Here is a 113,458-nt window from a genome sequence, read left to right as displayed (position 1 = left end):
CGATCAGCTGATCGAGAAATACGCGCAGGATCTCAGGACAAGATACGGGATGGAGCCCGACATGGATCTGCTGACCAAGGTCACCATCGGCTGCGGCCCGGCGATCTACGATGCCGATGCCGAGGTCGTGGCGGCCACCCAGCCGGGCGAGATCGAGACCGTGCGCCGCAATTTCCTGATCCGCAAGCTGGGCCTGCCCGACGGCCCCGATCTGGACGAGGCGATCCAGGCCGCGATCGAGACCTATGGCGTCTCGAACCCGCACAAGTACCGTGCCGTGCTGTACTACATGCTGGTCCTGCAATTCGGGAAGGAACACATTTACGGCTAGTTCCCGCCGGACGAACCGCAACAGAGTCCGCCCTGTCCCGGAACTGTTTCCAGCAAGTCGTATAAAATGCCAGGGACATTGGGTTTGTGCAAAGGACGTGGTCGGCGTATGGTCAATTCATGCCCGCCAGGATGGCAGGGCCCTCATAGAATTCACGTGTGGTGCGCTAGGGTGCACGTGGGGTGATGGAGGGTTCTGCACTTGCGGAACCCTCCATTCATAACCTCCCGCTCCGGCTCTGCCGCATCGCCTCTGGCGGAACTGTCCGCCATGCCGGTTGTTCTCGTCTTGGGGGATATCGATCCCCCGGACGCTTAAACGACCGGAGAATTTCCCATGAAAGCTTCGCCCGTAGTGACATCGTTCCACGATGAGGCCACAGGCAGCCTGCAATACGTGGTCCACGACCCCGCCACCCGCGAGGGCGTCGTGATCGACCCGGTTCTCGATTTCGATCCGGCCGAGGCTCGCGTCACGACCGCCAATGCCGACAGGATTCTCGACCATGTCCGGTCCGAGGGGCTGAGGATCGGCTGGGTGCTCGATACCCATCCCCATGCCGACCATTTCTCGGCGGCGCATTACCTCGGCTACGCGCTGGGCGCGCGGCGGGGCATCGGCGCGCGGGTGACCGAGGTGCAGGCGCTCTGGCGCGATCTTTACAACCTGCCCGAGGCTTTCCCCGCCGATGGCCGCGACTGGGACCGGCTGTTTCGCGAGGGCGACGAGATCGCGCTTGGGCAGATGACGCTGCGGGTGCTGACGACGCCGGGCCATACGCTGGCCTCGGTCAGCTATCTCGTGGGCGATGCTGCCTTCGTGGCCGATACCTTCCTGCGGCCGGGTGCCGGGACCGCGCGGGCGGATTTTCCGGGCGGCAGCGCCTCGGTCCTCTACGACTCGCTCGGGCGGCTCTTGTCGCTTCCGGACGAGACGCGGCTGTTCATCGGCCATGATTATCCCGACGAGGGCGCGGCGGTTCAGCCGATGGCGACGGTGGCCGAGCAGCGCCGGAACGTGCATCTCGACGGCGCGACGCGCGAGGACTTTCTGAAGACCCGGCAGGCGCGCGATGCGACCCTTTCCTTGCCAGACCGGATGCTGGCCGCGTTGCAGGTCAACCTGCGCGGCGGCCGCCTGCCCGAGCCCGAGGATGACGGGCGGTCCTATCTCAAGATCCCGCTGAACCGGTTCTGAGCAGCGGGCGGGCGGTCAAAGCCCGCCCATCTCGCAGACGATCCGCCATTCCTCGTCGGTCACCGGCTGCACCGAAAGGCGCGAATTGTTGACCAGGACCATGTCGGCCAGCCGCGGCTCGGCCTTGCACATGTCCAGCGTGACGGGCCGGGGCAAGGGCGCGACCGCCTTGATGTCGACGCAGTCCCAGCGCGGATCGTCGGCCTTGCTGTCGGGATGGGCCTCGGCGATCACCTCGACGATGCCGACCACGGCCTTTTCGCTGAGCGAATGGTAGAAGAAGCCCCGATCGCCGATCTTCATGGCCCGCATGGTGTTGCGGGCCTGATAGTTGCGCACGCCGTCCCATTCCTCGCCGGTCGCGCCTTTCGCGACCTGATCGTCCCAACTCCAGGTGTTGGGCTCGGATTTGAACAGCCAGAAGGCCATCAGCCGACGACCTTCTTCCAGGCCTGCACAGAGACGCTTTCGAACAGGCCCGCCCCGGCATAGGGATCGTTCGTGGCCCAGGCCTCGGCCGCCGCCTTGTCCGCGACATCGAGGATCACCAGCGACCCGCACATGTCGCCCGCGTCGTCGAGGAAGGGCCCGGCCTGCGCCACGACGCCGGTCTCGGCGACATAGGCCAGATGCGCCTCGCGATTGGCCTTGCGGATCTCCAGATGGCCGGGCTTGTCCCGGCAGATCAGCGCGAAATACATGGTCATTCCTCCTTCAGGGGGCGGCTCAGCAGGATCTTGACCGCCTCTTCGATGCTGCGGCGGCCGTCGATGACCTGGGCGACGCTTTGGGTCACCGGCATGTCGATGCCGCGCGCCTTGGCGATGGCGGCGACGGCGCGGGCGGTGGCCGCGCCCTCGACGGTCACATCGGGGTCGAACCAGGCGTTCTGCCCCAGCGCCACGCCATAGCCGAAATTGCGCGACTGCTGCGAGGTGCAGGTCAGCACCAGATCGCCGAAGCCCGACAGCCCGGCCAGCGTCTCGGGCTCGGCGCCATAGCTTTGGGCAAAGCGCTGCATTTCGGCGAAGCCCCGGGTGATCAGCGCGGCCCGCGCGCTTTCGCCAAGCCCGGTGCCGATGACGATGCCCGCGGCGATGGCCATCACGTTCTTCAGCGCGCCGCCCAGCTCGGCGCCCACGGTATCGGTGCTGCGGTACAGCCTGAGCGTCGGCGTCGACAGCCGTTCCTGCAACGCGAGGCCCGCCTCGGGATCGGCGCAGGCCAGCGTCAGCGCGGTCGGCAGCCCGCGGGCGATGTCGGCGGCAAAGCTGGGGCCCGTCAGCACGGCCGGGACCACCTCGGGGCAGGTTTCGGCGATGATCGCGCTCGGTCCCCGCCCGGTGGCCAGATCGACGCCCTTGCAGCAGGCGACCATGTGCCGGGCCTTCAGCACCGGCCCGTAAGTGTCGAGAACGCTTGACAGCACCTGCATCGGCGTCGTCAGCAGGATCAGGTCGCACTCGGCGATATCCGCGATCCGGGCCGAGACAGAAACGTTTTCAGGCAGCTGAACCCCCGGCAGGCGCGGGTTTTCGTTGCGGCTGCGGATCTCTTCGGCAAAGGCGGCCTCATGCGCCCAGATGGTCGCCTTGCGCCCGGATTGCGCCAGCACGACGCCCAGCGCCGTGCCGAAGGCCCCTGCCCCCGCGATTCCGATCCTTGTCATGCCTTGGCTCCTTTCTTGCCGGCCCCGATCAGCGCGGGGCTTCTTTTGTCAAGCGGCCAGCGCGGCCGGGCGGCCAGCGCCATGTCGTCGCGGGCACCGAGGCGAAAGCGTTCAAGCCCGGCCCAGGCGATCATCGCGGCATTGTCGGTGCAAAGCGACAGCGGCGGCGCCACGAAGGGCAGCCCGGCCCTGTCGGCCAGATCCTCCAGCGCGGCCCGGATCGCGCGGTTCGCCGCGACCCCGCCCGCGACGGCCAGCGCGGTCGCCTCGGGACAGGCGGCCAGTGCCCGGGCGGCCTTGCCGGCCAGCACGTCGCGCACCGCGGCCTGAAACCCGGCGCAGAGATCGGCGCGGTCCTGCACCGTGATCCCGCCCTTTTCGGCGACGATCCGGTCCCGGGCGCGCAGCAGCGCGGTCTTCAGCCCTGAAAACGACATGTCGCAGCCTGGCCGGTCCATCAGAGGCCGCGGAAAGGCAAAGCGCGCCGGATCGCCGGTTTCGGCGGTGCGCTCGACTGCAGGGCCGCCGGGCTGGGGCAGCGCCAGCAGCTTGGCGGTCTTGTCGAAGGCCTCGCCCGGCGCGTCGTCGATGGTGCCGCCGATCCGGGCAAACTCCTCGGGACCCGACACCGCCAGGAACTGGCAATGCCCGCCCGAAGCCAGCAGCATCAGATAGGGAAAGTCCAGCCCGTCGGTCAGCCTGGGCGTCAGCGCGTGCCCGGCCAGATGGTTGACGCCGACCAGCGGCAGCCCGGTCGCGGCGGCGATCCCCTTGGCGACCATCACCCCCGAGAGGACCCCGCCGATCAGCCCCGGCCCCGCGGTGACCGCCACCGCGTCGAGATCGCCGAACCCCAGACCGGCCTCGGCCATTGCGCGTTCGACGCAAAGATCCAGCCGTTCGGCATGGGCGCGGGCGGCAATCTCGGGCACCACGCCGCCATAGGCCGCGTGCAGCGCGGTCTGGCCCTCGACCACCGAGGCCAGAATTTCCGGCCTTTCGCCCGCGCGCAGGCGCACCAGGGCGGCGGCCGTATCGTCGCAGCTGCTCTCCAGCCCCAGGATCGTCAGTGTGTCGGCCATGGCTCTGCCGTTGCGTACCCGTCGGTCGGCAGGTAACACCACGGGGACCACAGGCACAATCCCGCGAGGAGGTACGCCTTGCCCCAGCATCCGCCGCTGCTTCTCATGACCCGGCCCCGGGCCCAGTCGGACCGCTTTGCCGACGCGTTCGTTCAGAGGTTCGGCACAGGCATCGCGATCCGCACGGCGCCGGTGCTTGACATCGTGCCGCGCACCGATCCGGTCTTGCTCGACGGTTTCGCGGGGGTGCTGTTCACGTCCGAGAACGGGGTCGCCGCGCTTGCGGCCGTCAATGGCGACCGGAGCCTGCCCGCCTATTGCGTGGGCGAGCGCACCGCCGATGCCGCCCGCGCCGCCGGGTTCCGCGCCACCGCGGCCGAGGGCACCGCGGCCTCGATGATCGCGCATTTCACCGCGCGGCCGCCGAAGGGGCGGCTTTTGCACCTGCGCGGCGAACATGCCCGGGTCGAGCTGGCCGAGGCGCTCAGTGCCATCGGCATCCCCACCGAGGAACGCATCGTCTACGCGCAGGAGGCCCTGCCCTTCCCGCCCGGGATCCTGGCCGAGATCGAGGCCGCGCCGCTGGTCCTGCTGCCGCTTTTCTCGCCCCGCTCGGCCCGGTTGGTGGCCGAGCGGCTGCGCGGATCGGGGGGGCGTCTGGCTCTGGTGAGCATGAGTGCCGCGGTCACGGCCTCCTGGGACGGGCCGGACCCGGTGGCCCTGATCGAGGCCGACCGGCCCGACGGCCCGGCGATGATGGACGGTCTGGCTGCGGTAATGGGCGCCGTGGGGGTGCCTTGAGGCCGTAACGGCGAGTCTTTAATGTGTGAGGCGGTGCGCGACGCGCGGTCTGAGACGAAGCGAATCGAAAGGCGGGTTCCCGTGGCTAAAACCGAAGACGAAACCGATTCCCTGGATACCAAGCCGTCGCATCCCGAAGGCGGACAGGAGCCCGGCGAAGGCCGGCTGGAAGCGGCCATCCGCACGGCGCGCGACCGCGATGAGGCGGACGAGCCGGTCGCCGACAGCCCCGAGCGCGCCGACGCGCCCTCCGAGGCCGCGCCCGTTCAGGACGAGGCGCCGGAAGAAAAGCCAATCGAAACGACACCGGAACCCGAGGCCCCGGCCGCTGGACCGGCCCCTGCTCCGTCCAAGCCGGGCCTGATCGGAGCGGTTTCCCCGGTTCTGGGCGGCATTCTGGCCGCGGGCATCGGCTTCGTCACCGCGCAATATATCCAGCCCGAGGGCTGGTCCTTCCCGGGCACCAGCGCCGGGCTGGGCGAGACGGGCATGGCGGCCCTGACCGCCAATGGCGACCGGCTCGACCGGATCGAGACCGCGCTGAACGGCCTGTCTGCGGGCGGCGGCAGCGAGGCGCTGGCCGGGCAGATCGACGCGCTTCAGACCGAGATCGGCAAGATCGCCGAGCAGGTCGCCGGGATCGACGCGCGCGTGACCGAGCTTGCCAATTCTCCGGCCGCAGCGGCCAGCGGCGAGGCGGCGGCCGCGCTCAAGGCCTATGAGGATCAGATTGCGCAGATGCGCGAGCAGAATGCCGAGCTCAGCGCCTCTGTGCAGCAGGTGGCCGAGAAGGCCGAGGCCGATATCGGCGCGGCGATGGACCGGGCCGCCCAGGTCGAGGCGCGCGGTGCCCTGATGCGGATCGACGCGGCGCTGGCCGACGGCTCGCCCTTTGCGCCCGCGCTGGGCCAGTTCGGGTCGATCGAGGTGCCCGAGGCACTGACGGCGGTGGCCGACAGCGGCGTCGCCACCCTGCCCGAGCTGCAATCAGAATTTCCGGCGGCGGCCCGGGCCGCGCTTGAAACCTCGCTCAAGGAGCAGGCCGCGGGCGGTGTCGGGGACAGGTTCAAGGCCTTCGTGCGCAGCCAGCTGGGCGTGCGCTCGCTGACGCCCAAGGAGGGCGACGATGCCGACGCGATCCTGTCGCGGGCCGAGGCGGCGCTGCGCAAGGACGATCTGGGAACGGCGCTGTCCGAACTCGACGGGCTTGATGCCGAGGCCAAGGCCGAGATGTCGGACTGGATCGGTGCCGCCCGTGCCCGCGCCAATGCCGTGGAGGCCGCGCAGAGCCTCGAGCAAACGCTGAACAGCAACTGAGGACGCGCGAAACATGCTCTGGTCCCTTCTCAAGATCCTCTTCTTCGTGATCCTCGTCGCCGCGCTTGCCTATGGGGCCGGCATCCTGATGGAGACGGGACCGGGCCTCAGGGTCGCGGTCGCGGACATGGAATTCGTGCTGGGCCCGCTGCAGGCGGTGATCCTGGCGCTGCTGACCGTGGTCGGCGTCTGGCTGCTGCTGCGCGTCGCCGGGTTCCTGGTGGCGCTGGTGCGCTTCCTGAACGGCGACGAAACCGCGATCAGCCGCTATTTCAGCCGCTCGCGCGAGCGTCGCGGGTTTCAGGCGCTGGCCGACGGCATGCTGGCACTCGCTTCGGGCGAGGCGCGGCTGGCGATGTCGAACGCCGCCAAGGCCGAACGCTTTCTGCGCCGGCCGGACCTGACCAACCTGCTGTCGGCCCAGGCGGCCGAGATGCTGGGCGACAAGGGCCGGGCCCGCGACATCTACAAGAAGCTTCTGGGCGACGACCGCACCCGTTTCGTGGGCGTGCGCGGGCTGATGAAACAGAAGCTTGCCGAGGGCGACACGGAAACCGCGATCAAGCTGGCGGAAAAGGCCTTCGTGCTGAAGCCGCGCCATGCCGAGACCCAGACCACGCTGTTGCAATTGCAGGCCAATGCCGAAGACTGGAAGGGCGCGCGCAAGACGCTGAACGCGAAACTCCGGCACGGCAATATCCCGCGCGACCTGCACCGGCGCCGCGATGCGGTGCTGGCGGTTTGCGAGGCGCGCGATCTGATGGTCGATGGCGACGAGCCGCGCGCCCGCGACCTGTCGATCGAGGCCAACAAGCTGTCGCCCGACCTGGTGCCCGCCGCGGTGATGGCGGCCCGGGCCTATCACGCGCAGGGCCGCGAAAAGCAGGCGGTGCGGGTGCTGCGCCGCGCCTGGGAGGCTCAGCCCCATCCCGACATCGCCGCGGCCTTCGCCGAACTGGTGCCCGACGAGACCCCGCAGGACCGGATTTTGCGTTTCGGCCAGCTGACCGATGTTCGGCCCGACGATCCCGAAACCCGGATGCTGACGGCCGAACTGGCCATCGCCGCCGAGGATTTCCCGGCCGCCCGCAAGGCGCTGGGCGATCTGGCCGACACCGCGCCGACGGTGCGCGCGCTGACCCTGATGGCGGCGATCGAGCGCGGTCTGGGCTCTGACGACGAGGTCGTGCGCGGCTTCCTGGCCAAGGCGCTGGGCGCTCCGCGCGGCCCGCAATGGGTTTGCGACAGCTGCGCCACGGTCCAGCCGGCCTGGGCGCCGGTCTGCGGCCATTGCGGCGGGTTCGACACGCTGGCCTGGAAGCCCGCGCCCGCGAACCAGGCGGCGCTGGCCGGGGCGTCGGACATGCTGCCGCTGCTGGTCGGCGGCGGTCTGGAAAAGTCGGTGGAGTAGGACAAAAAGGGTCTACACACCCTCCCGCGAGGGTGCTAAAGACCCCGCCACAGTGCCGGTGTAGCTCAGCTGGTAGAGCACGTCATTCGTAATGATGGGGTCGGGGGTTCGAGTCCCTTCACCGGCACCACTGATCGCAAAGAGGGTCGGCAGGTTTGGTCCCGCCGACCCTCTTTTCGTTTTCGCGCTCGCGCCGTGAATTGCCCCGTCCAGGGGAACCGCTCGGCCTTGCTGCTTCGAGGTTCCCGAGGCAGAGGATGCAGAGGCCGCCGGGCATTGTGCCGCGCGGCCAAGCGGAACGGAGGCGCGGCCATGAGCGACAGGGCAGGAATGCAGGAGGCTGCGCCGGAGCAGGCGGCCGAAAGGCTTCCCGCGCTGGTGGTGGGCGCGGGTCCGGCGGGCCTGATGGCGGCCGAGGCGCTGGGCGCGGCGGGCGTGCCGGTCGTCATCGCCGAGGCACTGGCCGCGCCCGCCCGCAAGTTCCTGATGGCGGGAAAATCGGGATTGAACCTGACCAGGGCTGAACCGTTCGAGCCCTTTCTGGCGGCCTATGCCGAGGCCGCGCCGCGGCTTCGGCCTATGCTTGAGGCGTTCGGCCCGGGCGAGGTCTGTCGCTGGGCCGAGGGGCTGGGCCAGCCGGTCTTTGCGGGCAGCACCGGCCGGGTCTTTCCGACCGCGATGAAGGCCTCCCCGCTCCTGCGGGCCTGGCTCGGGCGGCTCGCGGGACAGGGGGCGCAGCTCCGGCGGCGCTGGCACTGGGGCGGCTGGGACGGCGACGCCTCGGTCTTCGAGACGCCCGAGGGGCCGCGTCGGATGGCGGCCGGGGTCACGATCCTGGCCTTCGGCGGGGCGAGTTGGGCCAGGTTGGGGTCGACCGGGGCCTGGGCCGGGCCGCTTGCACAGGCAGGGTTGCCGCTGGCGCCCTTCGCGCCCGCCAATGTCGAGCTCAAGGTCGACTGGTCGGGGCCGATGGCCCGCCATTTCGGGCTGCCGGTCAAGGGCGTGGCGCTGCGGGCCGGCGCCGGGCCCTGGCACCGGGGCGAGTTCGTGATCTCGGCGCGCGGGCTCGAGGGCGGGGGCATCTATGCGCTGTCCCGGCCGCTGCGCGACGGGGCGCCGCTGGTCGCCGACCTGCTGCCTGACCGGACGCCCGACTGGGTGGCGGACCGGCTGTCGCGGCCACGCGGCAAGGCGAGCCTTTCGAACCATCTGCGCAAGGCGCTGGGGCTCGACCCGGCGCGGCTGGCGCTGCTGATGGAATTCGGCCGCCCGCTGCCCGAAGGGCCCGCACTGGCGGCGCGGATCAAGGCGCTGCCCATCGCCCATGCCGGGCCGCGCCCGATCGACGAGGCGATCTCGACCGCGGGCGGGCTGATGTGGGAGGCGCTCGATCCCGACCTGATGCTGACCGCGCGGCCTGGGACCTTCGCGGCCGGAGAGATGCTGGACTGGGAGGCGCCGACCGGCGGCTATCTGCTGACCGCTTGCCTGGCGACCGGCCGCTGGGCCGGGCAGGCGGCCGCGCGGCGGCTGGCGCGCTGAGCCCTCAGGCGGCCTGGGCGCGCCGGTAGGCGGGGCGGGTGCGCATCCGGGCCAGATACTCGGCCAGCCGGGGCTGGGTGATCGGGAAATGCGCGGCCTCGGCCCAGTCGCCGCAATGGGTCAGGATGATGTCCGGCACGGTCATCTCGGGACCCAGCAGGAACGGCCCGGGGCCCATGCGCCCGACCAGCACTTCCTGGCTGCGGGTGAATTCCCATTTCAGGCTGTCCTTGATCGCCGATTGCCGCAGCTCTTCGGGCAGCACGAAACTGTGCCGCGCCGCCATCCACAGCGCCGAGTCGAATTCGTCCAGCAGGAACTGAGTCATGCTGTCCTGAATGGCGCGCTCGATGGTGCCCGCCTGCTGCGTCATCTGCCCGTGCCGGTCGGCCAGAAAGGTCAAAATCGCGGTCGAATCGAGGATCGGCACCCCGTCGGCGATCAGCACCGGCACCTTGCCCGCGGGATTGAGCGCCACCACATCCTCGGACCGGGGCAGCGCGGGCACATGCTCGTAGTCGAGCCCCAGTTCCTCCATCAGCCACAGCACCCGCCGTGCGCGACTGTTGCCGCTGCCAATGACCCGATACATCGCCACATCCCCCTTGGCACGTTCCTCAGGGGTTCCAGCAAATCGCGGCGCGGTCAAGCGCGCCGCGACGCCAGAACCGCCAGCTTGACGAGGCTGCGTTCGATCAGGGCCATCTGCGGGGCGCGCTGGGACGAACGGAGCTGCAGGTCGGTGTCAAGCAGCAGCCCCAGCGCCTGTTCCAGCCGGTGCATGCCCCAGCCCTGCGCCTGCCGCACCATCCGGTCGCGCGCCTTGAAATGGACCGGCGGGCGCAGCCGGTTGATGCCCGAGGCTGCGCCGTCGGGATCGGCGGCGGCGGCGTGCAACTGGCGGAAATGCCGGGTCGCGGCGATGCAAAGCGTGACCGGCGCCATCCCCTGCGCCTGCAACCGGCGCAGCAGCGGGCCGATCTCGGCGGTCTTCGCCTCGGCCACCGCATGGATCAGAGCATCGGCCTCGGCCTCGGTCGAACGCGGCGCACAGGCGGCCACGTCCTCGGGCGTCAGCGGCGCGGGATCGTTCAGCTTGTAAAGCGCGACCTTCTCGACGGTCTGGCGGAAATCGCCGGGATCGAGCGCGGTGGCCAGATCGAGAAGCGTCCCCATCGCCGCGCGGTCGACCGTCCCCAGCCCGGCTTCGGCCAGCATCGCCTCGATCTCGGGGCGGCCGGGCGGGTCGTCGTAGATGCCGATGGCATAGGCCTCGGGATGGGCTTCGAACGCTTTCCGAAGCGCCGATTTCGGTGGCAGTTGGCGCGCGGTCAGCACGATCTGCGCGTCGCCCTTCTGCCAGTCGGCCAGCGCCCCGAGGATCCGGTCGGCCAGCGCATCGGTCGCCTCGTCCAGGAAGACCACGCGAGGCCCGGGAAAGAAGCCGCGCGCCTTGACCGCATCGGTCAGCGCCGCCGGGTCGGCGCGCAGGTCGGCGGCGGACAGCCGGGTGAGCCGCATCTCTTCCTCGGCATTCGGGCCCAGAAGGGCGGCGATCACCTGCTGGCGCTTCAGCGCCACGCGCATCGCGTCATTGCCATAGATCAGAAGCCCCGCGCGATCCGGCTCGGGCCGGGCGAAATACCCCGTGGCCTCCCGTGGGGAAAGCTTCATTGCGCCCAGGTGCCGGAGGTAGCGAGAAGCCGCGTCACCACTTCATCGGCGAGAATGACCATCAGCCGCCGGTAGGCGTCCCGCTCGGCGGCGCGGGTCGCGACCGTGCTGCCGGTCGCCGAATAGGCGGTGAAGGACGCGACCTCGCCCGATTGCACCACCTGCCCGCTGTCGAGATCGCGCAGCTGGAAGCCGACCCGCCCGGTGATGTTGTAGCGGGTGGTGTCCTGCTCGGCGGTGACGCCGAGGCCTTCGCTTTCGGTGTCGATGCTGTAGGCCAGCCGCCAGCGGGGCGCCTCGGCCCGGCCAAGCCGGGTCTCGAGCTCTTCGACCAGCAGGAAGCCCACCACCGAGTCGGGCGCATCGACCGCGATCCTGCCGCGCAGCCCGTCGGCCGGGCCGCCGGGCCCGTAGACCGGACGAAAGCCGCAGCCCGCCAGGGCGAGCCCCGCGGCGGTCAGCCCGGATACGAGAAAGGCGCGGCGGTCAGACGACGACATTGACGATGCGGCCCGGGACGACGATCAGCTTCTTCGGGGCGCCGCCATTCAGCGCCTTGATCACAGCATCGTCGGCGAGCACCAGCTTTTCAACCTCTTCCTTGGGCATGTCCCTGGCCACCTGGATCTCGGACCGGCGCTTGCCGTTGATCTGGATCGGCAGCGTCACCGTATCCTCGACCAGCATCGCCGGATCGGCCTTGGGCCAGGGCGCCTCGGCCGCCAGCCCGGGATTGCCCAGCGCCTCCCAGACCTCTTCGGCCAGGTGCGGGGTCATCGGCGCCATCAGCTGCGCCATGACCGTCGCGGCCTCTCGTCGCGCGGCAAGGGAGGCCGTGGATTTGGCCAGGGTATTGGTAAAGGCGTAAAGTTTTGCCACCGAGGTATTGAAGCCGAAACTTTCGATACCCATTGTCACATCGTGGATGGTTTTGTGCAGGGCGCGGCGGAGGGCCAGGTCGTCTCCCCCCCTTTCGGCCGCGCCCGGGCCGTTCGCATCGGCTGACGCGGCTGCCGGCGCCTCTTCCTCATAGGCCGCGATGCCGCCGCCGTTCATCTCTTCGACAAGGCCTTCGGCAATGCGCCAGACCCGGCCCAGATGCCGGAACGCCGCCTCGGCGCCCGCCGCCGTCCATTCGACGTCGCGTTCGGGCGGGCTGTCGGACAGCACGAACCAGCGCGCGGTATCCGCCCCGAAGGCCTGGATGATGTTGACCGGGTCGACGACGTTCTTCTTCGATTTCGACATCTTGGCCGAGGGGACCGCCCTAATACGCAGGCGAGGGTCTAGTTCCCGAAAGAACTCTTCGAGATCTTCTTGGGACGTCGAATTAGGGTAGCGCTCTTCAAAGAGTTGCCGTGGAACGGCTACGCGACCTAGAGGAAAGGAGCCTCGAAACTCTTCGAGAACATCACCCTTTAGGTCAAAAGCAATCACCTCTTCAGGAAGAAAATAGCGAGAGCGGAAGGTGTGAACGGGATGATCAGCTGGCTGGGGCTGTGTCATGCCAATATATTCTTGCCCCTGAAAAGCTTCTCTGACCTCATAGATCTCGTGCGTCACCATGCCCTGGGTGAACAGCGCATCGAAGGGCTCGATTGCCTTTTTCGGCAGATGGCCGGTGATCTGCATCGCCCGGGCGAAGAAGCGCGAATAAAGCAGGTGCAGGATCGCATGTTCGATCCCGCCGATATACTGGTCGACATTCATCCAGTAGTCGGCCTCGGCCATCTTGGTCGGGGTGGCCGCGTGGGGTGCCGTGAAGCGCGCGAAATACCAGGACGAATCGACGAAAGTATCCATCGTGTCGGTTTCGCGCTTCGCGGGCTTGCCGCAGCTCGGGCAGGCACAGTCCCGCCAGGTCGGGTGCCGGTCCAGCGGGTTGCCGGGCTGGTCGAAGGTCACGTCGTCGGGCAGGCGGACCGGCAGGTTTTCCTTCTTCTCGGGCACCACGCCGCACTCGGGGCAATGCACCACCGGAATCGGGCAGCCCCAGTAGCGTTGCCGCGACAGGCCCCAGTCGCGCAGGCGGAACTTGGTCACGCCCTGGCCGATGCCTTTCCCTTCGCAATGGCGAATCGCGGCCTCGATGGCCTCTTCGCCGCTGGCGATCTCGTCCCAGGCAAAGGCTTTCAGCCAGCGGACCCTTTCGGGCTTCGCCGGTACGAAAGCCTCGGTGCCGACCGGCGTGCCGCCGTCCAGCGCCACGAAGGTGTCGATCACCGGAAGACCGTATTTCCGCGCGAAATCGAGGTCGCGCTGGTCATGCGCCGGGCAGCCGAAGATGGCGCCGGTGCCGTAATCCATCAGGATGAAGTTGGCGATGTAGACCGGCAGTTCCCACGTCTCGTCAAAGGGATGGCGCACGGTCAGCCCGGTGTCGAAGCCCTTCTTCTCGGCCTTTTCCAGCTCTTCTTCCGAGGTGCCCATGCGGCGGCACTCGGCGCAGAAGGAAGCGACCTCGGGGTTCTCGGCCTCCAGCGCCTTGGCCAGCGGGTGATCGGGCGAGATGCCCAGAAAGCTTGCCCCCATCAGCGTGTCGGGCCGGGTGGTATAGACCTCGACCCGGTCGAAGCCCGAAGGCGCGTCGACCAGATCGAAGCCCATCTGCAACCCGCGGCTGCGGCCGATCCAGTTGCGCTGCATCAGCTTGACCTTCTCGGGCCAGTTGTCGAGCCCGTCCAGCGCCTCCAGCAGCTCCTCGGCGAAATCCGAGATCTTGAAGAACCATTGCGTCAGCTCGCGCCGTTCCACCGGCGCGCCCGACCGCCAGCCCTTGCCCTCGATCACCTGCTCGTTGGCCAGAACGGTCATGTCGACCGGGTCCCAGTTCACGGTCGCGTTCTTGCGATAGACCAGCCCCGCGCCCAGCATGTCGATGAACATCGCCTGCTGCTGGCCGTAATATTCGGGATCGCAGGTGGCGAATTCGCGCGACCAGTCGATGCTGAGGCCCAGCGGCTTCATCTGCGCGCGCATGTCGGCGATGTTGCCATAGGTCCAGTCCTTGGGATGGCCGCCCCGCTCCATCGCGGCGTTCTCGGCGGGCATCCCGAAGGCGTCCCAGCCCATCGGGTGCAACACGCTGAACCCGCAGGACATCTTGTAGCGCGCGACCACGTCGCCCATCGTGTAGTTGCGCACATGGCCCATGTGGATGCGCCCCGAGGGGTAGGGGAACATCTCGAGCACGTAGTATTTCGGCCGGGCTTCGTCGCGGGTGGCGGCGAAGGTGCCGCCCGCCTCCCATGCGGATTGCCATTTCGGCTCGATCTCGGCTGGGGTGTAGCGCGCCATGTCTTGCGGTCCTCGGTGCTTCGTTTGCGGGCGGTCGGTGCGGGGTACGGCGATGTCAATAGTCGCGCAGGCGCAAGGCGTCCAGAGCCGCCTGCGCCACGTGGCCGTATCAAGCCCGCATGTCCGGGCGGGCTTCGGAAGAAGGCTAGAGCCGGCTGTCGCGGACGCGAAGCTGGCGGGCGCGGGTCAGGATCGCGTCCTCGACGGCGCGCACGGTTTCCTGGCTGACGGCGCCGCCCTTCGATTGCAGCGACACCTTCAGCGACCGCGCATCGAGCGCGGGGTCCTGCACATAGACGGTGGCACGATAGGCCCGACCGCCGCCGGGCGGGGTGCCGTAATCGGTCGCGATCACGCCGGTAAAGGGATCGACCGACCGAATCGGCAGGAAGTTCAACACTTCCAGCGAGGCCTGCCAGAGGTACTTGTTGACCTCGACGGTCACATTGGGGTCGTCACTGTTGAACAGATCCCAGACCGACGACGACGTCTTGCGCTCGCGTTCGACTTCGGCCATCGGCGTGTTCTCGTACTGAGCATCCAGATTGGCCTGCCGCGCCTCGGGGCTGGAACTGCCGCCGAACCATCCGCCGCCGCAGCCCGAAAGACCGGCCGTTGCCACGGCGATCAGCGCCACGCGCGAGAAGCTGGAAACGGTCATTCTCACTATCCCCTTCGATCCTTTTCGGGTCTTTACCGGAGGCATGGAAAGCCGACAAGGTTTTTCCCTTTTCAAAGGCTCGTTTGCGCGCGCGTCCCGCGGCAAGGCCGACAGCGGGTGCGGCAGGCTGTTCCGAGGCCCGCCGGGGCAGGACCCGCTGTGTGGCATCGCTGCATCAATCGGGCGGAGCGTTCGCGGTCCCGGACCGTGTTCCTTGCAATTCAGGGGGGGAGGAGCGACACCACCAACATACTCAGTTCGGGGCTCCGGCCTGAGGTGCATCTAGAAACGAATGAGGGAAAACCATGAAAAAGGTTCTCTTCGCGACCACCGCGCTGGTTGCCTCGGCCGGCTTCGCTGCGGCTGACATCACCTTCTCGGGCTCGGCGGAAATGGGTATCGTCGGCGGCGGCAAAGACGCCCCGGGCGTCAGCACTTTTGTCGGTAACGGCGACGACTCCACCACCGAATTCAACAACGACTTCACCCTGACGGTCGTCGGCTCGGGCCAGACCGACAGCGGCCTGTCCTTCGGGATCTCGGTCGACTTCTCGACCGAAGCCGAGCCGAACGCAAACGGCAACGTCACGCTCGACAACGAAGCCGTGTTCATCTCGGGCGACTTCGGCACCCTGACCCTGGGTGAAATCGACGGCGCCGTCGACAAGCGCCTGACCGAAGCCCACAACGCTGTCGGCCAGTACAGCATCGGCGACGACGAAACCGTTCACGCCGGCTACCAGGGCTCGTATGGCGACGCCGCCTACGACAACCAGATCCTGCGCTACGACTACGCCTTCGGCGACTTCGGCTTCTCGGCGTCGATGGAACTGAACGACGACGACAGCGGCACCGACGACGCCGACAACGGCTACGCCCTGGCGATCAGCTACAACACCGACATGGGCGGCGTTGGCCTCGGCTTCGGCCTCGGCTACCAATACCTGGAAGCTGGCCTCGGCGGCTGGGCTCCGGGCAACCTGGAAGACTACACCACTCTGACTTGGGCCGCTGGCACCGAAGTCGACATCATTGCCGCGACCGTGTCGGCCGACTTCAACAACGGCTTCAAAGCCGGGTTCGAATACTCGAACTACGATCCGAGCGGCGCTGGCAACTCGGATATCGACCACTATGCGGTCGGCCTGGGCTACACCATGGACGCGCTGTCGGTGGGCGTGAGCTACGGCAAGTTTGAAGCCGACATCGGCGATGCCGATGGCTGGGCTCTGACTGCGGCCTACGATCTGGGCGGCGGCGCCGCGATCGTCGCTGGCTACAGCGACTCGGACGTGGACAATGTGGACGGCGACTTCGAGACCTACTCGCTCGGCGTTGCGATGTCCTTCTAAGTCCAACCGGACTTCGAATTGGGAAGAGCGGGCCTTCGGGTCCGCTCTTTTCATTTGCGGGGCGGCGTTCGGCGCCCGGCGCGAAATCGACAAGGCGGCGGCGGCGTGCTACCCCGGCCCCGACACCGCCCCGGAAGGAGTTCGACCATGCTGCCGCTGAGCCAGACCGAGACGAAGCGCCGCTTCGACGAGGCGCAGCGGCTGCAGCGCGCGGGCCGGATCGAGGCGGCCGAAGCGGCCTATCGCGCGCTTCTCGACGGTCAGCCCGGACTGGCCGAGGCCGCGGTCCAGCTTGGCAGGATCGCTTTGGCACGCGGTGCCGCGGACGAGGCCGCCGCCCGGTTCGAAACGGCGCGCAAGGCCCGGCCCGCCGAGGCTGCGATCTGGCAGATGGAGGCCGGGGCGCTGGCCCGGCTTGGCGATCCCGCCCGGACCACGCGCTTTCTGAAGGCCGCGCGCAAGGCAGGGCTGCCCGCGGCGCTGCTTTCGACGCTCGAGGCCCGGCTTGCCCCCGCGAAAGGCGGCGCCCCGCTTGGGTCGGCGCCGCCGCAGGCAGCCGAGGCGGTGCTGGCCGCGTTGCGCGCGGGCCGCCCCGGCGAAGCCGAACGGCGCGCCGAGGCCCTGACCCGGGCGCATCCCGATTCGGCGGTGGCCTTTGCCCTGCTGGCCGCTGCCCGGGTCGATCAGGGCAAGACCGCCGCGGCCCGCGCGAGCTTTGAGGCGGGGCTGGCGCTGGCGCCCGACTACCCCGAATTGCGCAGTGGGCTCGGTCGGCTTCTGGTCCGGACCGGCGACGTGGCGGCGGGCGTCCGGCACCTGGAGGCCGCACTGGCGCGCGCGCCGAAGAACCCGCTGACGCTGGTCGCGCTGGGCGAGGGGCTCGCCCGGCTCGGGCGGAAGGCCGAGGCCGAGGCGGCGCTTCGCCGGGCGGTGGCGGCCGAGCCCCGTTATCTCGACGGGCATCTGGCACTGGCGCATCTGCTGATGGAGACCGGAGACCCGGCGGCGGCCGAGAAAGTCCTGGAGGCCGCGATGGCGGCCGGGCATGACCGCGCCATCGTCCGTGTCCGCCTGGCCGAGGCGCAGGCCAAGCAAGGCCGCACCGAGACCGCGCGGGGCAGTTTCGACGCCGCGATTGCGGCCGAGCCGGGTCTGGCGCTGGGCTACAGTCTGCGCGGCATGCTGCTGCAATCGCTGGGTGAGTTTGCCGCCGCCGAGGCGGATTTCCGGCAGGCCATCGCGCTGGAGCCCCGCAACGGCGAGCATTACCGGACCATGCTGGCCACCTACAAGGTGACGCCCGAAGATCCTCTGCTGGCCCGGATGGAGGCGCTTTTCGCCGATCCGGCGCTGGGTGACGAAAGCCGGATGCATCTGGGATTCGCGCTGTCGCGCGCGATGGAGCAGATCAAGGCGCATGACCGGGTCTTCACCTATCTTCGGCCCGCCAATGACCTGATGCGGGCGCGGCATCCCTATGACATCGCCGAACGCCGGGCCGAGATCGACGCGGTGATGGCCGCCTTCGAGGGCACCGATTTTTCTGAGCGAAAAATCGAGGGCGTCGCGGAGTACGCGCCGATTTTCGTCACCGGCATGCCCCGCTCGGGCACCACTCTGGTCGAGCAGATCGTGGCCAGTCATTCGCGGGTCACGGGCGGCGGCGAAATCGTCTATGTGGCGGCCGAGGCGATGAAGCTGCTGCAGGGGACGGACGGATTGCGGCCGCTCGACCGGATCGGCGATGCCGAGATCGCGGCGCTGGGCCATCGCATCGAGACAGAGTTCCGGAGCCGGTTTCCGGGGTCGGATCTGGTGAGCGACAAGTCGATCCAGACCTATATGGTGGCCGGGCTGGTCCGGCTGGCGCTGCCCCGCGCCCGGATCGTGGTCGTGCATCGCGATCCGCGCGACATCTGCCTGTCGATCTACAAGAACATGTTTGCCGAGGGCACGCACCGCTACGCGACCAACCTGCGCGATCTGGGGCTGTACTACCGGATGTTCCTCGAGATGATCGCTTTCTGGCGCAGGAAGCTGCCCGGCGATCTTTACGAGATCCGCTATGAGGACCTGATCGCCGATCCCGAGACCCAGGCCCGGGCGCTGGTCGCGGCCTGCGGTCTGGACTGGCAGGACAATTGCCTGAATTTCCACAAGACCGAGCGCCGGGTGGCGACGCTGAGCCTCGCCCAGGTGCGGCAGCCGATCTATGCCACCTCGATGAAGGCCTGGCAGCGGCATGCCGACGAGCTGGCCGAGCTGACCGAGGCGCTGGGCGATGCAATCGGAGACGACAATGGGGCTTGAGGATATTCGCGCGCGGCTGGCAAAAGCGGAACGGGCGGCCGGGCGCGCGCCCGGGTCGGTGACGTTGATCGCCGTCTCGAAGGTGCAGCCGCTGGAGCGGGTCGAGGCGGTGCTGGAGGAGGGCCAGCGCATCTTCGGCGAGAACAAGGTGCAGGAGGCCGCGGGCAAGTGGCCGACCTTTCGCGAGCGGTTCGCAGGGGTCGAATTGCACCTGATCGGCCCGCTGCAAAGCAACAAGTCGCGGCAGGCGGTTGAGCTTTTCGATGCGATCCACTCGCTCGACCGGCTCAGGCTGGCCCGGCGGCTGGCCGATCACGCGCAGGAGCGGGGCGGCTGCCCGGATCTCTTCGTCCAGGTGAATACCGGGGAGGAGGCGCAGAAGGCTGGGGTGCTGCCCACCGAGGCGGATGCCTTTGTCGCCGAATGCCGGGGGATGGATCTGCCGGTGCGGGGGCTGATGTGCATTCCGCCGGTCGAGGAGACGCCATCCCTGCATTTCGCGCTTCTGGCGAAGATCGCGGCGCGGAACGGGCTTTCGGGCCTTTCCATGGGCATGAGCGACGATTTCGAACAGGCTGTCGCGCTGGGGGCGACGCATGTGCGCGTGGGCAGCGCGATCTTCGGCGCCCGCAGCTACAGCTGAACGGGCGGCCGATTTTTCTGCGAAAAATCGCGTCCGGCGCGGATCCGAGCCGCTGCCGACCATATCCCGACTTCGGCGCTGGCGATGGAACGGTCACTTGCCCCACCATGTATGTTATACTATATCGTATAATATAGTGTATCATCCGAGTGCCAAATGGCCGACCGCCTTCCCGTAACCGTCCTTTCCGGTTTTCTCGGGGCCGGAAAGACCACGCTCCTCAACCATGTGCTGAAAACCCGTGAGGGCCGCCGGATGGCGGTGAACCGCGCCCGGATCAGGGCCCTGCTCGACCGGTGGATGGTGCCCGAGACGCGGTTCTACCCGGAAGCCGGGGCGCGGCCACCCGACCCGTTCTCGCACTGGGGCCGTCGGGCGTGACCGGCAACGCGAGCAGTCCGTTGCGGCGAAGGCGGCGGCATTGCCCGATGGCGGCGCATGATCGCCTGCCTGCCCCGGCCCGGGCCTGGGTGGCCCGGGCGGTTTTGCCTTGGAGCGCCGCCTCGGTCGCGCGGATCTGGGCACGCGCCCTGGCCGAGACCGGGTCGGAAGCCGAAGCGCTGGCCCGCCTCGACGCGGCCGAGCGGGCGACGCTCGACCGCGAGGCGGGCGCCCTGAGGCGCTGACCTTTCCCGCTCTGTCGAGACGTCGTGAACCGTACCTGCTTGCCTCTGCCGGGCGAAACCTTATCTTCCTAATCATTAGCAGGGTAATTAAAGGCGATCCGGCGATGCAGGCCGTTCAGAAGACGTTTCTGCCCGAGGTGTTCCGGCTGGTGCGGGGGATCCGCAAGCGGTTCAATGCGCGCGCCACCGCGCTTGACATGACCTATGCGCGGGCACAGGCGCTGGTCACCATCGCCGGTTGCGAGGGGCTGACCCAGGTCGAACTGGCCGAGCGGCTGGATATCCGGACGCCCTCGATGAACCGCACCCTCGATGCGCTCGAGGCGGCGGGTCTGGTCGAACGTCGCTTCTCGGCCGAGGACAAGCGGGTGCGCTGCCTCTATCTGACGGCGGACGCCCGTCGGCAGGCGCGAGATGTCACGGAGTTCACCGACGATCTGCGGCGAGAGGTCTATCGCGGCATCGATCCCGACGAGCTTGACCGGGCGCTGGCGACGATCCGCAAGATCCAGCGGAACCTCGATGCGATGGGCGCCCGTTGAGCGAGACGCCGCCATCCGCCCCTCCCGTGCCAGAACCTCCGCCTTTCGTGCCGAAACCGCTGCCGCTGGCCCTGGCCTATATCGGCGCCTCGCTTTTCATCGGCGTCTCGCAGTCGCTGGGGCAGGGCTTTCTGGCGGCCAATATCCCGACGTTGGCCGGCGAGCTTGGCGCCACCCAAAGCCAGACTTCCTGGCTGATCGTGGCCTTCATGGCCCCGCGCGCTTCGTTGCCGCTGATGCTGATCAAGATCCGGGCGCAATACGGGCTGCGCCGCTTTGCCGAAGTGTCCATCGCGCTTTATGCGGCGGTGGCGCTTCTGAGCCTGCTGACCGTCGATCTGCGCTCGGCGCTGGCGGTCGAGCTGCTGTCGGGGATCTCGGCGGCGCCCTTGTCGACGCTGGCCATCCTCTATGCGCTGGAACCGCTGCCGCAGCGGCTGAAGATGAGGCTGGGCCTGCCATGCGCGCTGACCTTCATGTCGCTCGGCATGCCGCTGGCGCGGGCGCTGAGCCCCGGGATCCTCACCGATGGCAGCTGGACCAGCATCCTGCTGCTCAAGCTCGGCATGTCGATGGTCTGCCTGTGTCTGGTGTTCCGCCTGCCGCTGCCGCATGGCGACCGGGTCCGGGTGATCCGGGGGCTCGACCTGATCTCCTTCGGACTGATCGCCGTCGCGTTCGGCGGGCTCGTCTCCTGCTTTACCACCGGATACATCTACTGGTGGACCGCTGCGCCCTGGATCGGACCGGTGCTGGCGCTGTCGATCGCCGGAGTGGTGGCGGCGCTGGTGATCGAGCTGCATCGCAAGGCGCCGCTTCTGGACGTGCGCTGGCTGACGACGCCCGAGATCCTGCATCTCAGCGCGGCGCTGCTGGTCTTCCGGATCATCCTGTCCGAACAGACCGCCGGGGCGCCCGGCCTGTTTCAGGCGCTGGGCTACGCGCCCGAACAGATCGCGCCGCTGTTCTGGGTGATCTCGCTGGCCACCGTGGCGGGCGGCGCCGCCTGCGCGCTGGTGATGAAGATCGAGCGCGTGCCCGCGATTCATGTCGTGGCGCTTCTGCTGATCGCGGTCGGCTCGGCGCTGGAGGCCCATGCCAATTCCGATGTCAGCCCGGCCCAGCGGATGCTGAGCCAGGGCATGGTCGGCTTCGCCGCCGCGCTGTTCCTGCCGTCGGCGATGGCGGCCGGGCTGGTCAAGGCGCTCGGCAAGGGCCCGCAATATCTGCTGAGCTTTGTCATCGTGTTCCTGTCGAGCCAGATCCTTGGCGGGACCATCGGCTCGGGGCTTTACCGGACCTTCGTGGCTGCCCGGACCACGGCCCATGCGCAGTGGATCGACGCCCAGCTGCAGGTCGGCGACCCGCTTGTGGCCGGGCGGCTGGCCGAGATCCGGGCGCAGCTTTCCTCCAGCGTCAGCGACCCGGGCCAGTTGCAGATCCAGGCGGTCGCCCGGCTGGCATCCGACGTCACCCGCGAGGCCACGGTTTCCGCCTATAACGATGTGTCTGCCCTGGTCTCGACGCTGGCTTTCTGCGCGCTTGCCGCACTTCTGGGCCATGTCGCCCGCGACTGGTTGCGGGCGCGGATGGCCGGCCCCGGCGCCGCCCCCGAATGAGGTTTCTTCCGTGCAAATCCTGAAACACCATATTCCGACCGTTCTGATCGTGCTCATCGGTGTGCTGGGCATCGGCATCGTGCTTTTCGCCTGGCATCTGCCGCCCTTCGCCGGGGACGAGATCCGCACCGAGAACGCCTATGTGCGGGGCAATGTGGCGACACTGTCGCCCCAGATCGCGGGCTATGTGACCGAGGTGCCTGTGTCGGACTTTCAGACGGTGGCGACCGGCGACGTGCTGGTGCGGCTCGACGACCGGACCGCCCGGCAGACCCTGGCGCGGGCCGAGGCCGAACTGGCCAGCGCCCGCGCCGCGCTGAAGGCCAACGACCAGGACATCAACTCTGCCCGCGCCACGCTCGACTCGCGCAAGGCCGCGGCCGAGGCCGCCCGCGCCGCGGTCGATACCGCCCGGGCCGAATGGAACCGGCAGGACCGGCTGCGCGCAAAGGGCGTGATCTCGGCCGCCGATGCGGAAGACAGCGACCTGAGGTTGCGCCAGGCCGAGGCCGCCCTGACCGAGGCGCTGAGCGACGTGGATGTTGCCCGCGAGGATGTCGGCACCGCCAAGGTCCGCACCGATACCCTCAGCGCCCGCGTGACCGCCGAACTGGCGGCGGTCGAGTTGGCCAAGATCGACATCGAGCATACTGTGATCCGCGCGCCCGAAAACGGCCGGCTTGGCCAGATCAACGTGCGGGTCGGGCAATACGTGACCGCGGGCAGCGCGATGATGTCGCTGGTTCCCGCCCGGATCTGGGTGATCGCCAACGTCAAGGAAACCGACCTGTCGGGCCTGCATCCGGGGCAGCCGGTGCGCTTCGAGGTCGACGCGCTGGGCCACAGGCGCTTCACGGGCACCGTGTCACTGCTGTCGCCCGCCACCGCCTCGGAATTCAGCGTGCTCGGCAATTCGACGGCGACCGGCAATTTCACCAAGATCGCCCAGCGGCTTCCGGTCCGGATCGAGATCGACCCCGGCCAGACCGGCGAGGACCGTCTGGCGCCGGGCATGTCGGTCGTCGTTCACGCCCGGCGGGACGGCACCTGAACCCGGCCGGGGCGGGCGCCGGGCGCATCAGTCGCGCGCGAACCGGCTGGCTGTCGTGATCGCGTCGCGTTCGGCCGCCCGGGCCTCGGCACCCTCGCAGATCGGGCCGTAATCGCCGGGCTCGCGGTGCAGCGCGAAGTTGAAGATGTTCTTGCGCAGCTCGCTGCAGCGGTCGAGGTCGATTTCGGCGGTCACCACCTCGTCGCCACGGGTCTGCGCCATTGCCACGATCTCGCCGGTGGGGGCGACGATGCAGCTGCCGCCGATCAGCTCGCAGCCCTCCTCGAGCCCGGCCTTGGCGGTGCCGATCACCCAGCAGCCATTGGCATAGGCGCCCGCCTGCAGGCTGAGATGGTTGTGGAAATCCTGCAGATGGTCGTGTTCGGGCGCCTGCGGATAGTGTTGCGGGGTGTTGTAGCCCAGCATGACCAGTTCGGCGCCCCGCAGCGCCAGCACCCGGAAGGTCTCGGGCCAGCGGCGGTCGTTGCACAGGCACATGCCGGCCTTGCCGCCCATGAAGTCGTAGACCGGAAAGCCCAGATCGCCATGTTCGAAATAGCGCTTTTCCAGATGCTGGAAGCGGCGCCAGTCCTCGGGATGGTAATGCCCCGGCAGGTGAACCTTGCGGTAGCGGCCCGCGATCCGGCCCTCGGGATCGACGAGGATCGAGGCATTGAAGCGCCGCTTGAGACCGCCCTCGGTCAGCAGTTCGGCGAAGCCCAGATAAAAGCCCATGCCCAGCCGCGCCGCCGCGTCGAACAGCGGCTGGGTGTCGGCGTTCGGCATCTCGGTTTCGTAAAAGGCATCGAGCGCGGCCTCGTCCTCGATCAGCCAGCGCGGAAAGAAGCTGGTCAGCGCCAGTTCGGGAAAGACGACAAGGCGGGCGCCGCGCCGGTGGGCCTCTTCCATCAGCGCCAGCATGCGCGCGACGGCCGAGCTGCGCGGCTCGGTCCGGGCGATGGGGCCCAGCTGGGCGGCGGCGGCGACGATCTTGCGGCTCATTCGGTCTGTCCTTTCTGGTCGATCCGGCCCGCGCGGGCCAGCGCCACCTGCGCCAGCAGGCGCACGCCCGGCGCGATCTGTCCGGGCGCGGTGAATTCGCGGATGTTGTGGCTGATGCCGTCCTGCGAGGGCACGAAGATCATCGCCGAGGGGCAGCGCGGCGCGAACATCTGCGCGTCATGGCCCGCCCCCGAGGGCATGCGCCGGTGCGTCAGCCCCAGCGCCTGGGCCTCCGCCTCGACCGCGTCGACCAGCGTTGCGTCGAAGGCCACCGGTTCGAACCGGGCCAGCGTCCGGCGCGATAGCCGGCAGCCCCCGGCGGCGGCGAAGGCCTCGGCGCGCTCGAAAAGCCGGGCCTCGGCCGCCTGCAGCCGGGCCTCGTCGGTGTTGCGCAGATCGACGGTCAGCACGGCGCGTTCGGGGATGACGTTGACCAGATCGGGCGTCAGCGCGATCCGGCCCACGGTCGCGACCTGCGGCGGGCCGAACGCGTCGGCGATGGCGCGGGCCTCGGTCGCGATCCGCGCCGCCACAAGCCCCGCGTCGTGGCGCAGCGCCATGGGCGTCGTGCCCGCATGGGCGGCCTGCCCCTCGATCGTGATCTCGGTCCAGGAAATCCCCTGCACCCCGGTCACGACGCCGATGTCGAGCCCTTCGGCCTCCAGCACCGGGCCCTGCTCGATATGCAGCTCCAGATAGGTATCGGGTGCCAGCGCGCCCACCGGGTCGGGCCCGGCCGCGCCGATGGCGGCCAGCGCCTCGGCCACGCTCACCCCGTCGATACCGACCTTGGCCAGCATCTCGTCCAGGTCGAGCCCGCCCTGCGCCACGCCTGATCCCATCATGTCGGGGGCGAAGCGGGCGCCTTCCTCATTGGTGAAGAAGGCCACGGCAAGGGGCTTTTCAGTCTCTGTTCCGGCCTCGATCGCGCTTTCGATGACCTCGAGCCCGCCCAGCACGCCCAGCACCCCGTCATAGAGCCCGCCGGTCGCGACCGTGTCGATATGCGAGCCCATCACCACCGGCGCGCCGCCCGACCGCCCCGGCCGGATCGCCCAGCAATTGCCGATCACGTCGGTACGGACCTCTAGCCCCGCCGCGCGGAACCAGCCGGTGACCAGCGCGCGGCCCTCGGCATCCTCGGCGCTCAGCGCCAGCCGCTTGCAGCCGCCGCCGGGCAGGGCGCCGATCCGGCCCAGCTCGGCGATCCGGCTCATCAGCCGGTCGAGATTTATCGTCAGGTCCGCTGTCATGCCTCGGCCCTCACCTCGGCGGCCGGGCGACCGGCCAGTTTCTCGTAAAGCGCGGGGTCGGTGTCGCCCTCGGTCCCGAAGACCAGAACCCGCGAGTCCGGCCCCAGACCCAGCGCCGCCGCGGCCTCGGGGGGCGCCGCGGCCGCCATCAGCGCGACCAGCCCCGCAACGGCGGATTCGCCCGCGACAATGGCCGGATCGCCCGGCAACGGATGCGCGAGCCGCCGCATCATCGCCACCGCATCCGCGTCCGCGACCGAGACCGCGGCGAAAGCCAGCGGTTTCAGCACGTCCCAAGCCAGAAGCGAGACCTCGCCGCAGGCAAGCCCGGCCATCAGCGTGTTGAGATCGCCGGTGACGGCGGTGGGCGTTCCTGCGCGGATCGTCTCGATCCAGCAGGCGGAGGCCTCGGGATCGGCCAGGATCACCTTCGGCGCGGCCGCGCCATGGCGGCGGCGGAAATGGGCCGCTGCTGCCGCCGCGACGCCGCCGACGCCCGTTTGCACAAAGATATGGGTGGGGGGCGCGTCAAGCTGGTCGGCGGCCTCGGCCGCCATCAGTTCATAGCCCTGCATCACGTCCTTCGGAACCTCGGTATAGCCCGGATAGGAGGTGTCGGAGACCACGAACCAGCCCTCGCGGGTGGCGGTCTCCTGCGCCTCGCGGACGCTGTCGTCGTAATTTCCGGCACAGCGGCGGACCTCGGCGCCATAAGCCTCGATGGCGGCCTTGCGGCCCTCGGACACGGTCGCGTGGATGAAGATCGCGCAGCGGCAGCCGAAGGTGCGCGCGCCCCAGGCGACCGACCGGCCGTGATTGCCGTCGGTCGCGCAGCAGACGGTGATGGCGGCGACGGTTGCGGCATGATCGCCCGCCAGGATTGCCTTGGCCGTGGGCTCGGCGATGCCCTCGCGGGCCGCGATCTCGCGCGACAGAAGCCGCAGCACCGCATAGGCCCCGCCCAGCGCCTTGAAGCTGCCCAGCCCGAAGCGCCCGGCCTCGTCCTTGTAGTAAAGTCCTGCGATCCCGGCCTCGGCCGCAAGCCCGGGCAGGCTCAGCAGCGGGGTCGGCGCATAGCCGGGCCAGGCGGCGATGGTGGCGCGGGCGCGGGCGAAGGCGGTGTCGTTCAGCACGACCTCCTGCGCGGGACCGTAGCCGGGCGCGCAATGCGGGTTCGAAACGATTTCGGTCCGGGCGCCCTGGCCCAGGGTGTTGGTGAAGGAAAGCGTCTGGGTCATGGTCCCCTGCATGGTCAGTTGAGCCGCCCCGAGCGGTGGCGGATCGCCTCGGCGATCACCACGAGGGCGATGTTGCCCAGCACGATCAGCACGGCGAGCGCGTTGAGGCTGGGGGAAAGGTCGAAGCGGAAATCCGACGCGACCAGCACCGACAGGGCTTGCTGGCGGCCCGAAAGGAAGGCGGTCAGGACGTATTCCGACGAGGACAGCACGAAGGCGATCACCCAGGCGGCCATCAGCCCGTTGCCCATCAGCGGCAGCACCACGCGGCGAAAGCTGGACCAGCCCGAGGCGCCCAGATCGGCGGCGGCCTCGATCAGTCGGCGGTCGATGCGGATCAGGACCGAGGCGACGATGACCGTGGTGAAGGGCAGGATGATGACCGACTGCCCCGCGATCACCGTCAGCAGCGACCGCGACACGCCCAGTTCCTTGAAAAGGATCAGTTGCGCCACGGCAAGGATCAGCCGCGGCACCAGGAAGGGCAGCAGCAGAAGCGCCGCGAACAGCACCCGGAAGCGGGTGGCGTAGAAGCTCAGCGCCAGCGCCGCGGCGGCCCCAAGGAGCGTGGTCAGAAGCGCCACCGGAAAGGCCACCGCCAGCGTGGTCAGAAACCCGCCGCCAAGCCGGCCGTCGCCGAGGATCTCGGCGAACCATTGGCCGGTGACGCCGGTCAGCGGAAAGGCCATGACGTCCGAGGTATTGACCGAGAACAGCGCGATCATGGCGATCGGCAGATACATGAAGCCGAAGACGAGGCAGACCCAGAGCGTACCGAGACGGGACATTCAGGCGCCCTCCGCAACGAGGCTCGACCGCCGGATCAGGACCGCGCCCGCGCCGAAGCACAGCATCAGGATCGCCAGCATCGTCCAGGCGATGGCCGAGCCCAGCGGCCAGTCGAAGGCGGTGCCGAACAGGTCGTTGATGGCCGAGATGACGGTCACGCCCGAGGCCCCGCCCAGAAGCTGCGGCGTCAGATAGTCGCCCACCACCATCACGAAGACCATCAGCCCGCCCGCGATCAGCCCGGGCGCGGTCAGGGGCAGCGTCACCCGGCGGAACCGGTCCCGTCCGGGGGCGCCCAGATCGGCCGCGGCCTCCAGCCAGGCGTCGTCGAGGCTTTCGAAGGCCAGCCACAGTCCGATCACCATGAAGGGCAGGTAATTGTAGGTCAGCGCGATATGGGTGGCGAGCGGGCTGAACAGCAGCCCCTGCAACGGCGCGTCGATGGCGCCAAGCCAGATCAGGCTGCGGTTGATCGCGCCCTCGGCCCCCAGCAGCACCCGCCAGGCGAAGATGCGCAGAAGGTCTCCGGAATAAAGCGGCACCAGCAGCAGCGTCAGCAGCATGGTCTTGGCCGCGCCCGCCCGCTTGGCCAGGAACCAGGCGACGGGATAGCCGATCACGGCGGTGATCGCGGCGACCAGCAGCCCCGATCCGAAGGCCCGGGCGATCAGCCCGCGATAGGTCTCGGACTGAAGGATGCGGGCGTAGTTCTTCAGGCTCGGGTCATGCGAGATGGTGACGAAATCGACCGAGAAGAAGGAATAGGCAAAGAGGATCGCAAGCGGCGCGAGGCAAAGCGCGCCCAGCGCCGCGACCACGGGCAGGGCCAGCCAGGTTCCGGCGGATTGCGGGCGCATCAGGCGGCCTCCCGCGCGATCCAGACCCGGTCGGGGTCGAAGGACAGCCGCACCGTCTCGCCCGGGGCGGGGGGCGGCCCGACATGGGTAACCTGAAAGATCTGCCCGCCCGCCACGCATTCGAGAAGCCAGTCGGCGCCGCGATAGACCGCGTGTGTCACATGGGCAGGCGTGCCGGTTTCCCCCAGCGCCACCTTCTCGGATCGAAGACACAGCACCGCGCGCGCCCCCACGCTCAGCCCGCTCACCCCGGGCACGACATGGCGGCCCAGTGCGGTCTCGATGGCATAGCTCTTGCCGACCTGACCGAGGATGCGCCCCGGCAGGCACGAGGCGCCACCGATGAAATCGGCCACATAGGCGGTGGCGGGGCGGGCATAGATGTCGCCCGGCGCGCCCTGCTGTTCGATCCGGCCATCGCGCATCACGACGATCCGGTCCGACAGCGCAAAGGCCTCTTCCTGGTCGTGGGTCACATGCAGGAAGGTCATGCCCAGCCGCCGTTGCAGGTCCTTCAGCTCGATCTGCATGTCCTTGCGCATCCGGCGGTCGAGCGCGGACAGCGGCTCGTCCAGCAACAGAAGGCGCGGTTCGTTGGCGATGGCGCGGGCCAGCGCCACGCGCTGTTGCTGGCCGCCTGACAGCTGGCGCGGTCGGCGGTCGGCCATGGCCTCCATCCGGACGGTCGCCAGCGCCTCGCGGGCGCGGGCCTTGATCCGGTCTTTCGGCAGGGACCGGTAGCTGAGCCCGAAGGCCACGTTTTCCAGCACCGTCAGATGCGGGAACAGCGCGTAGCTTTGAAAGACGGTGTTGATCGGCCGCAAGTTCGCGGGCAGGTCGTCAAGCCGCGCTCCGTCCAGCATCAGGGTGCCCGAACCGATGGCTTCGAAGCCGCCGACCATGCGCAGGAGAGTGGTCTTGCCGCAGCCCGAGGGGCCCAGCAGGGTCACATAGCTTTCATGCGCCAGCGCAAGGTCGATCCCCCGCACCGCCTGAACGGACCCGTAGGACTTGTAAAGCGCGATGGCCTCCAGCAGCGGGCGCGTCCGGCGCCCGGCTGCGGTGTTTTCGGCGACAGCCATTCTCAGCTGGCCTTCACTTCGTTCCAGAGCGCGACCCAGTCGCCATAGCGGGGCGGGTTCTGCTTCCAGACGAAGCTGTCCATCACCGAGAGGTCCTTGATGAAGATCTTGTCCTGCTGCTCCTCGGTCAGATGATCCCGCGCGGCCGAGGTCGATTGCGCATAGGGCCCGCCCACCGCCAGCATCTTGCCGTAATCGGGGCCCAGCAGGTAGTCGACCAGCGCGAAGGCCGCGTCGAGCCGGGCGCCCTCGACGCCCTTCGGCACCGCGATGGTATCGCACCAGCCGATGACGCCCTGTTTGGGCTTGGCCATGCCCATGTCGATGCCCTTGGCGCGAAGCTCGTAATAGGGCGGCACCCAGGAGAAGGCGCAGACCACCTCGCCGGTGGCAAAGAGGTTGGTCAGGTCGCCGATCGAGTTCCAGTAGGTGCGCAGCTTCGATTTCTGGATCTTCAGAACCTTCTTCACCTCGGCCAGCTGGCGGTCGTCCATGGTGAACATCTCGGATTCGGGGATGCCCAGATACATCGCGGCGATCATGATGCCTTCCAGCGCATAGTCGCGCATGGCCAGCTTGCCGTTATACGCGTCGCCCTCGAAGAAGACCGACCAGTCTGGTTCGGCTTCCATCAGGTCGGCGCGGTAGACGATGGGGTTGATGCCCCAGTAGAACGGGATGCCGTAGGTCTGCCCGTCGACCTTGCCCAGCGGGGTCTGCTTGAAGGTGTCGTACAGCTTGGCGGCGTTCGGCACCCTGGCAAAGTCGATGGGCTGCAGCAGGTCCGAGGCGGTGTAGTATTCCACCTTGTCGAGCCCGGGCGTGATCAGGTCGACGGAATCGGCGCCGCCGGCGCGCAGCTTGGCGAATTGTTCGTCATCGGTGCCGATGAAGGTCTTGGTCAGGGCGATGTCGTTGGCGGCGAGGAACGGGGCAAGGTAGTCGTCCTTGGCCAGGTTCTCCCAGGTCATCCACAGGATGCCGGTGGCGGCATCGGCCCGGAAAGCGGGTCCGAAGGCGCCGAGCGCCGTCCCGGCCAGGGCAGTCTTCAGAAGGTCTCTGCGGTTCATGCGGTGTCCTTTCGTAGCGGAACGGGAAGGGGCAGGCCGTCCTGGCGCCAGACTGGATGGGAAAATAAATTTTCGTAAAAGCAAAAATGAAGAAAGAATATTTTCATATCGGATTTGCTGCACGGGTGGGCGCATCGCGCCCGGATATGCCTTGAAATCAGGCACAGTATGTCCCTCGGACCGTCCGAACAGGACCAGCGCGCGGGACATGAAAACCGATTTGCGCCAGAGTCGGATCTGTGAAAACGATAGGCCATGACCAAGCCGGGCGCACAGACCGAGGACGGGGCCGAGCTGGCCGGATCGCTGCTCAAGCGGATCCACCGCGCCTATGACGGCCTGCCGGGCGGCGAGCGCAAGGTGGCCGATGCGATCCTGTCGGCGCCCCATGAAATGGCGGTCTGGAGCGCCTCGGAACTGGCGGCGCAGGCGGGCGTCTCGAACGCCACGGTCAGCCGGATCGTGCAGCGGCTGGGCTATCGCAATTTCGAAAGCGCCCGGCTCGATGCCCGCAAGCTGCGCGAGACCGGCTCGCCGCTGTTCATGACCGAAGAGGCCGAGCCGGGGCAGGAGGGGCGGCCCTTCGCCCGGCTGATCCGGGCCGAGGCCGACCTGATCGAGGCGACGCTGGCGCGGGTCGATCCGGGCGTGCTGCGCGATGCGGCGGGGGCTCTGGGGCGGGCGCGGCGGGTGCGGGTCATGGGATTTCGCAACAGCCGGTTTCTGGCCGACTACCTGACCGCCCAGCTGGCCCAGATCCGGCCCGATGTCGCGCCGCTTCTGCTGGATGGACAGACCGCGGCCGAGGGCGTCGCCGGGCTCGGCCCCGAGGATGTGGCGGTGATCGTCGGGCTCAGGCGGCGCCCGGCGCGGTTCTCGCGGCTGGTGCAGGCGGTGGCCGCGCGCGGCGCGCGGGTGCTGCTGGTCTGCGATGCCAGCCTGCGCGGCGCCCCGGCCCATGCCGCCTGGACCTTCACCTGCGCGGTGGAAACCCGCACGCCGCGCGATTCCTATGCCGGGGCTCTGGCGCTGATGCGGCTTCTGGCGACGGAGTGCGCCGCCGCGCTGGGCGAGGCGGGCCTTCTGCACCTGAACGCGGTCGAGACCCTGCGCGAGGATCTCGACGAACTGGAGCTGTCCGACCCTGCCTCCTGAACCGCCTCAGATGTCGAAGACGACGCCTTGGGCCAGCGGCAGATCGCGCGAATAGTTGATGGTGTTGGTGGCGCGGCGCATGTAGCCTTTCCAGGCATCCGAGCCGCTTTCGCGCCCGCCGCCGGTTTCCTTCTCGCCACCGAAGGCCCCGCCGATCTCGGCGCCCGAGGTGCCGATATTCACGTTGGCGATGCCGCAATCGGACCCGCGGGCCGACAGGAACAGCTCCATCTCGCGCAGGTCGGTGGTGAAGACCGAAGACGACAGCCCCGCGCCGACCGCGTTATGCGCCTCGATCGCCGCGTCGAAGTCGCTGTATTTCATCACGTAGAGGATGGGCGCGAAGGTTTCCTCCAGAACCGGGCCGGTCTGCTCGGGCATCTCGACCAGCGCGGGGCGGGCGTAGAAGGCGGTGTCGGGGCCGATGGCCACGCGCTCGCCGCCATGAACGGTTCCGCCCGCCGCGCGGGCCGCGGCCAGCGCGGCCTGCATCGCCCGATAGGCGGCGCCGTCGATCAGCGGCCCGACCAGGGCCGAGCTTTCCAGCGGGTTGCCGACGGTGACCGAGTCATAGGCCCGGATCAGCCCGGGTACGAGCGTGTCATAAACATCCTCATGCACGAAAAGCCGGCGCAGGGTGGTGCAGCGTTGCCCGGCCGTGCCCATAGCCCCGAAGGCCACGGCCCGCAGCGCCATGTCGAGATCGGCCGAAGGGCAGACGATGCCCGCGTTGTTGCCGCCAAGCTCCAGGATCGCACGGCCGAAGCGCGCCGCCACCTTCGGCCCGACGATCCGCCCCATCCGGGTCGAGCCGGTGGCCGAGACCAGCGCCACATCGGGGCTGTCGACCAGCGCCGCGCCGACCTCGGCGCCACCGATCAGCACCTGCACCAGCCCCTCGGGCGCCTCGCCGAACCGCTTGAGCGCGCGGGCCAGCACTGCCATCGAGGCCAATGCCGTCAGCGGGGTCTTTTCCGAGGGTTTCCAGATCACCGGATCGCCGCAGACCAGCGCCAGCGCCGTGTTCCAGGACCAGACCGCGACGGGAAAATTGAAGGCCGAGATCACGCCGACGACCCCCAGAGGGTGCCAGGTTTCCATCATCCGGTGGCCGGGACGCTCGGTCGCGATGGTCAGCCCGTAAAGCTGGCGCGACAGACCCACCGCGAAGTCGCAGATGTCGATCATCTCCTGCACCTCGCCCGCGCCTTCCGAGGGGCTCTTGCCGGCCTCGATCGACACCAGCCGACCAAGTTCGGCCTTGGCCGCGCGCAGCTCTTCGCCGAACAGCCGGATCAGCTCGCCCCGCTTCGGCGCGGGAACCATGCGCCAGACCCGGAAGGCCGCGCTGGCGCGGGCGATGGCGGCGGCGGCCTCTTCGGCGGTGGCAGGCGCGACATCGGCGATCTCTTCGCCGGTGATGGGCGAGAAGCTGGCCATGCCGCCGCCGGTAAAGGCGCTGCGGTCGACGCCGAGAGTTGCCAGAAGGGCTTCGGTGTCGGTCCTGAGGGTCATCTGCGATCCTTCCTGTTGGGCGCGGCCCGGGAGTGCCGGGAGCGGCCTATTCGACGACATAGACGAGGGCTGTCATCGCCACGGCCAGTGTCATGGCGATCAGCGTGAAGCCCCGGTTGACCCTGAAACTCACATGATGGGGCGGGCGGTGCAATTGCCGACCGGTGATGATCGACATGGCCGAGATCGGCGAGGCCGAGATCGCCAGCGCCCAGGCCAGGCACAGCGCCAGCCCCAGCGCATAGGGGTGCTGGGCGCCGACCGGGCTGGCGCCGAACAGCTGCGCGGCCATCACCATGACGATGGAATGCGGGATCATCAGCGCGCCCGCGGCCGGGATCGCCAGCAGACAGGCGAGGATCACCGCAAGCGGCGGCAGGGACCCGCGCTCGATCAGCGCGTCGATGCCCATCGCCTGCGCCGCCTGGGCGACGGCCGCCCCGATCACGGCGGCGGCAAGGAAGATGGTGCTTTCGGTCGCCATGCCCTCGGAGGCGGCCGAGACCCGGACCAGCGCGCTGCCCCCGGACCGGGGCAGGCCGCGCTCGATCCGGGGCCAGATCACGGCCAGGAGCGGCAGTACGATGCAGGCGGCAATGAGGAAGCTGATGTCCAGCAGCCGGTGCAGAAGGATCGTCACCGCGACAAGCCCGGCCACGGCGGCCAGCACCGCCACCAGCGCCCCGGCCGAGCCCGGCGGCGCGGCCTCGGCCGCCTGCCCGGACGGCGCGGGGGCCTTCCGCGCGTCGAGAAGGGCCGTGACGACCGCGATGGTCAGGGCCGCGGCCAGGGCCAGCGCCAGGAAAAGCACCGGGTCGAGCGTGGGGATCGCGCTGGTGACGATGGCAAAGCCGAGCCCGATCGGTGACCAGACCGTCATCATCAGCGTGCCGCGCAGCGCGGCCAGCGTCATCGCCCCGGTGTCGATCCGCCGCCGCCCCTCGGTCGCGCGGCGGGCATCGTGATCGGCGGCGATATCCGAGATCATGCCGATGGTGCCGATGTTGAACAGAACCGAAATCGCCTGCGCGCCGAGGCTGACCGCGACGATCCGCACCCGGGCGGTATGGGCGAACAGCGCTTCGGCCGCCCGGGCGATGGCCTTCGAGCCGCGCACCGGCGCCCGGATCAGCCCCAGCGCCGTCAGGAAGGCCGAAAAGGCCGTGCCCTGCATCAGCGCCTGCCGCATCGCGGGCATCGCCTCGGGCAGCGTCGCGGCCACCAGCGCGACCGACAGCGCGGCGGCGCCAAGGAATATCCGCGCGATCCGCGACACCCGGTCGAGCCGCAACAGCGCCAGCGCCACCGCCGCGACGGCCGCGATATCGAGAACCGCCCCGGCGCCCGCCAGCCGCCCGGTGGCAAGCGTCCCCGCGATCAGTGCCGACAGCATGAGGATCGACAGGCCGCCCGCGGCACGGGACAGGATTTCGGGCGGGACCGGACGGGTCAGGTGCAGGCTTGGCATGGTCGGGTTCCGTCAGCGGTCGGAGACAAGATGTGTGGCCACCGCCCCGGCGCGGAAGAAAAGCTCCCGCCCCCGGCGCAGCGGCGCGGGCGCGATCCTCGAGACCGGCAGCGGCATCGCCTCAAGCGGCAGATCGCCCGCGACATGGGCCGCGATGGCCTTGCCGAAGACGGTGCCGGGCGCGATGCCCCGGCCGTTATAACCCGCTATGGCGAGGGCGTTTTCGCCCGGCAGGTGCAGGCGCGGCAGGTGATCGCCGGTCATGCCGATCCAGCCGAACCAGTGCGTTGCAAAGCCGATGCCCCTCAGCTGCGGAAAGATCCGGTGCATGGCGCGCAGGGCCCAGTCGCGATGGACGGCGAAATCGGGCGCGGCCAGCTGCCCGACCGACCCGAAGACCAGCCGTCCGTCGGCATCGAGCCGGAACGAGGACAGCACCCGTCTGGTATCCCAGCAGCCCTCGCCGCCCGGCAGGATCGTGGCGCGGATATCGGGCGGCAAGGGCGGCGTCGCCATGTTGAAATAGGGCAGGCGGATCTGTTCGCGGCGCAACCCGGTCGCGACCTGCCGGGTATAGGCGTCGGTCGCCAGCACCAGCCATTTCGCGCGAACCTGCCCGGTCGGGGTCCGGGCCACCCAGTCGGCGCCCTCGCGGGCAATCCCGGTCACGGGGCTCCGGGCATGGATCGTGGCGCCCGCGGCCATCGCGGCCCGGGCAAGCCCGCGCGCATAGGCCAGCGGCTGCAGGGTGCCCGCGCGCCGGTCCCACAGCGCCCCGGCATAGGACCCGCCGCCGATCCGGCGGTGCGCCTCGGCGGCATCCAGCAGCTCGACGGGGGCGCCGCGCGCGCGCCATTGCCGGGCGCGCTCGGTCAGCTCGGCCAGCCCGGCAGCACCGACCCCGCAGTGAAGCGTGCCGTTCCGCACCGCCTCGCAGGCGATCCCGTGGCGCGCGATCAGGGCAAAGACCTCGGCCGGGGCCGAGCCCAGAAGCTCCAGCAGCCGGGGTCCGTAGAGGGGACCCAGCGCCTTCGGCATCTGGTCGGGAAGGGTCCACATCCCGGCATTGACCAGCCCGACATTCCGGCCCGAGGCACCAAAGCCGACCTCGGCCGCCTCAAGCACCACGATCCGCCGTCCGGCCTCGGCCAGATGCAGCGCGGCCGACAGCCCGGTATAGCCCGCGCCGACGATGACGGCATCGGCCTCGGCGGGACTTGTCAGCGGGGGCGTGTCCGCCACTGCCAGCGCGGGCGCGGTCTCTTCCCACAGGCCATGGGATCGGTGGTCGTTCTGCATCTCGGGCTCCGGTCGACCGGCGCGGCGGGCAACCGCCTCCCCTCCGACATGCCCCAGCCGCGCGCCCGCCGCCAGTGCCGGATGCGTCAAAGGCGGCCCTCTGCCATCGGGGATGGCACGCGCCGCACAGGCTTTCCGTTGACAGCGGGGCCCTGCGGGCGGTCCTATCGCGGGGACTGCCCGAAAGGAGACCCGGCATGACCGACGAGCCCGCGTTGATGTCCCTGGCCCATGGCGGCGGCTGCGGCTGCAAGATCGCGCCCGGGGTGCTGAGCGAGCTGCTGGCGAAGATGCCCGGCCTGCCGGTGCCGCCCGATCTGCTGATCGGCACCGCCAGTTCCGACGATGCCGCGGTCTACCGGCTGAACGACACCCAGGCGCTGGTCGCGACCACGGATTTCTTCATGCCCGTGGTGAACGACCCCTATGATTTCGGCCGCATCGCCGCGACCAATGCCTTAAGCGATGTCTATGCCATGGGAGGGCGGCCGATCCTGGCGCTGGCGCTGTTGGGCATGCCCATCGCGAAGCTTTCGACCGCCACCATCGGCCGTATCCTTGAAGGCGGTGCCGCAGCCTGCGCGGCGGCGGGCATTCCGGTCGCGGGCGGGCACAGCATCGATTCGGTCGAGCCGATCTACGGGCTGGTGGCGCTGGGCCTCGTCCATCCCGACCGGGTGCGGGCCAATACCGGTGCGCGGCCGGGCGATCTGCTGATCCTCGGCAAGCCGCTTGGCACGGGCGTGATGTCGGCCGCGCTGAAGAAGGGGCTGCTTGATGCGGACGGCTATGCCCGGATGATCGACACCACGACGCGGCTGAACACGCCCGGCCCCGATCTGGCGGCGCTTGACGGCGTGCACGCGCTGACCGACGTGACCGGCTTCGGGCTGGCGGGCCATGCGCTGGAACTGGCGCGGGGCGCGGGATGCCGGGCGGTGCTGGACTGGGACGCGGTGCCGGTGATGGACGGCGTGCGCGCGCTGTTGGCGGCGGGCTGCGCGACCGGCGCCTCGGGCCGGAACTGGGAAAGCTATGGTGCGAGCGTCCGGCTGCCCGACGGCTTCGCCGAGGACGACCGCGCGCTTCTGACCGATCCGCAGACCAGCGGCGGGCTTCTGGTCAGCGCGGCCCCCGACACGGCAGGGGCGGTGCTGGAGGTCTTTGCCCGGCACGGCTTCGAAGCGGCCGCGCGGATCGGCCGGATCGAGACGGCCGATGGCGCCGCGCCGGGGGTCGTGCTTGGCTGAGCGTTACAGATAGCTGGTCGGCACGGCGGTGGTGAATTTCAGCTCTTCCATCGAGATCGAGGAATTGATCTGCGAGAAATCGAGCCGCTCGATCATCGTCTTGTAGACCCGGTCATAGGTCGAGATATCGGGCACCACGACCTTCAGGATATAGTCGGTCGCCCCGGTCAGCCGGTAGGCCTCGACAATCTCGGGGATGTCGTCGATCAGCGCGCGGAAGCTGTTCAGCCAGGACGTCTCGTGGCGGGGCGCGGTGATGCCGATGAAGACCGTCATGCCGACATTGGCGCGGGCATGATCGACGACCGCGACCCGGCCCTTGATCACGCCCGCCTCTTCCAGCCGCTTGATCCGCCGCCAGCAGGGGGTGGGGCTGAGCCCCACGATATCGGCCAGCGCGTTCACCGCCAGATCGGCGTCGCGCTGCAGGATCTCGAGGATCTTGCGGTCGATTTCGTCGAAATCGGGCGTTTCGCCCGATTTCCGGTCCGCGCCGCGGGTCTTGCGGCCGGTGCTCATGCGGGAACGAACTCCAGCACCGCCCCGGCGCAGTCGGCGGGCGCCAGCGCCAGCCCCGCCGCGGTCTCGACCGGCGCGACCCCGGCCCCGGTCAGGCAGGCTGCCGTCGCCGCCATGTCCTCCGACCGGATGGCGAGCCCCGCCAGACCCTCGGCGGGCAGGGCCGAGAGATCGATCCCGGGAAAGCGCGCGGCCAGCGCGGCCCCGGTCAGGCAGAGTATCGGCGCCGAGTCCGGGCCGGTCTCGACCCTGGCCCCGCCGTCGAGGGGCACGACCGTTCCGGCGGCGAACAGCCGGGCCAGCCGGGCGGCCGCGGCCTCGGGATCGGCGCTTTGGGCAAAGATCGCGCCCAGGCCGCAGGCGCGGTTCGGATGGGTCAGAAGCTCGGGCAGCCAGACCGTCTCGCGGGTCTTGTGCTGACACATGAAGACCAGCCCGAAGGGCAGTTCGGCCTCGGCATAGGGCAGGGTGGCGAAGGCCGCGGGCGCTGTGCCGCCGCCCGGCAGCGGCACCGGGCGCTCGAAATGCCCGACCTCGGCGGTCGCGATCCCCAGCGCGTCGAGCGCGGTCTTCGCGGCGTCGGCATCGTCGATCCGGCAGGCGACCGCGCGCAGCCCCTCGCCCTCGCGCGCCAGAGCCTCGCGCCGGGGCGCGTTGCCCTCGGTGGGCGTCACGATGCCCAGCAGCTCCATGTAATCGGCGGGAAACATGAGGGTGTAGTTCGCCGTGCCCTTGGCCGCGCTGTGCAGGCCCTTCGGCGACAGCGTGAAGCCCAGGCGGCGGTAGGCCTCGGCGGACCGGTCGAGATCCTCGACCAGCAGGAAGACGTGGTCGACGCCTTTTACGGGATGGCTCATCGGAAGCTCCTTCAGTTCAACAGGCGGGTCAGCGGGGCGCGCGCAGCACCGGCGCAAAGGTGATTTCATGGATCGCGACATTGGGGTTCATGCCCGCGACCTGCAACGCCAGTGCGGCCACGTCCTCGGGCTGGATCACTTCGGCCGCGCGGGAGGGGTCGAAGCCGGGCCGTCCGTTCAGCAGCGGCGTCGCCACCTCGCCCGGGCAAAGCGCGGTCGAGCGAATGCCGTTTTCGCCCTCCTGCGCGTTGAGGCTGGCGCTGAGATCGGTCAGCGCGTGTTTCGAGGCGCCATAGGGCACGCCCGCCAAGGGCGCATGGAACCGCCCGGCCCAGGACGAGGTATGGATCATCACGCCGGATTTCTGCCGCCGCATCGGCCCCAGCGCCGCGGCGATGACATTCAGCGCGCCGGTCAGGTTGGTGGCGATCACCCGGTCCCAGCTGTCCCAGTCAAGCTCGTCCCAGCGCCGGAGCGGCACGTTCAGCCCTGCATTGTTGCACAGCACGTCGATCCGCCCCGCCCACTGGACGATCTCTTCGGCAATTGCCAGAATGCGCGCCCGGTCGGTGACATCGCCGACAAAGACCCGCAGCCGGTCGCCGGGGCCGCCAAGTTCCTCGGCCAGCGCGGTCATGCGGTCCTCCGAACGCGCGGTCAGCGCGATGCGGTAGCCCGCCCCGGCGAAGGCCCGCGCCATGGCCGCGCCAATTCCGGAACCGGCGCCCGTGATCCAGACACAGTTCTGCATATTTGTTCACCCTTTCCGCAAGTATGAGGGAATGTTTTCGCGCAGTATAGCCAAAAGGGTAGGATGTCCTTCCGATAATCATCGTCGAAGCGCAAAATTTGCATTGACGTTGCTGTCGGGTTGCCGCTTTTTGGTCGGGCGGACGCTTCCGGGGCGCATGCCCGGATGGCAAGACCATAACAACAGGGATTTCGACATGATCACGACCAGCAGATCGGCCTGCGGATCGGCATGGGGCTGGCTTCTGGCCGGGGCTGCCGTCTCGGCCCTGGCGGGACCCGCCGCGGCACAGGAGCCCCGGCACGGCGGCACCGCCATCATCCACATGCCCTCGGAACAGCGCATCCTGAATCCCGCGCTGCGGGCCTCGACCGGGGTCTACAACATCACCGGCAAGATCATGGAGCCGCTGATCGACAAGTCCTATGACGGCCCCGTGGGGGTGCTGGCGACAGACTGGTCCTCGACCGATGACGGGCTGCACATCACCGTCAATCTGCGCGAGGGCGTCAACTGGCACGATGGCGAACCCTTCACCTGCGACGACGTCGCCTTCTCGGCGATGGAGCTGTGGAAGCCGCTGCTCAACTATTCCTCGACGCTGCAGCAATACCTCGAGTCGGTCGACTGCACCGATCCCCATACCGCCGTGTTCAACTATTCGCAGCCGATGCCGCTGGACCTGTTCGTCGCGGCGATGCCCGATCTCGGCCATCCGGTGCCCAAGCATCTTTACGAGGGCACCGACATCATGCGGAACGAGCACAATACCGCGCCGGTCGGCACCGGGCCGTTCAAGTTCGTCGAGTACAAGCGCGGGCAATACGTGATCGCGGGGCGCAACGACGATTACTGGCGCGGCAAGGAATACCCCTATCTCGACCGCATCGTCTGGCGCTTCATCCCCGACAAGTCGGCGGCGGCGGCGGCCATCGAGGCGGGCGAGATCCACGAATCCGGCTTCAACGGAGTCTCGATGGCCGATATCGAGCGGTTCTCGAAGATGGACGGCTTCGATGTCGGGACCCAAGGCTACGAGAACAACGTCGCCCACTCGACCGTCGAGTTCAATCATCGCAACCCGATCCTCGCCGATCTGAAGGTGCGGCAGGCGATCTATCACGGGCTCGACATCGACTATGCGATCAAGACCATCATGCGCGGCTATGCCAAGCCGGGCCGGGGTCCGATCCCGTCCGCTGGCGGCGCGAACTACACCGATGACGTGACCACCTATGCCTACGATCCCGAGCTGGCCAAGAAGATGCTGGACGAGGCCGGCCATCCCGAAGGTCCCGACGGCATCCGGTTCAAGCTGCGCCACCGGCCGGCGCCCTGGGGCGAGTATACCCAGCTCTGGGCCGAGTATTTCGCCCAGGCGATGAAGGAGATCGGCATCGAGGTCGAGATCCTCACGAACGATGCGCCGGGCTTCCTGAACGGGGTTTATCGCGACCACGATTTCGACACCGCGAACGGCTGGCATCAGTTCCGGTCGGACCCGGCGGTCTCGACCATGGTCTGGCTGCGCTCGGGCTCGCCTGCGGGAACCCCCTGGTCGAACCAGTTCGGCTGGCAGTCCGACGAGATGGACCGGATGATCGACGAGGCCCAGGCCGAGCTTGATCCCGACCAGCGGGCCGCGGACTATCACGCGATCCAGAAGCTCGCGATGGAAGAGATCCCGGTGATCTTCGCGATCGAGCATCCCTTCATCTCGGTCACCTCGCAGAAGCTCCACAACCACCACAACACCCCGCGCTGGAACTCGTCGAGCTGGTACGATCTCTGGCTCGAGAAGTGATCCGATGACCCCGGGTCCGGGCGGCGCGACCGTCCGGGCCTGGCCCCCCCTTCCGGAACCTCCGACATGCAACTGACCCAAGTCCTCACCTACGCGCTGCGGCGGCTTTTGCAGGCCGTGCCGGTGGTGATCCTGATCATGGTGGGCACCTTCCTGCTGCTGAAGCTGGCGCCCGGCGATACCGTCGATGCGCTGGTCGGCGACATGGGCGGCGCCGATGCCGCCTATATCGCCCGGCTGCGCGCCGAATACGGGCTCGACCAGCCGGTCTGGGTCCAGCTCGGGCGCTACATGGCCAAGCTGATCCAGTTCGATTTCGGCTGGTCCTTCGTCTACGAACAGCCGGTGGCGGCGATCCTGTGGGAACGGCTCGGCACCACGCTGATGCTGATGGGCACCTCGCTGAGCCTTGCCTTTTCCATCGGTGTGGGCCTCGGCGCCATCGCCGCGCGGCGCGCCTATTCGCTGACCGACAATGCGATCTCGACGCTGGGGCTGATCTTCTACGCGACGCCCAGCTTCTTCCTGTCGCTGATGATGATCCTCTTGTTCTCGGTCAAGCTGGGCTGGCTGCCGGTCAGCGGGCTGAGCGATGTCGCGGCCTTCTATACCGGCTGGGATCACGTGATCGACGTCGTGCTGCACCTGATCATGCCGACCGCGGCGCTGTCGCTGATCTACCTGTCCTTCTATCTGCGGCTGATGCGGGCCAGCGTGCTGGAGGTCGCCGATCTCGACTTCGTGCGGACCGCGCGGGCCAAGGGCGCGGGCGAGACCCGGCTTATGATCCATCACATCATGCGCAACGCGCTGTTGCCGGTGGTCACGCTTCTGGGGCTGCAATTCTCGACCGTGCTGGGGGGCTCGGTGGTGGTCGAGACCATCTTCGCGCTGCCGGGGCTCGGCCAGCTGGCCTATCAGTCGGTGATCCAGCGCGACATGAACATGCTGATGGGGATCATCTTCCTCTGCGCGATCATCGTCGTCATCGTGAACTTCCTCACCGACCTGCTGTACGCCCGCCTCGATTCAAGGATCGCCCTGAAATGACCGCCGCGACCACAGACCTGCCGCGCGCCGAGGCCGCCCCCGCCGTCGCGCTCTGGCGCCGCTTCGCCCGCAACCGCGCCGCCCTGCTGGGGCTGGTGCTGTTCGGGGCCGTGCTGGTGATGGCGGCCACGGCCGGGCTGATCGAGCCCACCGACCCGCTGCGCCGGGCGGGAGACCCGCTGACGAAGCCCTTCACCGACTGGGCCGTGCCGCTTGGCACCGATCAGCTCGGCCGCGATATCCTGGCCCAGCTGTTCCACGGGGCGCGGATCTCGCTGCTGGTAGGCGTTCTGGCGACGCTGCTGTCGATTGCCATCGGGGTCGTCGTGGGCGCCCTGGCGGGCTTCTTCGGCGGCTGGGTTGACGATGTGCTGATGCGCGTGACCGAGGCCTTCCAGACCATCCCCAATTTCGTGCTGCTGCTGGCGCTGGTGGCGATCCTGGGGTCGTCCATCGAATATATCACACTCGCCATCGCCATCGTGTCCTGGACCGCGCCCGCGCGGATGGTGCGGGCCGAGTTCCTGTCGCTGCGCAGCCGCGAATTCGTCGATGCGGCGCGCAATCTGGGCGTCTCGAACGGGGCGCTGATCTTTCGCGAGATCCTGCCCAACGCGCTGCCGCCGGTAATCGTCTACGCCTCGGTCATCATGGCGCTGTCGATCCTTCTGGAAAGCGCGCTGGCCTTCCTGGGGCTGGGCGATCCCAACCATGCCAGCTGGGGCAACATGATCGGGCAGGGCCGCGCGGTCCTGCGCACCGACTGGTACTGCGCCGTCATTCCCGGCATCGCCATCGTGCTGACGGTGCTGTCCTTTTCGCTGCTGGGCGAGGGGCTGAACGACGCGCTCAACCCGAGGCAGAAGAAACAATGACCGATCCTGTTCTCGACATCCGCGACCTCAAGATCGCCTTGCCCAAGGGGTCCGACCGCCCCTTCGCGCTCGACGGGCTGAACCTGAGCGTGAACCCCGGCGAGATCGTCTGTCTGGTCGGCGAAAGCGGGTCCGGCAAGTCGCTGACCGCGGGCGCGATCATGCGGCTTCTGCCCGAACCCCATGTCCGCGTCGCCGAAGGGTCGATCCGCTTCGAGGGCCAGGATCTGCTGGCGCTGTCCGAGCGCGAGATGAAGCAGATCCGCGGCGACCGCATCGCCCAGATCTTCCAGGAGCCGATGACCGCGCTGAACCCGCAGAAGACGGTGGGCTGGCAGATCGACGAGGTGCTGCGGCTGCACACCGGGCTGGGCCGCAAGGCGCGGCGCGCGCGGGTTCTGGAACTGCTCGATCTGGTGCATATCCCCGACCCCCGGTCGGTCTATCATGCCTATCCGCATCAGGTCTCGGGCGGGCAGCGGCAGCGGGTGATGATCGCCATGGCGCTGGCCTGCGAGCCGAAACTGATCATCGCCGACGAGCCGACCACGGCGCTCGATGTCACCACCCAGCTGCAGATCCTCAAGCTGATCCGCGAGCTGCAGGAAAAGGAAGGCGCGGGCATTCTCTTCATCACCCACGATTTCGGCGTGGTGGCCGAGATTGCCGATCGGGTGGTGGTGCTGAGCAAGGGCGAGATGGTCGAACAGGGCACCGCCGCCGAGGTGCTGAACCGGCCGAAACATCCCTATACCCGCGCGCTGATCGGCGCGATCCCGGCACTGGTGCCGCCGCGCCCGCGCGATTTCCGGGATGCGCCGGTGGTTCTGAGGGCCGAGGGGCTGGTCAAGACCTTCGCCGCGCGCGGCAGCCTGATTTCGGGCAAGCGCGCGCCGGTGACGGCGGTCGACAACCTGTCCTTCACCTTGCGCCGGGGCGAGACGCTGGGCGTCGTCGGAGAAAGCGGCTCGGGCAAGACCACGGTGTCGCGGATCGTGACCCGGCTGCTGGAATCCGATTGCGGTGCGGTCGAGGTCGACGGCACCGACCTGCTGGCCTGTTCGCCGCGCGAGCTGCGCGAGATGCGGCGCCATATCCAGATGGTGTTCCAGGACCCTATGGCCTCGCTGAACCCGCGCAAGCGGGTCGAGGACCTGATCGCGCAGGGGCCCATCGTCCATGGCGCCGACCCGAAGGCCGCCCGGGCGCGTGCCCGCGAATTGCTGGAGCTGGTCGAGCTGTCGCCCGCCGCCGCCACCCGCTATCCGCACGAATTCTCGGGCGGGCAGCGCCAGCGGATCGGCATCGCCCGGGCGCTGGCGATGGAGCCGAAGGTGATCGTCGCCGACGAACCCGTCTCGGCGCTTGACGTGTCGGTGCAGGCGCAGGTGCTGAAGCTTCTGGCCGACCTGCGCGACCGGCTCGACCTGTCGGTTCTGTTCGTGACCCACGATCTGAGGGTCGCGGCCCAGCTTTGCGATCGGGTGATCGTGATGCAGAAGGGCCGGATCGTCGAGACCGGCGTCACCGCCGAGCTTTTTGCCGCGCCGAGCCATCCCTATACGCAACAGCTTCTGGCCTCGATCCCGGGCCGTGGCTGGACGCCGCCCGACCTGGCAACGGACGCCGCCTGAAGGACCTTCCCATGTCACTGCATTTCGAAGACATCCGCCGCGCCCTGATCGGGGAGGGTGCCGCCATTCCCGGCCCCTTCGGTCCGCGCGCCCTGATCTATGCCGACTATGTCGCCTCGGGCCGGGCGCTGGGCTTTGTCGAGGACGCGATCCGGCGCCATGTGCTGCCGGTCTATGGCAACACCCATACCGAAACCTCCTATACCGGCCGCCGCACCACGGAACTGCGCGAACTGGCGCGGGCGGCGGTGCGCGAGGGCATGGGCGCGGACGAGGCCCATGCCGTCATCTTCTGCGGCGCGGGCAGTACCGGCGCCGCCGACAAGCTGGTCCGGGCGCTGCAGATGGGCGGGCCCGCCGGGCAGCTTGGCCCCGAGGCGGTGGTCTTCGTAGGCCCCTATGAGCATCACTCGAACGACCTGCCCTGGCGCGAGAGCGGGGCGAGGCTGGTGCGCATTCCGCTGGATGCGGCGGGCGCGATCTGCCTTCCGACGCTGAGGCGCGAGATCGCGGCCCATGCGGATGCGGCCCTGATGGTGGGGGCATTCTCGGCGGCCTCGAACGTGACCGGCATCCGCACCGATATCCGCGCGGTCGCGCGGCTTCTGCACGAGGCGGGCGGCTGGTGCGTGATCGATTTCGCCGCCGCCGCCCCCTATGTCGCGGTCCGGATGGCCGAAAGCGCGCCGGGCGCGGGCGACCGGATCGACGCGGCGCTGGTCTCGCCGCACAAGTTTCCGGGCGGGCCGGAGGCCTCGGGTCTGCTGATCGCCGATCGCGCACTGCTGACGACGCCCCGGCCCACGGTGGTCGGGGGCGGCACGGTCAGCTTCGTCAGCGCGGCCGAGCAATGCTATGTCGAGGCGGTCGAGGCGCGCGAAGAGGCGGGCACGCCCTCGATCGTCGGCAATATCCGCGCGGGCATGGTGCTGGCGCTGAAGACCGAGCTTGGCGCCGAGGCCATCGAGGCGCGCGAGGGCGAGCTGCGCGCCCGGCTCGAGGCGGCGCTGTCGGCCGAGCCGGGGATCGAGCTTCTGGGGCCGCGCAACGCGCCCCGGCTGGGGATCTTCTCGTTCAACATCCGCATCGGCGCGCGGCATCTGCATCACGGCTTCGTCGTGGCGGCTCTGAACGATCTGTTCGGCATCCAGGCGCGCGGCGGCTGTTCCTGCGCCGGGCCCTATGGGCACCATCTGCTGGACATCGACGACGCCCGCAGCCACCGCTTTTCCGAGGCGGTCGCGCGGGGCCATACCGCCTTCCGACCCGGCTGGGTGCGGCTGGGGGTGAACTACTTCTTCTCGGACGAGGATGTCGACCGGCTGGCCCGGGCGCTGGTCTTCATCGCGCGAAACGGGCTGGCGCTGCTGCCGCTGTACCGGCTGGACGTCGCGCATGGGGTCTGGCGCGCGCTGGGCGCCGAGCCAGCGCCGCCGCCCGAACGCCTCTCGGATCTCTGGGCGATGCCCGAGGACGACGCGGCCGCCCCCGATTTCGAGACCTGCCTTGCCGAGGCGGCGCGTCTGGTCGAAAAGGGCCGCGCTGCGGCCTCGGCCGCCGCCGGGACCGCTCTTGACGCCGATGACGAGGCGTTGCGCTGGTTCTGGCTGCCCGAAGAGGTCGCCGCCGCCCTGACCGACAAGGAGACCCCGGCATGACCGATCCCGTGACCTTTCCGCCCTCGCTCTGGGCCGATACCGCGCCCCCCCGGACCCCGGCGCCCCCGCTTGCGGGTACCGTCGAGGCCGACACGGTCGTCATCGGCGGCGGGTTTACCGGGCTGTCGGCGGCGCTGCATCTGGCGCGTGAGGGCAAGCGGGTGGTGCTGCTGGAAGGGCAGGCGGTTGGCTGGGGCGCCTCGGGGCGCAACAATGGCCAGGTGATCCCGACCCTGACCGCCGCCGAGCCCGATGCCTGGGTCGCCCGCTTCGGCGAGACCGGGCGGCGCTTTGCCGAGCTGATCGGCGGTTCGGCGGGGTTGCTCTTTGACATCGTGCGCCGCGAGGGGCTGAAGGCCGAGGCCGAACAGACCGGCTGGTTCCAGCCCGCCCATTCGCCGGGCCGCGTAAAGCTGAGCGAAAAGCGGGTCGAGGCCTGGCGCCGCTTCGGCTTCGACGTGTCGCTGAAGGATGCCAGGGAAACCGCCCAGATCCTGGGCAGCGACTTCTGGCACGGCGGGATGTATGCGCCCACCGGCGGGCATATCAACCCGCTGGCGCTGGCGCGCGAGCTGGCCCGCGCGGCCGAAAGCCATGGCACGGTGATCCACGAACAAAGCCCGGTGAAATGGTTCGAGCGGCAGGGCGCCGAATGGGTCGCGGCGACCGCGGCGGGCAAGGTCCGGGCGCGCGCGCTGATCCTGGCCAGCAATGCCTATACCGGCAAGCTGGCCGCAGGGCTTGCGCCGAAGATCGCACGCAGCTTCATCCCCGTCCATTCCTGGCAGATGGCGACAGAACCGCTGGGCGAGAACCTTCGCGCCAGGATCCTGCCCGGACGCCAAGCGGTGTCGGACACCCGGGGCGATCTGCGCTTCTTCCGCTATGACGCGCGCAACCGGCTGATCACCGGTGCCGCGATCATTCCCGGCTGGAACGATGCCGGGCGGGCCGAGGCCAAGGCCGCGCGGAACCTGGCCGAGGCCTTCCCCGAGCTTGGCGTGCCGAAGATGACCCATGTCTGGTCCGGGTATCTCTCGATGAACTGGGACCGCTTCCCCCGTGTTCACAAGCTCGGCCCCGACGGCTGGGCCTGGGCCGGGTGCAACGGGCGCGGCGTGGCGCTGGGCACGGCGCTTGGCCGCGAGATGGCGCGCGCCGTCGCGGGCGAGGACCCGCGCGGGCTGGCGCTGCCGGTGACCGAGCCGCAGGCCTTCCCCTATCACGCCCTGCTGACCCGCATGGCCCCGGCCTATCTGGCCTGGCTGCGCCGCAAGGACCTGACCGAACCCGATCTCTGAGCGAGGAGCCAAGAGAATGAACGACCTGCCGATCCTCGAACGCCGCCGCATCGAGGCGATGATCCTGAAACATGCCTTCGACGTGATCTCGGAACGTTCGGGCCGGGCCGAGGCCGAGGCGGTGATCGGCGAGACCTGCTCGCGCTCGGCGATCGAGCAGGGCCGGGCGCTGGCCGCCGGTCTCGATCACGCCCCGGATCTGGTGGACTACGCCGCGATCCTGCCGAACTGGACGAAGGAAGACGCGCTGGAAATCGAGCCGCTGGAGATGTCGTCGGAAAAGATGGATTTCAACGTCACCCGCTGCCGCTATGCCGAGATGTATCGCGAGATGGGGATCGGCGAGATCGGGCATCTGCTGTCCTGCAACCGCGATGGCGATTTCTGCATCGGCTACAATCCCGAGATCGAGATGACCCGCACCCAGACCATCATGCAGGGCGCAAGCCACTGCGATTTCCGGTATCGCATGAAGAAGAAGGACTGAAGGATGGCCGTCGAGAACTGGGTCGCCAAGCACATCTCGGAACTGGTCGAATTCCGCCACGACCTGCACCGCCATCCCGAGCTGCTGTACGATCTGCCGCGCACCTCGGCGAAGGTGGCCGAGGCGCTGCGCGCGGCGGGCGTCGACGAGGTGCATGAGGGCATCGGCCGGACCGGCGTCGTCGGCGTGATCCGGGGCCAGAGCAATGCCTCGGGGCGGATGATCGGGCTGCGTTCGGACATGGACGCGCTGCCGATCCGCGAGGAGACCGGCGCCGACTGGGCCTCGACCGTGCCGGGCAAGATGCATGCCTGCGGCCATGACGGGCATGTCGCGATGCTCCTGGGCGCGGCGCGGCATCTGGCCGACAGCCGGGCCTTCGACGGCACCGTGATCGTGATCTTCCAGCCCGCCGAAGAGGGCGGCGCCGGCGCGAAGGCGATGATCGAGGACGGGCTGTTCGCCCGCTGGCCCTGCGACGAGGTCTACGGGATGCACAACCGGCCCGGCCTGCCGGTCGGGCAGTTCACCATCGCGCCGGGACCGATCATGGCCTCGGTCGACGAGGTACGGATCACCGTTTCGGGCCGCGGCGGCCATGCCGGGCGGCCGAACACCACCATCGACCCGATGCCGGTCGCGGCGGCGGTGATCCAGGCGGTTCAGACCCTGACCTCGCGCACCATCGACCCGATCGACAGCGCGGCGGTGTCGCTCTGTTCGATCCACGGGGGCGATGCGTTCAACGTGATCCCGCAGGACATCTCGATCACCGGCACCGTGCGCACCCTGCGCGAGGAGGTGCGCGACCATATCGAGGCGCGGCTCAAGCAGATGGTCGAGGGCATCGCCGCAGCCTGCGATGCGACCGGCCGCGTCGAGTATATCCGCCACTACCCGGTGACGGTGAACCACGCGGCCCAGACCGATCTGGCCGCAGCCGCCGCGCGTGCGGTCGCGGGCGACGAGGCGGTCACGACCGACATGCCGCCGACCCTTGGGGGCGAGGATTTCTCGTTCATGCTGAACGAGGTGCCGGGCGCGTTGATCAATATCGGCAACGGGCCGAGCCAGGGCCTGCACCACCCGCGCTACGATTTCAACGACGAGGCCATCGGCTGGGGCTGTTCCTACTGGACCACGCTGGTCCGCCAGCGTCTGCCGGTCGCGGGCTGATCTCCCTTCGGGCAGCTGGACGTCTGGGCAATTCCCTCGCCCGGGCTAAATCCCGCCGCATAGGCCCCCGCGCTGGCCGAGCCGGGGCCCCGGATCGGCAGGGAGGAAGCTTTGCCATGACGATGAAGAGACGGGCGGTGTTGGCCGCAGGGGCCGCGATGGCGCTTGGGATGGCGCTGCCGCGCCCGGCCGCGGCCCGGTTCGCCCCCGAGCCCTCGGGCTGGCGCCGGTTTGAGATAACGACGCGGCTGGCGATCCCGCGGGTGGGAAAACCGGTCCGCGCCTGGGTGCCGGTGCCCGCGATGACCGAGGGCGACTGGATGCAGGCGGGCGCCGCGCGCTGGACCACCAATGCCCAGCGTGCGGGCCTCAAGACCGACGGCGCCACCGGGGCACGGTTCGTCGAGGCGGTCTGGCCCGCCGCCGATGCCCCCGCCGACCTGGTGGTCACGGCCGTTGCCTCGGCGCAGGACCGGGCCGTCGATCTGTCGCGCCCGCAGGATCTTCCGCCCTTGCCGGAGGCCGAGCGCGCCCGCCATACCGCCCCGACCGCGCTGATCCCGACCGATGGCATCGTGTACGAGACGGCGATGGACATCGTCGGCGACGCGGGCAGCGATCTGGAAAAGGCGCGGCGGATCTACGACTGGGTGGTCGACAGCACCGACCGCAACCCCAGGACCCGGGGCTGCGGTCTGGGCGATGTGGCCTCGATGCTGAAAAGCGGCGACCTGACCGGGAAATGCGCCGATCTCAACGCGCTTTTCGTGGGCCTCGCCCGGGCCGCCGGGTTGCCCGCGCGCGATCTTTATGGCCTTCGCGTCGCGCCCTCGGCCTTCGGCTACAAAAGCCTCGGCGCGGGGTCGTCCGATGTGACCAAGGCCCAGCATTGCCGGGCCGATGTCTATCTGGACGGCTTCGGCTGGGTGCCTGCCGACCCGGCCGATGTGCGCAAGGTCGTGCTTGAGGAACCGCCGAAGACCCTGACCCTGGCCGATCCGGCGGTGCAGGCGGTGCGTTCTGGTCTTTTCGGCGCCTGGGAGGGCAACTGGATCGCCCTGAACGCCGCCCATGACGTGACGCTGCCCGGATCGGCGAACGGGCCGCTGCCGTTCCTGATGTACCCGCAGGCCGAATCCGACGGGCGGCGGCGCGACGAGCTGGAGCCGTCGGGCTTTGCCTATACCATCACCGTGCGGGAGCTTGGCGCCTGAGGCGCAACGGACCCGCATTGCCGATGCGAAACGGGGCGGCGCGTTGCACCGCCCCGTGGGCTTGTCCGTCTTGGCCCGGACGCGGGGTCCGGGTGGGCGGTCTTCCCCGCCTCGCGCCGTCTTACGCGGCGACGAGGGATTCGAAGGCCGGGATCTCAAGCCCCGGGCTGACCAGGAACCCCTGGCCGCAGCCGCAGCCGTTCTCGGCCAGCCAGGACAGTTGTTCCTCGTTCTCGATGCCTTCGGCGACGGTGGTCAGCTGCAGGCTTTCGGCCAGCGCCAGCATGGCGCGCACGATGCTGTCCGAGGCGCCGTCGCGGGCGTTCAGCTGGGCGATGAAACTGCGGTCGATCTTCAGCTCGCTCGGGCGCAGCTTCTGCAGATAGGCCAGCGACGAATAGCCGGTGCCGAAATCGTCGATCGAGATCCGCACCCCGGCATCGGCCAGATCCGCGAGGTTCTGGGAGGCCTCGCTGGTGCAGTTCATCAGCCCTGTTTCGGTGATCTCCAGCAGCAGCAGCTCGGGCGGAATGTCGTGGTAGTCGAGCAGTGCCAGAACCGTCGGCAAAAGTTCGCTGGTCTGCAGCGACCGCGCCGAGATGTTGACCGAAATCGGAACCTGCAGCCCGCGCCTGATCCACTCGCCCTGTTGCCGGGCGAACAGCTTGAGCACCCGCAGGTCGAGCGCATTGTAAAGACCGTTGGCCTCGGCCAGAGGCACGAATTCGCCCGGAGAGATGTCGCCAAGCAGCGGATCGCGCCAGCGCAGCAGCGCCTCGGCGCCAAGGATCCGGCTGCGGTCGGCAATGTCGAATTTGGGCTGGAACACCAGCCGGAAGCTGTCCTCGCACAGGGCCTTGCGGAGCGCGCTGAACACGCGCAGGCGGCGTTCGCTGGTGAAGCGCAGGCTTTCCTTGAAATGGAAGACCCGGTCGCGGCCGTTCGATTTCGCCGAGTAGAGCGCCATGTCGGCGGCCCGCAAGAGATCCTCGGCGGTGCCGGCGTCGCGCGGGTAGTGGCTGAGCCCGACGCTGCAGGTCAGCAGCACCCGGGTGCCTGCGACTTCATAGGGCGAGCGGATCTCGCCCAGCGTCCGGTGCAGGATCTGTTCGGCCTCTTCCGGCGCGGTGTCGGACATGAACAGCAGGAACTCGTCGCCGCCGAACCGGCCGACGCAGGCCCGGTCGCCCATCGCCTCTTCGAGGCGCCCGGCAAAGGCCGACAGGATGGCATCGCCCACCTCGTGGCCCATGCCGTCGTTGATGTCCTTGAAGGCGTCGATATCAAGAAAGCCAAGCACCAGCCCCTTGCTCGTCGGGTCAAGCCGCGCCATGGCCGAGCGCAGATGCTCGAGGAAGCACTGGCGATTGTTGAGCCCGGTCAGCGGGTCGCGATTGGCCAGGTCGTTGGCGATGCTGAAGGCCGCGAAAAGCTCGGTATGGCCGGCCATCAGCGCGCTGACATCGGTCGAGGTGCCGCCGACCGCGAAGACCTTGCCGCTGTCGTCGCGCAGCGGGAATTTCTGGATCAGGAAGCTGCGCCGGTCCTCCGGGGTCGCGGCGAAACTGCCGTGGTTGCTGGCCGGTTTGCCCGAGATCAGCACCTCGATATCGAGCGCGCGCGAGCCCAGAAGCCCGTCGAAATCGCGCCGCTGTTCAACCGACAGACCTGTGCCGTTGCCGATCAATGCGCTCGTCGCCCGGTTGCTGAAGATCAGGTTCCCGGTCAGGTCGAAGGCGTGGAAGAGCGTCGAGGTCGCGTCGCTCAGCATCTGCCGGCAGCGCTGGTCGCGTTCCTGTCGGTCATCGGCATGACGGTCGACCAGCAGCATGTGGACCCGGTCGCCGTCATGGGCGCAGAAGGGGAGCCGCGCCAGATGGGCGTGATAGGACAGATGCACCCCGTCGCCGGGCCGCCCGACATGCACGGGCACGATGGCCGCGGGCTGGGGGACGGTTTCGTCCTGCGACGGAAGCTCGGACAGGTAGGCATGGACCCGGCTGCGGGAATCCTGGTCCAGCATCCGGTAGATCGAGCGGTTGCAGAGGTGATCGACGGAGGGAAAGCCGAAGACGGCGGCGGCCGAGTCGTTGGCTTCGCGCACGACCCCGGCCTGGTCCAGCACCACCGCGGGCAGCGGCAGATGCTCGAACAGAGCGAGGTATTTCTGACGCTCCCTCTCCGAGGCGGCATGCGCCTCGAGCAACTCCTGATTTTGCAGTTCAAGTTCGGCCTGCACCAGCTCCAGATGGTCGGTGCTGGTTTGCACGCTGCCCGGTGCCAGAGTGCTCCATCCTTCGGCCGTCGTCCGGCGCAGAACGCCGGACAACGGCTCGGAGGGCTGGGGGGAAGCCCTCTCGAAGTCACTCGTCCCACCGCTTTCCGCAGCCGGCAGGGGAACCGGCGCATCGTGTCGTCCCATCTCTGGCACAGTCCTCGGTGCAGTCACGCCAACGGTTCGGACTGTCGTTCGACAAACCTAACGAACCATTAAACAACCTTAGCGCGACAGGGAAATCCGGCAGTGTTTTTTGAGGGTTAGCGGTCGTGACGTTGCGTCGTTTGGGGGGGCGCAACGTCAACCCTGTTTCATATTCCGGAACCAGGAGGTGATTTCGATGTGGCTGACCACGGCGCCGAACTCGCTTCCGGCCACGGTCGCGGCGGTCATGTAGAACCAGCGCTGTTCGCTCGGCGAATGGCAGGGGTATTCAAGCGCGAAATAAGTCTGGCTGCCCTCGAGAATCGACTTCAGCCCCTCAAGCGCGCGCAGGGCGATTCGCTGGTCTTCGGGGTCCCACGGCACCGGCTGGCCCGGCATGGGCGACCGGCAGACCTCGAGATAATTCGCGCCCGGGCCGCAGCGTTCCAGCCCGGAATCGCCGTTGGCGCGGGCAAAGCGGGTCCAGGCCTTGTTGGTCAGGACGATGGTGCCGTCGAAATCCAGCACCGCTATATGTTCGGGCAGGGCGTCGATGACCCCCTGCAGACGGGCGAGATCGCGATAGACGGTCACGTTGGTCAGGGTGACGACCGCCCCGCGATGGCCCGTCGACTGCACCGCATAGGGCATGATCCGCACCCGGTAAAGCGCGCCGTCCTCGGCCGTCGCCTCGCGCTCGAAGCTGACCTCGGTGCGGATGGTGTCGCGGATGTCGTCCAGCAGGGCTGGGTATTTCAGCCTGTGGGCGATGTCGCCCAGCGGCCGGCCGACATCGCTTTCGCGCAGCTTGAAGACCGAACAGGCATCGGGCGAGAACCGGGTGATCAGCAGCGCCTCGTCGAGAAACACGGTCGCCACCCCGACGGCGCGGATCATGCTGGTCAGATCGGCGTTCAGCCGGTTCAGCATCGCCATCTTTTCCTGGTATTCGGCGTTGACCGTGTTGATCTCTTCGTTGACCGATTGCAGTTCCTCGTTCGAGCTTTGCAGCTCTTCGTTCGAGGCCATCAGCTCTTCGTTGGTCGATTGCAGCTCTTCGTTCGAGGTCTCGAGTTCCTGAATCGTGGTCTGCAGATCGGCCCGGGTCGAGTCGAGCTGCCGTTCGAGGATGTCGATCCGGGCCTGCGCCACGGCGGTCAGGTCGATCCGCTGCGCACCCTCGGGCGTCGTCCGGGGCTCGCGCTCGACTGTCTCGAAGCTCAGCAGAACGCAGGCGCCAAGTTCGGTGCCTGCGAAGGGAATGGCATGCAGCCGCAGCACGCTGGCGTTCTCTTCCAGCCGCACCTCGATCTGTTCCGAGGCCTGGGCCTGGGCGGTCTCGATCGCCTGATGGATCAGGACGCTGGCCATCGCCACCAGCGTCTTCGGCAGCAGCCGCACCAGTTCCAGACTGGCCACGCCCGACCGGGTCAGCAAAAAGGGCCGCAGGTCGCCGAAGAAATGGATCGCCTCGAGCTTGTCATTGACCAGGATCGACGGCGGAGCCCAGGCGTCGAGCAGGGCATTGATTGCCATGTCGGTCAGGCTTTCCCGCACCGGGCCGCGGGCGCCGAAGGCGCGGGCGCTCATCGTCGGGCGGCTGTCCCTGTCGACGGCGAACTGACGCGACTTCAGGCCGTGATCGAACGGGGTCGAGGATTTCAGCGCCGACAGGTCGAACTGGGCCGAGGGTCGCGCCGAGACCCGGACGAAGACCTTGTGCTTGGAGTCGACCGGCTGGAACCCGTTCTGCAGGCTGGACAGCGTCTCGCTGCTGCCGAGGAACAGGAACCCCGCCTTGCGGATCGCGTATTGCAGCCGCAACAGCGCGTCCTTCTGGGCGTCCTGGCGGAAATAGATCAGCGTGTTGCGGCAGCTGACCAGGTCCATCCGGGTGAAGGGCGGGTTCGACAGCAGGTCGTGCCGTGCAAAGACCAGCGATTGCCGCAACTCGCTCGACACCTGCACCGTGTCGCCATTGGCGATGAAATACCGTTCCATCCGTTCGGGGCTGATCTCGGCCCCGACCGAGGCCGGATAGGTGCCCGCCGAGGCGAATTGCAAGCTGTCCTGGCTGACATCGGTGGCGAACACCTTGACCATTGGCGTGCGCCCGGCCCGGTGGAACGCCTCGTGCAGCAGGATCGCGATCGAATAGGCCTCTTCGCCGGTCGAGCAGCCCGCGACCCAGGCGCGCGCGGTCTGGTCGGGCCCCAAAGATTCGACGATCCGCGGGACGACGGTTTCCTCGAGCACCCGGAACGCGTCTTCATCGCGGAAGAAGCGGGTGACCGAAATCAGCAGCTCACGGTTCAGCGCCGTGACCTCGCCCGGCGAGGACAGCATCAGGTCGACATAGCTCTGCAGGTCGGGCTGGCCCAGAACCTGCATGCGGCGGCCGATCCGCCGCAGGATGGTCGAGCCCTTGTAGAGCCGGTAATTGGTGCCGGTCGCATCCTCGAGCGCCTGGAAGATCACCTCCAGCGTGTCGGTCTCGCCCGAAGATCCGTCGGATCCGGCGGCGCTCTGGCCGGTCTCGGCATCCTGTTCCGGGCCGAACGGGATCTTAGGCGGGCGGCTGCGGTGTTCCAGCACCCGCCGCGCCAGGTCGCTGACCGGCAGTTCGGCATCGACCACCCCGGCGCGGCGCACGCTCATCGGCATGCCGTCGAAATTGGCCTCCTTGGTGTCCTGGATCAGGACCAGACCGCCCGCGGCATTGATCGCGATGGCGCCGCGCGTGCCATCCGAGCCGGTGCCCGACAGCACGATGCCGCTGGCCCGGTCGCCGCAATCTTCCGCGAGGGACGAAAAGAAGATGTCGATGGGAAGCGACAATCCCTCATTGCGGGGGGCCAGCCGCAGCACGCCGCGATCGATGCGCATCACCGTACCCGGCGGGATCAGGTAGACATGGTTCGCCGCGACCCGCGTGTCGGTCTCGATCATGCTGACGGGCATCGCCGTGCGCCGCGCCAGAAGCCCTGCCATCAGGCTTTTGTGCTTGGGCGAGAGATGCTGGATCACGACGAAGGCGGCACCGGAATCCGAGGGACAGTTCTCGAAGAAGGTCTCGAGGGCGGACAGGCCACCCGCCGAGGCACCGATGCCGACGATCGGAGGTACGGTGCCGGAGTGGATCTCGTCGGGAAGCTGCCGGGGGTCGGCTTCGGTGCCCATCAGGAATGTGTGCCCCGTTTTTCGTGCCTGCGCTTGCGGTTGCGCATTCAATGAAGTGTTAACTTCATCCTCGCCCGCGTTCTCGCATACGACTTGAAGTTGATCAACCGGTTTTGGCCGCGGAGATTTGCGGCACGGAAGTGCCGATCCGGAACGGACCTGTCATGGTCCCGATTTGAAACGGAAAGCCCGGTTCCGGGAAACGGGCGTGACGTGGGGTCAGGCCCCGCGGATCGCCCGGGTCGCGCGCCGTTCGAATGTGCGCAAGCCACGGAAAAGACGGCCGTGGAAGAGAAAAGGATGCCCCCAAAACCGGAAGGCACCGGCCGGGATGCGGCCGATGCCTTCGGATAGGGTGTTGTCCTGAGGGGCGCGGCGGCGTCAGGCCGCGCGCGACACCAGAACCTCGTCGACCTGCTTCTGCGCGCCGACCTCGTCCATCCCGGACACGGCCGCGACTTCGCGAGTCAGACGTTCCAGCGCGGCTTCGTACAGCTGGCGTTCGGAATAGCTCTGCTCGCGCTGGTCGTCGGCGCGGTGCAGGTCGCGCACGACCTCGGCGATCGAGATCAGGTCGCCCGAATTGATCTTCTGTTCGTATTCCTGGGCGCGGCGCGACCACATGGCCCGCTTGACCTTGGCCTTGCCCTTCAGCGTTGCCATTGCCTTCGACACGACATCGGGCGTCGAGAGCGAGCGCATGCCCACCTCGGTCGCCTTGTTGGTCGGCACGCGCAGGGTCATCTTGTCCTTCTCGAAAGAGATGACGAAAAGTTCGAGCGGGATGCCGGCGATTTCCTGCTCCTCGATCGACACGATCTTGCCCACGCCATGGGCGGGATAGACCACGTAATCGTTGGGGCGGAACTCGGATTTCTTGGTCTTGGTCATACAGCACTTCCTCGCATGGACCGCAGGGGCAGCGACAAGAAAACGTCCGGATCAAGCGATGCCCGGCTTATCCATTTCCCTTGGCGCTGAAAAACCACCCCGCAGAAGGCGGATTCTGCGTGTGGTTTGAAGATTCGGTCAGCCATTTGTAAAGGAAGCATAACACAAAAAATGCCCCACGGAAAGCGGCATGCTGGTTCCGTTGGGGCAAGCGCATGAATGTGCGGGCAATTTCCTGCCCAAGCCGTGAGCGGCAGAGGTTAACGGCGCTCCGTCAACCGCCGACCCCGGGCGTTTCCGAGAAGTACTTGGCCCGCTTGCCTTCTTCGCCGTCGCGCTCTTCCGCTTCGGGCAGCGGATCCTTGCGCGTGATGATGCAGGGCCAGACCTCGGCATATTTCCGGTTGAATTCGACCCATTCGTCCATATCGGGCTCGGTGTCGGGCCGGATCGCGTCGGCCGGGCATTCGGGTTCGCACACGCCGCAGTCGATGCACTCGTCGGGATGGATCACCAGCATGTTCTCGCCCTCGTAGAAGCAATCCACGGGGCAGACCTCGACACAGTCGGTATACTTGCAGGCAATGCAGTTGTCGGTGACGACGTAAGTCATGGGCGAACTCTCGATTTTCCGATCTGGGTGGACCTAAACCACGACTGCCGATCATTCAAGCGGCGGTTTGCGGGTTCGGTCAAGGTCGCGGCGCTGTTTCTTCGTCGGACGGCCTCCACCTTCGTATTTAGGGCTTGCAGGCGGCGTTTCCTTGATCGGGGTCAAGTCCTCGTAGAGGGTGCGCGCCTCGGTCGCGGGGCCGCGGCGGTCGCCCAGCGCCAGAATCCGGACCACGCGGATCTCGTGGCCCTGGGGAAAGGTCAGCGTGTCGCCGGGGCCGATCTGCGCCGCGGGCTTGTCGGTCTTGGTGCCGTTCACGCGCACATGGGCGCCGGCCACCAGTTTGGTGGCCAGCGTGCGCGTCTTGAAGAAGCGGGCCTGCCAGAGCCACTTGTCCAGACGGAGCGTCTGGCGCGGGGCCTCGGTCACGCGGGGCTACTTCTTGGTCTTCAGCCCCATCAGCGCGGCGGCGAAGGGGTTGTCGGGGTCGATGGGCTTTTCCTTGCGGGGCGGGCGGGCCTCGAAGGTCTTGGGCCCGTCATGGCGCGGGCCGCCCTTGCCGCCCGGCTTGCCACCGCCGCCGCCATGTTTGCCGCCCTTGCCGCCATGTTTGCCGCCGCCCTTGCCGCCACGGCCGCGCGGGCCGTCGCCCTGCCCGCGATCTTGTCCCCGGTCCTGACCGCCCTGCGCGCCATCGCCGCGCGGACGGCCGCCGCCTTGCCGCCGCCGGGGCGGCGCCCAGGTGAAGGTGTAGAACACCTCCATCTCGGCGTCTTCCGGGGGCTCTGCGGGCGCGGCCTCGGATTCGGCAGCCGGTTCAGCGCCGGTTTCGGGCGCAGTCTCTTCCGCAGTCTCGGGCGCGACCTCGGCAGCAGGCGCCTCGGGCGTCGCGTCGACGGCTTGATCCGCCGCCTGCTCGGCGGTTGCATCCGGGGCCGGGGCCTCGGCTTCGGGCGCCTCTGCTGCGAGGGCCGCCTTGACCTTGGGCCGCTCGCCCCTTTCGGCGCGGTAGCCGAGGCCCTGCATCAGATCGGCGAACTGTTCCAGCGTGGTGCCGGTGATCGACAGCATGTCTGCCTTGGCCTCGAAGCCGCCCCGGGTGTCTTCCGACCGAAGCTGATCGGCCAGCCGTTCCAGCATGTCGATCCGGATCGCGCGGGTTCCGGCCGGGCGATAGCCCGCCAGCCGGTAGACCTCTTCGGTCACGCCGGGCACGACCGGGATCGTCACCAGCCCGGGCGGCGGGCTTTCGGGGAATTCGTCCAGATTGCGCGCCAGCGACCACAGCACCAGCCGCAGACGGGTGGGCGCGGGCTTCAGCAAGAGCGGCATGAAGATCGTGAACTGGCCGAAGCGGATCCCGTGCTTGCGCAGGGCCGCGCGGGCCTCCTGGTCCAGATCCTTGACCTCCTGGGCGACGCCGTCGCGCGACAGCAGGCCCATCGCCTCGACCACGCGGAAGGCAAAGCCGCGCGTCAGCCCGGTCAGCGTCTCGTCGCGCTGCAGGTTCAGCAGCGGCTCGAACAGGGTCGCGACCCGGCGGTCGATGAAATGCTGCAGCCGCCGGCGGACCTTTTCGATCACGTCGGGCCCGGCCTCCTCGTCGACGAAGGCGTCGATGCCCGGCTTCAGCGGATCGGCACCCGCCACCAGCTTGCCCACCGCATGCGCGCCCCACATCAGCCCGCCCTGCTCGGTGAAATCGAGCTCGGTATCGGGCGCGTTGTAGAAGCGGTCGGCGCGCAGGTGGAATTCGGGAGCCAGCGCCACCAGCGCCGCCTGGCGCAGGGTCTTGGCTTCATCGGGGCTGGCGGACGCATCCTGGCGGAAGCGGAAGCCCTCCAGACGGCCGACGAATTGCCCCTCGACCGTCACCTCACCCTTGTCGTTCACCTCGGCCACAAGGCTCTCCTTCTGTTTCAACCGGCGGAGCAGAACGGAGGTCCGCCGGTCTACGAATCTTTGCGTCAATGCGCCGTGCAGCGCGTCCGACAGGCGGTCCTCTACCGCGCGCGTCTGTTCGCGCCAATGCGGTTCGTCGGCGACCCACCCCGTGCGCTGGGCGACATACGTCCAGGTGCGGATATAGGCCAGACGTTTCGACAACGTGTCAATGTCGCCATCTGTCCGGTCGATGCGCTTGACCTGTCGCGCCATCCAGTCGTCCGGGACCCGGCCCGCCCCATGCAGGAAGCCGAAGATCCGTTCCAGCAGACCGGCATGTTCGGCGGCCGAAATCCCCCGGAAATCCGGTATCCGGCAGACATCCCAAAGAAGTTTCACGTCCCGCGAATCGCGGATCCGGGCGCGAAGATCGGGCAGCCCCGAGAGCGATTTCAGGGCCTGCAGGTCGTCGGATTCGCGTACCCGCGTCAGCCAGTCGCCCTGTGCGTGTGTCTCCAGCGCGGCAATCAGCCGCTCCGGTGTTCCGAAGTCCAGCCTGGAATTGCGCCACTGCAGCCGGGCGACCGGGTCGAAGCGGTTCTCGACGATGGCCTCGGCCACCTCGTCGGGCAGGGGCCGCGCCTCGCCGGTGACGCCGAAACTGCCGGCCTGGGTGTGGCGCCCGGCCCGGCCCGCGATCTGTGCCAGCTCGTTCGGCCAGAGCGGCCGCATCCGGCGGCCGTCGAACTTGTCGAGCGCCGAGAAGGCCACATGCCTGATGTCGAGGTTGAGCCCCATGCCGATGGCGTCGGTCGCGACCAGATAATCGACATCGCCGTTCTGATAAAGCTCGACCTGCGCGTTGCGGGTCCGGGGCGAAAGCGCGCCCATCACCACCGCGCAGCCCCCCTTCTGGCGCCGGATCAGCTCGGCGATGGCATAGACGTTCTCGACCGAAAAGCCGACGATGGCCGAGCGGGGCGGCATCCGGCTGATCTTTTTCGACCCGGCATAGACCAGTTCGGAGAACCGCTCGCGCCGCATGAACTGGACCTTCGGCACCATCGCGGCGATGGCGTTGCGCATGGTGTCGGCGCCCAGAAACAGCGTCTCGTGCTGGCCGCGGGCATGCAGCAGCCGGTCGGTGAAGACATGGCCGCGTTCGGGATCGGCACAAAGCTGGATCTCGTCGATGGCCAGGAAATCGGCGCCGGTCGCCTCGGGCATCGCCTCGACCGTCGCCACCCAGTACTGGGTGCGGTCGGGAACGATCCGTTCCTCGCCGGTGACAAGCGCCACCACCGACGGCCCCCGAAGCGCGACGATCCGGTCATAGACCTCGCGCGCCAGCAGGCGCAGCGGCAGGCCGATCACACCGGTACGGTGGGCCAGCATCCGCTCGATCGCGTAATGGGTCTTGCCGGTATTGGTGGGCCCGAGGACCGCGGTGATCCTCGACTGCGCTGTCATCCTTCAGCCCCTTCGCCCGTCGTTCAGAGGGTCCGGCCGGAGGTGACGACCTCGAGCCGGTGCACGGCCTCTTCTAGGTCAGGATCGTGGGGATGTATAGCATGGGCGGCGCGATAGGCGCCCAGCGCCGCAGTGTCGTGCCCGGTCTCTTCGAGGATGGTGCCAAGCCCGGTCAGTGCGCCGAAATGGCGGGGGTTCAGCTCCAGCGTCTGGGCCAGGTCGGACAGAGCGGGTCCGTAAAGCCCCGACCGGTAATAGGCCAGCGCCCGCGAATTGTAGGCTTCGGCGAAATCGGGCGCATGATCGACCAGAGCGGTCAGATGCTCGATCGCGGTGCCGAAGGCCTCGGCCTCGATGGCGTCGCGCCCGCGCTTCAGCAGAAGGTCCATCGAGGCCGAGCCCGATTTCGACCATTCGGTCCAAAGCGCGTCCTCGACCCGCTGCCAGTTCGGCAGATCGGGCCGCTGCAACTCTTCCAGAAGATCGTCGGCCCGGGCGGAATCGGCAAGCCCCCGCTCAGCCAAGAACACGGACGCGGAAAATACCGCCAAGGCAAGATTGAGAATGCGCAGCGTTTTGGCCATAACGTCCTTTAGAATAGCGCAACAGGCGGACAAAGGCGACATGCCCCGCATTCACAAATCGGAGGATCCCGAATGAGCGACACGCTGGACAAGGCCGTCGAGGCCCTGAACGCCAAATTGTCGGGCGGCTTCAATGGCGTTGCCAAGTTCGCCATCGAGGATACCGGCGACATCATCGTCGATTCCGACGGCGCCCATGCGGGCGATGCCGAGGCCGACGTCACGCTGTCTGCCAGTCTCGAGACGTTCCGGGCGATGATGGAGGGCGATCTGAACCCGACCACGGCCTTCATGACCGGCAAGCTCAAGATCGAGGGCGACATGGGCAAGGCGATGCAGCTGGCCCAGATCTTCACCTGATCGCAATGGACGAGGCGCCGCTTTACGCGGACGTGGCCCACGGCCCCGAAGGCGGCCGAGCCTATTGGCTGCGGACCGAGGACGGGGTGCGGATACGGATCGGTGTCTGGGGGCGCGAGGCGCCCGCGGGCACCGTTCTGCTGTTTTCCGGGCGCACCGAATATGCCGAGAAATACGGCGCCGCGGCGGCCGCGCTTCAGGCCCGCGGCTTTGCCACGCTGGCCATCGACTGGCGCGGGCAGGGGCTGGCCGACCGGACGCTTGCAAACCGCTCGCTGGGCCATGTCGCGCGGTTCGCCGATTTCCAGGCCGATGTGCGGGCGGTGCGCAAGGCCGCCGAGGCGCTGGGTCTGCCCCGGCCCTATCACATGCTGGCCCATTCGATGGGCGGCGCCATCGGATTGCGTGCGCTGATCGAGGGGCTCGACGTGGCGACCGCGGTCTTTTCCGCGCCGATGTGGGGCATCCGCATCAGCGCCGCGATCGCGCCCCTGGCCTGGGCGCTGACCGGGCTTGCGCCCCGGCTGGGGTTCGGGCCGGTCCGGGTGCCCGGCACCGGGGGCACGACCTATGTGCTGGCCACGCCCTTCGAGACGAACGATCTGACCGGCGACCGCGAGATGTACGAGATCCTGCGCCGACAGCTGACCGCGCATCCCGATCTTTCCATCGCGGGGCCGACGCTGAGCTGGCTGGGCGAGGCGCTGTCCGAGGCGGCCTGGCTGGCGCGGCAGCGCTCTCCGGCCGTGCCGGCCCTGACCTTCCTTGGCGGGCGCGAGCGGATCGTCGATCCGCTGGCGATTCGGCGGCGCATGGCCGACTGGCCGGGCGGACGGCTCGATGTCATCGAGGACGGGCGCCACGAGATGATGATGGAACCTCCCGCGATCCGCGACCGGCTGTTCGATCTGGCAGCGGCGCATTTCCGCGCCCAGTCCGGCTGAGCGCGGCGGCCCCCGAGGGCCGCGGCGGCGTCAGTGCACGTTGACCGGCGCCAGGTCGTTCTGGCGTGCAAGCTGAAAGGCGAGCTTGCGGTCCCGCACCAGCGCGAGGCGGCCGCCATTGACGTCGTGGACGGCGTAAAGCTCGTCCAGCCCCAGGGCCTGACGCTGCACCTCTTCGGGCAGGTCGGCGACCTTGACCGGCCGCACATAGACGATGCGCTCGCCGCCTTCGGGCAGAAGATCGTATTTCTCGTTCATGACCGTTTACCTCACGCTCTGGAAATCCGGATCGTCTGGACAACGCTGTCCGGCACCGCCCGGTTCAGATCGACATGCAGAAGACCGTTTTCCATGGTCGCCCCCGTCACCTCGACCCCGTCGGCCAGCACGAAGCTGCGCTGAAACTGCCGGGACGCGATGCCGCGATGCAGGAAGACGCGTTCGGCGCAGTCCTCGACCTGACGGCCGCGGATCACCAGTTGCCGGTCTTCGACGGTGATCGCGATATCCTCGTCGCGAAAACCGGCCACGGCAAGCGTGATCCGGTAACCCGTTTCGGAGGTCTGTTCGATGTTGAAGGGCGGGTAGCCTTCGTTTCCGGATTTGGCGGTCCGCTCGACAAGGCGTTCGAGCTGCTCGAACCCCAGAAGGAAAGGATACGAGCCGAGGGTGAGTTTCGTCATTGGTCAAGTCCTTGAACAAGCGACCTGGAAGTTCCGGGACCCCGCGTCCGCGGCGGTCCGACCCAGGATATGGGAACCGGGGCGGCTTCCCGCAAGGGCATTAAATCGCTATGTTAACACTTCAAGGAACCGCATCGACTCAGCCCCGGGAACCAGATGAACATCGCCAGCGAGATGAATTCGGACGAGGTCTTGCGCGTCAAACTGGAGGTCCTGCGGCGCGAGCACCGGGATCTCGACGACGCGATTCACGCGCTTCAGGAGAAGGGGACCGGCGACAGCCTGACCCTAAAGCGGCTGAAAAAGCAGAAGCTGGCCCTGAAGGACCGCATCGCGCTGATCGAGGATCAGCTGACGCCCGACATCATCGCCTAGCCGCATTGCGTCGCCGTCCGGCGCGGCTATAGTGCCCGCTCGCAAGACGAGGGGGCCGAACCGCATGGGCGACGTGAAAGTGGGCATCATCATGGGCAGCCAGTCGGACTGGTCCACGATGAAAGAGGCAGCCGACATCCTGGACGCGCTGGAGGTGCCCTACGAGGCCCGCATCGTCTCGGCCCACCGGACGCCCGACCGGCTCTGGACCTATGGCAAGACGGCGGTCGAGCGGGGCTTGCGGGTCATCGTCGCGGGCGCGGGCGGGGCGGCGCATCTGCCGGGCATGATGGCCTCGAAGACGCGGGTGCCGGTGATCGGCGTGCCGGTCCAGACCCGGGCGCTGTCGGGCGTCGACAGTCTTTATTCCATCCTGCAGATGCCCAAGGGCTTTCCGGTCGCGACCATGGCCATCGGCGCGGCGGGGGCCGCCAATGCCGGGCTGATGGCCGCGGGTATCCTCGCACTGAACGATCCGGCGCTGGCCGAGCGGCTCGACCGCTGGCGCGCCGATCTGTCGGCCTCGATCCCCGAGGTTCCGGCCGATGAGTGAGCCCCGCGCCGACGCCCTTGCCCCCGGCGCCACCATCGGCATTCTCGGCGGCGGCCAGCTTGGCCGGATGCTGTCGGTCGCGGCCTCTCGGCTGGGGTTTCGCTGTCATGTCTTCGAACCCGCGCCCGAGCCGCCCGCCGGTCATGTCGCGGCCCATGTGACGACCGCGCCCTACGAGGATACCGGGGCGCTGGCGCGGTTCGCCGCCTCGGTCGATGTCGTCACCTACGAATTCGAGAACATCCCCACCGCCGCGCTCGACGCCATCGAGGCCGTGGTGCCGATCCGCCCGGGCCGGAAAGCGCTGGCGGTCAGCCAGGACCGGCTGGTCGAGAAATCCTTCCTGAACGGGCTGGGGCTGGCGACCGCGCCCTTCGCCGCGGTCGATGACGAGGTCGATCTGGCCGAGGCGCTGGACGAGATCGGCGTGCCCGGCATCCTGAAGACCCGCCGCTTCGGCTATGACGGCAAGGGGCAGGCCCGCATCATGGCGCCCGAGGACGGACCGGCGGCGCTGGCCGAACTGGCGGGCGCCCCCGCGATCTTCGAGGGGTTCGTGGAGTTTTCGTCCGAGATCTCGGTGATCGCGGCGCGGGGCGCCTCGGGCGAGGTCGCCTGTTTCGACCCGGGCGCCAACGTGCATCGCGACGGCATCCTGCGCACGACGACCGTACCCGCGCCGCTGACCGTGGCGCAGCGGACCGATGCGGTGCTGCTGGCGGGGCGCATCCTGAACGCGCTCGATTATGTGGGGGTAATGGGGGTCGAGCTTTTCGTGACGAAAGCCGGTCTGATCGTCAACGAGATCGCGCCCCGGGTGCATAATTCCGGCCACTGGACCCAGAACGGCTGTGTCATCGACCAGTTCGAACAGCATATCCGCGCCGTTGCGGGCTGGCCGCTGGGCGACGGGGCGCGCCATTCCGACATCGTGATGGAGAACCTGATCGGCGACGACATGGACCGCCTGCCCGATCTGGCCGCCGATCCCAAGGTCGCGCTGCATCTTTACGGCAAGACCGAAACCCGCGCGGGCCGCAAGATGGGCCATGCCAATCGCTGGGTCGGCCCGGCCGCGTCCTGAACGCAGCCGGGCTTAGTGCCGCGCATCGCCGTTGGGCGCACGCGCGGCGCGGCCGGCTTCCAGCCCGGCGGCAAAGCCTTCCGCCATGTGCACGAAGGGCGTGTAAGGATCGGCCGGGGCCGCGGGTCGCGCAGGCGGGCTCCGGCGCAGGCTCAGGCCCCAGAAGATCAGCCCCACCCCCAGATAGGCCGCGCCGATCACGGTGGCGGCGAAGACCGCTCCGTGACCGGCGCTAAGCACAAGCCAGGCCGCCCCTGTCAGGAAAGCGGCGCCGACGCCCGCGCAGAGGCTGCCCGCGGTGCCGAGCGCCAGCCGGTGCGAAAAGGCGCGCGCCCGGCGTTCGGCCTCGTCGAGAGGCAGCGAGAACATCAGCGGCGGCCCGTCATCAGCCCGACGAGAAAGCCCAGGCCCACCGCAATGCCCATCGCGGCGGCGGGCTGGCGGCGGACCGCATCGGCCGCCTGTTCGCCAAGCTCGGCGCCGCGGGACTGCATGCCCGCAACCGTTGCCTCGCCGCGTTCGCGGATCTCGGCGGCGCGGCGCTGGACCGAATCGCGCATGTCGTTCTTCTTCGCCTCGCTCAGATCCCCCAGCGTGCGGGCGATCTGGGCGATGTCGCCCTTCAGCGCCTCGATCTGGACCTCGAGATCCTGAACGCTGGCGCTGCCGTTCCGTGCCTGAGCCGATTGTGCCATGACGGCCTCCTTTCGGTTGCTTGGTATCGCATACGCGGAGGAAACGCCGCCGTGCCGGACAGGGTTCCGCCCGCTCGCGGCGCGATCACGCTTGCGAGAGACCCCCTGTACAGGCCGGGAACCACTCGGCCCCGGCGACGTTGGGTCAGCACAACCGGACATGAAAGGAGCCTTGAAATGCTGTATTGGGCACTCGTTTTTCTTGTCGTCGCCCTGATCGCCGCCGCCTTCGGGTTCGGGGGCATCGCATCGGCCTCGGCCGGGATCGCACAGATCCTGTTCTTCGTCTTCCTCGTTCTCTTCGTCATCGCGCTGGTCGCGCGGGCGCTGCGGGGCCGCATGCCCTAAGATGAAGACGAAGAAGACTGCACGCCGCCCGCAGGCCCGCGCGGGCGGCACGTCAGACAAAGACCCCGTCGGAGATCCCGGCGGGGTCGATTGTTTCAGGACCGTCGCAGCGGATGCACCCGGTGCTCCGCCGCGAGGTCGGTCAGGCGCCGAGCGTTTCGGTGCTCGAGAAGAACATCGCCTGGCTGACGGCCGACCGCACCTGATCCTCGGTATAGGGTTTCGAGATCAGGAAGGCGGGTTCCGGCCTCTCGCCGGTCAGCAGCCGTTCGGGGAAGGCGGTGATGAACACCACCGGCCGGTCGCCCAGCTCGGCGAGGATGTCGTTCACCGCGTCGATACCCGAGGATTTGTCGGCCAGCTGGATGTCGGCGAGGATCAGGTCCGGCGGCGTCTGTTTCGCCAGATCGACCGCGCCGCGCCGGGTGCGTCCGATGCCGGTCACCTCGTGGCCCAGGCCTTTGACGATGGCCGAGATGTCGATGGCGATGATTGCCTCGTCCTCGATGACCAGCACGCGTCCGGCGATGCTGCGGGCCATCTCGTCCCGCGCGATGGCGATCAGGCTGGCAGCCTCGTCGCCCGGAAGACCCATCACGGCGCCCACCTCGTCATAGGTGAAGCCCTCGATGGAATGCAGCAACAACGCCTCGCGAGTATTGCGCGTCAGGGACGCCAGCCGCGATTGCGCCCGCGCCTCGATGCCCGAGACAGGTTCGGGCTCGCCGATCCGTCCGCCAGACGACGACCAGATGCCGTAGAACGCCTTGAACAGGGCGACCTTCGGCGGCAGGCCCTGTTCGAAGATCCCGCGATCTGCAAGGATCGCCTCGAGCGTCGCGATCGCATAGGCGTCGCCGCTGGTCTGGCTGCCGGTCAGCGCCCGCGCGTAGCGTCTGAGATAGGGAAGTTCCGCCCCGATCACCCGGGAAAGATCTTCAGAGGGATTTGGATGCGTCATGCGCGACCTCGAAAAAACTGTTGTTCATGGGAACCGAACGTCGCGACGGCGCGTTTGGTTCCGCAGTCTGAAAGTTAGGGCGGGCCGACCGGAATGGCAAAGAAGGACCGTAGGGGTCATATGCAAGAGCAGATCGACGAAAACTTGCGGCGCGTCTATGCGCAAGCCGTCGAGGAACAGGTCCCCGACCGGTTTCTCAAGCTGCTGGAACAGCTGCGCGGCGATGGCGAAGACGTGGCCAAGGCAAATAACGGTGACACTAAGTGAGTGCGGTGTCGGATCCCAGGGAAGAACTGGTGACCCACCTCCCGGCGATGCGGGCCTTCGCGCTCAGCCTGACCCGCAACGCCGCCACGGCCGATGACCTGGTACAGGACGCCATCGTCAAGGCCTGGGCCAATTTCGACAAGTTCGAAGTCGGTACCAACCTGCGGGCCTGGCTGTTCACCATCCTGCGCAACACCTATTATTCGATGCACCGCAAGCGACGGCGCGAGGTCGAGGACCCGGATGGCGCGCTGGCCGCGCATCTGTCGGAAAAGCCGCATCATGACGGCCGTCTGGCGATGGAGGATTTCAAGGTCGCCTTCGCCAAGCTGACCGACGAACAGCGCGAGGCGCTGATCCTGGTGGGGGCCGAGGGCTTTTCCTACGAGGAGGCGGCGGCCACCTGCGGCTGCGCCGTCGGCACCATCAAGAGCCGGGTGAACCGGGCGCGGGTGCGGCTGGCCGAGCTGATGCATCTGAACGATACCGACGATCTGTCGATGACCGATCCGGTGACCCTGGCGGGTCTGTCGTCCAAGCGGCTCGCATGACCGAAAATCTCAAGGCGCGGATCTCTGCGCGTCGCCTGACCAAGAGCTTGGCGCTCTGGCTGATCGGCGCCCTGACGGTCGCCATGCTGCCGCTGGGGCTGATCTCTGTCTCTCAGACCTCGAATGTTCTGCACGAGACCGAGCGGCTGTCCGGGGTGGCACTGATGGACCGGACCCAGCGCGCCTCCTCGCGGACCCAGGCGCTGATCCAGGAAGCGTTCGGCGCCGCCCGCACCGTGGCGGCGGCGAATGTGCTGTTCGAGGGAGGGGGGGTCTCCTGCGACTCGGTGCTGGCGCGTCTGGTCAAGGACAGCCCGACCTACCTGTTCGCGGGCTTCGTCGATACCGAGGGCCAGATCACCTGTTCCTCGACCGGCGAGCGGCGGCGGATTCTCGACGAATCCTATTTCCTGAACCTGCTGCGCGATCCGCAGCCGCGCGTCGACACCCGGCTGAGCGTGGCGCTGCGGGGCGCGCGGGTGGTCCGTGTCAGCGTACCGCTCTACGAGGCCTCCGAACTGCGTGGCTTTGTGGTGATCTCGATCCCCTATGCGGCGGCCTATTACACGCTGGACGATGGCGGGGCCGAGGTCGATCTGCTGGTCTTCGACCGCGAGGGCGAGTTTCTGACCGCCGAAGCGGCCAAGCGGGAGGACGGCACTGACGTCGGGCGGCTGGAGCACAGCGCGAGGCCCGAGTCCTTCGAAGAGGTTCTGCCGCGCGACAGCACGCTCGACCGGCTTGCGGCCGAGGGGCGGCAGTCGTTCCGCGGCACGAACCGGCTGGGAGAGATCCGCGATTTCGCCGTGGTTCCGGTGATCGACGACCGCATCTTCGTGATGGGCAGCTGGGCGCCCGGGCGCAACAGCCTGGCGCCGACGGCGGGCCGGACCATGGCCCTGTATTTCCCGATCCTGATGTGGGGGGCGGGAATCGTGGTGGCCTATTTCGCGGTCCACCGGCTGGTGATCCGGCATATCAAGCGGCTGCAAGGCTGGATGCGGCTTTACGCCAGCGGCCATACGGACTTCGCCCATGCCCGGCTCGATCATGCCCCGCACGAGCTTGAGGTGGTGGCCGAAGCCTTCCGCAGCATGACACGGCGTCTTGCGGAACAGGACCGGGCGCTGGAAGAGGATCTGGCCGAGAAGACGATCCTGCTGAAGGAGGTCCATCACCGGGTCAAGAACAACCTCCAGCTCATCACCTCGATCATGAACATGCAGATCCGCAATGCCCACAGCGCCGAGGCGCGGCGGTTGCTGAAACGGGTGCAGGACCGGGTGATGGCGCTGGCCGCGATCCACCGCTATCTCTACATGGCGCGCAAGCTGTCGATGGTCCGCGCCGACCGTCTGCTTGACGACATCATCCGCCAGCTGGTGGTGGTGGGCGATATCGACGGCACCGACAAAAGCGTCAAGATCGCCACCCAGTTCAGCCCGGTCGAGGTCAATCCCGACCAGTCGGTGCCGCTGTCGCTGCTGGCGACCGAGGCCGCGATCAACGCCGTCAAGTATTGTCGGCCGCCGCCCTCGGGCGGGCCCGCCTGGATCACCATGGCATTGCAGACGCTTGACGATGGCAGGGTGTGCCTGAGCGTGGTCAATTCCCGCAACGAGGACCCTGAACCGAAGGCCGAGCCCGGCGATCCGGAAAGCTCGGGCATGGGGCGGCAGCTGATATCGTCCTTCGCGACGCAGCTCGATGCCGAATTCGAGGCTCATTCCGACCCCGACCGCTATGAGTTGCATCTGACTTTCCGGCCGCTGCCGGCCTCGGCCGAGGAAGAGGAGGAGCCCGAGACCGAAGAAGCGGCAGAATAAGCCGATCGCAGGGAACCCGAACGGGATGAGAGGCGTTATCATTCCGTAATTGAAACAGGAGGTTCCATGACCCGTATCGTTGTTTTCTGCCTGTCCGCGGCTGCGCTTCTCGGGGTTGCTGCCTGCGAAACCGTCGAGGGCGCAGGCCAGGATATCGAGAAGGCTGGCGGCGCGATTTCGCAAGAGGCGCGCGAGGCTCAGAACTGATTGGCGAAAGGCGGGCTTCGGCCCGCCTTTTCGTTTTCCGCCCGGTCTCGAAACGGATCGGCGTTTCAGCCCAGAACACCCGCGATCACGGCCCCTGCCGCGACGAAGGGTGCGAGGCCGATCAGCGCCAGCAGGCCGTCGCGCGCCAGCATGGCCACCGACAGGGTCACCACCGCCGCCCCCAGCAGCGACGAGCTGAACGGCACCAGTTCCAGAAACGGCATCGACAGTCCCGCCAGCAGGCACAGCGCCTGCAGCATCTTGACCAGCGGCGGCGTCACCAGAAACCGCAGCCGCGGCCGCGCCGCCCATTCCAGCCAGCGCGCCGGGCGGCGCAGCCAGTCGACGGCGCTGCGGGTCCGTTCGGCCCGGATCTCGCGCCGCATCAGCCAGCCCGGCGCCCAGAGATGGCGTTTGCCGATCAGCATCTGCCCGGCGACCAGCGCGATTGCCAGACCGCAGAGGCTGGAAAACCCCGGGATCCCGCTCAGCGGCGACACCACTGCCAGCGCGGGCGCCATCATCAGCGGCAGGAAAGACACCGACCCCAGCGCCTCGAACAGCCCGCGGACCGTCACCCGGTCGCCCCGCGCGGTCTGCTCGACCGCATCGAGGATCGTCGAGACCGGCGCCTCGCGCAGCGCTTTGAGCCCGTCATGGGTGTAGTCTTCGGTTCGGGCCATGGGCACCTCCCGGCTTGTCGTTGCGCTTGACGGGCCGCGAGTCGCACCGGGCCCGGTCTCACAACGCCGTGGCGCCGGTTTCGTTCGCCGCAGCGGATCTGGCGCCAAGAGGGCGGCATGATGTTCTTTTTCTGTTCCAGGCCATAGATCACCGGTCTTTGAGCGAAAGTCTTGATATTGAACAGAGATCGACACCGGCACGACACCGTTCCGCTTAACGGCAAATTTAGGCGTCGACGCCAGAGTCGCACGACTGAATTACGCAAGGGAAAGCACCGGAGTCACGCCGTTGGAGAGTGCCATGCCAAGCTCCGTTCCGGTTGACCGATCGCCGCGCTGCGCGGTACCGGACCCCTGCGCGCCGGCCCGGTCCGGCCTGGTGCCTCGGACAGCGCCGAAAGGGGGCGACGCGGGGCGAGCGCCCGGTTCGGCTTGTCCAAGGATCGCCTCGACCTTTGCAGCCGCTTTGCCGGGGCATCGGCCCGCCGCTTCCAGCCTCGTCCCCCGGGGCCGGTTTGGTCCGCGCGATCGGCGCGCGGCCTGCGGGGGGCACAACCTCCCCTGCGCGGGCCTCTCCGCCGAAGCGGCGGACCTGGGCCCCGGGAAGCCCGTCATGCTGGCCGATCCCGTCGGTCTCGGGCCTCGGGCCTCGGGCCTCGATTTCACCGCCGACGGGACCGCGCGCGGTGCGCAAGCGGGTGACTTCGCCCGGCCCGGCCCCGTCCGGCCGCGCCGGTGGCAGGCCGCATGAGCAAGGAGCGCGATCCCCGCATGACCTTGCGCCGCGCCGGTGCCCCGGTGGGGCCGGCGGCGCTCCGTGCCCGGCTGGCCGATTTGCTGGCGGCGCTGGCCGTACCCGCCTGGGCCACCGGGTCCGATGGAAAGGTTCTGGCGGCGAATTCTGCCGCCGCGACGCTGCTTGAGCGTGCATCGGCGGACTGGGCCGGGCTGGGCGACGGCGCGCTGCTGCCCGAGCGCTGCGCCCGGCGCCTGCAGGGCGCGCGCGCCACGCTTTTGCACGGGGCGCGCGCCCGGGTCCGCTATCGGGGCGGGTTCCTGACCGGGACCGGGCGCCACCGGCTGCTCGACTGTTCGCTGACCCGGCTTGCGGGGATCGCCGGTGCCGTACTGGTTCAGGCCGAACCGGTCGGGCTTTGCGGCGCCAGTGCCGATCCGCGGGCCGCCGAGACGTGCCAGGGCGAGATCGGGTCCGGCGTCGAGGCTTCCGCCTGGCTTCCGCCAGGCATGTCGCGTCACCATGAGGTTTTGCAGCGCGCGGCCGAGGCGGCGGGCTTTGCGCAATGGTATCTCGATCCCGCCCGGCGCCGGATCTGGGTCGCGGACGGGGTCCCGGCGCTGTTGGGCTTTGCGCCGGGCGAGGTTGCCCTCGACTCGTCGTGGCTGCGGGCGCGGCTGCATCCCGAGGACCGCCCGGCAATGCGCGCGGTGGCGGCGCAACTGATCCGGGGCGGCAGCGAAAGCATGCGCATCGACTGCCGCCTGCGCCATCGCGATGGCAGCTATCTCTGGGTCGAGGCGACCGCCCGCCGGATCGTCGCCACGCCGGGACGGCGGACGATCCTGTGCGGCAGCCTGTCGGATGTGACCCATTTCAAGGACCACGAGGCCAGGCTTCAGCAGGCCCTCTTCGACGCGCGCCGCGCCCGCACCGAGGCCGCCAAGACCGAAGGCCTGATGCGGATCGCGACCGAGGGTGCGGGGTTCGGGCACTGGACATTCGATCCGGCCACCGGGACCTACTGGCTCAGCGATGCCTGTTTCCGGTCGCTGGGGTATCGGCCGGGCAGCATCGACACCAGCCGGATCGGGTTCCGCGAGGTGATCCACCCCGACGATGCGGGGGCCGCGCGCGCCGCGCTGGAGGCACTTCTGGCGGGGGAAAGCGAGCTTCTGCACATCGATTCCCGGTTGCGCACCGCCGATGGCAGCTGGCGCTGGCACGAAACGACCGCCCGGCTGGTGCCGCTGGCCGAGGTCGGCCTGCCGCCGCTGGTCTGCGGCATCAGCCGGGACATCACCGCCCGCAAGACCCATGAACAGGATCTGGCCCGCGCACTCGAGGCCGCGCGGCGGGCCCGCGACGAGGCCGAGGCGGCGCGCGGCAAGCTTCATCTTCAGGCCACGATCCTCAGGGTTTCCACCGAATACAGCAATGTCGTCCCCTGGCATGCGATCCCCGCGCTGGGCCTGGTGCGGGCCGATGCGCATCTGGCGGCGATGCTGGGCTATCCGCCGGGACACCGGATCGGGTCGGCCGAATTTCGCGACATGATCCATCCCGACGACGCGCGCGAGGCGCTGGGCCTCGTCGACGCGCTTTACCGCCGCGAGACCGAGGCGTTCTCGGCCGAATTCCGGGTGCGCCGCGGCGATGACGGCTGGTGCTGGGTCGCGTCCAAGGCGCGCTGGCTGGACGGCGCGGGGTCCGGCCTGCCCGACATGGTCTGCGGCACCCTGACCGAGATCACGGCAAGCAAGGCCAACGAGGCGCGGCTGGCCGAGGCGCTTGCTGCCGCCGAGATCGCCCGGAAGGAGGCCCGGGCCAGCGAACAGATGCTGCGCACCGCCGCGATCTGCGGCAACATGGGCGCCTGGTCGATCTGCGCCGAGCGCGGCGAGGCCTGGATGACCGCCGAGGGCTTCCGGCAACTGGGCTACGAGCCGGGCGATTTCGTGCCCGACGACGCGGGCTGGCGCGACCTGATCCATCCCGACGACCTTCCGGCGACCGCCACCGCGATGGACGCGGTGATCCGGGGCGAGGCCGAGGTTTACGATTACGATCACCGCATCCGCCACAAGGACGGGTCCTATCACTGGTACCGGACGGTCGCGCGGCTGATCGACCGCCGGGCCGAGGGGCTGCCGCCGCTGCTGGCGGGGGCCCATACCTGCACCGACCGCCAGAAACAGAACGAGGCCCGGCTTTCCGAGGCGCTGGCAGAGGCCGAGGCCGCGCGGGCCGAATCGCAGACCCGCGAAGAGATGCTGCGCACCTCGGCGCTGTGCAGCGGCATCGCCCATTGGGTCGTCTGCCCCGACACCGGCGAAGGCTGGATACCGGAAGGCACCTATGGGCTTCTGGGCTACGCGCCCGACGCCTTCCCGCCCGAAAACCGCTGCTGGCGCGGTCTGATCCATCCCGAAGACAGCGACTCGGCCGTCGCGGGGATGCGCGACCTGCTGGACTACCGCGCGGATGGCTATACCCACGAACACCGGCTGCAACATGCCGATGGCAGTTATCACTGGTACCGGACGGTGGCACGCCGGGTCGACCGCAGCGCGACCGACCAGCCCGACCTGATCGCCGGAGCGCTCGTCAGCATCGACCACGTCAAGGAGAACGAACGCCGCCTCGCCGAGGCCGCCGAAGCCGCGCGTCTGGCGGGCGAACGGCTGAACACTCTTGCCGACAACGCGCCGGGCGCGCTTTTCGTCTTTCGCGTGACGCCTGCCGGGCAATTCGACCTGCCCTATTTCAGCGCCAAGCTGCCCGCGCTGATGGGCCTGACCCGGGCCGAGATCGAGGCCGATTCAGAGGCGCTTCTCAGACGGGTCGATCCCGATCATATCCAGGACCTGCGCCTGGCGATCTCGAAGTCGCGGCGCGGGCTGACCCCGTTCGAGATGCGGTTGCGGGTCAGGATGCCCGAGGGCGAGTTCCGGTGGGTACTGGTCGCGTCGCTGCCGTTCCGTCGCGAGGGCGGGATCGTTGTCTGGTTCGGCAACGTCTTCGACATCACCGAAAAACTGGCCGTCGAGCGCCGCGCCGCCGAGGCTGCGGAAGAGGTGCGCCGGGCCCACGAACGGCTTCGCTCGGTGGCCCTGATCGCCCCGGTCGGACTCTATGAATTCCGTCGCAAGCCCGATGGCAGCAGCGACTTTCCCTATACCAGCCCGCAATTCGAAGACATCATGGGCCTGACCCGGGCCGAGATCGAGGCGCGGGACCGCAACGTCATGAAGCGGGTCGATCCGGTGGATCTGCAGCGGGTGGCCGACAGCACCGATGCAAGCGCCCGCGATCTCAGCCTCTGGAGCGAGCGGTTCCGGATCCGTCACCCCGAACGCGGGCAGGTCTGGCTGTCGGGGGCCGCGGCCCCCCGCCGCCAGGACGACGGCACCATTGTCTGGGCCGGGGCGCTGCATGACGTCACCGCCGATGTGCGGCGCGAGGCGGAACTGCGCCAGGCGCATCAGCTGGCCGAGACGATGCGGGCCGAAAACGAACGCCAGGCGCTGCATGACGGGCTGACCGGGTTGCCGAACCGCCGCTACTACGACCAGGTCCTCGCCGACCGCATCGAGGCGGCGCGCACCGGGGACGGGCCCCGCGATGCGGTGCTGATCCGGGTCGATCTGGATCATTTTAAATACGTCAATGACACGCTGGGCCACGAGGCGGGCGACCGGGTGCTGATCCGGGTCGCCGAAGAGCTGCGCGGGGCCCTGCGCGCCGCCGATTTCGCGGCGCGCATCGGCGGCGACGAATTCTCGATCCTGCTCGGGCCGGGCATGAGCGCCGAAAACGCCCGCGAGGTGGTCGAACGGGTGCAGGTCGCGCTGGCCCGCCCGTTGACCTATGAGGGGCGGCTTTGCCGGTTTGGCGCCAGCTTCGGCATTGCCCATACCGAAGACATCGACGCGATGGGGGCCGAGCTGCAGCTGTTCGCCGATGCCGCACTTTACCGCGCCAAGGAGGGCGGGCGGAACCGGATGGAGTTCTTCACCGCCGACCTGCACCGGAACATCCTCAACGACCGCGAGATCGGCGCCGAATTGCACGAGGCGCTGGAGCGCGACGAATTCGTGCCCTTCTTCCAGCCGCAAGTCTCGGCCGAGGACGGGCATCTGGTGGGGGCCGAGACGTTGTTGCGCTGGCGCCATCCCGAAAAGGGCTTGCTGGCACCCGATGCCTTCATGCATGTGGCCGAACAGCTGCGGATCGTGGCCGAGATCGACCGGATCATGATGCAGAAGGCGCGCGGCGCGCTGGAACGCTGGCGGGCGCAGGGGCTGGTGTTGCCCAAGATCAGCTTCAATGTCAGCTCGGGCCGGATGCACGACCCGGATGTGGTGTCGCTGGCGCGCTCGATGGTCGGCAGCGGCACCAAGGTGACCTTCGAGCTTTTGGAATCGATCCTTGTCGAGGAGGAAAGCGACGCGTTCCGCTTCCACCTCGCCCAGATCCGCGAGGCCGGGATCGACATCGAGATCGACGATTTCGGGTCGGGTCATGCCTCGATCATCGGATTGATGGAGATCGCGCCTCAGGCGCTGAAGGTGGATCGGCGGATCGTGCGTCCGGTGGCCACCGACATGCGCGCGCGCAATCTGGTGCGCGCCATCATCGAAATCGCCGAGACGCTGGGCATCGCCACCGTGGTCGAAGGCGTCGAAACGGCCGAACAGGCCACAGTCCTGCGCGGCATCGGCTGCAACATCTTCCAGGGATATCTTTTCGCCAAGCCTATGTCCGAGGACGATTTTCTTGCCTACGCTCTGGCGCATCCGGAAAAGCGGGCCTGACGATCGGCCAGGTTCGCACGCGCCCGGGCCATTGTCTCGGGCGTGCGGCGCGGCCCGCTAGACCGCGAGGCGGCGGCGCATCTCGGCGATGGCGGCGGCACGGCCTTCAAGGTTGTAGAACGAGCCCTTGACCTGAATCGTCGACAGCGCCCGCTGGAAGCTCTGGAAATAGTCGGTGTCGACCGGGTCGGGCGCGGTCCAGAACCGGTCGAGCCCGCGGCGATGGGTCAGGCCCGGCAGGTCATAGACCGCACGGCCCATGGCGCAGACCGGCACGCCCATCCGCAGCGCATGGATGCCGACCGTCGAATTGACGAGAACCACCCCGCGCGAGCCGCCGATCAGCGCCCCCAGATCGCCGCCGCGGATCACATGCACCCGCTCGGGGATGCCGTGCCGCCGGGCCAGCCGCGGAATGCGCGAGAACCAGCGCCCAAGCTCGCTGTCCAGCGGATGCAGCTTGACCACCAGATGCCGGTCCGCGGGCGCGGTCGCGGCGAAGGATTGCAGGGTCTCGTCGAGGAACGAGATCAGGTCGGGATAATCTGACGAGGCGCGGATCTGGTAGTCGACCTCCAGCTGCATCGCGACCAGGTTGAACGGTGTGCCCTCGGCGGCAAGCCGTTCGGTCAGGGCCACGGCCGCGCGTTCGCGGTGGCGGCCGCGCACCAGCCCGGGCAGCCAGCTGAGATATTCGATCACCGGCCAGTGCGGCCGGTCGGACACGTGCAGCGGGTAGAACGGCCGCCCGAAGCTTTGCAGCAGCGCAAAGCTGACCTCGTTGAAGGCCTCGACCCCGAAGCCGAAGGGATAAAGGTTGCGCATGTCGGGCGCCTCAACGCCCTCGGCCAGCGCCTCGATCTCGCTGCGGGTCTTCGGAAAGGTCGAGAGCGCGCCCATGCCCTCGGGCTCCAGCGTCAGCCAGTCGGGGCGCAGATAGCCGAACTCGATCGCCCAGCAGCGGCGGCGCAGCCTGCGGCCCTGTTCCAGCGCGATGGCGTGATAGGGCAGGCGGTCGGCGTAATAAAGGATGTCGGTCACGCCCTCGCGTTCGATCAGGCGAAAGACGAAGCGGCGCCAGCGCTTCAGCCCGCCCTGAAACTCGATGGCCGGGCGGCGGCCCCAGAAGATCCGGTCGGCGAGGCAGAAATTGACCTTGACCACCCGGTGGCCGTCCGCCTCGAGCCCGGCGGCCAGATCGCGCCAGAACCCGGACGGGTGGCCTTGCAGCATCAGGAACACGCGACCCTTGCATGCCTCGGGATCGAGTGCCACAACCTGCGCGTGCTTGTGCGGCAGAAGGCCTCTGCGTGCGACGAACTGGCTTTGGAACTCCGTCAATGTCTCTGTCCCGTTTTCCGCTGGCTGGCCGGAGGATCGTTTTCCTGCAGGGACCCTCGTCGCCGTTCTTTCGTGACGTCGCAACGGCCTGCGCCCGCTTGGGGGCAGAGGTGCTGCGGGTTGGCTTTGCACCGGGCGACCGCCTGTACTGGGCGTCCGGCTGCGGTCGCTACATCGCCTATCGCGGGTCGGCAGAGCGCTTCGGCGCGGTCCTTGCCGACCTCATCCGGGGCGAAAACCTGACGGACCTCGTGATGCTTGGCGACGGACGTGAATATCACGCCAACGCTGTTTCGGCGGCAAAGGTTGCCGACGGAATCACGCCATGGGTGATCGAGCAGGGCTATCTGCGTCCCGGGCTGATCTCGGTCGAGCCCTGGGGCACCGGCGGCCGCTCTGCGATCCCGGCCCGGTTCGCAGCCACGACAGACACACGCCCCGATCTGCCGGTGCCGGAGCCCGCGCCGGGGTCCTTCCTGCGCTATGCCGCCTTCGATGTGGCCTATCATCTGGCCAATGTGCTTTTCGGGCCGGTCTTCTATCCGCGCTACCGGCATTACGCGCTGGACAGCCCCTGGGCCGAATGGCGCGGCTGGATCCTCAAGGCGGTGCGCGCGCCCGCCCGTGCCCGCCAGACCGAGGCGGCGCTGGCGCGGATCGCGGCCCATGCCGGGCCGGTCTTCCTGGTGCCCTTGCAACTCGATACCGATTTCCAGATCCGCGACCACGGCACCGGACGGACGCAGGATCAGGATCTGGCGGCGGTCATGGCCTCTTTCGCGGCCCATGCGCCCTCCGATGCGCTGCTGGCGGTCAAGGAACACCCGCTCGATAACGGGCTCAGGCGCTGGGACCGGCGCGCGGAACGGCTGGCCCGGGAGGCCGGAATCGACGACCGCGTCGCGGTCTTCCCCGGCGGGCGGGTCGAGGCGCTTTTCCCGGCGCTTGCGGGCATCGTCACCATCAACAGCACGGTCGGGCTGTCGGCGCTGCTGGAGGGCGTGCCGGTCAAGGTGCTGGGCCGCGCCGTCTACGACCTGCCGGGGCTGAGCCACCGCGCCGGGCTCGACGCCTTCTGGACTGCGCCCGAAAGGCCCGATCCGGCCGAGGCCGACCGGTTCCGCCGGTTTCTGCGCCATGATTACCATGTGCCGGGCGCCTTCGACGGACCCGATGCGCGCCGGGGCGCCGAGGCACTGGCCCGCTTCATCGCCGGGGAGAGACCGCAATGACCGATCCGATCCGTTCCGTGGTTCTGACCGGGGCCAGCGGCGGGCTTGGCCGGGCGCTGGCCGCCGAACTGGCCGCGCCGGGGCGCCACATGCTGCTGATGGGGCGCGACGCCGGGCGGCTGGCCGAGGCCGCCGAGGCCGCCCGCGCGCGTGGCGCCGAGGTTCAGACCGCCGCCGTGGCCCTGACCGAGACCGCCGCGCTGACCCGCTGCCTGCAGGCGTTCGACGCGGCCCATCCGGTCGATCTGCTGATTGCCAATGCCGGGGTGAAGACCGGCAATCGCGGCGGTATCGAGCCCGCGGCCCAGGCCGAGCGGGTGATCGCCGTCAACCTGACCGCGACGATCCATGCGGTGCAGGCGCTGCTGCCCGCCATGGGCGCGCGGCGCCGGGGCCGGATTGCCATCGTGGGCTCGCTGGCCGCGATCGCGCCGCATGGCGATCTCTTGTCCTACAGTGCCACCAAGGCCGGGCTGCAGGCCTATGCCACCGCGCTGAGACGCAGCCTTGCGGGCAGCGGGGTCCGGGTCACCACCGTCATTCCGGGTTTCATGGATACGCCGATGACCGACCGCCAGAAGGGGCCCGCGCCGATGCTGATGCCGCCCGAGCGCGCGGCGCGGATCGTGGCGCGCGGACTTGACCGCGGGCGGGCTACCATCGCCTTTCCGCTGCCGCTGATTATCGGCGCCTGGCTGGGCGAACGGCTGCCTGCGCCGCTGGCCGACCGGATCATGGCCCGCTACCGGGCCGAGATCCTGCCCGATCCCGACGAGGCGGCGGGCGGTTAGGCCGGGCTCAGAAGCGCGCACCGCCGACCTCCCGGATGCGGGCCGCGGCCGAGGCCACGGTGGCGTCGATGGCGGCCTCGGAATGGTCGGCATTGATGAAGAAGCGCAGCCGCGCCTTCTGGTTGGGCACGGCGGGCGCGATGATCGGAAAGGCCTGGAACCCGTCCTCGAAGACCCGGTTCGAGGCCAGCGTCGCCTTCAGGCTGTCGCCGACAATCAGCGGCGCCACCGCAAAGCCCCGGCCGAGCCCGCAATCGAGCCCCTCCGCTTCGGATGCCGCCAGAAACCGTGCCGAGCGTGCCTTCAGCCGGGCCACCCGTTCGGGTTCGGCCTCGAGGATCTCGAGCGCGGTCAGCGCCGCGGCGGTGTTGGGCACCGACAACCCCACCGAATAGACGAAGCCCGGCGCGGAATGGCGCAGGATCTCGATTGCGGCCTCCGACCCGGCGAGGAACCCGCCGCAGGAACAGAAGGTCTTCGACAGCGTGCCCATCAGCAGATCGACCCGCCCGGGCGCGATCCCGGCCTCTTCGCAGAGGCCGCGTCCCGTGGCGCCCAGAACGCCCACCGAATGCGCCTCGTCGACCATCAGCCAGGCCTCGAACCGGTCCTTGATCCGGACCAGCGCGGCCAGGTCGGGAATGTCGCCATCCATCGAGTAGAGGCCCTCGACCACGATCAGCACGCGGTCATAGCGCTCGCGGTTGCGCGACAGCCAGTCTTCCAGCCAGGCGCTGTCGTTATGGGGCACCGAGACATGATCGGCGCCAGAGGCGCGCAGCCCCTCGAAGACCGAGTTGTGGGCAAAGCTGTCGACCAGGACCACATCGCCCGGGCCGGTCAGGGTGCGGATCGCAGCCAGGTTGGTGGCATGGCCCGAGACCGTCGCCAGCGCCGCCTCGGAGCCTAGAAACCGGGCCAGCCCGGTTTCCAGCCGCCGGTGCAGGCTGAGATCGCCGCCGACCAGCCGCGAGGCCCGGGCCGAGACCCCGAATTCGGCCACCGCCGCGCCGACTGCTGCCGCGAGTCTGGGATCGCCGTTGATCGAAAGATAATCGTAGCCCGAGAAATTCTCGACCCAGCGCTCGCCGATGCGGACCCGGGTGCCGTCGACGGCTTCGGTCTCGCGGAAGAACGGGTTTTCGACATCGAGCGCGGCGGCCGCGCTGCGGGCCACCGCGACCTGACGATAGGCCGGATGGGTGGTGAAATCGGCCCGGCCCGGCCCGGCCTTGGCCGCCGTTGGCGCGGCGACCGCGCGCGGCGTTCCCGCATGAAGCGCGCGCAGACGGTTCAGCGTGTCGCGTGTGCCTGTCATCTCAGCGGCCTCCCGAACTGCCCTGGGCGCGTTGGCGGATCTCGTCGAGCTGGCCCTTGTCGAGCGTCCCGTCGGCCAGATGGCGGCGTGCCATTTCCTCGACCATGGCGTCCCCGGCCTCGGCCTCGGAGGTGCCGCTGGCCTCGATGATCCGGTTGACGAGCCCGGCAAGCGTCAGCCCCTCGTCGATCGACATGACCGGCACGGTCACGCCCAGCCGTTCCTCGACGGCCATCCTCAGATTGATCGCCATCAGGCTGTCGAAGCCCATCAGCTCCAGCGGCTGGCGCGGGTCGATATCGCCCGGCGCCGCGCGCATCAGCTGCGCCGCCTCCTCGACCAGAAGCCGGGTCAGGAGCTTGCGCGCCTCCTGCGGTCCCTTGGTCTGCAACAGCGCGGCCAGGTCGAACGTGCCGGGCCCGGTGGCGCTGGCGCGGATGTCGATCAGGTCGAACAGCGGCGTGCCCAGCACCGGCAGCGTGCCGGCCATCCGCGACCAGTCCATCGGCGCGACGGTCAGGGTCGGACCGCAGGCCCCGGCGGCCAGAGCCCGACCCAGCCGGTCCAGTGCGGCCTCTGTCGTCATCGGCGGAAGCCGCTTGGCCAGCGCCTCGCGCAGACCGGTTTCGCGGGCCAGATAGCCCGCATCGGCAATCGGCCCCCAGGCGATGGCAAGCCCCGGCAGACCGGCCTCGCGCCGCGCCCGGGCCAGGCCTTCGAGCCCCCGGTTGGCGGCCACATAGGGCGCCTGAGCGGGGTTGCCGAAGCGCGCCGCAATGGAACTGAAGACCCAGAAATGATCGAGCGCATCGGTCCGCGTCAGCCGGTCGAGCGTCTGCCCGCCGACGAGCTTCGGCCTCAGAACCGCCGAAAGCCGCGTCTCGTCGAGATCGGCCAGCAGCGCGTCGTCGAAGATCGCGGCGGCATGGACCACCCCGCGCAGCGGCACCTCCGAGGCACGTATCTGCGTCAGCGCGGCGTCGAGCGCGGCGGCATCGGCCACGTCGCAGGTCAGCGCCTCGGCCGCTGTGCCGAGCCCGTCGAGCGTGCCGGGGTCGACCCGGCCGCTTCGGCTCATCAGCCAGAGATGTTCGGCCCCCTGTGCCGCCAGCCAGCGCGCGGTGGCAAGCCCGAAGCCCCGGGTGCCGCCCACCACCAGCCAGCCGCCCCGGATCGGGGCCGCCGCGGGCCGGGCGGTTCCGCGCTCTTTCGGCGCGGTCAGGACGATCTTGCCGACATGGGCCGCGCGCTGCATCGTGCGGATCGCCTCTGCCACATCCTCGGCCGGGAAGGCGGTGACCGGAAGCGGCTGATAGACCCCCTCGGCGAAGGCCTCGCGCAGGCGTTCAAGCGTGCGTCGCGCCGCATCGGGCCGGTGCAGCAGCAGCTGGTCGGCATCGACGGCGTGAAAGGCGATATTGTTGCGCATGGCATGCAGCGCGATGACGTTGTTTTCGTAAAGATCGCGCTTGCCCAGTTCGACGAAGCGGCCGAAAGGCACGAGGCAGGCCAGCGAGCGTTCCATCGCCTCGCCCGCCAGCGAATTCAGCACCACATCGACCCCGCGCCCGCCGGTCGCGGCCATCACCGCATCCTCGAAACCGGGGCTGCGGCTGTCGAACACGGCCTCGGCGCCCATCGCCGTCACCAGCCGCCGCTTGGCGGGGCTGCCGGCCGTGGCGAAGACCCGCGCGCCCAGCCTACGGGCGACCTGCAACGCGGCAAGGCCGACGCCGCCCGCGCCGCCATGCACCAGAACCGTTTCGCCGGGGGCAAGCCGGGCCACCTCGGTCAGGGCGTAATCGGCGGTGACGAAGACCACGGGCAGCCCGGCGGCGGTTTCCAGATCGACGGTTTCGGGCAGCGGCATCACCGCCTCGGCCCGGGTGATCACGCGGTTGGCCATCGCATGGGGCGCCATCGCGATGACCCGGTCGCCGGGGGCCAGCCCGGCCCGGGCACCCGCGCGGGTCACCACGCCCGCGCATTCCATGCCAAGGCAGGGGCCCGAGAACCCGGCCTCCAGCGCCTCGGGGGGCAGCACGCCCTGGGCCCACATCACATCGCGGAAGTTGAGCCCCGAGGCCACCGCCTCGATCTCGACCTCGGTCGGCTGCAGCGGGCGGTCGGGCAGTCCGGCCCAGACCAGACCGTCGAGCGCCACGCCCCGGCGCTCGGCCACCAGGCGGCGCGGGCCGGCCCCGGGGGCGAGCGGCCGCACCGGCACGACGCGCGGCGCGGCGGCGCCCGCGGCGGTCACGCGGATCTCGGCTTCGGGCGAGGTCGCGGCCAGCGCCGCGATCCGCTCCGGCGCGACGTCCGGGTCCGCGCAGATCAGGCGGATGTCGCGGCCGGTTTCGTTGGCGACGACCCGGCGCCAGCCGGTCAGTTCCTCCCAACGGTCGGTGCCCCCGACCGCGACCCAAAGCGGGCCGTCGGTTTCGGGCAGATCGCGGAAGATCCGGGCGGCGGCCAGAGGGTCGTCGCCGTCAAGCGCCGCGCAATGAAAGGCCACCGGCGCATCGGTGCCGGGCGGCAGCGCGGCCAGCGCCTCGGCCAGCGGGCCGCTGCCGGTAAGGCCAAGCGCGGGCCGGGCCTTGGCGCGGGCGGCGGGGCGGGTGGCGCGGATCAGCCGCAGCGCTTCGGAACCCCGGGCGGTGCCGCTGGCGGTGTCGAGCCCTGCGGCATGGAAGGCGCGGTCCAGCCGGTCGAGCGCGTCGGCGTCGCGATGCCTGAGCGTCATCAGCGCGAAGAGATCGGGCGCCTCTTCGGCCGCGATCAGGGTGCCGCCCGGTGCCACCAGCGCGGCAAGCCGCCCGGCGCTTTCGCGCTGGGCAAAGCTCTGCGCAAGGCAGCAGCCCAGCACCAGATCGGCGGCGCGGGCCTCGGTCAGCGCCAGAAACCGCAAGGGCAGCCTTGTGTCGAGCCGCGCCCGCAACCGGTCGAGCGCGTTGCTGTCCTCTGCCAGCACGGTGACGTGACCGCCCGCGCTCAGCGCCGCCGCGACAAGACCCAGATCGAGCGCACCTGCCAGCGCGATCCGCCCGAGCGGCGCGGCGGCCTCCAGCAGGGTTTCCAGCGTCCGCGCGGCCAGCGGCAGCGGGTCGGCGGGGCGCTCTTCGCCCGCGGCGGCGGCCAGCGCCGATTTCAGCTCGGCCGAGGCGCCGGGCGCCACCTCGGGCAGCAGCGCCAGAAGCGCGTCGGCCGGGGGCCAGGGGCAGTCGGCCGCGATCTGTGGCGCGCCCTCGCCGTGGCCGGTCGATGCCAGCCAGTGCCGGGCCATGTCATGGCGCGGATCGGCCGGGTCGGTGCCGGTCGCGACCCGGTCCCAGGCCAGACGGCTGCCAAGCGCCGCGCGCAGCACATCGGCATCGCTGGGGGTCTGATCCGGGCGGCAGGCCGCCTCGGCGGCGGCCGCGATCGCGTCCGCGCCGCCTCCCGCAAGGGGCACCAGCCGTTCGTCCCAATAGGCATGCGGCTCGGCCGCCCCGGTGGGCAGCGGCCTCAGCCGGAGCCCCTCGAAGGCCAGCAGGGCGGTGCCGGTCGCATCGGCCAGCACCATATTGAAGGCCAGGCTTTCGTCCCAGCCGCCCGCGCGGCTCAGCCGGGCGCAAATGATCTGGCCCGGTCCGCAGACCCGCACCTTGGCGATCCGGGCGGGCACCCGCAGCCGGGCATCGCGGCCCTCAAGCAGCAGCACCGCGCCATGCAGCCCCGCATCGGCCAGCGCCGGATCGAAGCGAAAGCCCGGCGCCGCGTCGCGGGGGGCCAGCGCCGTGCGCACCGCCGCCCCGTCGCGGTCAAGCACCGTCACCCGGGCGAAGGCCGGTCCATAGTCCAGCCCGGCCGCCCTGAGACCGTCGTAAAGCGGTCCGGCCTCGCCCATCGCCTCGGGCGCGGTCACCGGCGCGGGCCGGGTGCCGGTCGCGGCGAACAGCCGGGCCACGGCCACCGGCGCCCAGGCGCGCGGACCGCCCGCCTCGATCCGCATCCGCCGGGCCGTGGGTTCATGGACCAGCCGGACCGGCACGGCGCCCTTTTCGGGCAGTTCCAGAGGGCGCAGGAATTCGACGTCGCGCAACTCGATCTCGTCGGATTTCAGGATCTCGCAGCCGGCATGGGCGAACATCTCGACCATGGCGGTGGCGGGCAGCAGCACGCGGCCGCCGACCCGGTGATCGGCCAGCCAGGGGATGCGGGCCAGGGCGATCTCGCCCTCCCATTCGGCGCTGTCGGGACGCAGCCGGGCGCCAAGCAAGGGATGCTGCGGACGGCGGTGGAAGATGTCGGCCGCGACCGGGCTGTCCAGCCGGTAGGTCTGGCGGTCGAAGGGATAGTCGGGCAGCCCGTCGGCCACCGGCCGTTCGGAGCCCAGCACGCGGGCGCGGTCGACCGCCCCGCCCGCCGCCAGCGCCGCGCGGGCGATGCTGCCCGCATCGCGCTCTTCGGACCGGGTACTGTCGAGGCTTTCCAGCACCCGGGTCTCGCAGTCGAGCTCGGCCAGGGTGTCGCGCAGATAGGTGCGCAGCACCGTGCGCGGCGAGATTTCCAGAAAGACCCGGATGCCGTCGCGGGCCATCGCCCGGACGCCTTCGCGGAAGGCCACCGGCAGGCGGGCGTTGCGCCACCAGTAGACCCCGTCGAGCGGCGCGTCATAGCGGGTGCCGTCCCAGCCCGAATAGAACGGAACGCTGCCGTCCCGGGGCGCAATGCGCGACAACCCCCGGGTCAGCGGCTGGCGCAGCGTTTCCACCGCAGCCGAGTGATAGGGGTAGGAAATCGGCAGGATGCGGCCCGCGATGCGGTGGGTGCGGGCGATGCGCGCCAGCGCCTTCAGCGCATCGTCGGTGCCGCTGACGGTGATGCTTTCGGGCGCGTTCTCGGCCGAAACCTCGGCCGCCAGTCCATGGTCGGCGATCAGCGCCTCGATCCGGTCGCGGGGCGCGGCGAAGGCGGCCATGCCGCCCTTGCCGCGCAGGGGCTCGAAGGCGCGCGAGCGATGCGCGATGATGCGGATGCCGTCGTCGCGGGCGATCCGTCCGGCGGCGATGGCCGCAGCGACCTCGCCCATCGAATGGCCCAGAACGGCGGCGGGCCGCAGCCCGGCCTCGGCCAGCGCCTCGGTCAGCGCGACCTGGATCGCGAAGGTCAGAGGCTGTGCCACCTCGGCCTCGCCCAGCCGCGCCTCGAGATCGGGATCGGCCAGAGTGTCGGCAAGGCCGGGGATGCCGAGCGCCGCGAAGTCCGTCGCGATTTCGGAAAAGACGCCGCGGAAGGTGGCGTCGGTTTCCATAAGGGTCCGGGCGGCGCCCGCCCACATCGCGCCGTTCCCGGCATAGACGAAGGCCAACGGTGCGTCCCGCAGCGTCGTTTCGGCGCTGGCGCCCGGCGCGCCCATCCGCGCGTCGCCCAGCCAGTCGGCCAGCCCGCCCGCCAGGGCACCGGCGGTCGCGGCAGGCAAGCACAGGCGATGGCGGTGGCGCGCGCGGCGCCAGTTCGCGGTGGCGATCCGCGCGCCCAGATCGGCCGGGGCCGCCTCGGCCAGCGCGTGCCAGGACCGGGCAAGGTCGGTCAGTGCGGCCTCGCTGGCTGCGGACAGAAGCAGTACGGGCGGCAGCCTCGCGGCATCGGCATCGGGGGCGTTCTCGTCGGGCCGGGGCTGGCGGATCACCGCATGGGCGTTGGCGCCGCCGAAACCGAAGGAATTGACCGCCGCCAGCCAGGGCCGGTCCGCAGGCGGCAGCGCCCGGGCCGAGCGCGCGACATCGAGGTTGAGCCCGGCAAAGTCGATTTCCGGGTTCGGTTCGTCGCAATGCAGCGTCGCGGGGATCGTCTGGCGGTCCAGCGCCATCTGCGCCTTCAGCAGCCCGACAAGGCCCGAGGCGGGTTCGAGATGGCCGAAATTGCTTTTGGCCGACCCGATCGGCAGCGGCAGTGCCCGGCGGCGGCCATAGACCCGGCCGATGGCATCGGCCTCGCGCGGGTCGCCGACGGCGGTGCCGGTGCCATGCGCCTCGACAAAGGCCAGCGCGTCGGGATCATGGCCCGCCTCGGCCAGGGCCGCCTCGATCAGCGCGGCCTGCCGGTCGGCCGAGGGCAGCGCGATGCCGGGGGTCCGTCCGGCGGAATTGACCGCAGTCGCCACCAGCACCGACCGGACCCGCCGCCCGGCGGCCTGCGCGGTCGTCAGCCGTTCCAGAATGAAAGCCACCGCGCCCTCGCTGCGCACATAGCCGTCGGCGCCCTTGGCAAAGGCCCGGCACAGCCCCTGCGGCGACAGCATGCCCGCCTGCGAGAAACCGACAAAGGGCATCGGCGACAGAAGCAGGTTGACGCCGCCGACGATGGCGGTGTCGATCTGCCCCGAGGCGATGGCCCGGCGGGCATGGTCCAGCGCGAACAGCCCCGAGGAACAGGCGGTGTCGACGATGTAGCTGGGCCCCTGCAGGTTCCACAGATGCGAGATCCGGTTGGCCATGATCGAGCCGGTATTGCCCAGCATGTATTGCGGCCCGGCCATGTCGGGGTCTTGCAGCATGGTCGTCGAATGATCGAGCGAGGCCGCGCCGATAAAGACGCCCACACGCTCGGGCGCGACCGCTGCGGGGTCGATCCCGGCGTGATCGAAGGCCCGCGCCGTCACCTCCAGCAGCAGGCGCTGTTGCGGGTCCATCTGTTCGGCCTCGCGCGGGGTGATGCCGAAGCATCCGGCGTCGAAGTCGAAGGCCGTCGCGACGATCCCGGCGCGCTGCGAATAGCTGTGCCCGGCCAGCCCGGGCTCGGGCGACATCCAGCGTGCCTTGCTCCAGCGGTCGCCGGGCATGTCCGAGATCGTGCAGCGGCCCTCGCTCAGCACCTGCCAGACCGCGTCGATCCCGTCCGCGCCGGGAAGGATCGCGGAATAGCCGGTCACGCAGGAAACGCGGTCGTCGGCGATTTCAGATCCGATGGAGTGGCGACTGATCATTCGGCTCCGGTCCGGCAAAGAAAGAACTGAAATGCGCTTTTCGCAGCTTCGGATAGCGCAGGGGTATTTCGACGGCAAGGTTAACGCATAGACGTCACTTCGCTTCAAGATTGTAGCGCGCCTGGCCAATTGATGAAGCAGGTCTCTGCCGATGCCGATCAAAAGTAAGGCAGTGTGGCACGGTTTGGCCCCCGTTCGCGTCTGCCGGTCGCGGCGCGGACGGGAAGAGCCCCGGTTCATAATTAATTGTTTCGAAGATGAAAAAGCCTGCAACCGTGGTCTGGCCCGGTGCGTGTTTTGGAATGCCTGTGGCGCCCGGTTTCTGCGCTGCGGACCTGCGCCGTTCGGATGGCATGGTTTTCGCCGGGTCGGTCGATCCGGCGCAAGTGTCGTCGAAGAGGCAATCCGGGGGCCGAAACCGGGGGTCGCGCCAGAAGCGCCTCGCCTTCGGCCGGTCTCGTACACGGCCGGGCTTTGCGCATCCCTGCAGCCGCACCGCGTCGCAGATTGGGGGCCTGGAGGGCGGTGCCCGTTGCATCCCCGCGCCGGGAATGCCATTGCGGGGGCCGGTTCCGCCGCCCGATTGGTCCGATGCCCGCTAGCCCGCCTGTCCCGCGTCCCGTTCCCCGATCCCGTCCCGGCCCGGCCTGCCGCAGCGCCCGGGTGGCGGGTCATTTCGGCGAGTTCCTTCAGGGACGGCTGGGCCCCGACGGACCTGTCGCGCTGGTCACCGTGCCTTGTCCGGCGCTGGAGGTTCGCGCGGTCTGGCGTCCGGGGCAGATGGCGGGGCTCTGGCAAGGCGGGCGGCCGGTGCTGGCGCAGGGGCAGGTGGCGCGTCTGGCGCGGCTTTTCGGGATCGCGCCGGGGCGTTTGCGGCTTTTCGTGGGCATGCCGCCCGGTGGCGGGGCGGGCGCCTCGACCGCGGCGCTGCTGGCGGCGATCCGCTGTCTGGCGCCCATCGCGCTGTCGCCGGACACCGAGGCAGCTCTTTGTCTCGCGCTGGAGGGCGCGACGGATCCGCTGATGCAGCCCGTGCCCGAGGCGCTGCTTTGGGCGCCGCGCGCGGCGCGGGTGCTGGGCCGTCTGGCCCCCGGCCCGGGTTTCGAGATCGTCGGCGGGTTCGCGGGGCCGGGGCGGCGCACCGATCCGGCCGATACCGCCTTTCCCGACATCTCGGATCTGGTCGCGGCCTGGCGCGTCACGACGGATCGCGCCGGCCGGGCGCAGCTTGCGACAGAAAGCGCCCGGCGCTGCCATGCGCTCCGCGGTGGCCCGGACCCTGCGCCGATCTGGGCGCTGGGGCGCGATCTTGGCGCGCTTGGGCTGGTGGCGGCCCATACCGGCCCGGCGCTGGGCTTGCTGTTCGCGCCGGGCGATGCGCCCCGGCAGACCGAGACGGCGCTGCGCGCGGCGGGGCTTGGCCGGGTGTTGCGGTTCAGGACGGGAGGCGGACGATGAGTGCGGCGGCGATGCTGGTGGCCCTTGCGGTCGAAGGCGTGGCGGGTTGGCCCGACAGGCTCCATGCCCGGATCGGCCATCCGGTGACCTGGATCGGCGCGCTGATCGCGGGCCTTGAATCGCGGTTGAACCACCCGGGCGATGCGCCCGCGACCCGCAGGCGGCTGGGCGGGCTGACGGTTGCGCTGACCGTCGGGGCGGCGGTGCTGCCCGCCTGGGCGCTGGCCGCCATTCTGCCCGGCGGCTGGCCGGGCGCGGTCCTGACCGGGCTTTTGGCCGCGCCGCTGGTCGCGACGCGCAGCCTTTTCGATCATGTGGCCCGGGTCGCGCGGCCGCTGGCGGCGGGCGATCTGGCGGGCGCCCGCGAGGCCGTGTCGATGATCGTCGGGCGCGATCCGGCGCGGCTCGACCGGGCTGGGATGGCGCGGGCAGCGCTGGAAAGCCTGGCCGAGAACGCCTCGGACGGCATCGTCGCGCCGGTCTTCTGGGGCGTGTTGCTGGGCCTGCCGGGGATCGCGGGCTACAAGGCGGTGAACACGCTCGACAGCATGATCGGGCACCGGAACGACCGCTATGAGGATTTCGGCCGGGTCGCGGCGCGGCTGGACGATCTGGCCAATCTGCTGCCCGCGCGGCTGACCGGCGCGCTGTTCTGCCTTGTGGCGCGGCACCCGGTCCGGGCCGCGAAGACGATGGCGCGGGACGCGGGCGCGCATCGCTCGCCCAATGCCGGTTGGCCCGAGGCGGCGATGGCGGGCGGGCTTGGGCTGCGGCTGTCGGGGCCGCGGATCTATGGCGACCGGGTCAGCGACGAGCCCTGGCTGAACGCGGGCGCGCCCGACCCGGGGCCGCGCGACCTGTGGCGGGGGCTTGGGGTTTATCTGCAGGCGATGGCGGTGCTGGCGCTGGGGCTGGCGGCGCTGGTCTGGGCGTTCGGGGGGTAGAGATGGCAGGCGGACGCGATCACGGGGGCGATCTAACGGGGGCGATCAAGCGGTTCGGCGGGGCGCCCGGCGACTGGATCGACCTCTCGACCGGCATCAACCGGGTGCCCTATCCGGCGCCGCCGGCCTCGGCCTCGGCGCTGCGCGACCTGCCGGGACAGGCCGCGATGGACCGCCTGACCGGCGCGGCGCGGGGCGCCTATGGCACCGGCTGGCCGGTGCTGCCGCTGGCGGGTGCACAGGCGGCGATCCAGCTTTTGCCCGTGGTCGCGCCCGAGGGGCCGGTACGGGTACTTGGTCCCACATATAACGAATATGCGGGCGCCTTCGAGGCGGTGGGCCGTGCGGTCGAGACGGTCCCGGATACCCGGGCACTGGCCGGGGCCGGTCTGGCGGTTATTGTGAACCCCAACAATCCCGACGGGCGGCGCCTGTCCCCCGAGGCACTGGCGCGGATCGCCGGGACGGTGGGTGTTCTGGTCGTCGATGAAAGCTTCGCCGACCCGCATCCCGCGCTGTCGCTGCTGCCGGGGACCTGTCCCGACAATGTGCTGGTGCTGCGGTCCTTTGGCAAGTTCTATGGGCTTGCGGGGCTTCGGCTGGGCTTTGTTCTGGGGCCCGACGCGCTGATCGGGCAAATGGCGGGCCGGGCGGGGCCCTGGGCGGTTTCGGGACCGGCGCTTGAGGCGGGAGCGCTGGCGCTGGCCGATGCGGGGTGGCGAGAGGCCAGCCGTGTGCGGCTGATGGCGGAGACGGCACGGGCCGACGCGCTGGCCGAGGCGGCGGGATGGCGCCCGCTGGGTGGCACCGCGCTTTTCCGCTTGTTTGACACAGGCGATGCCGGGGCGGCGCAGGCGCGGCTGGGGCGCGCGCGGATCTGGTCGCGGATCTTTCCCTATTCGGCGACCTGGCTGCGGCTGGGTCTTCCGGGGTCCGAGGCCGAATGGGCGCGACTTGAAGCGGCGCTTTCGGCCTGAGGGGATACGCGCGGCCCGGGGGCAGAGATCGCCCGCGGGCCGCGCCATGCCTTCCCCGCCGGTCAGGGAGCGGTCGGCGCGGAAGGCGCGCTCCGGGTCACATCATCCGGCTGAGGATGCTGCTTTTCCACCGGAACTGGTGCACGGCCACGGCCGCGACATGGACCGCGATCAGCGCCATCAGCAGATTCGCGGCCGTCTCGTGCATCTCTGCGGCGCTGCCCGATTGCAGGAACCAGGCCGCGGCGCCGACCAGCGGCATCGCCAAGAGCATCAGGTAGAAGGCCCCATGCGTCAGGCGCGCGAGCGTCGCGGCCCAGCCGGGTTCGGCGGCGGGCAGGGCGGGGACGCCCTCGTCGCGGCGCAGCTTGAGCCGCCAGACCATCAGCGCGAGGATCGCGAAGCCGAACAGGATGTGGCCGGTGGCGACGGGCGAATAGACCCACTCGCCGGTCTTCATGCCGCGGCCGAAATCGCGGCCGATGGCATCGAAGACCAGGTATTGCGCCGCGACGAGGACGACCACGCCCCAATGCGCGAGTTTCTGTCGGAAGGAATAGGCCTCGGGGTTGGCGGGGCCGCTGGCGTTGGTATCGGACATTTCCGTCTCCTTGCTGGGCGGTTGACTGGGCGGGCGGCACGGGTTTGACCCCGGCGCCGGAACGGGCGCAACCTGCGCCCGCCCAGACCCCCGTTCAAGGCAATTCATTGTGTAGAGGCAAGAGGTTGGGTCTTCAGGTCCCGGTCAGCTTGGGGGGCTAGCATGCCGCGCCGCAGGGGCCGGGCGCGCCCGGTTCGGTTACCTCGAGCCGCATCGCCGCGTACCAGTCGGCAGAGGCGCGGATCTCGTCGTCGGTCAGGTCGGCGGCGATCCCGGACATGATCTCGTGGCGGCGCTTGCCCGAGCGGAACGCCTTGAGCTGGGTGGCGAGATAGATGTTGGTCTCGGCCGCCAGGTTGGGGGCGTCGGGATTGACCGCGATGCCGGTTTCGCCATGGCAGGTGACGCAAAGCGCGGGCGCGGCCGAGGCATCGGCGCCCGGCGGCAGGCTGGCGCGGGCGGTATGGGCCGAATACCAGGTGGCGACATTGGCGATCTGGGTGTCGGTCAGACCGCGCGCGACCACGGTCATCATCTCGTGTTCGCGTGCGCCCGACCGGAAGGCGGCCAGCTGTCGGGTGATGTAGCTGACCGGCTCGCCTGCGATATGCGGGGCGATCGGCACCTGGGCCACGCCCTGCAACCCGTGGCAGACCCGGCAGAGCCCCGCCACCTTGCGCCCGGCCGCAAGATCGCCGGGGGCGGCATCGCCGAAGGCGGCGCTGGCGAGCATCAGCCCGCCCAGCGCCAGGGCTGACAGGCCCTTCATCACATCCCCTCGTACCAGATGCGGTAGATCGCCCCGGCCAGGTCGTCCGAGACCAGGATCGACCCGTCGCGCAGCTGCGCGACATCGACCGGCCGGCCCAGATATTCGCCGTTCCCGTCGATCCAGCCTTGGGCGAAGGGTTCCGAGGTCGCGGTGCCGTCCTCGGCCACATGGGTGACCATGACCCGCGCCCCGACCGGCGTCGTGCGGTTCCACGACCCGTGCTGGGCCGAGAAGATCGCGCCCCGGTATTCTTCGGGGAACATGCTGCCGGAATAGAAGGTCATGCCCAGATCGGCGGCATGGGCCGCCATCTCGACTGCGGGCATCACCACGTCATGGGGCACGTCCTGGCCCGCATATTCGTTGGTGCGCACATCGCCCCCGCCATACCAGGGCGCGCCGAAATGCTGGCCCATCTCGGTCTGGTGGTTCAGCTCGCCCGGCGGGATGTCGTCGCCCATGCCGTCGACCTGATTGTCGGTGAACCACAGATCGCCGGTTTCCGGGTCGAAATCGTGCCCGACCGAGTTGCGGATGCCGTAGGTATAGACCTCGCGCCCGGTGCCGTCGGTGTTCATCCGGATGATGCCGCCGATCCCGACTTCGCGGTAAAGGTCCAGCTTTTCCGGCGGCGCGACATTGAAGGGCTGGCCGAGCGAGATGTAGATCTTGCCATCCGGGCCGATCTTGCAGACCCGCGCGGTGTGATTGTAGCTTTCCTCCTCGGGCGGGATCAGCTCGCCTTGCTTGACCAGGTTGAAGGCCGCGACATCGGGGCTTTCGTAGAAGAACTCGGCCGCCGGAAACAGCAGCACGCGGTTCTGTTCGGCGATGTAGAGAAACCCGTCCTTCGAAAAGCAGGGCCCGTTCGGGATCGCGAATTTCAGCGAGGGGGCAAAGTCCTTCACCTCGTCGGCGACGCGGTCCTTGTTGCGGTCGGTGACCGCCCAGACCTTGTCCTTGCGGGTGCCGACGAAGGTGACGATGCCCTGCGGGCCGACCGCCATGTGCCGGGCATCCGGCACCACGGCATAAAGCCCGATCCTGAAGCCCTCGGGCAGCGTGATCCGCTCGAGCGTCTTGCGGATCCCGTCGGCAAAGGCGTCCTCTTGCGGGACATAGGTGAAGTCGGTGGTGCCGGTGGTCTGGAAATTGCCCAGCTTTTCCAGATTGTCGGGCACGTCCGCGCCCTGGGCGAAGGCCGGCATGGCAAGCACGGCCGCCGCGGCCGCGCCGATCAAGGTGGTTTTCATCTTTCCTCCCTTCGGGGTTCTCCCCGTTTCCGGCCCGCGATCCTCCCCTGCGGGCCGACAAGAGCCTAGCACGCGGCCCGGGGCCGGCATATCCAACGTTTGTCTGTATCGTCAGGGAGAAAGATGTTTTTCGACAAGGGGTTGGGGGCGATCAGTCGCGCGGCTTGAAGAGCGCGAACACCAGATCTGCGGCCACCAGCGCGACGGTGATCGCGATCACCGCCCAAAGATCGACATGCGGCACCTCAAGGGCGAGAATGCCGACGAAACCGAGGAAGACGGCGAAGGCGAAGGCGGCAATCAGGCGGTCCATCGGGGCTCCTTTCCCTTGGGCACGGTGGCGGGGCTCAGGCCCCGGCCCAGCCGTAAAGCCAGTGCGCGGTCCGCAAAAGCCGCGCGTCGTCGCCGCGGGGGCCGACAAGCTGCACCCCCATCGGCAGGCCGTTTCCGGCGGTCAGGATCGGCACCGTGACCGCGGGCGTGCCGCACAGCGTCCAGAGCCCGTTGAAGATCGGATCGCCGGTCGCGCCGAGGCCTTCGGGGGCGGGCCCGGGCGCTGCGGGGCAGAGGATCGCGTCGCAGCGGGTGAAGATCTCGTCGAGACCGGCGTTCAGCACCTTCGGCCAGTCGAGCGCGGCGAGATAATCGCGGGCGGGGATCCGGGCGCCCTCTTCCAGCGCGTCCCGGGTCTCGGGGCCAAGCCGGTCCAGCCCGTCGCGGACATAGCGGTAATGATAGCGCGCCATCTCGGCCATGTTGATCCGGGCGCGCTGGGCGGCGGCGGCGTCGAAGGCCGGGGGCAAGGCGACCTCGAAGACCTGCTCGCCAAGGGCGGCGGTCAGTTCGGCGAAGGCGGCATGGGTTTCCGCATCCGCGCGGTCCCAGCCCGGCGGCTTGACGAAGGCAAAGACCGGGGGCAGCGGCGGCGCGCCGCGGGCAGTGTCCAGAAGGCGCGGCGGCGGGGCCAGCGCCGTGGCCGGGTCGGTCTCGTCGAAGCCGAACAGCGCCTCGGCGACCAGCGCCGCGCCCAGCGGGTCGGTGGCAAAGACGCCCAGGGTGTCGAGCGTGTGCGACTGCATCTGCACCCCGCGCCGGGGGATGGCGCCGAAGGTCGGCTTGTAGCCCGTGACGCCGCAGAAGGCCGCGGGGCGGATCACCGACCCGCCGGTCTGGGTGCCGATGGCCAGCGGCACCATCGCATCGGCCACCGCCGCGGCCGAGCCGCTGGACGACCCGCCCGGGGTGTGGGCCGGGTTGTGCGGGTTCCGGGTCTTGCCCGGATGCAGGAAGGCCAGTTCGGTCGTCACAGTCTTGCCGAGGATCAGCGCGCCCGCCGCCCGCAGCCGCTCGACCACGAAGGCATCGCGCGCGGGCACCCGGCCTGCATCCAGCGCGCAGCCGTTCTCGGTCGGGATCCGGGCGGTGTCGATCACGTCCTTCAGCCCCACCGGCAGGCCATGAAGCGGCCCCAGCGCCCGGCCCGAGACCCGGTGCGCATCCAGCCGCCGGGCCTGGTCGCGGGCGTAATCGGGGTCGATCCAGGCCCAGGCGCCGATCTCGGGCTCGCGTGCGGCGATGCGGGCCAGGCAGGCCTCGACCAGATCGAGCGCCGAAAGCGCGCCCGAGGCCAGCCGGTCGCGCAGGGCGACCGCGCCCAGCTGCATCGGGGTGTCGAGATCCTTCATGCGCGCGCCCTCATCCGTAAACCAGTTCGGGCAGAAGGTAGACGATCTGCGGGAAGACGTACATCAACACCATCGAGATCAGCACGCAGACGAGGAACGGCATCACGCCCCGGAAGATCTGGGTTAGACGCACCTCGGGGGGCGCGATGCCCTTGAGGTAATAGGCCGACATCGCCATGGGCGGGGTCAGGAAGCTGGTTTGCAGGTTCAGCGCGACGAGGATGCCGAAGAACAGCGGGTCGATCTCGAAATGCGCCAGAAGGGGCAGGAAGATCGGCACGAAGATGATGATGATCTCGGACCATTCGAGCGGCCAGCCCAGAAGGAAGATGATCAGCTGGGCGAGGATCAGGAACTGCACGGGCGTCAGGTTCAGGCCCTCGACGAACTGGCCGATCACCTGCTCGCCGCCCAGATAGGAGAACACCGCCGAGAAGGTGTAGGAGCCCACGAACAGCCAGCAGACCATCGCCGTGGTGCGGACCGTCAGATAGACGCTTTCGCGCAGCCGCTGCCAGCTGAGCGCCCGGTAGATGAGGGCCAACGCCAGCCCGCCCAGCGCGCCGACCGACGCGGCCTCGGTGGGTGTCGCCAGCCCGAAGAGGATCGAGCCCAGCACCGCCGCGATCAGCACCGCAAGCGGCAGGAACGAGGTCACGATCATCCACAGCAGCCGCCCGAAGGGAACGTCGGGGATTTCGTCCTCGGTCGGGCGCGGGGCGACCGAGGGCTGCAGGATGGACCGGCCCACCACATAGACGAGGTACAGCCCGACCAGCGTCAGCCCGGGCAGCAGCGCGCCCGCGTAAAGCCGCACGATCGAGACATTGGTGGCCGCGGCATAGACGATCAGCATGATCGAGGGCGGGATCAGGATGCCAAGCGTGCCGCCCGCGCAGATGATACCGCTGGCAAAGGCCGGGTCGTAGCGCGCGCGCAGCATGGCGGGCAGCGCCAGGAGCCCCATCAGCGTGACCACCGCGCCGACGATGCCGGTCGCCGTCGCGAACAGCGCGCAGGTGATCAGCGCCGCCACCCCCATCGAGCCGGGAATGTTCTTCGAGGCGATGTTGAGGGTGGAAAACAGCCGGTCGACGATATTCGCGCGCTCGACCACATAGCCCATGAACAGGAACAGCGGCACCGCCGTCAGCACCTCGTTCGACATCACCGTATAGGTCTGGTTCACGAACAGATCGAAGATGCGGTTGTTGAAGAGCCCCTCGACCCAGGTGGTGATCTGGGTCCATGTCCCGGCGGTGTCGTCCAGCCGGTCGAAGGCGCGCCACATCCGGCCCGCGTCGAAATAGGCGAAATAGCCGAAGCCGATGCCCATGGCCATCAGGGTGAAGGCGATGGGGAACCCGAGGAACACGAAGACGATGAAAAGCCCGAGCTGGATCAGGGCGATCTGCGGATCGGTCATATATGGGGGCCCCTCTCGGCCTTGTCGGCCTCGCGCATCAGGATGTCCTCGGTCTCGAAGATGTCCTCATCGGCCTCGAGCCACTCGTTGGTGCGGATCGCGAGGAGGCAGCGCATGACCTGGGCGATGCCCTGGATGAACAGAAGCACGCCCGCGACCACGATCACGGTCTTGAACTGGTAGATCGGGATGCCCGCCGGGCTGTTCACCGAGACCTCGCCATAGCGCCAGGACCGGGCGGCGTATTTCCAGCCCGCGAAGATCAGCGCAAGAACGCCCGGAAAGAAGGCGACGATGTACAGCACCAGATCGACCATGGCCTGGGTCCGGGGCTGCCACAGCCGATAGAGGAAGTCGCCCCGCACATGGCCGCCCCGCGACAGCGTGTAGGCCCCGCCCATCATGAAGAGCGTCCCGTACATGATGAAGGACACGTCCAGCGCCCAGGCGGTGGGGCTGTTCAGGACGTAGCGCACGAAGACCTCGTAGCCGGTGCCCAGAGCCATCAGCACGATCAACCAGGCAAAGGTCTTGCCGAACCAGGCCGACAGGGCGTCGGCGAAACGTATGAAACCGATCATGGGCCTCTCCTGTGGCGCATGAAAAACCCCCGGCGCGATGGCCGCCGGGGGCACTGGACCGGGGTCCGGGTCAGAGCTTGAGCCGGCCCGGGAAATAGTGGTCGTAGGCCAGCGTGTAATCGGGCGAGTTCATCACCTCGAAGAAGGTCACGCGCTCGACCCAGGCGCGCTGGCTGTCGAGGCATTTCTTCATGAAGGCGTCCTGCTCAAGCTCGGGGATCAGCTCGTCCCAGGCCTTGAGCTGGGCGTCGAGGATCTCTTTCGAGGTGCGGTGGACGGTGACGCCCGCCTCGTCCTGCAGCCATTGCAGGTCGGCCGAATAGCGGTCCATCGCCTTGGCGGTGTTGGCGGTCGAGGCCGCCTCGACGCCATAGCGCAGGATCGCCTGCAGGTCGGGGTCCAGATCCTCGAAGAAGGGCCGGTTGAACAGGAATTCGAAGCTTTCCGAGGCCTGGTGATAGGACGCCAGGTAATAGTTCTTGGCCACGTCCTGCGCGCCGAAATCCTTGTCCGACGAGGGGTTGTTGAACTCGAAGGCGTCGATCACGCCGCGTTCCATGGCGGGCACCAGCTCGCCGCCCGGAAGCTGGGCGACCGACATGCCCATCTTGGCCATCAGGTCGGCGGCCAGCCCCACCGTGCGGTACTTGAAGCCCTGCAGGTCGGCGACGGTGTTGACCTCGCCCTTGAACCAGCCGAAGGGCTGGGCGAACATCGGAAAGCCCAGAAAGCCCACCACGTCCAGCCCCATCACGTCCTGGGTCAGCTCGCGGAACAGCTCGTCGCCGCCGCCGGCGTAGAACCAGCTGAGCATCGTGGTGGCCGAGCCGCCGAAGACCGGCCCGGTGCCGAACAGCGACGCCGCCTTGTTCTTGCCATACCAGTAGGCGCAGACCGAATGCGAGGCATCCAGCACCCCGTCATTGACCGCGTCCATCACCTGGAAGGCCGAGACCACGGCGCCCGCGGGCAACACGTCGATCTTGAGCCGCCCGCCCGACATCTCTTCGACCCGGCGGGCATAGTCCTTGGCGAATTCGTCCCAGATGTTCGATGCGCCCCAGGAGGTCTGCATCTTCAGCACGATCGGCGCCTGGGCCAGCACCGCGGGCGCGGCCAGCGCGCCGGTCCCGGCGACGCCGCCCGCCAGCGCGCTGCGCTTGAGGAACGAACGGCGATTCATGGTGGACATGTCAGTCATGGGTCTCCTCCCCGTTAGCCCCCGATGCATCGGGGTTACTGCGGTGTCCGGTCTGCGTTTTTGCGTCTTTTCCGGGTCCCGCACCGTCGAGCATACCCCGCTGACCCCATGTTGCAAGCAGCCAAAGGGAGGGGGTGCCGCACCGTTTTCCCCGCGCGCCGCGTCTCAGACGGGAAGGCCCGGGTCGGTCGTGGGTCCGATCCGGGCCCACAACGCCCAGGCGGCGGCGAAGGTCGCCAGCGCCAGCCCGAGGCTCAGCCCCATCGCGGCGCGCGCGCCCCAGATCTCGATCGCGGCGGCATAGACCGGGGGGGCGAACGCCGCGGCCAGAAACGAGGGCGCGACCAGACGCCCCGAAATCTCGGCATAGCTGGCCAGTTGGAACAGCACCATGGGCTGCGCGCCGCGCACCACGGTCAGCGCGCCGTTGCCCGCGCCATAGGCAAGCACCAAGATCAGCGCGATGGCGCCCGGCCCCGCAACGGCCAGGCCCGCGATCATGCCCGCCAGCAGCACACCCGAGGCCAGCACGCCCAGCCCCAGCGGTCTGATCCGGTGCCCGGCCAGCGTCTCGGCCAGACGCGCGCCCGATTGCCCCACCCCGGGCAGCGCCGCCAACCCGACCGCCGCCGCGACCGGCAGGCCCAGCGCGCCCAGAAGGCCGATCAGATGGGCCGAGAGCCCCGAACTGAGAAAGGCCGAGGCCGCGACCAGCACGGCGAAGCCGAAGGCTGCAGCAGGCCGCACCGGGTCGGCCGCGCGCCCGGCGGCGCCAAGGGCGGCCGGGGTCGGCGCGGGGCCGGACGGGATCGTCAGCTACAGCGGTGCCGCCGCCAGCGCGAGCCCGGCATAGGCCAGAAGCCCGCCGCGCCAGCCGCAGGTTTCGGCCAGCAGATGACCCAGCGGCCAGAACACGGTCGAGGCGAGCCCGCCCAGCAGCGTGACCTGCGACAGGGCGCGCCGGTGCCGCCCGCCCGCACCAGCGCCGCGAAGGCGGCTTCGTACAGGCATAGCCGCATCCCGAGCCCGGCAACGATCCAGCCCGCGGCATGGACGGAGAAGGAGCCGCTTGTGCCAAGCATCGCAAGCCCCAGCGCCAGCAGGACCGAACCCGCCGCCAGCGCCCGGCTGCCCCGGGCCGCGACCAGCCGTCCGGCCGCGCCCGAGGACAGCGCCATGGGGACCAGCGCAAGCGAGAACCCGGCATGGGTGCGCGCCAGCGACCAGCCAAGATCGGCGGCGATGACCGGCGCGAAGACCCCCACGGCATAGTAGGAGACGCCCCAGTTCACCATCTGGGTCAGCCCCACCGCGGCGGCGGTCGGGCGGCCGATCACCGGCCTAGCCTTCGAAGGGCGCGGTGTCGCCGGGGCCAAGAGGTTTCTGCATCTGCACGGAATCGAGCCAGCGCCCGTGTTTCCAGCCGACCGAGCGCAGCACGCCCGCATCCTCGAAGCCCAGCGCGCGGTGCAGCGCGATCGAGCCGAGGTTCTGCGAATCCCCGATCACCGCCACCATCTGCCGGAACCCGGCCGCTTCGCAGCGCGCCAGCAACGCGCGCATCAGCGCGCCTCCGATGCCCTGGCCGCGAAACCCGTCGTCGACATAGACCGAATTCTCGACCGTGCCGCGATAGGCCGGACGCGGGCGGTAGGTGTTGGCATAGGCATAGCCCGCCACCCGGTCCCCGGCCCGCGCCACCAGCCAGGGAAAGCCCGCGCCGGTGACCGTTTCCCAGCGCCCGCGCATCTCGTCCAGATCGGGCGGGTCCAGCTCGAAACTGGCGGTGCCGGTGCGCACCGCCTCGGCATAGATCGCCTGCACGCCGGGCAGGTCGCGGGCGGTGCAATCGTCAAGGGTCAGGGGGCTCGGGGGGCCGAGGGGGGCGGGCTGGATCGTCATCGGGGGTCTCCGGGGTTGATGCGGCCGAGAATGCCATTCCGGCGCGGAAAAGGAAATGCTATGGCTGTTATTCAACGCATAAGGAAATCCTTGGCCCGGTCTTGGCGCAGTCGCTCAACCTTCTGCATCTTGCCACTTTCGCCGATGTCGCGGCGCTGGGCAGCTTTTCGGCCGCGGCCGAAAAGGCCGGGATCTCGCAGCCCGCGGTCAGCCAGCAGGTCCGCCAGCTGGAACGGCATTTCGGGGTGCGGCTGCTGGAACGGGTGGGCAAGCGGGTGCGGCCGACCGAAGCCGGTCAGATCGTGATCGAGGGGGCGCGGCGGATCGGCGAGGAACTGGACGCGGTGCGCGCGGCGGTCGAGCCGCATCGCGACGGCCGCGCCGGGCGGGTCCGGATCGGCACCGGGGCGACCGCCTGCATCCATCTGCTGCCGCCGGTGCTGGGGCGGCTCAAGCGCGCCTTTCCGGGGCTCGATTTCGTGGTCCGCACCGGCAACAGCACCGAGATTCAGCGCCTTCTGGAACAGAACCTGCTGGATCTTGCCATCGTCACCCTGCCTGCGGCGGGTCGGGCGCTGGAGACAAGCCCGCTGTGCGACGAGGCGCTGCTGGCGGTGGGCCCGGCCGCGACCGCCGGGGCGCCGACCACGCCGCAGGCGATGGCCGCCCGGCCGCTGATCCTTTACGACAGCGCGGGCCACACCCGCGGGCTGATCGACGGATGGTTCCGCGCGGCCGGGCTGCGGCCCGCGCCGATCATGGAGCTGGAAAGCGTCGAGGCCGCCAAGGAACTGGTCGCGGCGGGGCTTGGCTGGTCGATCCTGCCGGCCTCGTCGGTGGCGCGGCCGGGCGCCTCGGGCGGGCTGGCGGTGCAGCCGCTGGACCCGCCACTGGGCCGCCAGCTGGCGCTGCAGCTACGGCGCGACAAGCGGCTTTCGCCCGGGCTTCGGCACACGGTCGCGGCGATCCGTCAGGGGCTGGGCCGGGTTGTTCCGCTGCGGGCGCCGTGATATGGACAGGGCACGGTCGGCAGTTCACCGAGGCGTCGCTGTGCCCCAAGAGGCAAGCTAAACCTGCCCGTCACTCGGCACGCATTCGGTTTCCTTCCTGTGCCCCGTCGTAAGCCAGCGACCAGCGATCCGGATTTCGGCACATCGGGACCGAGACCATGACCAGACCTTCCATTCCCCTCGCGATCGAGGACATTTCCGCCTTTTCCCGCGCCCTGGCGCATCAGTTGCGGGCGGCCGAGGCGGCGCCCTCGCATCTGAGCCTGATGAACATGCTGGCCCGCGCGGGCGGGTTTCGCAACTTTCAGCATCTGCGCGCCGACCGGCTGGCCGAAGACCGGCTGACCGACGCGCCCACCGCGCCCGTGACCGATCCGGACCCCGTCAATCACCGCCGGATCGAACGGACGCTGACCCATTTCGACGCCGACGGGCGGCTTCTTCGCTGGCCCTCGCGGCGGGCGATGCAGGTGCTGTGTCTCTGGGCGCTCTGGGCGCGGCTGCCTGCGGGCCAGACCTGGACCGAGCGGCAGGTGAACGAGCGGCTGAACGCCTGGCACCTTTTCGGCGATGCCGCGCTGCTGCGCCGCGACCTGTTCGAGACCGGGCTGGTGACGCGTCGGCGCGACGGGTCGGACTATCGCCGGATCGAGCAGGCACCCCCGGCCGAGCCGCGCGTCCTGATCCGCCTGCTGGCGCAGCGCGGCTGATCGGTGTCGGGGTCTTCAGGGCGGGACCCTTCTGGCCCGCCCCGTTTTCCATCGTCATCGGCACGAACCGTGCTACGCTTCCGGAAGGTGAGAAGCGCGGTCCGCGCGCCCGTCCTGCGGGAGGAAAACGATGATCGTTCGCAGCAGCAGGTTCGCGCCTGTGCCCCTGACCGGCCTGTCGGTCACCGAGAGGCTGTTCCGGGGCCTGACCCCGCGCCCCGACGAGATGGTGCTGGTCGACGGGCCGTCAGGGCAGGGCCTGACCGCCGGGGCGCTGATCGACCGGATCCGGCGGCTGGCGGGCGGGCTGGCCGCGCGCGGGATCGGCAAGGGGGCGGTGGTGGCGCTGATGGCGCCGAACATTCCCGATTTCGTCACCGTCTTTCATGGCGTGGCCTATGCGGGCGGGACCGTGACAACCGTCAACCCGACCTATACCGCCGAGGAACTGGCCTTTCAGCTTAAGAATAGCGGGGCCTGCCTGCTGGTGACCGTGCCGGGCTGTCTTGCGACCGCCCGCGCCGGGGCCGAGGCCGCCGGGCTGACCGAGATCGCGGTGATCGGCGCCGAGGCGCCCGACGGGGGCGCGGTGCCGCTTGAGGCGCTGATGGGGCCGCGGCTGGCGGCGCAGGTGCCGCTCGATGTCGCTCGCGACATCGCCGTGCTGCCCTATTCCTCGGGCACCACGGGCCTGCCCAAGGGGGTGCGGCTGAGCCACCGCAACCTCGTGGTCAATATCGACCAGGGGCTTGCCGCCTGCGACATGCGCCCGGGGGACTGGACGGTGGGGTTCCTGCCCTTCTTCCATATCTACGGGCTGACCGTGCTGATGAACATGGTGCTGAGCCACGGGGCCTGTCTGGTGACGATGCCCCGCTTCGATCCGGAGCTTTTCCTGCGGCTGGTCGCAGAGCGCCGGACCCGCGAACTGTACATCGTGCCGCCGGTCGCCACGGCGCTGGCGCGCCACCCGATGGTCGATCAGTTCGACCTCGGTGCGGTCGAGACGGTGATCTGCGCCGCAGCCCCGCTGGGCGCCGCGCAGGGCGCCGAACTGGCTGCGCGGCTTGGTTGCCGGGTGATGCAGGGCTGGGGCATGACCGAGCTGTCGCCCATCGGCACCATGTCGTCCCCCGGCCGCGACAAGCCCGGCGCGGTGGGGGTGGCGCTTCCCAATACCGAACTCCGGATCGTCGACCCCGAAACCGGCGCCGATCTGGGACCGGACCAGCCGGGCGAGCTTTGGCTGCGCGGTCCGCAGGTGATGCAGGGCTATCTGAACGCGCCCGAGGCCACCGCCGCGACCCTGACCGCCGACGGCTGGCTGAAGACCGGCGATCTGGCCAGCATCGATGCCGAGGGCTTCGTGACGTTGCATGACCGGCTGAAGGAGCTGATCAAGGTCAAGGGCTTTGCGGTGGCCCCGGCCGAGCTTGAGGCGGTGCTTCTGACCCATCCCGATGTGCTGGACGCGGCGGTGATCGGCCGACCCGACCCCGAGGCGGGCGAACGGCCGGTCGCCCATGTGGTGCGACGGCCCGGGGCGGATGCGGATGCCGAGGCGCTGAAGGCCCATGTTCTGGCGCATCTGTCCCATTTCAAGGCGCTGGCAGAGGTGCATTTCGTCGAGGCGGTGCCGAAATCGGCTTCGGGCAAGATCCTGCGGCGGCTTCTGCGCGATGCCGCCTGATCCGAAGTGCGGGGCCGCGCGGGGGCTTGCCCCGGGGGCGCCCGGACGTGCTAGGGTCGGGGCCGGACATCCCGAAGGACAGGCAGTTTCCAAGTGAAAAGACGCAGCTTTGCCGTGATCGGCCTTGGCACCTTCGGCAGCACTGTCGCCACCGAACTGGCGCGATTCGGCAATCCGGTCATGGGGGTCGATCTCGACGACAAGATCGTCGGCCGCTATGCCGACGTGCTGTCCGAGGCGGTGATCGCCGACGGCCGCGACGAGCTGGCGCTGCGCGAGGCCGGGGTCGGAAATTACGACGTGGCGCTGGTGGCCATCGGCGAGGATCTCGAGGCCAACATCCTCTGTTCGATGAACGTCAAGATGCTGGGCGTGAAGGCGATCTGGGTCAAGGCGCTGTCGAAGACCCATCACCGCATCCTGTCGAAGATCGGCGTCGACCGGATCGTGCTGCCCGAACAGGAGGTCGGCCAGCATATAGCGCAGATGCTGCACAACCCGCTGGTGCGCGATTACGTGAGTCTCGGCAACGGCTTTCACGTCGTCGACCTGACCGTGCCCGAGCCGCTGGAGGGGCGCGCGGTCGGCGATGTCAAGCTGCTGTCGGGCTACGATCTGCGGGCGCTGGGCGCGATGCGCGAGGGCGAGTTCCTGTCCTGCGAAGGCGGCGAGCTGCGGCTGAAGGCTGGCGACAAGCTTCTGGTGCTGGGCCGCCGCGCCGATCTGCGCCGCTTCGGCGACGACCTGCTGGACGAGGCCTGAGCCCATGGCACGCCTCGCCGCGCTGCGCAGCGGCCGCTTTCTGCCGCCGCCGCTGGCGCTGATGCTGACCTATGCGGCGCTGATCGTGGCGGGCACGCTGCTGCTGAAACTGCCGGCGGCCCGGACCGTGGCGATGACCTGGTCCGACGTCGCCTTCACCGCGACCTCGGCGGTGACCGTGACCGGGCTTGCGGTGCGCGATACCGGCACCGAATTCACCCTGTTCGGCCAGGCCGTGATTCTGGTGCTGATCCAGCTGGGCGGGCTGGGGCTCATGACCTTCGCGGTCCTGATCCTGACCATGCTGGGCCTGCCGGTCGGCATCACCCATCGCCATTACCTGCGCGAGGACCTGAACCAGACCTCGATGAGCGGGCTGATCCGGCTGACGAAGACGATCCTGCGCTTCGTGCTGGTCTGCGAGGCGGCGGGCACGGCCTTTCTGGCGGTGGTCTTCGTGCCCGAATTCGGCTGGCAGGCGGGGCTGTGGTCAAGCCTGTTCCATGCCGTCTCGGCCTTCAACAATGCAGGCTTCGCGCTTTACCCCGACAGTCTCACCGCCTGGGTCGCGCATCCGGTGGTCAATGTCACCGTGCCCGCCCTGCTGATCCTCGGCGGGCTCGGCTTCACCGTGGTTGCCGACATGCAGCGCCGCACCGGCTGGCGCGGCTACACCGTTCATACCAAGCTGATGCTGGTCGGCACGCTGGTGCTTCTGGTCTGGTCGACCGCGACCATCGCCGTGCTGGAATGGACCAACCCGGCCACGCTGGGACAGTTCGATGCGGTCTCGACCAAGCTCTGGGCCAGTTGGTTTCAGGCCGCGACCACCCGCACCGCCGGGTTCAACACCGTCGATATCGGCGGGCTGACGCAGGCGACGACGCTGCTGTTCATGACGCTGATGGTCGTCGGGGCGGGCTCGACCTCTACGGGCGGCGGCATCAAGGTCACGACCTTCATCGTGCTGCTGCTGGCCACGGTCAGCTTCTTCCGCCGCCACACCGCCATCGACGTCTTCGGGCGCCGTCTGGGGGCCGAGCAGATCATGAAGGTGCTGGCGCTGTCGATGGTCAGCACCCTGACGATCCTGATCGCGCTTTTCGTGCTGATCCTGTTTCACGAGGGCGAATTCCTCGATCTGGCCTTCGAGACCGTGTCGGCCTTCGGCACGGTCGGGCTGAGCCGGGGCATCACCGGCGATCTCGACACGGCGGGCCGGGCGGTGCTGATGGGGGTGATGTTCCTCGGACGGGTCGGTCCGCTGACCCTGGGCTTCCTGCTGGCTGTGCGCAGCCCGAAGCGGGTGTCCTACCCCGCGGGCACGGTCTATCTGGGCTAGGCGTTCAGTCCCGGCATCTCGTGGATCGGGTTGAGGCTGACTCTGTCCGGCTCTGATGTCCGGATCCTGCAGATGTATTCGCAGGGCGTGAGCCCGTCGATGGTCTTGAGGCGGCGCACGAAGTTGTAAGCTGCCATGAAGTCCGCGAGGTGGGTGCGGAGCGGGTCGTGGCTGTCGTGATGGTCCCGTTGGACGTTCAGCGGGAAGACGCGCCACTGGCGCCTCGCCTGATCCGCTTCACCCGCCCTGATCGTGCGGTGCATCCGTTCGACCTGTCCGCCGCTCGCGAAAAACAGTCCCCCCGGACTGTTTTCCGATCCTCCGAACTCCCGGGATGGTTGGGGTTGGTCAGCCGGCGCTCGATCCCGTTTGCCTCGCAGATCATGTCAAAGCGCATCGGCCGTGACCCCCCCGGAAGGGCGGTTGACCGGGGCGCGATCCTGCGCAAGCTGAGGACATGCGTTTCGAGGTGCTGCATCGGACGGTCTATCGCTACTCGGGTCCGGTCCGGCCTGGCCCGCATCTGCTGCGCCTGACGCCCCGGCCCGGCCGTGTCGCGGAGCTTTGTCAGAGCCTCGCGGTCACGCCGCTGCCGGTGGCCCGCAGGGACGAGACCGATGCCCATGGCAACCGCGTCACCCGGCTGGACTTTGCGGGCGAGACCCCGGCGCTGATCTTCGAAAGCCGCTTCACGCTGAGGACGCAGGCCTGGCTGGAGGCACCGGAGGGCGGCCCTGTGCCGCCCCTCTGCGCCGTTGCCCCCGAGGTCGCGGACTTCGCGGCGGCGCTTGGTCCGCCCGGCGCTGGGCCGGACCGGTTCCTGAGCGCGCTGACCGAAGCTCTGCATGCCCGGATCGCGCGGCAGATCCGGCCCGACGGGGCAGCCTGGCCTGCAGAGGTGACGCTGGCGCGCGGGCAGGGGGCCTGTCGCGATCTGGCGGTTCTTTTCATCGCCGCCGCCGCGAGCCGCGGGATCGCGGCGCGGTTCGTCAGCGGCTATCAGGCCGAAAGCGAGCATCCGGATGGCCCGCGCCACATGCATGCCTGGCCCGAGGCGCTGGTGCCGGGGCGGGGCTGGTGCGGCTATGACCCGACCCATGGGCGCGCGGTCGGCGCGGGCCATGTCGCGCTGGCCGTGGCGCCCGGTCGAGGGCGGATTCACCGCGGGGCCGGTGACGGCCGCGATGGAGGTCGATCTGCGGATCGCGACCGGGCCGGACGATGCTGCGCCCGATTGAAGCAGCGCGGCCGCTTGGCCCATCGGCCGATGCCCGGCTATCCTCGGGTGCCGGGGCGGGGCTGGAGGTTGGCGATGCGCGGGGCACGGACAAGCAGGACCCATCCTCTCCAGATCGCGGAGGTGTCGGCCGGGCCAGGGCTCGGGCGGATCGGCATCACCTTCTGTCCCGGCAAGCACGACCCGGTGGCCAGCACCGGCGCCTGGGCGCGCGATCTCGATGCCGATCTCGACGCCATCGCGGGCTGGGGCGCGCGGCTGGTCCTGAGTCTGGTCGAAAATGCCGAGCTCGTTGCACTGAAAGTGCCGGATCTGGGCGCAAGCGTGCGGGCGCGGGGGATGCTGTGGCGGCACCTGCCGATCCGCGACTATTCGGTGCCTGACGATTTCTTCGAGCGCCAATGGGCGACGACCGGCCCCGAGATCCGCGCGATCCTGCGGCAGGGCGGCGATGTGCTTGTCCATTGCAAAGGCGGGCTCGGCCGGGCCGGGATGATCGCGGGGCGGCTGCTGGCCGAGCTTGGCATGGCGCCCCAGGAGGCGATCCGCGCCGCGCGCCACGCGCGGCCCGGCGCCATCGAGACCCCGGCGCAGCTGGCGCTGGTGCGGCGCACGGAGCCCGCGGACGACCGGGTCCTGGATCTGGCGGCGCTTGAGCGGACGGGCGGGCGGCTGGGCAGCAATCCGGGCGGGGTCTATCGAGATGCCGAAGGGCGCCGGTTCTATGTCAAGGAACTGGAAAGTCCGGCCCATGCCCGCAACGAACGGATCGCGGCCGCGCTGTACCGGCTGGCGGGGGCGCCGACGCTGATCTACCGGCCGACCGCCGATCCCTGCCAGGTCGCAACCGAGTTCGTGACACTGGAAAAAGCCCATGCCGCGCAGTTCTCGGAGGACGAGCGGCGGTTTGCGCAGCGCTGGCTGGGGGTGCATGCCTGGACCGCGAACTGGGATGCTGCAGGCTTCGACGGCGACAACCAGGGCGTCGTGGGGGGGGGCAGGTGCTGACCCTCGATGTCGGCGGCGCGCTGGAGTTCCGCGCTTGCGGCGACCCCAAGGGCCGTGCCTTCGGCGCGGAGGTGGCCGAGCTTGACCGGCTGAGGGACGATCCCGACAACCCCCATGCCGTGCGGCTTTTCGGCGATATCGCCCCGGCGGCGCTGGCCGAGGCCGTGGGCCTCGTCACCGGCCTGCCCGACGAGGCGATCCGGGGCACGATCGAGGGCCTGGGCGGCAGCGCGCGGCTGACCGGGAAGATGATTGCCCGCAAGGCCGATCTGGCCGCGCGTCCGGGGTGACGGCGGGGCTCAGGCCAGGGCCAGCAAGCCCGGCACCTGCACCCGGATGGCCTCGGCGACGGCCGGGTCCAGCCGGTCCAGCCAGCGCGCGGGGATCGCCGCCGTCCCCCAGGTCGCGCCTGCCAGCATGCCCGCCAGCGCCGCGGTTGTGTCGGCATCGCCGCCTTCGTTGACGGTGCGGACCAGGCAGTCCTCGAAGCCGTCGGCGGCCAGATAGTGGTGCAGCACGGTCTGCATCGTGTCGACGACATAGGCCGAACACTGTCCGCGATAGGGGGCGAACCGGAAGTCGCGATGGGCCTCGATCAGGGTGTCGGCCTCGTCCCGCACCGCCTTATGGCCCTCGCCGCCGATCAGGCGGTGAACCATCCGCACGAGGCTCAGGCAGGCGGCATCGGACAGCGGGTGGTGATGGGTGGTGCGGGCCTGGGCCAGCGTCCAGCCCTCGGCCCGGCCGGGCGCGCCCAGCGTCGCCAGCGCGACCGGCAGCACCCGCATCGCGCCGCCATTCCCGGCATCGCCTTCGGACAGCGGCCCCTCGACCGTGCCTTTGGTCAGATAGCGCTGGATGCCGCGCCGACAGGTATTGCCGACATCGGCGGGGCCGGTCTTCAGCCAGGCGGCGAAGGCTTCGCACAGATCCTGAAGATCGAGCCCGCCGCAGCGGACGAGCGAGGCGCCCAGAGCCAGCGACATCTGGGTGTCGTCGGTCACCTGTCCGGGCGCGAGGCGCAGCCAGCCGCCGCCGACGATCTCGCGGTGCTGGCCGTACTGGGCGGCAATCTCGCGCCGGGTCATGAATTCCACGGTCGCGCCAAGCGCGTCGCCGATGGCAAAGCCCAGATAGGCGGCCAGCGCTCGGTCGGCCGGATCGGGGCGCGCCGCATCACACATAATCGACGCTTACCCGGAATTCGCCGCCGACCGCCAGATATTCGCGTTCGCCTCTCAGCAGGTGCGAGGGCAGCAGGCCGGGGAAGAACAGGATCTTGCAGAGCGGCACCCGGGCCGTGAGGATCCGGTCGCCGAAACAGTCGGCCACCTCGCGGTCGGAGGAAAACGAGACGAGGTTGTTCAGCCGGATCACCGCCTCGCGCCGGTCGCTGCGCTCGACGATCAGGTGGCGTTCGACATCGTTGATGCCGCGATAAAGCGTCAGATGGCTCTGGCCGGGAAAGGCGAAACGGCGGATCGCCCACTGGCTGAATTCGAACAGCAGGTCGAGCTGCACCCAGATCGCGTTGTTGTGGAACTGGCTCGACATCTTCTCTTCGATATAGACATCCCAGGCGGGGCCGGGCACCGCGTCGATGATCTCGCGGTGAAACGAGGGGCAGACCCCGAACCGGCTTTCGACCCAGCCTTTCAGCACCGCACCCGCAGGGCCGTTGCTGTCGAAGCTCCAGCCCTGGATCAGCCGCAGGAAGGACGACCGGAACCGCTGTCGCCCGGCCGAGGGCACGTCGCGCTGTTCGTCGTCGATGCCGAACATGGCCATCATGTAGGCATGGAAGGCCTCGCCCGCCTCGGCCAGATCGGCGGCCTGGTCGAGCATGCCGAAGAGGCCCTGGTTCATCTCCTGCACACCCCAGATATGCAGCGGCGCGGGCGCGTCGTTGAAGGCACAGCTTTCCAGCCATTCCGAGGACCGACCCACGAGGTTGGTCGAATGGCGGGGGCCGCGCCGGGCAAGAGAGGGCTGGTCGTCCATCGCCGGTATCATGCGTCCTTGCCGGGCGGCGCGAAAGCCCCGAGGCGCCCCGGTCGAAGCGGCGATTTGGCGCCATCCGGGCGGGCGTCGGTCCCTCTGACGCCCCGCTTCCCGGCCGCCTTCATTGCGACGTTACAAAGCCGCGCCATGAGGTCTTGAGCAGATTGCGTGGAGAGTTACGATGACGTTGCGACTTTGGGGGATGAGTTCGATGCTTGCCCTCGCCGCGGGTTCGGTCGGTGCCGACGTTAAGGCCGAGATGAATTTCAACCGGATCGCGTCCTTTCCGGTGGTCGAGAACATGGCCGAGGGCGAGGACCGGTCCCGCGAAAGCTCGGCAGAGATCATCGATGCGACCGCCGACGGCATGACGCTGGTCTATACCGACAGCCCGCTCGGCGTGCTGGGGATGATCGACATCGCCGATCCGGCGGCGCCGAAGCCGCTGGGCAATGTGGTTCTGGACGGCGAGCCGACCAGCGTCGCGGTGGTGGGGCAGACCGCCTTCGTCGGCATCAACACCTCGGAAAGCTACACCAACCCCTCGGGGCGGCTGGCCGCGATCGACATCGCCAGCCGGACCGAGACCGGGTCCTGCGATCTGGGCGGTCAGCCCGACAGCGTGGCCAGGGCCCGCGATGGCAGCTTTCTGGCCGTGGCCATCGAGAACGAGCGCGATGAGGACCTGAATGACGGGGTCCTGCCGCAGAGGCCCGAAGGCTGGCTGGTTCTGGTCGGGCTGAAGGATGGCGCGCTGGATTGCGGTAGCCTGAAGAAGGTCGACCTGACCGGGCTGGCCGGGATCGCACCGGAGGATCCCGAACCCGAATTCGTCTCGATCAATGCCGCCGGCGAGACGGTCGTGACGCTGCAGGAAAACAACCACCTCGCGGTGGTGGCGCGGGACGGCACGGTGCTGTCGCAGTTTTCGGCCGGGACGGTCGATCTGGAGGGGATCGACGCGACCGACGAGCGTGCCGCGCTGATCTTCACGGAAAGCCAGAAGGGCCGGAAGCGCGAACCGGACGGCGTGACCTGGATCGACGACGATCACTTTGCCACCGCGAACGAGGGCGACTACGAAGGCGGCAGCCGCGGCTGGACGGTCTTTTCGAAGGACGGGCAGGTCGTCTATGAAAGCGGCCCCTCGTTGGAACATGCCATCGTCCAGATCGGCCATTACCCGGACAAGCGGTCGGATGCGAACGGCGTCGAACCCGAAAGCGTCGTCTTCGGCCGGTTCGGCGACGCGCCTCTGCTGGTCGTGGGCACCGAGCGCGCCTCGGTGGCCGCGGTCTATGACGTGACCGACCCGGCCGCGCCGGTCCTGAAACAGCTGCTGCCCTCGGGCATCGGGCCGGAAGGTTTCGTGGCGATCCCGTCGCGCAACCTTCTGGTCTCGGCCAACGAGACCGATCTTGTCGCCGATGGCGCGGCGCGGTCGCATGTCATGATCTACCAGTATCAGGAGGCGCCCGCCGCCTACCCGATGCTGACCTCGGACGGCATGGACGAGCTGACCGGCTGGGGGGCCATCTCGGGCCTCGTCGCGGGCGAGCCCGGTACGCTTTATGCCGTGAATGACAGCTTCTACGGCTACCAGCCGACGATCTTCCGGATCGACACCACCCGGACCCCCGCCCGCATCGTCGAGGCGATCCGGGTCACCCGGGCGGGCCGGCCGGCGCAAAAGCTTGACCTCGAGGGCATCACCCTCGACGGCGCGGGCGGGTTCTGGCTGGCCTCGGAGGGCAACAGCGCCAAGCTGGTGCCGCATGCGCTGTATCACGTGAACGCCAAGGGCGAGATCAAGGAAGAGGTGGCGCTGCCGCCCGAACTGTTGGCCAACGAGACCCGCTTTGGCTTCGAGGGCGTGACCAAGGTGGGCGATACGCTCTGGATGGCGGTTCAGCGCGAATGGGCGGACGATCCCAGGCATCAGGTCAAGCTGGTCGCCTATGATACCGCGGCCAAGACCTGGGGCGCGGTCCGCTATGAGCTGGCCACCCCCGAAACCGGCTGGGTCGGCCTGTCCGAGATCGTGGCCCATGGCGACTGGGTCTATCTCATCGAGCGGGACAACCAGATCGGCAGCGCGGCGGTCACCAAGAAGATCACCCGCGTGCCCCTGTCCGAGCTGCAGCCCGCGCCGCTGGACGGTCCGCTGCCGGTGGTGACCAAGGAACTGGCGCGCGACCTGATCCCCGATCTCACGGCCACGGGCGGCTACGTGCTCGACAAGGTCGAGGGGCTGGCGATCGACGCGGATGGCACGATGTGGGTCGCGACCGACAATGACGGAGTGGATGACCACTCGGGCGAGACCATGTTCTTTGCCGTGAAGCCCTGACGCGATGCGCAGCGGGCGGTGCTGCCTTCGGGTGGCACCGCCCCCCGAAATTCGGCCCCATCCGCCCCGGACGGCCGAAATGCGGGGGATCGCCCCCGACGAGTCGGCCCTGATGCACGCGATTCCCGGTGTGCGGGCCGAAATCCGGGGCAAACACGCCTGAAGCCTCGGGTGTGGATAACTAAAAAACCTGTGGCGTCAGTATCTTACAAGATTTCTGGCGGTCTGACGGCGATTTCTTCAAAAAACTGCTTGCGGGCATCGGCGTGGACCCGTAGATAGCCCCTCACCGGCGGCGCTGAGGCGCTGACGGGGCGGCGGCCGGGTCGGAAGACA

The 113,458-nt window shown here is 69.0% G+C and carries 99 protein-coding genes, 1 tRNA gene and 2 pseudogenes (1 of these 102 cut by a window edge); 50 read left to right on the top strand and 52 right to left on the bottom strand.

The window, feature by feature from the left end; genetic code table 11:
- Window positions 1–331 carry the 3' portion of a DUF2853 family protein gene (locus tag EV657_RS05070; protein ID WP_075784112.1) on the top strand. It extends 11 nt beyond the left edge of the window, so only the last 331 of its 342 coding nucleotides appear in the window; the start codon falls outside the window, past its left edge; it ends in the stop codon at window positions 329–331.
- 336 nt (window positions 332–667) lie between these two features.
- Window positions 668–1,528, top strand: coding sequence for an MBL fold metallo-hydrolase (locus tag EV657_RS05065; RefSeq protein WP_134077322.1), 861 nt, complete (start codon window positions 668–670; stop codon window positions 1,526–1,528).
- 15 nt (window positions 1,529–1,543) lie between these two features.
- Here EV657_RS05065 and EV657_RS05060 read toward each other — a convergent pair whose 3' ends face one another.
- The 4 genes from EV657_RS05060 to tsaD are packed head-to-tail and all read right to left on the bottom strand — an operon-like array spanning window position 1,544 to window position 4,279.
- Window positions 1,544–1,957, bottom strand: a complete 414-nt coding sequence (locus EV657_RS05060; RefSeq protein WP_134077321.1) for an EVE domain-containing protein — start codon at window positions 1,955–1,957, stop codon at window positions 1,544–1,546.
- Window positions 1,957–2,229, bottom strand: coding sequence for a YciI family protein (locus EV657_RS05055; RefSeq protein WP_113669493.1), 273 nt, complete (start codon window positions 2,227–2,229; stop codon window positions 1,957–1,959). Before EV657_RS05055 ends, EV657_RS05060 begins: the two co-directional genes overlap by 1 nt.
- 2 nt (window positions 2,230–2,231) lie before the next feature.
- Window positions 2,232–3,197, bottom strand: a complete 966-nt coding sequence (locus EV657_RS05050) for an NAD(P)H-dependent glycerol-3-phosphate dehydrogenase (RefSeq protein ID WP_075784108.1) — start codon at window positions 3,195–3,197, stop codon at window positions 2,232–2,234.
- Window positions 3,194–4,279 carry a tRNA (adenosine(37)-N6)-threonylcarbamoyltransferase complex transferase subunit TsaD gene (gene tsaD / locus EV657_RS05045; RefSeq protein ID WP_134077320.1) on the bottom strand — a complete coding sequence of 362 codons (1,086 nt, stop codon included), beginning with the start codon at window positions 4,277–4,279 and terminating at the stop codon, window positions 3,194–3,196. Before tsaD ends, EV657_RS05050 begins: the two co-directional genes overlap by 4 nt.
- A 78-nt stretch (window positions 4,280–4,357) precedes the next feature.
- Between tsaD and EV657_RS05040 the strand changes: the two genes are divergently transcribed.
- From EV657_RS05040 to EV657_RS05020, 5 genes are all read left to right on the top strand, one after another.
- Complete coding sequence (locus EV657_RS05040; protein WP_113669495.1) at window positions 4,358–5,080, top strand: uroporphyrinogen-III synthase; 723 nt, start codon at window positions 4,358–4,360, stop codon at window positions 5,078–5,080.
- Between the two features lie 81 nt (window positions 5,081–5,161).
- A complete protein-coding gene (locus EV657_RS05035) occupies window positions 5,162–6,397 on the top strand; it encodes a COG4223 family protein (RefSeq protein ID WP_113669496.1) in 1,236 nt (411 codons plus the stop codon).
- 13 nt (window positions 6,398–6,410) lie between these two features.
- Window positions 6,411–7,808 carry a heme biosynthesis protein HemY gene (locus EV657_RS05030; protein WP_134077319.1) on the top strand — a complete coding sequence of 466 codons (1,398 nt, stop codon included), beginning with the start codon at window positions 6,411–6,413 and terminating at the stop codon, window positions 7,806–7,808.
- 54 nt (window positions 7,809–7,862) lie between these two features.
- Window positions 7,863–7,938 (top strand) — tRNA-Thr (locus EV657_RS05025).
- Between the two features lie 182 nt (window positions 7,939–8,120).
- A complete protein-coding gene (locus tag EV657_RS05020; RefSeq protein ID WP_134077318.1) occupies window positions 8,121–9,350 on the top strand; it encodes a TIGR03862 family flavoprotein in 1,230 nt (409 codons plus the stop codon).
- 4 nt (window positions 9,351–9,354) lie between these two features.
- Here the strand turns inward: EV657_RS05020 and EV657_RS05015 are convergent, their stop codons facing one another.
- From EV657_RS05015 to EV657_RS04995, 5 genes are all read right to left on the bottom strand, one after another.
- The gene (locus tag EV657_RS05015) at window positions 9,355–9,942 is read right to left on the bottom strand and encodes a glutathione S-transferase family protein (RefSeq protein WP_134077317.1); all 588 of its coding nucleotides are present in this window, start codon (window positions 9,940–9,942) and stop codon (window positions 9,355–9,357) included.
- Between the two features lie 53 nt (window positions 9,943–9,995).
- Window positions 9,996–11,024, bottom strand: coding sequence for a DNA polymerase III subunit delta (gene holA / locus EV657_RS05010; RefSeq protein WP_113669500.1), 1,029 nt, complete (start codon window positions 11,022–11,024; stop codon window positions 9,996–9,998).
- The gene (gene lptE / locus EV657_RS05005) at window positions 11,021–11,524 is read right to left on the bottom strand and encodes an LPS assembly lipoprotein LptE (RefSeq protein ID WP_134077316.1); all 504 of its coding nucleotides are present in this window, start codon (window positions 11,522–11,524) and stop codon (window positions 11,021–11,023) included. Before lptE ends, holA begins: the two co-directional genes overlap by 4 nt.
- Window positions 11,511–14,321 carry a leucine--tRNA ligase gene (gene leuS, locus EV657_RS05000; RefSeq protein ID WP_134077315.1) on the bottom strand — a complete coding sequence of 937 codons (2,811 nt, stop codon included), beginning with the start codon at window positions 14,319–14,321 and terminating at the stop codon, window positions 11,511–11,513. The genes lptE and leuS overlap by 14 nt, the downstream gene beginning before the upstream one ends.
- 145 nt (window positions 14,322–14,466) lie before the next feature.
- On the bottom strand, window positions 14,467–14,982 hold the full coding sequence (locus tag EV657_RS04995) for a DUF3576 domain-containing protein (protein ID WP_075784099.1): 516 nt from the start codon (window positions 14,980–14,982) through the stop codon (window positions 14,467–14,469).
- A gap of 305 nt (window positions 14,983–15,287) precedes the next feature.
- On the opposite strand from EV657_RS04995, the gene EV657_RS04990 reads away from it, so the two are divergent.
- From EV657_RS04990 to EV657_RS04955, 8 genes and pseudogenes are all read left to right on the top strand, one after another.
- Window positions 15,288–16,334: a porin gene (locus tag EV657_RS04990; protein WP_134077314.1), complete on the top strand. Its 1,047-nt coding sequence runs from the start codon at window positions 15,288–15,290 to the stop codon at window positions 16,332–16,334.
- A gap of 147 nt (window positions 16,335–16,481) precedes the next feature.
- Window positions 16,482–18,644, top strand: coding sequence for a tetratricopeptide repeat-containing sulfotransferase family protein (locus EV657_RS04985; RefSeq protein ID WP_134077313.1), 2,163 nt, complete (start codon window positions 16,482–16,484; stop codon window positions 18,642–18,644).
- Window positions 18,634–19,287 (top strand): YggS family pyridoxal phosphate-dependent enzyme, encoded by a 654-nt coding sequence (locus EV657_RS04980; protein ID WP_134077374.1) that lies wholly within the window; start codon window positions 18,634–18,636, stop codon window positions 19,285–19,287. The genes EV657_RS04985 and EV657_RS04980 overlap by 11 nt, the downstream gene beginning before the upstream one ends.
- Window positions 19,288–19,443: 156 nt before the next feature.
- Window positions 19,444–19,551, top strand: a pseudogene (locus tag EV657_RS22500) (GTP-binding protein); the annotation flags it as partial.
- A 113-nt stretch (window positions 19,552–19,664) separates the two neighbouring features.
- A complete protein-coding gene (locus tag EV657_RS04970; protein WP_256714592.1) occupies window positions 19,665–19,913 on the top strand; it encodes a DUF6525 family protein in 249 nt (82 codons plus the stop codon).
- 104 nt (window positions 19,914–20,017) lie between these two features.
- Window positions 20,018–20,455 carry a MarR family winged helix-turn-helix transcriptional regulator gene (locus EV657_RS04965; RefSeq protein WP_075784094.1) on the top strand — a complete coding sequence of 146 codons (438 nt, stop codon included), beginning with the start codon at window positions 20,018–20,020 and terminating at the stop codon, window positions 20,453–20,455.
- Window positions 20,456–20,502: 47 nt separating this feature from the next.
- Window positions 20,503–22,074, top strand: a complete 1,572-nt coding sequence (locus tag EV657_RS04960) for an MFS transporter (RefSeq protein ID WP_243837486.1) — start codon at window positions 20,503–20,505, stop codon at window positions 22,072–22,074.
- Window positions 22,075–22,084: 10 nt separating this feature from the next.
- Window positions 22,085–23,125, top strand: a complete 1,041-nt coding sequence (locus tag EV657_RS04955) for an HlyD family secretion protein (RefSeq protein WP_134077311.1) — start codon at window positions 22,085–22,087, stop codon at window positions 23,123–23,125.
- Window positions 23,126–23,152: 27 nt separating this feature from the next.
- On the opposite strand, the gene EV657_RS04950 is transcribed toward EV657_RS04955, so the two are convergent.
- Genes EV657_RS04950 through EV657_RS04920 form a run of 7 tightly spaced genes read right to left on the bottom strand, consistent with a single transcriptional unit; the run spans window position 23,153 to window position 30,416 of the window.
- A complete protein-coding gene (locus EV657_RS04950) occupies window positions 23,153–24,127 on the bottom strand; it encodes an N-carbamoyl-D-amino-acid hydrolase (protein WP_134077310.1) in 975 nt (324 codons plus the stop codon).
- Window positions 24,124–25,380: a Zn-dependent hydrolase gene (locus EV657_RS04945; RefSeq protein ID WP_134077309.1), complete on the bottom strand. Its 1,257-nt coding sequence runs from the start codon at window positions 25,378–25,380 to the stop codon at window positions 24,124–24,126. The genes EV657_RS04950 and EV657_RS04945 overlap by 4 nt, the downstream gene beginning before the upstream one ends.
- Complete coding sequence (locus EV657_RS04940) at window positions 25,377–26,618, bottom strand: diaminopropionate ammonia-lyase (RefSeq protein ID WP_134077308.1); 1,242 nt, start codon at window positions 26,616–26,618, stop codon at window positions 25,377–25,379. The genes EV657_RS04945 and EV657_RS04940 overlap by 4 nt, the downstream gene beginning before the upstream one ends.
- 14 nt (window positions 26,619–26,632) lie before the next feature.
- Window positions 26,633–27,406, bottom strand: coding sequence for an ABC transporter permease (locus EV657_RS04935; protein ID WP_134077307.1), 774 nt, complete (start codon window positions 27,404–27,406; stop codon window positions 26,633–26,635).
- Window positions 27,407–28,264: an ABC transporter permease gene (locus tag EV657_RS04930; RefSeq protein WP_113669511.1), complete on the bottom strand. Its 858-nt coding sequence runs from the start codon at window positions 28,262–28,264 to the stop codon at window positions 27,407–27,409.
- Window positions 28,264–29,346 carry an ABC transporter ATP-binding protein gene (locus EV657_RS04925; protein WP_134077306.1) on the bottom strand — a complete coding sequence of 361 codons (1,083 nt, stop codon included), beginning with the start codon at window positions 29,344–29,346 and terminating at the stop codon, window positions 28,264–28,266. Before EV657_RS04925 ends, EV657_RS04930 begins: the two co-directional genes overlap by 1 nt.
- 2 nt (window positions 29,347–29,348) lie before the next feature.
- Complete coding sequence (locus EV657_RS04920) at window positions 29,349–30,416, bottom strand: substrate-binding domain-containing protein (protein WP_134077305.1); 1,068 nt, start codon at window positions 30,414–30,416, stop codon at window positions 29,349–29,351.
- 255 nt (window positions 30,417–30,671) lie between these two features.
- On the opposite strand from EV657_RS04920, the gene EV657_RS04915 reads away from it, so the two are divergent.
- Entirely contained in the window at window positions 30,672–31,571 is a 900-nt protein-coding gene (locus EV657_RS04915; protein ID WP_134077304.1) for a MurR/RpiR family transcriptional regulator, read from the top strand.
- Between the two features lie 6 nt (window positions 31,572–31,577).
- Here EV657_RS04915 and amaB read toward each other — a convergent pair whose 3' ends face one another.
- Genes amaB through EV657_RS04900 form a run of 3 tightly spaced genes read right to left on the bottom strand, consistent with a single transcriptional unit; the run spans window position 31,578 to window position 35,853 of the window.
- The gene (gene amaB / locus EV657_RS04910; protein WP_134077303.1) at window positions 31,578–33,086 is read right to left on the bottom strand and encodes an L-piperidine-6-carboxylate dehydrogenase; all 1,509 of its coding nucleotides are present in this window, start codon (window positions 33,084–33,086) and stop codon (window positions 31,578–31,580) included.
- A gap of 46 nt (window positions 33,087–33,132) precedes the next feature.
- The gene (locus tag EV657_RS04905; protein ID WP_134077302.1) at window positions 33,133–34,554 is read right to left on the bottom strand and encodes a hypothetical protein; all 1,422 of its coding nucleotides are present in this window, start codon (window positions 34,552–34,554) and stop codon (window positions 33,133–33,135) included.
- Window positions 34,555–34,566: 12 nt separating this feature from the next.
- Entirely contained in the window at window positions 34,567–35,853 is a 1,287-nt protein-coding gene (locus tag EV657_RS04900; RefSeq protein WP_134077301.1) for an NAD(P)/FAD-dependent oxidoreductase, read from the bottom strand.
- A gap of 197 nt (window positions 35,854–36,050) precedes the next feature.
- On the opposite strand from EV657_RS04900, the gene selD reads away from it, so the two are divergent.
- Entirely contained in the window at window positions 36,051–37,103 is a 1,053-nt protein-coding gene (selD, locus tag EV657_RS04895; protein ID WP_134077300.1) for a selenide, water dikinase SelD, read from the top strand.
- Window positions 37,104–37,106: 3 nt separating this feature from the next.
- Here selD and EV657_RS04890 read toward each other — a convergent pair whose 3' ends face one another.
- The 3 genes from EV657_RS04890 to EV657_RS04880 are packed head-to-tail and all read right to left on the bottom strand — an operon-like array spanning window position 37,107 to window position 39,230.
- Window positions 37,107–37,622 (bottom strand): Lrp/AsnC family transcriptional regulator, encoded by a 516-nt coding sequence (locus EV657_RS04890; RefSeq protein WP_113669519.1) that lies wholly within the window; start codon window positions 37,620–37,622, stop codon window positions 37,107–37,109.
- Window positions 37,619–38,479 (bottom strand): VOC family protein, encoded by an 861-nt coding sequence (locus tag EV657_RS04885; RefSeq protein WP_134077299.1) that lies wholly within the window; start codon window positions 38,477–38,479, stop codon window positions 37,619–37,621. The genes EV657_RS04890 and EV657_RS04885 overlap by 4 nt, the downstream gene beginning before the upstream one ends.
- 28 nt (window positions 38,480–38,507) lie before the next feature.
- Complete coding sequence (locus EV657_RS04880; RefSeq protein WP_134077298.1) at window positions 38,508–39,230, bottom strand: SDR family oxidoreductase; 723 nt, start codon at window positions 39,228–39,230, stop codon at window positions 38,508–38,510.
- Between the two features lie 196 nt (window positions 39,231–39,426).
- On the opposite strand from EV657_RS04880, the gene EV657_RS04875 reads away from it, so the two are divergent.
- From EV657_RS04875 to EV657_RS04835, 9 genes are all read left to right on the top strand, one after another.
- Window positions 39,427–41,034, top strand: a complete 1,608-nt coding sequence (locus tag EV657_RS04875; protein WP_134077297.1) for an ABC transporter substrate-binding protein — start codon at window positions 39,427–39,429, stop codon at window positions 41,032–41,034.
- A gap of 66 nt (window positions 41,035–41,100) precedes the next feature.
- A complete protein-coding gene (locus EV657_RS04870; RefSeq protein WP_113669522.1) occupies window positions 41,101–42,084 on the top strand; it encodes an ABC transporter permease in 984 nt (327 codons plus the stop codon).
- Window positions 42,081–42,959, top strand: coding sequence for an ABC transporter permease (locus tag EV657_RS04865; RefSeq protein ID WP_075784079.1), 879 nt, complete (start codon window positions 42,081–42,083; stop codon window positions 42,957–42,959). Before EV657_RS04870 ends, EV657_RS04865 begins: the two co-directional genes overlap by 4 nt.
- Window positions 42,956–44,593: an ABC transporter ATP-binding protein gene (locus EV657_RS04860; RefSeq protein WP_134077296.1), complete on the top strand. Its 1,638-nt coding sequence runs from the start codon at window positions 42,956–42,958 to the stop codon at window positions 44,591–44,593. Before EV657_RS04865 ends, EV657_RS04860 begins: the two co-directional genes overlap by 4 nt.
- An 11-nt stretch (window positions 44,594–44,604) precedes the next feature.
- Window positions 44,605–46,251, top strand: a complete 1,647-nt coding sequence (locus EV657_RS04855; RefSeq protein ID WP_134077295.1) for an aminotransferase class V-fold PLP-dependent enzyme — start codon at window positions 44,605–44,607, stop codon at window positions 46,249–46,251.
- Window positions 46,248–47,552, top strand: a complete 1,305-nt coding sequence (locus EV657_RS04850) for an NAD(P)/FAD-dependent oxidoreductase (protein ID WP_134077294.1) — start codon at window positions 46,248–46,250, stop codon at window positions 47,550–47,552. The genes EV657_RS04855 and EV657_RS04850 overlap by 4 nt, the downstream gene beginning before the upstream one ends.
- A 16-nt stretch (window positions 47,553–47,568) precedes the next feature.
- On the top strand, window positions 47,569–48,039 hold the full coding sequence (locus EV657_RS04845; RefSeq protein ID WP_134077293.1) for an L-2-amino-thiazoline-4-carboxylic acid hydrolase: 471 nt from the start codon (window positions 47,569–47,571) through the stop codon (window positions 48,037–48,039).
- A 3-nt stretch (window positions 48,040–48,042) separates the two neighbouring features.
- A complete protein-coding gene (locus tag EV657_RS04840) occupies window positions 48,043–49,215 on the top strand; it encodes a M20 aminoacylase family protein (RefSeq protein ID WP_134077292.1) in 1,173 nt (390 codons plus the stop codon).
- Window positions 49,216–49,331: 116 nt separating this feature from the next.
- Window positions 49,332–50,429, top strand: a complete 1,098-nt coding sequence (locus EV657_RS04835; RefSeq protein WP_134077291.1) for a transglutaminase-like domain-containing protein — start codon at window positions 49,332–49,334, stop codon at window positions 50,427–50,429.
- Window positions 50,430–50,550: 121 nt separating this feature from the next.
- Here EV657_RS04835 and EV657_RS04830 read toward each other — a convergent pair whose 3' ends face one another.
- From EV657_RS04830 to EV657_RS04800, 7 genes are all read right to left on the bottom strand, one after another.
- On the bottom strand, window positions 50,551–52,698 hold the full coding sequence (locus EV657_RS04830) for a putative bifunctional diguanylate cyclase/phosphodiesterase (protein ID WP_166673647.1): 2,148 nt from the start codon (window positions 52,696–52,698) through the stop codon (window positions 50,551–50,553).
- A gap of 309 nt (window positions 52,699–53,007) precedes the next feature.
- Entirely contained in the window at window positions 53,008–56,031 is a 3,024-nt protein-coding gene (locus tag EV657_RS04825) for a chemotaxis protein CheB (RefSeq protein WP_134077289.1), read from the bottom strand.
- 381 nt (window positions 56,032–56,412) lie between these two features.
- Window positions 56,413–56,922, bottom strand: coding sequence for a CarD family transcriptional regulator (locus tag EV657_RS04820; protein WP_075784071.1), 510 nt, complete (start codon window positions 56,920–56,922; stop codon window positions 56,413–56,415).
- Between the two features lie 274 nt (window positions 56,923–57,196).
- Window positions 57,197–57,535: a ferredoxin FdxA gene (gene fdxA, locus EV657_RS04815; protein WP_075784070.1), complete on the bottom strand. Its 339-nt coding sequence runs from the start codon at window positions 57,533–57,535 to the stop codon at window positions 57,197–57,199.
- A 51-nt stretch (window positions 57,536–57,586) separates the two neighbouring features.
- Window positions 57,587–57,964 carry an RNA-binding S4 domain-containing protein gene (locus tag EV657_RS04810; protein WP_134077288.1) on the bottom strand — a complete coding sequence of 126 codons (378 nt, stop codon included), beginning with the start codon at window positions 57,962–57,964 and terminating at the stop codon, window positions 57,587–57,589.
- A 6-nt stretch (window positions 57,965–57,970) separates the two neighbouring features.
- Window positions 57,971–60,889 (bottom strand): helicase-related protein, encoded by a 2,919-nt coding sequence (locus tag EV657_RS04805; protein WP_134077287.1) that lies wholly within the window; start codon window positions 60,887–60,889, stop codon window positions 57,971–57,973.
- 23 nt (window positions 60,890–60,912) lie between these two features.
- Window positions 60,913–61,473, bottom strand: a complete 561-nt coding sequence (locus EV657_RS04800; RefSeq protein WP_081381997.1) for a tetratricopeptide repeat protein — start codon at window positions 61,471–61,473, stop codon at window positions 60,913–60,915.
- A 72-nt stretch (window positions 61,474–61,545) separates the two neighbouring features.
- Between EV657_RS04800 and EV657_RS04795 the strand changes: the two genes are divergently transcribed.
- Window positions 61,546–61,833 (top strand): SCP2 sterol-binding domain-containing protein, encoded by a 288-nt coding sequence (locus EV657_RS04795; protein WP_075784067.1) that lies wholly within the window; start codon window positions 61,546–61,548, stop codon window positions 61,831–61,833.
- A gap of 5 nt (window positions 61,834–61,838) precedes the next feature.
- Window positions 61,839–62,777: an alpha/beta fold hydrolase gene (locus EV657_RS04790; RefSeq protein WP_134077286.1), complete on the top strand. Its 939-nt coding sequence runs from the start codon at window positions 61,839–61,841 to the stop codon at window positions 62,775–62,777.
- A 30-nt stretch (window positions 62,778–62,807) separates the two neighbouring features.
- Here EV657_RS04790 and EV657_RS04785 read toward each other — a convergent pair whose 3' ends face one another.
- Complete coding sequence (locus EV657_RS04785; RefSeq protein ID WP_113669533.1) at window positions 62,808–63,035, bottom strand: DUF1150 family protein; 228 nt, start codon at window positions 63,033–63,035, stop codon at window positions 62,808–62,810.
- 11 nt (window positions 63,036–63,046) lie between these two features.
- A complete protein-coding gene (locus tag EV657_RS04780; RefSeq protein ID WP_075784064.1) occupies window positions 63,047–63,460 on the bottom strand; it encodes an Hsp20 family protein in 414 nt (137 codons plus the stop codon).
- 156 nt (window positions 63,461–63,616) lie between these two features.
- Here EV657_RS04780 and EV657_RS04775 point away from each other — a divergent pair, with 156 nt between their 5' ends.
- From EV657_RS04775 to EV657_RS04765, 3 genes are all read left to right on the top strand, one after another.
- A complete protein-coding gene (locus EV657_RS04775) occupies window positions 63,617–63,835 on the top strand; it encodes a YdcH family protein (protein WP_075784063.1) in 219 nt (72 codons plus the stop codon).
- A gap of 64 nt (window positions 63,836–63,899) precedes the next feature.
- Window positions 63,900–64,388, top strand: a complete 489-nt coding sequence (purE, locus tag EV657_RS04770) for a 5-(carboxyamino)imidazole ribonucleotide mutase (RefSeq protein WP_113669534.1) — start codon at window positions 63,900–63,902, stop codon at window positions 64,386–64,388.
- Complete coding sequence (locus EV657_RS04765) at window positions 64,381–65,472, top strand: 5-(carboxyamino)imidazole ribonucleotide synthase (RefSeq protein WP_113669535.1); 1,092 nt, start codon at window positions 64,381–64,383, stop codon at window positions 65,470–65,472. The genes purE and EV657_RS04765 overlap by 8 nt, the downstream gene beginning before the upstream one ends.
- Window positions 65,473–65,484: 12 nt before the next feature.
- Here the strand turns inward: EV657_RS04765 and EV657_RS04760 are convergent, their stop codons facing one another.
- The gene (locus EV657_RS04760; RefSeq protein ID WP_075784060.1) at window positions 65,485–65,841 is read right to left on the bottom strand and encodes a hypothetical protein; all 357 of its coding nucleotides are present in this window, start codon (window positions 65,839–65,841) and stop codon (window positions 65,485–65,487) included.
- Entirely contained in the window at window positions 65,841–66,167 is a 327-nt protein-coding gene (locus tag EV657_RS04755; protein ID WP_075784059.1) for an ElaB/YgaM/YqjD family protein, read from the bottom strand. The genes EV657_RS04760 and EV657_RS04755 overlap by 1 nt, the downstream gene beginning before the upstream one ends.
- A 177-nt stretch (window positions 66,168–66,344) precedes the next feature.
- Between EV657_RS04755 and EV657_RS04750 the strand changes: the two genes are divergently transcribed.
- On the top strand, window positions 66,345–66,515 hold the full coding sequence (locus EV657_RS04750; RefSeq protein ID WP_075784058.1) for a DUF1328 domain-containing protein: 171 nt from the start codon (window positions 66,345–66,347) through the stop codon (window positions 66,513–66,515).
- 142 nt (window positions 66,516–66,657) lie between these two features.
- Here the strand turns inward: EV657_RS04750 and EV657_RS04745 are convergent, their stop codons facing one another.
- Window positions 66,658–67,476 carry a response regulator gene (locus tag EV657_RS04745; protein WP_075784057.1) on the bottom strand — a complete coding sequence of 273 codons (819 nt, stop codon included), beginning with the start codon at window positions 67,474–67,476 and terminating at the stop codon, window positions 66,658–66,660.
- Window positions 67,477–67,596: 120 nt separating this feature from the next.
- Here EV657_RS04745 and EV657_RS04740 point away from each other — a divergent pair, with 120 nt between their 5' ends.
- From EV657_RS04740 to EV657_RS04725, 4 genes are all read left to right on the top strand, one after another.
- On the top strand, window positions 67,597–67,743 hold the full coding sequence (locus EV657_RS04740) for a NepR family anti-sigma factor (RefSeq protein WP_337248276.1): 147 nt from the start codon (window positions 67,597–67,599) through the stop codon (window positions 67,741–67,743).
- A 47-nt stretch (window positions 67,744–67,790) separates the two neighbouring features.
- Window positions 67,791–68,294, top strand: a complete 504-nt coding sequence (locus EV657_RS04735) for an RNA polymerase sigma factor (RefSeq protein ID WP_237399920.1) — start codon at window positions 67,791–67,793, stop codon at window positions 68,292–68,294.
- Window positions 68,291–70,120: a histidine kinase dimerization/phosphoacceptor domain -containing protein gene (locus tag EV657_RS04730; RefSeq protein WP_134077285.1), complete on the top strand. Its 1,830-nt coding sequence runs from the start codon at window positions 68,291–68,293 to the stop codon at window positions 70,118–70,120. The genes EV657_RS04735 and EV657_RS04730 overlap by 4 nt, the downstream gene beginning before the upstream one ends.
- A 66-nt stretch (window positions 70,121–70,186) precedes the next feature.
- The gene (locus EV657_RS04725; RefSeq protein WP_075784054.1) at window positions 70,187–70,327 is read left to right on the top strand and encodes an entericidin A/B family lipoprotein; all 141 of its coding nucleotides are present in this window, start codon (window positions 70,187–70,189) and stop codon (window positions 70,325–70,327) included.
- 65 nt (window positions 70,328–70,392) lie between these two features.
- Here the strand turns inward: EV657_RS04725 and EV657_RS04720 are convergent, their stop codons facing one another.
- A complete protein-coding gene (locus EV657_RS04720) occupies window positions 70,393–71,010 on the bottom strand; it encodes an exopolysaccharide biosynthesis protein (RefSeq protein WP_134077284.1) in 618 nt (205 codons plus the stop codon).
- Between the two features lie 771 nt (window positions 71,011–71,781).
- Between EV657_RS04720 and EV657_RS04715 the strand changes: the two genes are divergently transcribed.
- Window positions 71,782–76,563, top strand: a complete 4,782-nt coding sequence (locus EV657_RS04715; RefSeq protein ID WP_166673646.1) for a PAS domain-containing protein — start codon at window positions 71,782–71,784, stop codon at window positions 76,561–76,563.
- 57 nt (window positions 76,564–76,620) lie between these two features.
- Here EV657_RS04715 and EV657_RS04710 read toward each other — a convergent pair whose 3' ends face one another.
- Window positions 76,621–77,904, bottom strand: coding sequence for a capsule biosynthesis protein (locus tag EV657_RS04710; RefSeq protein WP_166673645.1), 1,284 nt, complete (start codon window positions 77,902–77,904; stop codon window positions 76,621–76,623).
- 110 nt (window positions 77,905–78,014) lie between these two features.
- Here EV657_RS04710 and EV657_RS04705 point away from each other — a divergent pair, with 110 nt between their 5' ends.
- Together EV657_RS04705 and EV657_RS04700 are read left to right on the top strand one after the other, a co-directional pair.
- Window positions 78,015–79,136 carry a capsular biosynthesis protein gene (locus EV657_RS04705; RefSeq protein ID WP_166673644.1) on the top strand — a complete coding sequence of 374 codons (1,122 nt, stop codon included), beginning with the start codon at window positions 78,015–78,017 and terminating at the stop codon, window positions 79,134–79,136.
- Entirely contained in the window at window positions 79,133–79,927 is a 795-nt protein-coding gene (locus EV657_RS04700) for an SDR family NAD(P)-dependent oxidoreductase (protein WP_134077280.1), read from the top strand. Before EV657_RS04705 ends, EV657_RS04700 begins: the two co-directional genes overlap by 4 nt.
- 7 nt (window positions 79,928–79,934) lie before the next feature.
- Here the strand turns inward: EV657_RS04700 and EV657_RS04695 are convergent, their stop codons facing one another.
- Together EV657_RS04695 and EV657_RS04690 are read right to left on the bottom strand one after the other, a co-directional pair.
- Window positions 79,935–81,245: an aminotransferase class I/II-fold pyridoxal phosphate-dependent enzyme gene (locus tag EV657_RS04695; protein WP_134077279.1), complete on the bottom strand. Its 1,311-nt coding sequence runs from the start codon at window positions 81,243–81,245 to the stop codon at window positions 79,935–79,937.
- 1 nt (window position 81,246) lies between these two features.
- Window positions 81,247–88,212: a type I polyketide synthase gene (locus EV657_RS04690; RefSeq protein WP_166673643.1), complete on the bottom strand. Its 6,966-nt coding sequence runs from the start codon at window positions 88,210–88,212 to the stop codon at window positions 81,247–81,249.
- Between the two features lie 663 nt (window positions 88,213–88,875).
- Between EV657_RS04690 and EV657_RS04685 the strand changes: the two genes are divergently transcribed.
- The 3 genes from EV657_RS04685 to cobD are packed head-to-tail and all read left to right on the top strand — an operon-like array spanning window position 88,876 to window position 91,591.
- Window positions 88,876–89,670, top strand: a complete 795-nt coding sequence (locus tag EV657_RS04685) for a propanediol utilization protein (RefSeq protein WP_166673642.1) — start codon at window positions 88,876–88,878, stop codon at window positions 89,668–89,670.
- Entirely contained in the window at window positions 89,667–90,614 is a 948-nt protein-coding gene (gene cbiB, locus EV657_RS04680) for an adenosylcobinamide-phosphate synthase CbiB (RefSeq protein ID WP_134077277.1), read from the top strand. Before EV657_RS04685 ends, cbiB begins: the two co-directional genes overlap by 4 nt.
- Before the next feature lie 2 nt (window positions 90,615–90,616).
- Window positions 90,617–91,591: a threonine-phosphate decarboxylase CobD gene (cobD, locus tag EV657_RS04675; protein ID WP_134077276.1), complete on the top strand. Its 975-nt coding sequence runs from the start codon at window positions 90,617–90,619 to the stop codon at window positions 91,589–91,591.
- A gap of 97 nt (window positions 91,592–91,688) precedes the next feature.
- Here the strand turns inward: cobD and EV657_RS04670 are convergent, their stop codons facing one another.
- The 11 genes from EV657_RS04670 to EV657_RS04630 all read right to left on the bottom strand — a co-directional run bounded on the left by EV657_RS04670 (window position 91,689) and on the right by EV657_RS04630 (window position 101,012).
- Complete coding sequence (locus tag EV657_RS04670; RefSeq protein WP_075784043.1) at window positions 91,689–92,192, bottom strand: cytochrome b; 504 nt, start codon at window positions 92,190–92,192, stop codon at window positions 91,689–91,691.
- Window positions 92,193–92,349: 157 nt separating this feature from the next.
- A complete protein-coding gene (locus EV657_RS04665) occupies window positions 92,350–92,961 on the bottom strand; it encodes a c-type cytochrome (protein ID WP_134077275.1) in 612 nt (203 codons plus the stop codon).
- A complete protein-coding gene (locus tag EV657_RS04660) occupies window positions 92,961–94,217 on the bottom strand; it encodes a PQQ-dependent sugar dehydrogenase (protein WP_134077274.1) in 1,257 nt (418 codons plus the stop codon). Before EV657_RS04660 ends, EV657_RS04665 begins: the two co-directional genes overlap by 1 nt.
- Window positions 94,218–94,368: 151 nt before the next feature.
- Window positions 94,369–94,530 carry a hypothetical protein gene (locus tag EV657_RS21460; protein WP_165828208.1) on the bottom strand — a complete coding sequence of 54 codons (162 nt, stop codon included), beginning with the start codon at window positions 94,528–94,530 and terminating at the stop codon, window positions 94,369–94,371.
- 34 nt (window positions 94,531–94,564) lie between these two features.
- Window positions 94,565–95,902, bottom strand: coding sequence for an amidase (locus EV657_RS04655; RefSeq protein WP_134077273.1), 1,338 nt, complete (start codon window positions 95,900–95,902; stop codon window positions 94,565–94,567).
- Between the two features lie 10 nt (window positions 95,903–95,912).
- On the bottom strand, window positions 95,913–97,328 hold the full coding sequence (locus EV657_RS04650; RefSeq protein WP_134077272.1) for a TRAP transporter large permease: 1,416 nt from the start codon (window positions 97,326–97,328) through the stop codon (window positions 95,913–95,915).
- Complete coding sequence (locus EV657_RS04645; protein WP_134077271.1) at window positions 97,325–97,909, bottom strand: TRAP transporter small permease subunit; 585 nt, start codon at window positions 97,907–97,909, stop codon at window positions 97,325–97,327. The genes EV657_RS04650 and EV657_RS04645 overlap by 4 nt, the downstream gene beginning before the upstream one ends.
- Before the next feature lie 70 nt (window positions 97,910–97,979).
- Window positions 97,980–99,110 (bottom strand): TRAP transporter substrate-binding protein, encoded by a 1,131-nt coding sequence (locus tag EV657_RS04640; protein WP_075784037.1) that lies wholly within the window; start codon window positions 99,108–99,110, stop codon window positions 97,980–97,982.
- Window positions 99,111–99,275: 165 nt separating this feature from the next.
- The gene (locus EV657_RS21855) at window positions 99,276–99,857 is read right to left on the bottom strand and encodes a hypothetical protein (RefSeq protein WP_208323226.1); all 582 of its coding nucleotides are present in this window, start codon (window positions 99,855–99,857) and stop codon (window positions 99,276–99,278) included.
- Window positions 99,858–99,922: 65 nt separating this feature from the next.
- Window positions 99,923–100,447, bottom strand: coding sequence for an MFS transporter (locus EV657_RS21850; RefSeq protein ID WP_208323224.1), 525 nt, complete (start codon window positions 100,445–100,447; stop codon window positions 99,923–99,925).
- A 4-nt stretch (window positions 100,448–100,451) separates the two neighbouring features.
- Complete coding sequence (locus EV657_RS04630; RefSeq protein WP_081381989.1) at window positions 100,452–101,012, bottom strand: GNAT family N-acetyltransferase; 561 nt, start codon at window positions 101,010–101,012, stop codon at window positions 100,452–100,454.
- A gap of 101 nt (window positions 101,013–101,113) precedes the next feature.
- Between EV657_RS04630 and EV657_RS04625 the strand changes: the two genes are divergently transcribed.
- From EV657_RS04625 to EV657_RS04605, 5 genes are all read left to right on the top strand, one after another.
- Entirely contained in the window at window positions 101,114–102,022 is a 909-nt protein-coding gene (locus tag EV657_RS04625; protein WP_134077270.1) for a LysR family transcriptional regulator, read from the top strand.
- A 158-nt stretch (window positions 102,023–102,180) separates the two neighbouring features.
- Entirely contained in the window at window positions 102,181–102,732 is a 552-nt protein-coding gene (locus tag EV657_RS04620) for a DUF2087 domain-containing protein (protein ID WP_134077269.1), read from the top strand.
- Window positions 102,733–102,862: 130 nt separating this feature from the next.
- Window positions 102,863–104,422, top strand: a complete 1,560-nt coding sequence (locus EV657_RS04615; RefSeq protein WP_134077268.1) for an AMP-binding protein — start codon at window positions 102,863–102,865, stop codon at window positions 104,420–104,422.
- A 93-nt stretch (window positions 104,423–104,515) separates the two neighbouring features.
- The gene (locus tag EV657_RS04610) at window positions 104,516–105,184 is read left to right on the top strand and encodes a potassium channel family protein (RefSeq protein WP_075784033.1); all 669 of its coding nucleotides are present in this window, start codon (window positions 104,516–104,518) and stop codon (window positions 105,182–105,184) included.
- Between the two features lie 4 nt (window positions 105,185–105,188).
- Complete coding sequence (locus EV657_RS04605; protein ID WP_113671018.1) at window positions 105,189–106,526, top strand: TrkH family potassium uptake protein; 1,338 nt, start codon at window positions 105,189–105,191, stop codon at window positions 106,524–106,526.
- Here EV657_RS04605 and EV657_RS04600 read toward each other — a convergent pair.
- Window positions 106,523–106,932: pseudogene (locus EV657_RS04600) on the bottom strand (hypothetical protein); the annotation flags it as partial. The gene EV657_RS04605 and the pseudogene EV657_RS04600 overlap by 4 nt on opposite strands.
- A 51-nt stretch (window positions 106,933–106,983) precedes the next feature.
- Here EV657_RS04600 and EV657_RS04595 point away from each other — a divergent pair.
- A complete protein-coding gene (locus tag EV657_RS04595) occupies window positions 106,984–108,771 on the top strand; it encodes a transglutaminase N-terminal domain-containing protein (protein ID WP_134077267.1) in 1,788 nt (595 codons plus the stop codon).
- Window positions 108,765–109,061, top strand: a complete 297-nt coding sequence (locus EV657_RS04590; protein WP_134077266.1) for a hypothetical protein — start codon at window positions 108,765–108,767, stop codon at window positions 109,059–109,061. Before EV657_RS04595 ends, EV657_RS04590 begins: the two co-directional genes overlap by 7 nt.
- A gap of 9 nt (window positions 109,062–109,070) precedes the next feature.
- Here EV657_RS04590 and draG read toward each other — a convergent pair whose 3' ends face one another.
- Complete coding sequence (draG, locus tag EV657_RS04585; protein WP_075784029.1) at window positions 109,071–109,955, bottom strand: ADP-ribosyl-[dinitrogen reductase] hydrolase; 885 nt, start codon at window positions 109,953–109,955, stop codon at window positions 109,071–109,073.
- The gene (locus EV657_RS04580; RefSeq protein WP_134077265.1) at window positions 109,948–110,772 is read right to left on the bottom strand and encodes an NAD(+)--dinitrogen-reductase ADP-D-ribosyltransferase; all 825 of its coding nucleotides are present in this window, start codon (window positions 110,770–110,772) and stop codon (window positions 109,948–109,950) included. Before EV657_RS04580 ends, draG begins: the two co-directional genes overlap by 8 nt.
- 181 nt (window positions 110,773–110,953) lie before the next feature.
- On the opposite strand from EV657_RS04580, the gene EV657_RS04575 reads away from it, so the two are divergent.
- Entirely contained in the window at window positions 110,954–113,122 is a 2,169-nt protein-coding gene (locus EV657_RS04575; RefSeq protein ID WP_134077264.1) for an esterase-like activity of phytase family protein, read from the top strand.
- Window positions 113,123–113,458: the final 336 nt, after the last annotated feature.

It is taken from the genome of Rhodovulum visakhapatnamense, assembly GCF_004365965.1.
In the GTDB taxonomy this organism is placed as follows: domain Bacteria; phylum Pseudomonadota; class Alphaproteobacteria; order Rhodobacterales; family Rhodobacteraceae; genus Rhodovulum; species Rhodovulum visakhapatnamense.
The sequence above is the reverse complement of the archived record's forward strand: the minus strand, read 5'-3'. Positions and strand labels throughout refer to the sequence as shown.

Excerpts from the sequence above, each read along its gene's own strand:
- EV657_RS05065 (WP_134077322.1), top strand. The coding sequence starts at position 668 with ATGAAAGCTTCGCCCGTAGTGACATCGTTCCACGATGAGGCCACAGGC.
- EV657_RS05060 (WP_134077321.1), bottom strand. The coding sequence starts at position 1,957 with ATGGCCTTCTGGCTGTTCAAATCCGAGCCCAACACCTGGAGTTGGGAC.
- EV657_RS05055 (WP_113669493.1), bottom strand. The coding sequence starts at position 2,229 with ATGTATTTCGCGCTGATCTGCCGGGACAAGCCCGGCCATCTGGAGATC.
- EV657_RS05050 (WP_075784108.1), bottom strand. The coding sequence starts at position 3,197 with ATGACAAGGATCGGAATCGCGGGGGCAGGGGCCTTCGGCACGGCGCTG.
- tsaD (WP_134077320.1), bottom strand. The coding sequence starts at position 4,279 with ATGGCCGACACACTGACGATCCTGGGGCTGGAGAGCAGCTGCGACGAT.
- EV657_RS05030 (WP_134077319.1), top strand. The coding sequence starts at position 6,411 with ATGCTCTGGTCCCTTCTCAAGATCCTCTTCTTCGTGATCCTCGTCGCC.
- EV657_RS05020 (WP_134077318.1), top strand. The coding sequence starts at position 8,121 with ATGAGCGACAGGGCAGGAATGCAGGAGGCTGCGCCGGAGCAGGCGGCC.
- EV657_RS05015 (WP_134077317.1), bottom strand. The coding sequence starts at position 9,942 with ATGTATCGGGTCATTGGCAGCGGCAACAGTCGCGCACGGCGGGTGCTG.
- holA (WP_113669500.1), bottom strand. The coding sequence starts at position 11,024 with ATGAAGCTTTCCCCACGGGAGGCCACGGGGTATTTCGCCCGGCCCGAG.
- lptE (WP_134077316.1), bottom strand. The coding sequence starts at position 11,524 with ATGTCGTCGTCTGACCGCCGCGCCTTTCTCGTATCCGGGCTGACCGCC.
- leuS (WP_134077315.1), bottom strand. The coding sequence starts at position 14,321 with ATGGCGCGCTACACCCCAGCCGAGATCGAGCCGAAATGGCAATCCGCA.
- EV657_RS04995 (WP_075784099.1), bottom strand. The coding sequence starts at position 14,982 with ATGACCGTTTCCAGCTTCTCGCGCGTGGCGCTGATCGCCGTGGCAACG.
- EV657_RS04990 (WP_134077314.1), top strand. The coding sequence starts at position 15,288 with ATGAAAAAGGTTCTCTTCGCGACCACCGCGCTGGTTGCCTCGGCCGGC.
- EV657_RS04985 (WP_134077313.1), top strand. The coding sequence starts at position 16,482 with ATGCTGCCGCTGAGCCAGACCGAGACGAAGCGCCGCTTCGACGAGGCG.
- EV657_RS04980 (WP_134077374.1), top strand. The coding sequence starts at position 18,634 with ATGGGGCTTGAGGATATTCGCGCGCGGCTGGCAAAAGCGGAACGGGCG.
- EV657_RS04965 (WP_075784094.1), top strand. The coding sequence starts at position 20,018 with ATGCAGGCCGTTCAGAAGACGTTTCTGCCCGAGGTGTTCCGGCTGGTG.
- EV657_RS04950 (WP_134077310.1), bottom strand. The coding sequence starts at position 24,127 with ATGAGCCGCAAGATCGTCGCCGCCGCCGCCCAGCTGGGCCCCATCGCC.
- EV657_RS04945 (WP_134077309.1), bottom strand. The coding sequence starts at position 25,380 with ATGACAGCGGACCTGACGATAAATCTCGACCGGCTGATGAGCCGGATC.
- EV657_RS04940 (WP_134077308.1), bottom strand. The coding sequence starts at position 26,618 with ATGACCCAGACGCTTTCCTTCACCAACACCCTGGGCCAGGGCGCCCGG.
- EV657_RS04935 (WP_134077307.1), bottom strand. The coding sequence starts at position 27,406 with ATGTCCCGTCTCGGTACGCTCTGGGTCTGCCTCGTCTTCGGCTTCATG.
- EV657_RS04930 (WP_113669511.1), bottom strand. The coding sequence starts at position 28,264 with ATGCGCCCGCAATCCGCCGGAACCTGGCTGGCCCTGCCCGTGGTCGCG.
- EV657_RS04925 (WP_134077306.1), bottom strand. The coding sequence starts at position 29,346 with ATGGCTGTCGCCGAAAACACCGCAGCCGGGCGCCGGACGCGCCCGCTG.
- EV657_RS04920 (WP_134077305.1), bottom strand. The coding sequence starts at position 30,416 with ATGAACCGCAGAGACCTTCTGAAGACTGCCCTGGCCGGGACGGCGCTC.
- EV657_RS04915 (WP_134077304.1), top strand. The coding sequence starts at position 30,672 with ATGACCAAGCCGGGCGCACAGACCGAGGACGGGGCCGAGCTGGCCGGA.
- amaB (WP_134077303.1), bottom strand. The coding sequence starts at position 33,086 with ATGACCCTCAGGACCGACACCGAAGCCCTTCTGGCAACTCTCGGCGTC.
- EV657_RS04905 (WP_134077302.1), bottom strand. The coding sequence starts at position 34,554 with ATGCCAAGCCTGCACCTGACCCGTCCGGTCCCGCCCGAAATCCTGTCC.
- EV657_RS04900 (WP_134077301.1), bottom strand. The coding sequence starts at position 35,853 with ATGCAGAACGACCACCGATCCCATGGCCTGTGGGAAGAGACCGCGCCC.
- selD (WP_134077300.1), top strand. The coding sequence starts at position 36,051 with ATGACCGACGAGCCCGCGTTGATGTCCCTGGCCCATGGCGGCGGCTGC.
- EV657_RS04890 (WP_113669519.1), bottom strand. The coding sequence starts at position 37,622 with ATGAGCACCGGCCGCAAGACCCGCGGCGCGGACCGGAAATCGGGCGAA.
- EV657_RS04885 (WP_134077299.1), bottom strand. The coding sequence starts at position 38,479 with ATGAGCCATCCCGTAAAAGGCGTCGACCACGTCTTCCTGCTGGTCGAG.
- EV657_RS04880 (WP_134077298.1), bottom strand. The coding sequence starts at position 39,230 with ATGCAGAACTGTGTCTGGATCACGGGCGCCGGTTCCGGAATTGGCGCG.
- EV657_RS04875 (WP_134077297.1), top strand. The coding sequence starts at position 39,427 with ATGATCACGACCAGCAGATCGGCCTGCGGATCGGCATGGGGCTGGCTT.
- EV657_RS04870 (WP_113669522.1), top strand. The coding sequence starts at position 41,101 with ATGCAACTGACCCAAGTCCTCACCTACGCGCTGCGGCGGCTTTTGCAG.
- EV657_RS04865 (WP_075784079.1), top strand. The coding sequence starts at position 42,081 with ATGACCGCCGCGACCACAGACCTGCCGCGCGCCGAGGCCGCCCCCGCC.
- EV657_RS04860 (WP_134077296.1), top strand. The coding sequence starts at position 42,956 with ATGACCGATCCTGTTCTCGACATCCGCGACCTCAAGATCGCCTTGCCC.
- EV657_RS04855 (WP_134077295.1), top strand. The coding sequence starts at position 44,605 with ATGTCACTGCATTTCGAAGACATCCGCCGCGCCCTGATCGGGGAGGGT.
- EV657_RS04850 (WP_134077294.1), top strand. The coding sequence starts at position 46,248 with ATGACCGATCCCGTGACCTTTCCGCCCTCGCTCTGGGCCGATACCGCG.
- EV657_RS04845 (WP_134077293.1), top strand. The coding sequence starts at position 47,569 with ATGAACGACCTGCCGATCCTCGAACGCCGCCGCATCGAGGCGATGATC.
- EV657_RS04840 (WP_134077292.1), top strand. The coding sequence starts at position 48,043 with ATGGCCGTCGAGAACTGGGTCGCCAAGCACATCTCGGAACTGGTCGAA.
- EV657_RS04835 (WP_134077291.1), top strand. The coding sequence starts at position 49,332 with ATGACGATGAAGAGACGGGCGGTGTTGGCCGCAGGGGCCGCGATGGCG.
- EV657_RS04825 (WP_134077289.1), bottom strand. The coding sequence starts at position 56,031 with ATGGGCACCGAAGCCGACCCCCGGCAGCTTCCCGACGAGATCCACTCC.
- EV657_RS04820 (WP_075784071.1), bottom strand. The coding sequence starts at position 56,922 with ATGACCAAGACCAAGAAATCCGAGTTCCGCCCCAACGATTACGTGGTC.
- fdxA (WP_075784070.1), bottom strand. The coding sequence starts at position 57,535 with ATGACTTACGTCGTCACCGACAACTGCATTGCCTGCAAGTATACCGAC.
- EV657_RS04805 (WP_134077287.1), bottom strand. The coding sequence starts at position 60,889 with ATGACAGCGCAGTCGAGGATCACCGCGGTCCTCGGGCCCACCAATACC.
- EV657_RS04800 (WP_081381997.1), bottom strand. The coding sequence starts at position 61,473 with ATGGCCAAAACGCTGCGCATTCTCAATCTTGCCTTGGCGGTATTTTCC.
- EV657_RS04795 (WP_075784067.1), top strand. The coding sequence starts at position 61,546 with ATGAGCGACACGCTGGACAAGGCCGTCGAGGCCCTGAACGCCAAATTG.
- EV657_RS04790 (WP_134077286.1), top strand. The coding sequence starts at position 61,839 with ATGGACGAGGCGCCGCTTTACGCGGACGTGGCCCACGGCCCCGAAGGC.
- EV657_RS04785 (WP_113669533.1), bottom strand. The coding sequence starts at position 63,035 with ATGAACGAGAAATACGATCTTCTGCCCGAAGGCGGCGAGCGCATCGTC.
- EV657_RS04780 (WP_075784064.1), bottom strand. The coding sequence starts at position 63,460 with ATGACGAAACTCACCCTCGGCTCGTATCCTTTCCTTCTGGGGTTCGAG.
- EV657_RS04775 (WP_075784063.1), top strand. The coding sequence starts at position 63,617 with ATGAACATCGCCAGCGAGATGAATTCGGACGAGGTCTTGCGCGTCAAA.
- purE (WP_113669534.1), top strand. The coding sequence starts at position 63,900 with ATGGGCGACGTGAAAGTGGGCATCATCATGGGCAGCCAGTCGGACTGG.
- EV657_RS04765 (WP_113669535.1), top strand. The coding sequence starts at position 64,381 with ATGAGTGAGCCCCGCGCCGACGCCCTTGCCCCCGGCGCCACCATCGGC.
- EV657_RS04760 (WP_075784060.1), bottom strand. The coding sequence starts at position 65,841 with ATGTTCTCGCTGCCTCTCGACGAGGCCGAACGCCGGGCGCGCGCCTTT.
- EV657_RS04755 (WP_075784059.1), bottom strand. The coding sequence starts at position 66,167 with ATGGCACAATCGGCTCAGGCACGGAACGGCAGCGCCAGCGTTCAGGAT.
- EV657_RS04750 (WP_075784058.1), top strand. The coding sequence starts at position 66,345 with ATGCTGTATTGGGCACTCGTTTTTCTTGTCGTCGCCCTGATCGCCGCC.
- EV657_RS04745 (WP_075784057.1), bottom strand. The coding sequence starts at position 67,476 with ATGACGCATCCAAATCCCTCTGAAGATCTTTCCCGGGTGATCGGGGCG.
- EV657_RS04740 (WP_337248276.1), top strand. The coding sequence starts at position 67,597 with ATGCAAGAGCAGATCGACGAAAACTTGCGGCGCGTCTATGCGCAAGCC.
- EV657_RS04735 (WP_237399920.1), top strand. The coding sequence starts at position 67,791 with ATGCGGGCCTTCGCGCTCAGCCTGACCCGCAACGCCGCCACGGCCGAT.
- EV657_RS04730 (WP_134077285.1), top strand. The coding sequence starts at position 68,291 with ATGACCGAAAATCTCAAGGCGCGGATCTCTGCGCGTCGCCTGACCAAG.
- EV657_RS04725 (WP_075784054.1), top strand. The coding sequence starts at position 70,187 with ATGACCCGTATCGTTGTTTTCTGCCTGTCCGCGGCTGCGCTTCTCGGG.
- EV657_RS04720 (WP_134077284.1), bottom strand. The coding sequence starts at position 71,010 with ATGGCCCGAACCGAAGACTACACCCATGACGGGCTCAAAGCGCTGCGC.
- EV657_RS04715 (WP_166673646.1), top strand. The coding sequence starts at position 71,782 with ATGACCTTGCGCCGCGCCGGTGCCCCGGTGGGGCCGGCGGCGCTCCGT.
- EV657_RS04700 (WP_134077280.1), top strand. The coding sequence starts at position 79,133 with ATGACCGATCCGATCCGTTCCGTGGTTCTGACCGGGGCCAGCGGCGGG.
- EV657_RS04695 (WP_134077279.1), bottom strand. The coding sequence starts at position 81,245 with ATGACAGGCACACGCGACACGCTGAACCGTCTGCGCGCGCTTCATGCG.
- EV657_RS04690 (WP_166673643.1), bottom strand. The coding sequence starts at position 88,212 with ATGATCAGTCGCCACTCCATCGGATCTGAAATCGCCGACGACCGCGTT.
- cbiB (WP_134077277.1), top strand. The coding sequence starts at position 89,667 with ATGAGTGCGGCGGCGATGCTGGTGGCCCTTGCGGTCGAAGGCGTGGCG.
- cobD (WP_134077276.1), top strand. The coding sequence starts at position 90,617 with ATGGCAGGCGGACGCGATCACGGGGGCGATCTAACGGGGGCGATCAAG.
- EV657_RS04670 (WP_075784043.1), bottom strand. The coding sequence starts at position 92,192 with ATGTCCGATACCAACGCCAGCGGCCCCGCCAACCCCGAGGCCTATTCC.
- EV657_RS04665 (WP_134077275.1), bottom strand. The coding sequence starts at position 92,961 with ATGAAGGGCCTGTCAGCCCTGGCGCTGGGCGGGCTGATGCTCGCCAGC.
- EV657_RS04660 (WP_134077274.1), bottom strand. The coding sequence starts at position 94,217 with ATGAAAACCACCTTGATCGGCGCGGCCGCGGCGGCCGTGCTTGCCATG.
- EV657_RS21460 (WP_165828208.1), bottom strand. The coding sequence starts at position 94,530 with ATGGACCGCCTGATTGCCGCCTTCGCCTTCGCCGTCTTCCTCGGTTTC.
- EV657_RS04655 (WP_134077273.1), bottom strand. The coding sequence starts at position 95,902 with ATGAAGGATCTCGACACCCCGATGCAGCTGGGCGCGGTCGCCCTGCGC.
- EV657_RS04650 (WP_134077272.1), bottom strand. The coding sequence starts at position 97,328 with ATGACCGATCCGCAGATCGCCCTGATCCAGCTCGGGCTTTTCATCGTC.
- EV657_RS04645 (WP_134077271.1), bottom strand. The coding sequence starts at position 97,909 with ATGATCGGTTTCATACGTTTCGCCGACGCCCTGTCGGCCTGGTTCGGC.
- EV657_RS04640 (WP_075784037.1), bottom strand. The coding sequence starts at position 99,110 with ATGACTGACATGTCCACCATGAATCGCCGTTCGTTCCTCAAGCGCAGC.
- EV657_RS04630 (WP_081381989.1), bottom strand. The coding sequence starts at position 101,012 with ATGACGATCCAGCCCGCCCCCCTCGGCCCCCCGAGCCCCCTGACCCTT.
- EV657_RS04620 (WP_134077269.1), top strand. The coding sequence starts at position 102,181 with ATGACCAGACCTTCCATTCCCCTCGCGATCGAGGACATTTCCGCCTTT.
- EV657_RS04615 (WP_134077268.1), top strand. The coding sequence starts at position 102,863 with ATGATCGTTCGCAGCAGCAGGTTCGCGCCTGTGCCCCTGACCGGCCTG.
- EV657_RS04605 (WP_113671018.1), top strand. The coding sequence starts at position 105,189 with ATGGCACGCCTCGCCGCGCTGCGCAGCGGCCGCTTTCTGCCGCCGCCG.
- EV657_RS04595 (WP_134077267.1), top strand. The coding sequence starts at position 106,984 with ATGCGTTTCGAGGTGCTGCATCGGACGGTCTATCGCTACTCGGGTCCG.
- draG (WP_075784029.1), bottom strand. The coding sequence starts at position 109,955 with ATGTGTGATGCGGCGCGCCCCGATCCGGCCGACCGAGCGCTGGCCGCC.
- EV657_RS04580 (WP_134077265.1), bottom strand. The coding sequence starts at position 110,772 with ATGGACGACCAGCCCTCTCTTGCCCGGCGCGGCCCCCGCCATTCGACC.
- EV657_RS04575 (WP_134077264.1), top strand. The coding sequence starts at position 110,954 with ATGACGTTGCGACTTTGGGGGATGAGTTCGATGCTTGCCCTCGCCGCG.